The sequence below is a fragment of the Niallia sp. Man26 genome, assembly GCF_022049065.2.
In the GTDB taxonomy this organism is placed as follows: domain Bacteria; phylum Bacillota; class Bacilli; order Bacillales; family Cytobacillaceae; genus Niallia.
The window spans coordinates 3,647,044-3,762,386 of record NZ_CP095743.1; the positions used below are offsets into that span (position 1 = coordinate 3,647,044).

Here is a 115,343-nt window from a genome sequence, read left to right on the forward strand (position 1 = left end):
AGTATATTCTTGCTCCCCTTAACTCATCAGCACGAAGATAAATGGCTCCCTGCTCATTCGTTATTTGAGCTCCTAAAGCCTCAAAGCCCTTTATATGCTGATCAATTGGCCTTGGACCTAAGTGACAGCCTCCCGGCAGGCCAATAACAGCTTTTTTGAATCTGCCGAGCATCGCTCCCATCAAATAATAGGAGGCACGAAGCTTCTTGACCTTTCCATTTGGCATCGGCATAGATATCATTGATGTCGGATCAATCGTCATATCGGAATCAGAAAATGAAACGCTTCCTCCTAACTCCTCCATAATCCCTTTTAATATGTGAACATCAGAAATGTCAGGCAACCCTTCAATGGTTACTGGAGATTCTGCTAAAATAGTGGCTGGTATTAATGCAACTGCGCTATTTTTTGCTCCGCTAATGCGAACGGTCCCTTTTAATGGAGATCCACCTGCAATCATAAGTTTTTCCATTTCTAACTCCCTTCTAAGCCAAGCAAAGCATGTACTGCTTGTCTAGGACACGTACTAACTTCGCCATTAACTTCCCTGTTTACAGGAATATAAAAATTGAATCAACACTTGGATGTAATTAATTAAGAATTACTACTAATTCAATTATTATACCAAAGTTGAGGAAGATAGGAAAAGTGCAAGCACATGCACTAATAATAGGACAGGTGCATGACCTAAGTAGGTTAACATGGACAAATAGGCCTGTTCCTAATTTGGCTAATAAATCTCTAGTAGTAATGTGTCAAAATTAATATTGCCAGGTCTAATTTGCGAATGAAGAAATTTAATATAAGTCAAAATTTAAGTCTGGGTGTTTTTTCAATAGAAGCTTGATAACTAGAATACTGGATGTGTTGAACAAAAAGGTGCTTTAGTCTAGTCCAGATGGGGACTGCTTGATTTATTCCTTTAAGCAGCAGACAGCCAGTCTTCAAAATGGGGATATATCACTCTTTATACATCATAACCGACAATTTGTCTGTTTATTCGACTGACTTGCTAAAATACAATAAATGAACGGAAACCGCCCTGATAAGGACGGTTTCAATCGTTCCATTTATATTACGCTTTGTTAGAAGAACCGAATTCTTTGATTTTGCCGATAACAGTTGCTTTAATAGCGTCACGAGCTGGTCCTAAGTATTTACGTGGATCATACTCTTCAGGTTTAGCAGCTAGAGTTTCGCGAACTGCTTTAGCAGAAGCGATTTGGTTTTCTGTGTTAACGTTGATTTTAGCTGTTCCTAGTGACACGGATTTTTGGATATCTTTTGTTGGGATTCCAGTTCCTCCATGCAATACTAGTGGAAGACCAGTTAGGTTACCGATTTCTTCCATTTCTTTGAAACCAAGGTTTGGTTCACCTTTGTATGGTCCGTGTACAGAACCTAGTGCTGGAGCTAAAGTATCGATGCCAGTGCGTTTAACAAGTTCCACACACTCTTGTGCATCAGCGTAGATTACGCCTTCTGCTACAACATCGTCTTCTTGTCCGCCAACAGTTCCAAGCTCAGCTTCTACAGAAACACCTTTTGCATGAGCGTAGTCAACAACTTTTTTAGTTGTTTCAACGTTCTCTTCAAATGGGTGGTGAGAAGCATCGATCATAACGGAAGTGAATCCAGCGTCGATAGCTTCTTTACATTTTTCAAAGCTAGAACCATGATCCAAGTGGATAGCAACTGGAACAGTGATTTTATAGTCTACAAGTAAACCTTCTACCATTTTTACTACAGTTGTGAAACCACCCATGTAACGAGCAGCACCTTCAGATACCCCAAGGATAACTGGAGATTTTTCTTCTTCTGCAGCTTGAAGAATAGCTTGAGTGAACTCAAGGTTATTTAAGTTAAATTGACCAACAGCATAGCCTTCTGCTTTTGCTTTGTTTAACATGTCTTTCATTGAAACTAAAGGCATATATTCTTCCTCCTTCTTATGATCGTTCAATTACTAGGTAACCTTTATTAAATTTCCCAAAGAGAATTTGAATATGTATATATTACCCAAAGTAATCTAAACGAATCACTTTGCTTTTAAATTCCATAGGTAATCATACCAAAATAAGCAGAGAATTGCTATCAATCCAACCACTTTTTATTAAATGTCATAAAAAAAATTGCTTTTATTCACAATATTAATAGAGCTGGCAACAGCTCTATTAATATTTTTTATTATGTATTTATAGTAATTTTTAAACTTATAATGCCAGGATACAGCAGTTTTAGCCAAGATTAGACATATGTTTATCAGCTGACAATATACTCTTTAACAGCCGCACGCAAATCGTCAATGTCAAATGGTTTTGCAAAATGTGTCAAAGCGCCAAGATCCTTTGCTTCCTGAATCATATCAAGCTCTCCGTAAGCAGTCATAATAATAACACGGATATCCTTGTACAATTTTTTCATTCGCTTTAAGATCTCGATGCCGTCCATTCCAGGAATCTTCATGTCGAGGAGCACTAAATCAGGCACCTCCTGTGTCACTATCTCAAGCGCTTGTACACCATTTGCTGCCTGAAAAGTTTTATAGCCCTCTTTTTGGAATACTTCATTCAATAAAATTCTGATGCCGAACTGGTCATCCACGATTAATATTTTCCCTTTCATTGTAGACCTTCCCTTCTATGTGTTCTCTATTTTTTGAAAAGATATTCCCCGTTATTTCCCACTCACACATACTGCTGATAAATCGACACAGCAAAAAGACTATTTTAGACAATAGACCCAATTACATCCATTATATAACAAAGTTTTTTTCTTTAAATAACTTTCTACTTTTTATTGACAAATTCCTGCTGACAAGCATAAATTTTGCCTTTTCTTGTACATTACTTATAATACTATTGAATCTAATTCCATTGCATAACCTTGAAATATAAACACAGGAGGTTTCTTACATTGTTAAAAATGTTCTCCACACAGTTAAGTGGGTTATTTAAAAGACTGCATGAAAAAGAAGAAGAAGCAATTGAGGATAGTGCAAGAATACTTGCCCAAGCATTAAGCGGGGAAGGAAAAATCTTCATTTGTGCAACAAACGAAATGAAAGCAGTAGTTGCAGAAGCATTATACAGCGCCGAACCGCTGCAAGGAGCAGAAGAATGGACGAGCTCCCACTCGTTAGAAAATATCAGTCCTAATGACCGGTTTCTATTCTTCTCTAGAACTTCAGATGATGAGGAACTGCTGCCCTTTGCTGAAAAACTCACAAAGGAGTACATCCCATTTGTATCAGTGAGCACTATAATGTCATCAGACTCACACGGTATTCACACAAAAGCAGATGTACATATAGACCTTAAATTGACAAAAGGTCTGCTCCCTGATGATGAGGGAAACCGCTTTGGTTACCCTGCTTCTATCGCGGCTATTTTTGTTTATTACGGTATTAAATTTACGCTGGATGAGTTTATTAAAGAATATGAACTCTAAGCAAAAAAAAAGCTAACCTATAAAGGTTAGCTTTTTTTTGCTTATTTTTCAGAGAAACGCAGGGATGAACCTACAAACTCACGGAATAAAGGCTGTGGTCTAGTTGGTCTTGAGATAAACTCCGGATGGAATTGTGATGCTACAAACCAAGGGTGATCCTTCAGCTCGATAATTTCTACCAAACGGCCATCTGGACTTGTTCCAGAGAAGACGAAACCTGCTTCTTCCATCTCTTGGCGGTATTGGTTATTGAACTCATAACGATGACGGTGTCTTTCATAAATAACCTCATCCTGATATGCTTCGTATGCTTTTGTATTTTCTTTCAACTTACATGGATACAAGCCTAAGCGCAGCGTTCCGCCAAGGTCCTCGATATCCTTTTGCTCTGGCAACAAGTCGATAACAGGATATGCCGTATTTTCATCCAACTCAGATGAGTTTGCTCCATTCCAGCCTAATACATTACGCGCAAACTCGATAGATGCTACTTGCATACCAAGGCAGATTCCAAAGAAAGGTACTTTATTTTCACGAGCATATTGTGTTGTGATAATTTTCCCTTCTACTCCACGATCACCAAATCCTCCTGGAACAAGGATTCCGTCTGCATGCTGCAACAGCTCTTTTACATTTTCAGAAGTTACGTGCTCTGCATTAATCCAATCAATTTCGATGTCTGCATCAAAGGCATAACCTGCATGTTTTAATGCTTCAACTACAGAAATATAGGCATCCTGAAGTTCAACATACTTACCAACAAGAGCGATTTTAACTGTTTTAGACAGATTGCGGACTACATCAACAAGCTCAATCCATTCTGTCATATCTGCTTCTTCACACTTAAGGTGAAGATGGTCGCAAACGATTTGATCCAAGTGTTGTTCTTGAAGAGCTAATGGAATTGTATATAATGTATCTGCATCACGGCACTCAATTACTGAATTCGTGTCAATATCACAGAAAAGAGCAATCTTATCTTTCATATCTTGAGAAATTGGCTTTTCCGTTCTTACAACAATCACATTTGGCTGAATACCTAAGCTGCGAAGCTCTTTAACACTGTGCTGTGTTGGCTTTGTTTTCATTTCGCCGGCAGCCTTGATGTACGGCACCAATGTACAATGAATATACATCACGTTTTCTCTGCCAATATCATTTTTGATTTGACGAATTGCCTCCAGGAATGGAAGTGATTCGATATCACCAACAGTTCCCCCGATTTCCGTAATAACAACATCTGCATTCGTTTCACGGCCTGCTCGGTAAACTCTTTCTTTAATTTCATTTGTAATATGCGGGATAACTTGAACAGTTCCTCCCAAGTAGTCGCCTCTGCGTTCTTTTCTTAGGACAGTTGAATAGATTTTTCCCGTTGTAACATTGTTGAATTTCGTCAAATTAATGTCAATAAAACGCTCATAGTGTCCTAAGTCAAGATCCGTTTCCGCGCCGTCATCTGTTACAAAAACCTCTCCATGTTGGTAAGGACTCATTGTTCCTGGGTCCACGTTAATATATGGATCAAATTTTTGAATCGTCACGCTCACTCCGCGATTTTTAAGCAGCCTTCCCAATGATGCTGCAGTAATTCCTTTTCCAAGTGATGAAACTACCCCACCTGTAACAAAAATATATTTTGTCATTTTAAAATCCCCCTTAGTTAAAGTTTGTGCATATTTGTCTTTATTTAAAGAAAAATAATCGAATATTTTTTTCGAGGGGAGTGAAACAAATTGCCGTAAAGCTACTTTTATAAAAAAGCCTTTCAGCACCCTATGCTTAGCATTTTAAGCAGGTTCTGGGCCTAGAAAATCATTTTATAAAAACAAAAAAGCTCCACTTACTTCTTCAAGTAAGGGAGCGCTATTTAAGCAAATATCAGTTCGTTCCTTTTTTAAGGAGCCCAAAAATGATTTTACAAGCAAGGCATATAAAAGTCAAGGGTCTTATTTATCTTCTTCCTCGTCCTCAAACTCATCTTCATCCTCGTCTTCTTCCTCATCTTCCAGATCCTCGTCCAGCTCATCTTCGTCGATTTCATATGTATCTTCGTCTTCAAAGCTTTCGTCATCATCTTCCTCTGCAAGATCGTCATCCAGCAAATCGTCCTCTTCTTCGATAACATCTTCGTCTTCATCATCATCAAGAAGATCATCATCATCGAATTCATCATAATCTTCTTCAACGCTGTCATCATAGTCATCGAAATCGTCTTCGGCGGCTTTTTTCGCTTTCTTCTTCTTCGGCTTCGTCACAGTAACGACATCTTCCTCTGACTTATCAACTGGATACCATGTGCGCAGTCCCCAACGATTGTCGCCTAATGATAAAAAGCGTCCATCAATATTTATATCTGTATAGAATTGGGCAATTCTATCATTGACTTGATCTTCAGACAAGTTCAACAGTCTGCTTACTTCCTTCACAATTTCATGGAAAGAATACGGCGTTTTTGCGCCATTTAATAGTTCGTATGCGATTTCAATTAAAGACATTTCATTTAGTTGTTCTTTTGTATAGTTATCAACACTCATTTTGGCACTTCCTTTCGCTATCTGCTCTTTATCCGAATTGGATTGTATGGTGTTATACCATTTCTTTATTGAAAGCTGTAAACCAGCTTAATTACCTCATGGAGTTTCATTGTATACAGTTTCCATTTCATAGTAAAGAGAAAAATACATATTCTCCATTATAAACAATTTTCTAGTGAATATGCTAGTTCTAGCTAAGGTTTATTTAGCTTTTACTTTTCTTTTTCATTCACTAAAAATTTAAGAGAAGTTTATCACGTCTTTCTTCCCTCTTATAGAATATAGCAAATTGGGGCACAATACATAGCCAAGGGGGAACTTCCATGCAAATTTTTTGGACTATCATCTGCATTTTGCTGCTGCTAATCATCTTGCTTTATATAGATTTAATCGTAGGCAAGGCACTGACTAAACGGAAGGTAACGAGAAGAAATTATCCGTTCAGGCACAGTGATTTTCATATTTTCAATGATGGGAAGGATCTTTTCCCAGACCTTTTTCACGAGCTTGAAGAGGCAGAAAATCATATACATATACTATTTTACACTGTTAAGGCTGACACAATCAGCAACCAGTTCTTATCCATTCTCGAGCGAAAAGCGCAAGAGGGCGTTGAAGTAAGACTGCTGCTCGATTGGCTCGGCAGCTTTCAAGTACGCAAAAAAATCCGGAATAAATTAAAAGAAGCTGGTGTGCAGTTCTCCTACTGCAATACACTAAAAATGCCGTTATTCTATACCCTGCAAGTCAGAAATCACCGAAAAATCACCATTATCGATGGTAAAATCGGCTATGTAGGCGGCTTCAATGTCGGAAAAGATTATATTCACGGCAACTTAAAATTGAGTCCATGGAGAGACTATCACTTTAAAATGACAGGAGAAGGTGTCGATGACCTGCAGCGGGAATTTTTGCTCGATTGGTCTGCTGCGACAAAAACAAATCTCCTACAAAACCCTGTATATTTTCCTGAACAGCCGAAGGGACACTCCCGCCATCAGTTCATTCCGACACAAGGTGTGTATTTAGAGGACGTCTTATGCGGTCTTATTCGAAATGCTAGAAAAACACTGTTTATCGGAACACCTTACTTTATTCCAAGCAAAAGGATTATGGAAGAGCTTAGCCTGGCACAAGACCGTAATGTGGCGATAACGTTACTTTTACCGACAAAACCAGATCATCCTTTAGTAAAAGAGGCATCTTTCCGTTATTTACGCACCTTATTGAAACGTGGAGCAAAGGCTTATCATTATAAACATGGTTTTTTTCATGGTAAAATTATTACAGCAGATGACGAAATTTGCTTTATTGGTACTGCCAACTTTGATAAGAGAAGTATCTTTTTAAACCATGAAATAATTTGCTGTGTTTTTGATTCCAGCTTCATAGCAAGGATGAACAACATTGTAAGGCAGGACCTTTCTTTTTCGGAAGAGTACACACTTAAATTCTTGCTGAAACCTAAATTTAAAACTGTGTTATTGGAGTATCTTGCCCGATTATTTGCACCCTTGCTGTGATTCACTGGTAAATAAGGGAAAGGAGAAAAAGATGAAATTCAGATTCGGCTATGTATCTACTGCGACTAATCTTTGGGACGCCTCTCCCTCCAAAACAATGACTTATGCACGCTACAGTGAACTACCTGACGAAGAACGGCAAAGGAAGCTGCTTGAAATTACGAGGACAAACCTTACGAATACAATGAGAGCACTTCACTATAATATCGGACATGAAATCATGTTATACCGTATGTCGAGCTCTATCGTTCCGTTAGCAACCCATCCTGAGGTGATGTGGGATTTTGTAACTCCCTTTGAAAAGGAGTTTGCCCAAGTGGGGCAGCTTGTGAAAGATCATGGACTCAGGGTCAGCTTCCATCCGAACCAGTACACCCTGTTTACTTCCCCAAGACCGGAAGTGACTAAAAACGCTGTAATTGATATGGAATATCATTATAAAATGCTTGAAGCAATGGGAGTAGAGGACAGAAGTGTTATTAACATTCATATTGGCGGATCATATGGTGATAAAGAAAAAACACTGGCCCGCTTTTATGAAAATATACAGTCATTGCCGTTACACATAAAAAAAATAATGACATTAGAAAATGATGACAAGACATATAACACAGAGGAAACTTTGACAGTATGTCAAAACGAAACAATCCCACTCGTTTTTGACTATCATCACCATATGGCGAACTTATGTGAAAAACCGCTGGAAGAATTGCTGTTACCAGTTTTTGAAACATGGAAGCATCGAGGGATTACACCGAAAATCCATCTGTCTTCTCCAAAAACAGAGAAGGCTTTCCGTTCTCATGCAGATTTTGTAGATGCAGAGTTTGTTAAACCGCTCTTACAGCTTTTGCGCCCGCTCCAGATGGATGTTGATTTTATGATTGAAGCAAAGCTTAAAGATCAGGCCTGTCTGCAGCTCGTAGAGGATCTCAGTAAGATAAGAGGAGTTAAAAGAATTGGCGGAGCAACACTAGAATGGAATTAAAAATTAAAGGCGGCAGTCGTTTTCTGCCGCCTCTTCTGCTTAGTTTTTTGAAAAAAGGTTAGAAATCCACGGTTCCAAACTTACATACACTTTAAATCCTGCATAAATGCCAACAATCCCAATAATCCCTGGCAATGCGCCTGGTGCTGGTATCGGCAGCTTGAGCAAGGCAAAGATAAATCCTGTCAAAAATCCAGTTATTAATGCTAATAGAAGTAATTTCATAGACACCTTCCTTTTCCTTATTGCTCTTATTATTTGAAAAGAAGGCGCATTTAAACCTCATAACATAATTAAATCAGCGAATGGACGGCAGCTTGATTTTTACTGTAAATTCTTCTTCCTTATAAACAAAATCCAAAACACCTTGATGTTTTTTGACAATATCAGCAATTATTTTTGTCCCATAGCCTCTTTCATTCCCTGCTTTTGTCGACAGACCATACTGATGATAAAGCCTGTCTAAAATTTTTGCAGGGATTGGCAATGACTTATTTTTGACTGTTAATATATATAATCCGCTTCTTTTTACTAATTGAAGTGTAATAAAGGCATGCTGCTGATTAACCTTCTGCCAATTCAAACATGCTTCAACGCAGTTTTCAAGCAAATTGCCGACAAGTCCTACAAGCTCTTTATCCGGAACCGGCATAGAGGAGATAGGAACTTCTATATCATAAATGATTTCCATTCCTTCCTTTTGAGCCTTTAGGTAATACTGGTGCAAAGTTGCCGCAACTGCTCCGCTTTCCCCCTTAATGGAGAGATTTGTTTCGTTGTACCCGTCAACAAGCACATCTAAGTAAGCCCCTGCTTCTTTAAATTCTTCTTTTTCAAGCATAAAATGAATGGCTGCTATATGTTTTAGAAAATCATGGCGCTCGCTTCTGACAGTCCTGAATGTCTCATTCATGCGAAATATTTCTTCATCTAGCCTGTTAATTTCTTTGCTGAATTTAGACAGTTTTCTAACTTGAATAGCCCTGATAACTTCAACAAGCAAGAACAGCAGGAAAAACAGAAGCCGAATATATTCTGATTCCTGCATAACTGCAGCAGCTGCAATCATAGCCTGAACGAGCCAAAATAAGACCTCAAGTCTCCAGTCGAATGATGCGCCTTGCCTATTTCCTAGCCTCACTAGAAGGAAGCCTCCTGCTAAAAGCATGAGCACCAATATATAAATGGCACTATGCCATCCAAAAGCGTAAAGGAATGCTCCAAGATGAATGGCGGAAAATAAGCTGATTAAACTCCAAGATAAGTGGTCTGCCTTCACTATTTTTACTCCTTAAAAATAATTGTTTTGAATGAATTCTACCTTTTCCTTTGTAATCATGGCTTTTGCCTCCGTTCCTTCAAATGTAACAGTATAGGAGTTCTTGGCATACAAAGAGAAGCTTTTTATGCAGTGAATGTTAATAATAAAGGAACGATGTGATCTGACAAAGTCCCTCTCTCTCAATTCACCCTCTAATTCATTAAGTGTCTGGTATGTTTTGATTGCTTCTGACTTCGTATGAATGGTCGTCGACCTGCCGGATCTTTCAATGAAAATAATTTCTTTCTTCAGGATAATATGTATGTCATTCTTTTGTTTAATATATAATCTCCCAGCTATTTCAGCTGAACTGGTTTTCTCCATCAGCCTTTTAACAGATTGGACAAGTCTATCTTTTGAATAGGGCTTCATAATATAATCATGGACATTCAACTCAAAAGCGTGAACAGCATAACCGCTGCTTGCTGTTACAAAAATAACAGCGATATTAAGAGCATGAGAGTGGATAATATCTGCAAGCTCATACCCTGACAGATTAGGCATCTCTATATCTGCAATCAGAAGTGTAATGGATTCTTTTTTGATTTGTTCATATGCTTCCTCTGCAGAAGTAGTGGCAAACACGATCTCTGCTTCTGGAATAGAAGAGACAATGCCCGCTAACTTATCCAAATCAATTGCTCTATCGTCTACCAATCCAATTTTCATCCTCATTGTATCCCCTTGTTGAGTATTTTCCACATTGTTTTATTTTACCATGTTTTTAACTCACCATGTTTGCCACCTTGGAAATATTAGGAGGTAAGAGTAAATATCCTTCCCTTACTTCTTCTGGCATTTTCACGACAGGAAACGGACTTTTCACGACATCTATACAGACGCTCATTTCCTTTATCTGTATGATAAAGACATAGAAAACGAGAAGGAAGTGACTAGATGATAACAGTAAATAAAGTAACGAAAACATTTAAGGATAAAAAGATATATGTAACAGCTTTAAAGCATGTTTCCTTTCAAATAAAAAAAGGAGAAACTGTCGGCTTGCTGGGGGAAAACGGCGCAGGAAAAACAACCTTACTTAGGTCGATCGCCACATTGCTTCAGCCAACAGAAGGCTCTATCACTGTCTCTGGATTTGATACGAAGGCAAACCCAAATGAAATAAAGCAAAAGATTGGTGTTTTATTTGGTGGTGAAACGGGTTTGTACGATCGCTTAACCGCAAGGGAAAACTTAGAATACTTTGCCAGGCTTTATGGTCTCAGCAAACATGAAACAAAGGTAAGAATTGATGAATTGGCAAGGATGTTCGGAATGAGAGATTATCTGGACCGAAAAGTCGGCAACTTCTCTAAAGGGATGCGTCAAAAGGTGGCCATTGCGAGGACACTTATTCATAATCCGGAGATTATTCTCTTTGATGAACCGACGACAGGCCTTGATATTACTTCATCCAATGTATTTCGCCAGCTTGTCCATCAGCTGAAGCAGGATGGAAAAACAATTATCTTCTCAAGCCATATTATGGAGGAGGTCTCTCTGCTGTGCGATAGTGTTGCAATGATGCACAAAGGAGAGCTTGTTCATCATGGAAGTCTAGAAGACTTATATACTGCCGAAGGAAGCAGTGATTTGAACTATATCTTTATGAGCAGACTTGTCAGAGGAGGAAATACCCATGTTTCTTAATATATATTTAAAAGAATTAAAAGACTCTTTCAGGGATAAACGAACCTTATTATTGACCGTATTATTACCAATTATCATTATGACTATGCTTACCCTTTTTTATGAAAAGTTGGTATCTGAAGACGAAGGAGAATCCTATATACTAGCGGTTGCCTCTTCTCTGTCAGATGAAGTAAAAACGAGCTTGCTTGCTAACAGCAGCATTGAACTAGTAGAATCACAAGACCCTAAAGAAACATTGCAAAACGGAGATGCACAAGCGGCCTTAGTAGCAGATGATAATCTCGCTAACCTTGTATCAGAAGGACAAAACGCAGAAATAACAATAATCGGAGATTCTTTCAGTCAAAGCTCTTCTACACTCATGTCCCTTACACAAGCTGCGTTATCCCAATATGAGAGCATGATAGTCTCCCAAAGATTGGGTGATCTTGGCATAGAAACTGATACCATAAAGCCATTTTCTATTAATCAGGAGGAATTAAACAGCGAGGATCCGACTATTAATCTTGTTGCCATGCTCATTCCGCTTATTCTAGCTGTTGCAATCGGTGTTGGTGCCGGACCGGCTGCTGCCGACCTCTTCTCAGGAGAAAAGGAGAAGAAAACAATGGAGGCATTGCTGATGACCCCTGTTAGTCGTTCGACACTTGTATTTGCTAAATGGCTGACAATCTCTACAATCGGTACAATCACGGGAATCGTTACATTGCTTGTGGTTGTTTTGGAAATAGCCTTCCTGACAGAAAACTTAAAAAATGCAATTGAATTCAAAGACAACTTTCTATTAGTTGTTACTTTGTCACTCGTGCTCACCATTGTTTATTCGATGTTTGTCGCTTCCCTGCTTATGCTGACTAGCATCGTCGGCAAATCTATTAAGGAATCACAAAGCTATAGTGCGCCAATTATGATGGTTACCATTTTGCCATTAATGTTAATGTCAAATATCGGCATCAATGAATTAGAGTTCAAGCATTTCGCCATACCGGTTATGAATATTTATGCCCTGTTAAAAGAGCTGATTTTCGGCATTACTAACTATGAGCATTTCTTTATCACAATTGCCAGCAATCTTATTGTATTAGTAGTTGTTTTCTTTATCGGAAGAATAATGTTTTTGAAGGATAAATGGGTGATGAATTAAAGAAAAAAGGATGGAAGCAATTCCATCCTTTTTTTATTACATTTTCTCTGGCGCAGAGACACCGATAAGGCGCAGTGCGTTTTTAAGTGTGATTTTTGTAGATTGAATTAATGCCAATCTCGCTTTTGTTCTTTCCATATTATCTGCATCTAATACTTTTTCAGCATTATAGAAGCTATGGAATGTTGATGCTAAATCAAAGATATAATTTGTGATGCGGTGCGGCATTCTTTTTGCAGCAGCTTCTGTCACCGCTTGCGGGAATTCTCCTAGTTTCTTTAATAGGTCAAATTCTTTTTCTGCCGAAATGTAGGAAACATCAAGATTATTGTCCAGCTCAATGCCCTGTTCTTTCCCTTGTCTTAAGATGCTGGCAATACGTGCGTGCGCATATTGAGCATAGTAAACAGGGTTGTCGTTAGATTGAGAAACAGCCAAATCAAGGTCAAAGTCAAGATGTGTATCAGCACTTCTCATCGCAAAGAAGTAACGTGTTGCGTCCAAACCTACCTCTTCCACTAAGTCTCTCATTGTAACAGCTTTTCCTGTACGCTTGCTCATTTTCATCTTTTCGCCGTTTTTGTAAAGATGAACCAGCTGGATGATTTCCACTTCCAAAGCATCCTTATCATAGCCTAATGCTTGGATAGCTGCTTTCATACGTGGAATATAGCCGTGGTGATCAGCACCCCAAACATTGATAAGCTTAGTAAAGCCTCTTTCTAGCTTATCTTTATGGTAAGCAATATCTGGAGTCAAGTATGTGTAGGAACCGTCGTTTTTAATAAGCACGCGGTTTTTATCATCACCGAAATCCATAGAACGAAGCCAAGTTGCTCCATCCTCTTCAAAGATATAGCCATTTTCTCTTAGAGAGTTTAATGCTACATCGATTTTTCCGTTCTCATATAGGGAAGTTTCCGAATACCAAACATCAAACGGAACACGGAAATCTTCCAAATCCTGTTTCAGTTTGCCCATTTCGTACTTAAGTCCGTATGAACGGAAGAATTCAAAACGTTCCTTTTCATCAGCATTTACATATTTATCGCCAAACTCAGCGGCAAGCTTCTTTCCAATTTCAACGATATCTTCACCATGATAACCGTCTGCAGGCATTTCCTTTTCTAAGCCTAAAGCTTGGAAATAACGTGCTTCAACAGAAAGCGCTAAGTTATTGATTTGGTTACCAGCGTCATTGATGTAATATTCTCTAGAAACATCATAGCCTGCTTTATCAAGGATATTGCACAAAGAGTCACCAACAGCTGCACCTCTGGCATGTCCTAAATGAAGATCTCCAGTAGGGTTTGCTGATACGAACTCAACTTGTACCTTTTCTTTATTTCCAAAGCTAGTTTCTCCGTAAGCATCGCCTGCTTCAAGGATTGTCGGAATTAAATCAGCCAAATAGCTGTTATTCATATAGAAATTAATAAATCCAGGACCAGCAATCTCAACCTTCTCAATGGAAGCTTTCGATTGATCAAAGTTTTCGATAATTGCTTCTGCAATTGCTCTAGGAGCTTTTTTTGCCACTCTCGCCAGCTGCATCGCCATATTCGTAGAGTAATCTCCGTGCGCTTTGTCTTTTGGCAATTCAAGGATTACTTCTGGAATCTGTGCCTCTTCAGCAAGACCTGCCTTCATAACACTTGCTTTAATTTCATCCTTCAGTTTATCTTTTATTTGGTCTACTATATTCATGCTTGTTCTTTTTCCTCCTTCAGTTGGATGGTCATATGATAGGTTCCATTGTTATTGCCATTCACATTTAAATCATACAATATATCAATAAGCCCAGATAAACTTTCTGCTTCCTTTTCAAAGCTCAACCGCTTCGTATCTGTTACCATCAGAAAGGTTCCATAGGGGGTTTCATAGCTTCCGTTTCGCTTTTTATTCAACAGAAAGGAAAGGCGCATTTTAACGGCTCCGCTGCGAAGTATTAAACCTTCGTGTTCTGCAATCTTGACGATTGTCTTGATGGTCCCTTCTTCGATCACTTCTTCATACTTCACATAACTGCTTCCATCTTTTTCTAAGTATTGTCCAAATCCAACCCACTCAATACTTTCCTTGTTGCTTCCATTGTAGATATTGGTGGTCACATGTATTTTAACAGGTGTTTGTTGCCCTAACGTATTAGACAACGGCAACACTTCCTTTTCCTCTAAACTATAACTTAATAAGTATAAATTTTTTAAAAGGGAAGTGCAAGATGATGTATGGATATAGATGAAAGTATCTTGGTTTGTTTAAAAAGCGGGGGGGGCAATCCATCCTATCTGATCCATAAAGACGAATAATAAATACTTTGAAACATACGGTCCTTGAGTTGACATGAAAATGGGTTCGTTCCATTGCGCTCCGGCCACTCGCTTCACTAGAGGTGACCTCTGCACCTTTTCCCTAACATTTTAAATCAATAATAAAAGAACCGAACTATTTAACCAATAAAAGGTTAAAAGAGTTCGGTTCCAACTTAGGATTAAATACTTATGTCACAGCCTCTTGCAAATGGAAGACTTATTATCCTCTAGAAAAGATTTCCACGGGTTGAGTGCCGAACCTCGCTAATAAAAGCAAGAAGTCTCACCTATCCGCTCCAATCAATCTCCTTTTATGAAGCAGGATAGCTACTTCATACTCTTACTTATTTCACCCAACCAAGGATCATTTCTCTGATAAGCTTACTTGCAGTGTTTGCTGTTTGTTCTGATGGATCGTAGATTGGAGCTACTTCTACTAGGTCTGCTCCTACGACATTTACTTCAGAACGAGCGATTTCGTGGATGGATGCAAGCAATTCTTTCGAAGTAATTCCGCCCGCATCAACTGTTCCTGTACCTGGTGCATGGGCAGGATCTAGTACATCAATATCAATCGTTACATATACTGGTCTGCCAGCCAATGTTGGCAGAATTTCTTTAAGTGGCTCTAGCACTTCAAATTTAGAAATATGCATGCCCACTTCTTTTGCCCATTCAAATTCTTCCTTCATTCCAGAACGGATTCCAAAGGAATAAACGTTTTTTGGACCAATCAGGTTTGCAACCTTTTTAATCGGTGTTGAGTGAGAAAGAGGCTCTCCCTCGTATTCATCGCGAAGATCTGTATGTGCATCCATATGGATAATTGCCAAATCCGGATATTTTCTGTACATCGCTTGGAAAACACCCCATGATACTAGATGCTCTCCACCCATTCCTAATGGAAACTTGTCTTCTGCCAGTACTTTTCCCACAAATTCTTCAATCATATCTAAGCTTTTTTGTGGATTACCGAATGGCAGCGGAATATCTCCAGCATCAAAATAATTAACATCCGCCAAGTCACGATCTAAATATGGGCTGTATTCCTCTAGCCCAACTGACACCTCGCGAATTCTTGATGGACCGAAGCGAGATCCGGGACGGAAAGAAACTGTCCAATCCATAGGCATTCCATAAAGAACTGCCTTGCTTTCCTCAAAACTTGGGTGACTTTTTATAAAAACATTACCTGCATATGCTTCATCAAAACGCAAAACCTGTCCACTCCTTTTTAGGGTTATTCCCTAAGCTTCTTTTTATATCAGGCTCTGCAAAGATTCTTATCCTTAAAAGAGCCGTCTATTCTGTTAAGTCTTTTACGAACTTCGGGAGCACAAAAGCAGCTTTGTGCAGCTCCTTCGTATAGTATTTTGTTTCCAATTCATGAAAACGGTCTTCCTTCACTTCAAGCGGGTCATACTTTTTTGAACCAATAGTGAATGCCCACATACCACTTGGATATGTTGGAATATTAGCAACATACAGTCTCGTAATCGGGAATATCTCTTTAACATCCTTTTGCACCGTTCGAATGAGGTCAGCCTTGAACCATGGGTTGTCTGATTGCGCTACAAACAAGCCATCTGCCTTTAATGCCTTTGAAATTCCTGCATAGAAGCCTTTAGTGAACAAGTTAACAGCAGGGCCAACTGGCTCTGTTGAATCGACCATAATTACATCATAGTCATTTTCACTTTCAGCAATATGCATAAATCCGTCTCCAACCTTAACATCAACTCGTGGATCCTCCAGCTTACCTGCAATTTCCGGCAAAAACTTTTTACTATATTCAATTACCTTCCCGTCAATATCTACTAAGGTTGCTTTTTTAACAGTAGGATGCTTTAGAACTTCTCTAATAACACCGCCGTCGCCACCGCCGACTACTAGCACATTCTCTGGATTCGGGTGTGTGAATAACGGTATATGTGCCACCATTTCATGATATACGAACTCATCCTTGACGGTGGTCATGACCATATCGTCCAATAAGAGCATATTGCCCCATTCTTCTGTTTCAACCATATCAAGCTTTTGAAATTCTGTTTGCTCTGTATGTAATGTTTGCTTTATCTTCATCGTAATTCCGAAATTATCTGTTTGTTTTTCTGTAAACCATAATCCCATCTTTTGCTTCCTCCATTCTTTATTACCTCAAAATAAGGGTTTGAAAAAGGTGCTCTCGCCATTGATTTCCTCTTGCCTCTCCCTATGAAAGGCTCAAATCAACAGAGACAGGCTGTTACATTTAAAAAGCATGAAAAGGGGCCAAGTTGACTATTCCTTCCTATATACTTCCCAAACAAATAAATAACAAACACGAAAAAAAGTATAGAGTAAATTCGCTAAAATGCAAGAAAAATTTACTAGCACAGTTATAAAAGGTTTAAAATGCCATTCTTATCCACATACTAGTGCTATCTAAAAAACTTAAGCATTCCTCGCTATAGGAGTTCACAATATGACAAGATTTATAAAAATCACAAATCCACTCGGAGGTGCGGCGTAAATGGAACTCATCGCAAAGGATCGCCTTAAAAATTCAGCCAAATATATCCGGCTGCTCATTATTCTGGCCATCCTCGCCGGGTTTATTTTCAGCGTTATTTTTGCAGGTGTCCTCATATATGCGAAAGCATTAGGAGCACCGCCACTAACTGTGTCCCAATCGACCATTTACTATTCTGATGATGGTACAATCATTGGCGAAAGCAACAGCGGACAAAAAAGGTATTGGGTGCCGATTGAGGAAATAAGTCCAGATTTAGTCAATGCGACCGTATCGATAGAAGATAAGGGCTTCTATGATCACCATGGCTTTGATTATAAGCGAATTGGTGCCGCTGTACTTGCAGATATAAAGGCAATGGCGAAGGTGCAAGGTGCAAGCACGATAACACAGCAGTATGCCAGAAATCTGTTTCTTGAGCATGAAAAAACATGGAAAAGAAAGCTCTCAGAGGCATTTTATACAATCAGACTTGAAATGTTTTATACAAAACAAGAAATTCTGGAAGGTTATATTAACACCATCTATTATGGTCACGGCGCGTACGGTGCTGAAGCGGCAAGTCAATATTATTTCGGCAAGCCTGCTTCTGACTTAACTTTAGGTGAGGCCGCAATGCTTGCGGGTATACCGAAAGGACCGAGTATTTACTCTCCCCTTGTTTCACCTGATAATGCAAAAAAAAGACAGGAAATCATCTTAAATTCCTTGCTGGAGAATGGCTATATTAACGAGCAGCAAAAGAAGACAGCGTTTGAAGAAAAGCTCAAATTCACAGGAGAGTTTCCGATTTCCAGCACAGAAACTGCGCCTTACTTCCAGGATGCTGTTAAAAGCATCTTGAAGTCAGAACTGAAGATGGATGATCGCACCATCCAGTTAGGCGGCTTACGGGTATATACAACATTAGATACAAAGCAGCAAAAAATCGCTGAAGATACGATAAAAAAACAGATAAGTGATACAAGCAAGATTCAAGTTGGGTTTGTAGCAATGGATCCTAGCAGCGGCTATGTTAAAGCAATGGTCGGGGGGCGAGATTACAGCGAAAGCCCATTTAACAGGGTTACCCAAGCAACACGTCAGCCTGGCTCTACAATGAAGCCGCTCCTTTATTATGCTGCATTGGAGCATGGCTTTACACCTGTGACGATGATGAGCGGTGAGAAAACGACCTTCCGATTTGATGACGGGCGCGATTCCTATACTCCTCATAACTTTAACAATCAATATGCTGAAGGAAACATCTCAATGGCACAGGCACTTGCCTTATCCGATAATGTTTATGCTGTTAAAACCCATTTATTTCTAGGCATGGATGTCTTGGCGGACACTGCTGAAAGATTTGGACTGACCACTCCAATGCAAAAGGTTCCTTCACTTGCGCTCGGAACCTCGAATGTAAAGGTGCTGGACATGGCTAATGCATACAGTATGCTAGCAAATGGCGGGAATAAGGTAGCTCCCGTATTTATCACAAAAATTGAAACTGCCGACGGCCAAGTGCTTTATAAGCAAAAACAAGAAAATGAACAAGTGTTAGACACTGATTTAGCGTTTATCATGAATTCCATGATGACAGGCATGTTTGATAAAAATCTAAATGGCTATGCAAGCGTGACAGGGAGCACAATCGTAAATGACATAACAAGGATTTATGCAGGCAAGTCAGGATCGACCGAATCAGACAGCTGGATGATCGGATACACCCCACAGCTTGTATCTGCAGTCTGGACAGGTTATGACCAAGGAGAGTCTATTACTCTGTCTGCAGATAAAACATATGCTAAAAAGGTTTGGGTGAACTTTATGGAAAATGCCTTGAAAGATGAACCTATTCTTGGCTTTAAACCGACAAAAGGCACTGCAGCTGCTTATATAGACCCAAAAAGCGGAAAGCTGGCAACAGAGGCTTGTTCAACAAAGAGGCTTATGTACTTTACAAAAGAGAAAGTACCAACCCAATATTGCGATGATCTTCCTAAATATGATTCAACAGAACAAAGCGGGAAGAAAAATGACGGGAAAGAACAAGTGGAAAAACAGCCTTGGTATAAGCGGATTTTTCATTGGTAATAGAAAACAGCCTTCCATAGAGAAGGCTGTTTTTTATTTATCCAAGCAAATCCTTTTTCAGCTGATCTGTTGAATTATTCCAAAGTGACTCGTCATGATTAATAAGAAAATCAGCAAGCACTTTTTTTGATTTATCATCCATATGATCTACCATAATATGGCGTTTCATTGATTTATCCATTTTATTGACATGTTCTGGAAGGGATTTATATCCTCTGCGAATAGAGCGGTCAACTGTCATATCACAAGCTGTCACACCAGCATAGTATGGACCTTCAAGCTTACGGTCGATTGTTACCCACACAAGCCAGTATGGCTTACCGTTCGGGACTTCTTCTTTTTCTTTCAAAAACTTTATTCCTTTTTCAACAGCACTTCTAGCATGCATGGCGCCGACATCGACAACTGCCTCACCAGCTTCTACATCTATAATTACTGGAGAGACATTCTCCAAGCTCAAAGAGCCGATGCCGAAGCCTTTATGACCGTCTGTCGGATCGTTTTTAATAATATTGAAGCCGACTGGCTTTTTCTTTTTCTCTTCCAATGTGTACACTCCTTTAATAGTATTTTGTTAAAACAAGATGGAAGTAAATAGACTGGCAAAAAATCCAGAGATACTATTTATCCATGGTGAAATTGTTTGATCAGACAATCCAGTTACAAGCAGCACAATAAAAAGAATCGAGCCATACACTTCATACTTGGACAAGATAGATCTAACTCTTGAATTAACTAAGTCTTCAATAATACGATAGCCGTCCAATGGAGGCAGCGGCAGCAGGTTAAATGCAAAAAGCATTAAGTTTATAGACACAAAAATGGACAGGAACGGATAGAGATCAAAGGCAGTCCCAGCAGGAACCCCTAATCGGTACAAAATAGACACACCTGCATAGCCAATAAACGCTAAGATCAGATTACTAAAAGGTCCTGCAAATGAAACTAAAACACCAGCAAGTTTTGGCCGCTTAAAATAATGACGGTTGACCGGAACTGGCCGCGCCCAGCCAAAGCCGGCAATCAAAATGAAGATGGCCCCGATTGGATCAATATGGGCAATCGGATTAAATGTGAGCCTCCCCTGTTTTTGTGCGGTCGGATCCCCAAACTTATATGCCACATATGCATGGGCAAATTCATGGACCGTAAAAGCAATAATGATGGAGATGATAATGTATGGCAAACTCGCCAAAGATTGTGAAAATAACAAAATGCTTTTTCTCCCCTCAAATTACGTATTGTTTTCTATATCTTCTTTCTATTTTCTCTATTTAGATAGACGTACTTGATAAAATTATACATGATATAAATTAGAAAAGAAATCTTTCAAACAGCAACTGGCTTTGTTTAGCTTACTTGCTATTTTTTTGAAAATATGAAAAACTAAAAAAAATGCATTTGGAGGGATATATATGCCGTATATTACAGTTAAAATGCTGGAAGGCCGAACAGAGGAGCAAAAGAAGAATCTTGTTGCGAAGGTGACAGAGGCCGTTGTTGAAACGACTGGCGTACCAAAGGAGAAAGTTGTTATTTTCATTGATGAAATGTCCCCAAACCATTACGGAATTGCAGGTGTGCGCAAAAGCGACGAATAGAAAAAAAGGATAGTGTTCCTTTGGCTTTGCCTTAAAAGAACACTATCCTTTTTTCTTATTGTTTTGCCAGCCCTTTTAAAGAATCAATATATTGGTAAGCAGCTTCGACTTCTTCCACTGTATACTTCTGCTTGCTTTTTAACGTAAATACCTTTTCTTGCACTTCTTCCTTTTCCAAATTGTCAAAAAAGAGGACAGTGGATACAAGTTCAAGGAAACGGGAGTTTTGTCTGTTCATATCATTCAGACAGCCAGGCAATGCCGGCATTTCCACATCATTCTGTTCTAAAAATTCTTGGCCGTTGTCTGTCAGCGTATACCGATACTGATAATAGCCGCCCTTTTTTTCTTTTATTTCATTGAGAAACCCCATATTGCAAAGTTCTTCTATCCTCAATGTCAGCTCTTCTGAATACGGTCCAAAAAAATGAAATTGATATTTTTCATGGAAAGGGAAATCCAGCTTCTTTGCGATGTAAATCATCTTTTGCAATTTTTTTCTTCCGATAATCTCACCTGAAGCAGCAATCGCGTTCATAATTTTCGCATGATCTTTTAACAAAATTGGTCATCTCCTACTCCGAATAATCCTGTAAATACACCTTATTAAATATCTAATAACTGCCTTATCTGCATCTTTGTTTCTTCGTGTTCACGATCGTCTTTCAAGATGTCTTTAGGGAAATAAAGTTTATGATCTGTCCTTCTTTTGCCCGAAATACTGTCCACAATCTCGGATTCTCTTGATAGCTCTCTAATTTCATTGTTCTTCATCAAAAGATGAATCGGAAGCCGCTCCTCCTCTTCACCTGGACGGTAAAAGTCATACGGAAGATCGGAGGATGAATCTACTACCAGGTAATACTCTGGATCTAGACCAATCTCTGTAAAGAGCTTAGATAATTCAGCGAGCTTCTTGTATTCTTTTGCCGGATCAAACTCAACATATTTGAACAGGTTCCGGTTCATGAAGCGTCGGCATAAATCCCTTAAAATCTCATCCTCTTCTTCTTGCCACATTTGGAAATAATAAAGAATGATAGACTCATCCAGCTTCAAGTAGTCTTCTAACGATGTTTCTTCTTCAAAGATAGAGTAGAAATGGGTTGGATGATGAATAAAGGAGTAAAATTGCTCATGCAAGTGTTTCGCTCTATGTAGAATTTTCGTCAAGATGACTTCCGCACTTCTAGACACAGGGTGAAAATAAACTTGCCAATACATCTGATAGCGGCTCATTATATAGTCTTCTACTGCATGCATTCCGCTCTGCTTAATAACGGCCTGATCCTCACGAGGGCGCATAACACGCAATATTCTTTCCATATCAAAGTTCCCGTAGCTTACACCGGTAAAGTACGCATCTCGCAACAGATAATCCATGCGATCAGCATCAATTTGACTAGAAATAAGACTTACAACTAGCTTTTCTTTTGATGTCTTGCCAATGACTTCTGCTACTCTTTTCGGGAAGTCGGCTGCTACTCTTGACAGCACTTGATTGACCTCTGTATCACCAAGAATGATGTCCTGTGTGAATTGCTCATGATCAAGATCAAACACCTTTTCAAAAGAGTGAGAAAAAGGACCGTGCCCTAAATCATGGAGCAGCGCGGCACATAATGACAAAAGCCTTTGGCTGTTATTCCATTCCTTCCTGTCCTTAAACACGTCATCGATAATTCTTCTGACAATCTCGTACACGCCAAGAGAATGGTTAAACCTGCTGTGCTCTGCACCATGGAAGGTTAAATAAGTGGTTCCAAGCTGTTTAATTCTCCGCAGGCGCTGGAATTCTTTCGTTCCGATCAGATCCCAAATAGCCCGGTCTCTGACATGGATATATCGATGCACAGGATCCTTAAACACCTTTTCTTCATTTAACTTCTCTGTAGAATATGCCATGCTTTCGTCTTCCCTCTTTTCTTTTATTGTCGGTTTCTCTGCAAGAAGAATATAAAAAGAGGGATTTCTGTTTAAAAAGGTTATCTGCATGCAGGCTTTGCCTCTCAAGCTGATGTTACACTTTTTAGAAACTCCTCTTTTCAGTTAAGCTGTTATAAGATTATTTCTTTAGCTTATTATTTACTTTATCCATTAATTCCTCTTCTGTTAATGCTGCAAGCGGACGATTATTAACAAATGCAAATGTTTTCTTGCGACCTGGTCCGCAATAGGATTGACAGCCAATCTCTATCTTTGCCTCAGGATCTATTTGCTTCAGACGCGGTATCAGTGTTTTTAAGTTAACTGCCTGACAATCGTCGCAAACTCTAAATTCGTTTGCCATCATGACAACCCTTTCTATCTCAAACATTCTTTAATCTAGTAAAGATATTCATAAGTTCGTTATATTGCTATATGGTATTTTACCCCTTCTTCCAAATCAATGCAAGATGCAAACTATTGTCAAAACAGCTCGAAAAAAGGCTCCTTTTAGGCAACAAAAATACAGAATAGGCTTGTCTCGAAACCGCTCTATTCCTAGTTTAAAGCTTCTGAGCATACATCTATGTTTCCCAGGGAAATTATTGTATAATTCATCTGAATTTAAGGAGGAGTAAATATGACAAAAAGCAGAACATTAGTCATGGTAAGTATCGTCCTAGCCATGCTCGTTGCTTCTATTGATACAACGATTATGAATACGACAATGCCTATCATTGCAAAAGAACTAGGGCGATTTGATTTATATGCATGGTCCTTTGCATCCTATATGATCACAAGCACTATCCTTTCTCCTATTGCAGGGAGACTTTCAGATATATTTGGAAGAAAAAAGGTCTTTGGTTTCGGGATACTGTTATTTTTGGCTGGCTCTTTATTGTGCGGCATTGCAGGCGATATGGTCCAGCTTATCCTTTTCAGAGCTCTTCAAGGGATGGGTGCTGGCTTTATGATGCCATTTCCCGCTATTATTGCTGGTGACTTGTTTCCCATTGAAAAGAGAGGAAAAATCCAAGCGTTGTTCACAGCAATGTGGGGCTTATCTGCCATCCTTGCTCCCCTACTCGGCTCATTATTTGTAGAGTTTTTAACATGGAGATGGATATTCTTTATCAACTTGCCTGTTTGTATCGTTGCATTTTTAACCTTATTGCCATATAAGGAAGACTATCAGCCGAAAAAGGCAAGTGTCGATTATATTGGTGCCATTTTGTTTGGTGCAGCAATCACTTTCCTGCTGTTAATCACATTGGTGGAAAAAGGCCAAGTTTTGTATGGATTAGCCGGCATCATTCTGTTGATTTGTTTTTATCTATATGAAAAAAGACAAACATCTCCGATTGTTCCGCTGTCCATCTTTAAGAAAAAGACAATTTTCTGGATTTATATTAATGGATTTATTGGGACATTGGCATTGTTCGGCACGTCAAGCTATATTCCCCTCTTTCTTCAGGATGTCGCCGGACTTTCTCCTTTTCTGAGCGGAATTGCGTTATTAGGTGTAGCAGTTGGCTGGATGCTTGTATCAGTGCCTGCCGGTAAATGGATACTAAAATACGGCTATCGCATTCTACTAATCATCGGCAACGGACTTCTCGTTTTATCAGGTATAATGCTTGTGCTCCTCAATGAGACCCATGGATTTGTGTATACATTCATCATCATGCTCATACAAGGTTTAGCATTTGGTTTGCTTTCAACCGTCGGGGTAATCGGCTCTCAAGCATTAGTAGGCCCGCATGAAAAAGGGATTTCCACCTCTTTCTTTATGTTCTGCCGAAATATGGGTACATCCATTGGTGTTACTATCATGGGCGCACTTCTTACAAGTCAGGCTGTGTTTATGACCGGAATTCATCATCTTTTCCTTTATGGGTTCATTACAAGCATCGCAGCACTGGTAACAGCATTTTTTATCCAGAATGAAAGTTCAGTAGAAAAAGCTGGTTCCACAAGATAACGGTATTCTTTCGCTCTATAAAAAAATCTACTATCCTTGTATTTCGTTTGTATAAATAAGTGCCATGGTGGCAATGATGTAACTAGAAATACTTATTTATCGAAACAAATCGGGAGTTGAGTGATATGAAGATACGCCAAGATGCTTGGTCAGAAGAAAATGATTTATTGCTGGCAGAAACAGTTTTGCGCCATGTCAGAGAAGGAAGCACACAATTAAATGCTTTTGAAGAAGTTGGGGATAAGCTCAATCGCACATCAGCAGCATGCGGCTTCCGCTGGAACGCAGTTGTTCGCCACCAATACGAGAAGGCACTGCAATTAGCAAAAAAGCAGCGTAAACAGCGGCAAAGAATCCTCGGCAAAGACCAAGGTGGAAAAAAGAAGCTTTTGTATTCTCCACCAGTGCCTTCTGCAGACGATTTGGAAGCTTTAACAGTCTCCACAAGCATGGAATTTTCCTCATTTGAGATTCAAAATATAGAAGAGGAAGAAGAGGCTGCTCCAGTTTATCAGGAAAGTGTTCCAGAACAAATGCTGCTTGCTGCTCCACAGGAAACAACAAGCATCTATAAGAGCCCTAGTGCCAACACTAATTCTTTGGATTTTGACACAGTCATTGCCTATTTACAAAATTTCCGTAATTCTCAGCTTCAAGTAGAAGTGCTAAAAAGTGAGAATGAAAGATTAAAAAGGGAAATGGCCATGCTGAAGAGCCGCAATCAAGAATTAGAAGGAAAATTGGACAAGCTGGAAAGCAACTCAGAAACTATTCAGGAAGATTATGAAACATTGCTTAAAATAATGAACAGAGCTAGGAAGCTAGTCGTTTTAGAAGAAGATGAGCGTCCGGCAACAAAGTTTAAGATGGATCGAAACGGAAATTTAGAAAAGCTTGCTGAATAGCTATTCGTGCACACCCTTCTAGTCACAGGACTTAAGTGCTGGTTTGGCAACCATTCTCATTAACCATAAAAGAGGATTATAGATCGATAAAAGCGTTAAATAGCGCCTACTATCCATCTATAATCCTCTTTTCTTATCTGAACGGACTCAGGAACTTTTCGTTGCGCTCGATTACACGCTCATAGTAAGAATCAAATAAAGGTATCTCTTCTCCTTGCAGCTGGTCAGCAAACAAAAACTCTGCATGATCCTTTAAGGAATAAAGCAGCTTTGTCAGCACTTGATCAACTGTGAGCTCGACTCCGAGCAATTCGGATAATGAGGCCATCACTTCAGGCACTATGTCTGGATAAGCAAACTTTGTTTCTTCGCCGTTTTTTCCAATAGCATAAAACTCTTCTATAGCTTCTGCTCGTTTTTGACCGCTTCCAGAAACACAAAGATAGATTTGAACAGCAACTCCGCTTCTCATTCTTCTTTGGGAAATTCCTGCGAATTTTTTACCGTCTATGCTTAAATCATAGCTGCCAGGGCAATAGGATCCTACGATTTCCTTTGCTTCAATGTTTTTATGAAAATCAGAGAACATATATTTAATAAGCTCCCACATCGTATCATAGCCGCTGTTAATATCTATCCCCTTTTCCTGCTCAGGCAAGATAAGGGAAATGTTTAATACCCCTTCATCCAGAACAACTGCCAATCCGCCTGAATTTCTGACGATATATTGGAATCCCTCTTTTTCTAAATAGGCAAGCGCATCCTTTAAATAAGGCAGCTTCGTATCTTGAATTCCTAATATGACTGACTTGCCATGCACCCAAGTGCGCGCTGTTGCTGGCGCCAAACCTCCGCCGACAGAAGCGCATAGCGTATCATCCATTCCAAAGGAATGCAATGGGGAAACATGTAAACCGGTGCTCGACTGGTCAATGATTCTCCATTTCTTTTGCTTTAACAAACTGTTGTTTTCCATTATTGCCAAGCTCCTTCATAAGGAAAAGTCATGCTAGTGTTACAGGTTTTCCTGAATCAATAGCGCCATATTATTATATAGCAAATAAATAAAAGAAAAAACTATTCATCTTCAGCAGAACTTAACTAAAAGATGAATAGTTTTTAGGAGGATTAATGGCTGATGCTTTGAGCTGCAGTAATTAATGCAAGCTTGTACACATCTTCTTCATTACATCCGCGAGAAAGGTCATTAACAGGACGGTTTAATCCTTGAAGGATTGGACCTACTGCCTCAAAATTACCAAGTCTTTGCGCAATTTTATAACCGATATTTCCTGCTTCTAAGCTTGGGAATACAAATACATTTGCATCACCTTGAATTGGTGAATCAGGAGCTTTTTGCTTCGCAACAGATGGAACGAAGGCAGCATCAAATTGGAACTCCCCATCGATTACTAATAGAGGATCCTTAAGTTTCGCTTCAGCAAGTGCACCTTCCACTTTTTCTGTTTCTGGCGATTTTGCAGAACCTTTAGTAGAGAAGCTCAACATAGCAACACGTGGGTCAACATCGAACATTCTTGCTGTTTTTGCACTTTCTACTGCAATTTCAGCAAGGTCGGAACTATCTGGATTGATATTGATTGCACAGTCTGCAAATACATATTTCTCATCTTCACGAACCATGATGAAAACGCCAGAAGTTTTCTTTACGCCTTCTTTTGTTTTAATGATTTGCAATGCAGGGCGTACAGTATCAGCAGTTGAGTGAATCGCACCGCTTACTAAGCCATCTGCTTGGTTAGCATAAACAAGCATTGTGCCGAAGTAGTTTTCATCAAGAAGCGCTTTGCGAGCATCCTCTTCTGTTGCTTTCCCTTTTCTTCTTTCCACAAAAGAAGCTACTAATGCATCGAATTGTGCATAGCTTTTCGGATCATAGATTTCAGCATTTTGTAAAGAAACACCTAAGTTCTCTGCTTTCGTTTGAACTTCTTCCAAATCTCCGATTAAGATTGGTGTTAATATATTCTCTTCTGCCAGACGGCCAGCAGCTTTTAATATTCTTTCATCCAGTCCTTCTGGAAAAACAATTTTAAGGTTTTGGCCTTTTACTTTTTCTTTCAAGCCTGTAAATAGGTCACTCATTAACGAATTCCTCCTTTATGTATACTTATTATAGGATACTCTTCCTTGCTAAAAATTCAAGGAATTATACCGATATTTTAAAATTAAGCGCCAATTCCTGTTGTAACACCTAAAATCTGTTCTAAACGGCGCCAGATAAGCTATATCCTGTTATAGCATAACTACCCGTTATATTTTTCCCTAATCATGTTCTAACATGCACATGATTTTTACTAGGTTCGTTTTATGCTTTATTTTGTTCAAGTTTTATTCACAACTTTTATGGAGAAACTATGTTATAGTAAACCTATATGAGAATTATTATCAAGGAGTGGTAGCAATGAGCGAAGCAGCAAAAACACTTGATGGCTGGTATTGCCTTCATGATTTCCGGACAATGGATTGGACTACTTGGAAGATGGTTCCAAGTGAAGAGAGACAAGCAGCCATTAATGAATTCCTAGGATTGCTAGAAAAATGGAATGCTGTTCAAACAAATAAACAAGGTAGCCATGCTGTTTATAATATTGTAGGCCAAAAAGCAGATTTCATGATGATGATTTTGCGCCCAACAATGGAAGAATTACAGCAAATCGAAACAGAATTCAACAAAACGAAGCTAGCAGAATTTACTGTACCTGCTCATTCCTATGTTTCTGTAGTAGAATTGAGCAACTATCTTCCATCTAATTCTGATGAAGATCCTTATGAAAACCCGCATGTAAAAGCTAGACTATATCCGATTCTACCTGAATCAAAATATGTCTGCTTCTATCCAATGGACAAGCGCCGCCAAGGCAATGATAACTGGTACATGCTGCCGATGGATGACCGCAAAAGCTTAATGAGAAGCCACGGAATGATCGGGCGTCAATATGCCGGCAAAGTGAAACAAATCATCACAGGATCTGTCGGCTTTGATGACTATGAATGGGGCGTTACATTATTCTCAGATGACGTTCTCCAATTCAAAAAATTAGTATATGAAATGCGCTTTGATGAAGTAAGTGCCCGCTACGGCGAATTCGGTTCTTTCTTTGTCGGCAATATCTTGTCAGATATACCTGCATTCCTGGAAGTTTAATAATACGTTTTTAGAACCCCACTATTTTAATGGTGGGGTTTTTTCACTTATTAATTTTTCAGTCCCCTAGGAATAACTTCTTTCTTCCCCTCATAGGATGGAATAGTGAGCAAGCAGCCCAGCTTTTTAAAAATGCAATGAATGAATGTTTGCAATAAAAATGTTTTGTTTAAAAGATGGAGGGATGAAAATGAGTCAGTCTAATTATTACCCTTATCAAGACGGGCGAAACCAAGGTTATGGTTTCCCACAAGGCTATGGAACAGGGCAGCAAGGTCAAGCATTGCCTGGCAGTCAAGGAGCAGCACCCGGACAGCTTTTTGGTACAGCACCACAACCTGGATATGGCACACAGGCGCCGTACATACAGCCGCAAAGCAATGCTCAGCAGACAGCACCTTCCCTGCCAGGCCAGCTTCCTTTAGAAGCTTCTTATATAGAGAATATTTTACGGTTAAACAAAGGTAAGCTTGCCACTGTTTACACTACATTTGAAAATAACCGTGAATGGAATGCAAAGATTTTTAAAGGTCTTATTGAAGCAGCTGGACGTGATCACCTTATTTTGAGTGATCCACAAACAGGACAGCGCTATCTGATTCCAATGATTTACCTTGATTATGTAACATTTGACGAAGAAATTGAGTATGAATATCCGTATGTCACAGGTGCTCCAAACTTAACTTCGTACCCGCCAAGATAAATAATCAAAACGAAAAGCCGCCCAGTGGGCGGCTTTTAGAGCTTTACAGATGTTTAACTGCTGCGATTACAATGAGTAGCCAAGCAGCAATAAACGCCACTCCACCAATTGGAGTAATAGCTCCCAATATTCCTACTTGAGTAAGTGCTAATACGTAAAGGCTGCCTGCAAAGAAAATAATTCCTGCAACCATCAGCCATCCAGCCCAAGTCAAAAGAGTGTTTTCTGGAAATTTACTCATAAGAATACCAATAATAAGAAGGCCTGTACTATGGAACATTTGATATTGCACACCTGTTTTCCAAATTTCCAAGTATTTTTCAGGGATCCTCCCTTCAAGACCATGTGATCCGAAAGCACCAATAGCCACAGATAGCATGGCGCTGATTGCTCCAATGATAATAAACATTTTCATATTATTCTCCTCGTTTCCTTAGAAATCAAATAAAGAGTCGCCATTTCCTTCATCAGTATCCAATTTAGGTGTTTGCACTGGCTGCACTGGCTGCAGCTGCTGAACCGGAACAGGGGCAGGCTGAGCAATGCTTGGCTGGTATACAGGCTGGCTGTATGTTTCACTTGAACGATACGTGCTTTCTTGTTCCAAACACAGCTCACATAATGATTTTATCGCATAAACCCTTTCGCGAATAGTCGCCTCGCTGCCGCTTGCTTTTGCTTCCTTCAGCTGATCTTCTATCTTTGCCAATAATTTTTGGACAGAAATGTTCATAGTTTTAATCCTTCCTTCTTTTGCTGCCGCGTTTATTTGTGAGTGAAGCGGAGACAATCTTGTCCGGATGCCCTCTTCACTTCAATAGACGGAAGTGCTCTGCCTTTAAATTCAAAGGCTTTACACCCCTTTGGGAATCTAGAGTCCCAAGTAATATAAAAATGCTTGCACTTAAAACAATCTATCCTTTTTTGCTCTGTCATCTTTTTCTCCTCGTCAAAAAAGCGGACTAGCAATAGTCCACTTCTTATTTTATTATATTACTCCTTGCCAAAACAATCATCTGCACACCAATTTATTGGATTTGTGCCTAACTCTTCTAAAATGGCATTTATTTTGGAAAAAGGTTTGCTTCCGAAAAAACCTCTATATGCTGATAAAGGGCTAGGATGACTTGATGTAATAATTCGGTGCTTGTCTGTATCAATGAGCTTCATCTTTTCCTGTGCAGGCTTACCCCACAACACAAAAATAACTGGCTCCTGCCTTCTGTTCAGCTCTAAAATTACTTCATTCGTAAACAATTCCCATCCTTTTCCTTTATGGGAATTAGCCTGACCTTGTCTGACTGTCAAAACTGTATTCAACATAAGCACACCTTGTGTTGCCCAGCCTTTTAAATAACCATTATCAGGAATTTCACAGCCGACATCCTCTTTCAGCTCTTTAAAAATATTCTTTAAGGAAGGCGGAAGCTTTACACCAGGCTTAACAGAAAAGCTTAACCCATGCGCCTGCCCCGGTCCGTGATAAGGGTCCTGCCCTAAGAAGACTACCTTCACTTCCTTTAGTGGTGTGTATTTTAAACTATTGAATATATCTTCCTTTGCAGGATAAACCGTATACTGACTGTATTCCTCTTTCAGGAATTCTTCCAAGCTAGTAAAATACTCTTTCTGCCGTTCACGCTCTAAGAGCTGCTGCCAGTCATTATTAATTATATCCAACATAATAATCATCCTTTAACCTTCTGTATATTCTATCTTTACACTGTATCCAAGCTGTGAATAAAACTCTTTTATAGTCTTTTCGGCATTTGCTTCTGCCTTTTCCAATAAACCTTGTGACCCTGCTTCCTTCTTGATTTCCTCTTTAGCCTCATTGGCAAGCTGATAACCTTCTTCCCAATCTACATCTCCTCTAAATAAACCAGAAATAGAATATGTCTCTACTTGATCAAAGTCTATCGACGGCTCTTGCAAAATTTCTGCATGAGGAAGCTTGAGGCTAATCTCTTTTTTCTCTTCGTCAACTGCTATCCGGTCCGATTCTATTTCCTCCAGATTTACACCAGCAGTAACAGACCCAGGGACAACAAGAAGAATTTTTCGTTTTGTTCCAGGAATATCTGTACTGATTTCTTTTCCAAAGATTTCATTATCCTCTTTTTCCAGAATAACCTTCACAAATGCTTGCGAGGTAGCTAATGAGGATAAATCCTTCATCTGCTCAACAAAACTGCCTTCCTTTATGGCAGGTTCATCTGCCATTGCCATTTTCCAACATGCTATAATAATTGCTACCAAAACAAGTAAGAGGACAACCATAAAAAAAGCTCTTTTTATCCCCCGTTTTGTTCGATTGAAAATCCCTAGTTTTGGCAGGTAAGAACGCTGCTCTGCTTCCATTACTGCTGCCGCTTGCTCTCTTCGGCTCTGCTTCCAGTCTTTTCTCTTCATTCCTTCTCCCCTTTATTAATAGCTTATGTACTTTTTATTATATAGGGAAATTTGTCGAAAGTGGTGCATTTCACGTTTGTATCATTTTTCCAGTTTAGTAGAAACAAAATTTTATGTTTCACTATTAGTAAAATCGGATAAATAGTAGATAGAGAGAGCGACAGAAGCTCTATACAAATTCTAAGGAGGAATTAGATATGTATAAAGTAGAAGTAGTGGAAAATGGTGTACAAGCAACTAATGTGATTACACAATTAGAAAATCAAGGGTATACAAAGGAAAATATCTATATTTTCGCCCACGACAAAGATCGCTCAGAAGATTTGACTGCGGCCACTGAAACTGGTGATGTCAGCATGAAGGAACAAGGCTTAATGGACACAATTGGAAATGTCTTCAGAAAAAGAGGAGACGAGCTTCGTTCTAAAATGCAATCCGTAGGATTAACAGAAATGGAAGCGGAGAAATACGAAGAAGTGCTGGACACAGGAAAATTAGTAATCGTCGGACACCAGCAATAATTAATAAAGTCAGCCCCATGTTTAACGGGCTGACTTTTTTTATCCAAGCAGCTTGTCATATAGAGATTTAGCATACGTAACATCCTTTGTGTCATGCACAAGGGCTCTCCCATCTTCAAAGAGGACCAGCCTGTTTTGTTCCAGTTCAACAGAAAGCAAAAATGGATGGACCATTACTTTATAGCCGTTCTTCTTTAAACTGTCAGCCAGCTTTATTAATGAGAGCTTCTTTGCATGGGAGGGCCTTATTTGAACCGTTTCTCTTCCGCACAGCACAGCTGTTTTTGTCTTGTTTTCCCCTTTTAAATATGGATAAGACCGCTCCGTTCCGCATGTTTGGCAGGCTGGGTTTTTGGCACGGCTTACCTTCATGCTGGAGTATGCATTCGACCATAAATCAAAGTGTAAAAAGCTTCCTCTTAAAGCCTGTCTGTCTTCAATAAGGATTTTCAGCGCCTCCGTAACTTGGTGCGTCACGACCATCTGGACAGCAGGTGCAATGATTCCGACTGTATCACAAGTCATGCCTTGTACAGGCAGCTTCTGAAGCAAGCAATTAAGACATGGAGTTTCCTCAGGAATTATAGTAAAACTCATTCCTGAACTCCCTACACATGCACCGTATATCCATGGAATATGATGATAAACGGCTAAATCATTTAAAAGCATTCTTGTTTCAAAATTATCTGTGGCATCGATTAGGACATCAGCATCTATCAAATATTGTTCTAGTAATTCTTTCGTTGCCTCTGCAACAACACCAGTGACAGCAGCAGAGGAATTGATCTCTTTCAGTCTTTTTTCAGCTGCAATTGCTTTCGGCACACGGCTAGTAGCATCCTCTTCTGTATACAGCTGCTGACGCTGGAGGTTTGAGAATTCCACATAATCCCGGTCGATGATTGTCACCTTGCCGACACCAGCTCTCACAAGCATTTCCGCAGAACTGGAACCAAGTGCGCCAGCTCCGACAATAAGCACCTGCTTTTTTTGAAGCTTCTCCTGACCGGCAGCTCCTATCTGGGGAAACAGCACCTGCCTCGAATAACGATTGTCCTTCATTTGCTTCATCCCCCGCTCACAGGTGGAATAAAGGCAATCACATCATTCTCTTCGATGATGTCATCATCGAAGGCAAACTCTTCATTAATCGCCGTCATCACTGATTCCAACGGAAGATCACTATACTGCTGCGCTAGCTCTGCCTTTACTTCCTTCACCGTTTTACCTACCATATCGAGCTCTAGTTGGTCAGCTTTTACAATATCCTTTAATCCTGCAAAAAACAGCAGCTTATTCATATGTATCCACTCCTTCCGGCTTGCCGCTTGGATAGGCATTTGTCTGCTTCTGGTTGCCTATCCATTCTTCCCCGTCTTCCCAATACTCCTTTTTCCAGATAGGCACTATTTCTTTAATTCTCTCAATTGCATAGCGGTTTGCTTCATAAGCATCATTTCTGTGAGGCGTCGATACTGCTATTACTACTGCAATATCTGTTATGTCAAGCTCACCGATTCGGTGAAAAATCGCAACCTCTGCATTCTGCCATTTTGCTTTTATCTCAAGTCCTATCTGTTCCAGCTTTTTTCTGGCCATTGGTTCATATGCTTCATAGCAAAGCCTCATCGTCTTTTTGTTTCCTGTCATTTCTCTGACCGTTCCAATAAAGGTTGTAACAGCTCCTGCATTTCTGCTTATTACAAGATCAATTGCTTCCTGAACAACAATAGGTTCATGTACAATACGATAGTTCATAGCCTTCTCCCTTATACTGATTCTTTTAGTTTTAATTAAACCGAACTTTCCTGATTATTTCAATTATTAAACGAATCGAAAAAGCCTTTTTTAGGAATTCGCATACACTTATAATTTCAGTGGCATCTTAAAAGATAGACTTATTAATGCTAACTTAATGAAAAAAAAAACAATTAGTAGTATCATTAGCTTAAAATGAACTACAATAATTCCATCTATCTATTTGGATTAGAAACATCTTCGATGATTACATAGGGGGGCTTATACAATGAAAAAAGTATTAACTTTGGCTGGATCTGACTCAAGTGGAGGCGCAGGCATTCAAGCCGATTTAAAAACATTCCAGGAACTTGGTGTCTACGGAATGACTGCACTGACAACAATTGTTACAATGGATCCAAAAAACCACTGGCATCATAATGTTTTTCCGCAAGATATTGACACCGTTAAATCTCAATTAGAAACAATTATCTCTGTCGGAATTGACGCTATGAAAACAGGAATGCTTGGTTCTGTTGAAATTATTGAAGAAGCTGCAAGGGTAATTGATGAAAATAAAATCAAGCATGTTGTTATCGATCCTGTTATGGTCTGCAAAGGGGAAGATGAAGTGCTTCATCCAGAAACAGCGGAGGCTCTTAGAGAATTGCTTGTTCCAAGAGCTACTGTTGTAACACCTAATCTGTTCGAAGCTTGGCAGCTGGCTAAAACCGATAAACCGATTAAAACAGTTGATGACATGAAGGAAGCTGCTGTAAAAATCCACGCATTAGGACCAAAATATGTGCTGATTAAAGGCGGCAGCAAATTGAATCATGACAAAGCAATAGATGTTCTTTATGACGGAAAAGACTTCACTGTACTAGAAAGTGATCTTGTGGACACAACTTATACTCATGGAGCAGGATGCACAAACTCTGCTGCTATCACAGCAGAACTTGCAAAGGGCAAATCAGTTGAAGAAGCTGTACAGGTAGCTAAGGATTTCATCACTGCTGCAATCAGCAATGGCTTCAAGCTGAATGAATATGTCGGCCCAACAATGCATGGTGCATACCGCAACCAAAGAAACGGCGCAGCTGTAAAGTAAAGCCGAAGGAGGGATAGCATGGATTTCATTCAAGCTGACAAGGTACAAGAGCAAATTAATGAGAAGGCTAAAAAGGAAGTTTATATTCATTTAGAAACAACCAACGGCGCCTACGCAAACCATAATGACGAATCCTTCTTTAATTCCGGCGCCTATATTCGCAACGCAAAGCTTGCTTATGAATATGGTAAAATCACAGGCAATGGACCATACCGAATTGGTCTTAAGACAGAAATTGGCTGGGTTTATGCAGAGGGAATCACTCATTATGAAGTAGATGATAAAGGACGTCTCCTTTTGGCAGGACTCGATTTTACAGGCAAGCTTGCTGTAGCATTGGAAATTAGTGAAACACCATTTGATTAATTTAGTTGAATTAGGCAGGAGGAAATAACATTGGAAAAAGAAAGACATGTTTTAGTCATCTTTCCCCATCCAGATGATGAAGCTTTTAGTGTTTCTGGAACAATAGCAAAGTATATTCATGACGGCACGCCTGTCACTTATGCATGCTTAACTCTGGGACAAATGGGCAGGAATCTTGGAAGTCCTCCATTTGCAACAAGAGAAACACTTCCGGATGTCAGGAGAGAAGAACTTCAAGAAGCAGCAAGAGTACTTGGCCTTGAAGATTTAAGAATGTTAGGCTACAGAGACAAAACGATAGAATTTTTGGATGACTCTGTTCTTGTCAATGAATTCACAGCATTGATTGAAGAGCTTAATCCATCGTTAATCATCTCGTTCTACCCTGGATATTCGGTTCATCCGGACCATGATGCCACTGCAGAAGGAGTTGTAAGAACATTAGAGAAAATAGAGCCATCAAAAAGGCCTAAGCTCCAATGTCTTGCTTTTTCCCGCAACTGCATAGAAGACTTAGGTGAACCAGATGTTCACGTTGACGTTCAAAATTTTGCAGAGAAGAAAATAGCAACGATCGCAGCACATCGTTCCCAAACACAGATGTATGCCCTGTCCTTGCAAGAGGGATTGAATAACCAAGATCCTGCTGTGCTGGAAAGACTGTACACAGAAAAATTATGGACATATAAATTCAAATAAAAAAAGGATGCGACCGCATCCTTTTTTTAATATTCTCTATTAAGCTCCAAGCTTGTTTCTTCTCGTTCAAGTAATTCCTTTGCCCGTTGGACATGATCGCCGTCTTCTGTCTTGATAATATTAACCAGCACTCTTTTCGTCAGCCTCATCATCAAGCCCTTCACATGGACCTTTCCTTCAAATTCTACTTGTGTGCCTTCTTGGATTTCTGCGAATCTGTAATCATAATCTACCAGCAATCCATTTGAATTGCTTCTCCGTTTAAATCCAACATTTTTTTCATAAGAAAGATACTCTATTTCAGCTGTTGCGTTTTTTCCACGCACTTTTCTTAGTTCTTTAAATTTAGTTCCAACCCCGATAGGGCCATCTGTCAGCTTCTCCGTTTCCTCAACATTACTCATGTACTCCGGTGCGTAGCTCATATTGGCAAAGTAGGCAAAAACAACATCTACTGGTTCTGTTATGATGACACTTGCACGAAAGTCTGCCATATTTCCACCTCATATTATATTCTATCTATTAATCTAGCTATTATTTGAAATACTTTTTATAAGTATAACCGATTTTCATAAAAGACTCTATTTTATTGCCAAGCTTATTTAAAAAAGCAGCAATAGTCACAAATTATAAAAATGAGTGATTACTCACTTTACATTATCTTTTATAGATTTTATTATTAAAGTGAGTAATCACTCATTAAATGACAGGAGGAGTCATTATGGCAGAAAAACCAGTTGTAGCTATTCATAAACTCTCCAAAGCTTTTGGCAAGCGTCCTGTATTAGAAAATATTAATCTAGAGGTGCAGCAAGGAGAAATATTAGGTCTGCTTGGACCTTCAGGTGCTGGGAAAACAACACTTGTAAAAGCAATGATTGGCCTTGAAACACCAAGCAGTGGAAGTGTAACAGCACTTGAGACAGCCATGCCTAACCTCAAAATCATGGAGAAAATTGGCTATATGACGCAAGCTGATGCCCTATATCATGATTTAACAGCACTTGAGAATCTCCAGTTTTTTGCGAGGCTTTATGGGTTGAAAAAGGCTCAAAGAAAGGAGCGGATTGAAGAGGCTGCTCATCTTGTTAACTTAACAGAACATCTCCATAAAACAGTTTCTCAGTATTCAGGCGGTATGAAACGGAGATTGTCTATTTGCATCGCTCTGTTAAATAAACCACAACTTCTTATTTTAGACGAACCAACCGTTGGCATAGATCCTGTTCTCCGTAAAAGCATTTGGGAAACATTCCGCAGTCTTAAAGACTCAGGCACTTCTATCATTGTGACAACACATGTGATGGATGAAGCCGAAAAATGTGACAGACTGGGTATGATTCGCAACGGCAGAATCATCGCATTAGGATCTCCAGATGAACTGATGGCCCGCTGTAATGCCCGAACAATGGAGGAAGCTTTCTTATATTTTGGAGGGGTTAACGATGAGAATTAGAGCATTAGTCATCCGTATCTTACAGCAATTTTATCGGGATAAAAGAACAGTCGCTATGATGATAGTTGCACCAATTTTTATTTTAACAATGGTTCATCTTGTTTTTAACGGTAATGGCTATGAACCTACAATTGGGCTCATTAATCCTCCGAGCAACATAGAAAATGCCTTTACCAATGATTCCACAACCCTTTATAATACAGAAAAATCTGCGCTCACTGATCTGGCTGCAGGCAAGATAGACGGTTATCTTCTTATTGGCAAGGACCTTAGCATTATGGTGGAAGGCAGTGATCCAAGTATAAGTAAATCTGTACTTGAAGCGGTTCAGTCAGCCCTTCCTGCTGGGACAGATGTTCCTAATATGAGGATAGATACTTTGTATGGTGAAGAAGAAATGAGCCAATTTGACTCCTTTGGTCCCATTCTACTTGGTTTTTTTGCCTTCTTTTTTGTCTTTCTTGTCGCAGGCGTTTCCTTTTTGAGAGAAAGGACATCCGGTACATTAGAAAGACTTTTCTCTAGCCCAATTAGAAGATGGGAACTAGTTCTCTCTTACGTAATTGGCTTTGGATTATTCACCATGCTTCAATCTGCGATTATTGTTTTATTTGCAGTATATATTCTAGGGATGATAAATGAAGGCTCTGTAATTCTTGTTTTGCTGATTACATTTATCCTGTCCTTAACAGCACTGACACTTGGCATTTTATTGTCTACCTTTGCTAAAAATGAGCTGCAAATGATTCAGTTTATTCCAATTATTGTGGTACCACAAGTGTTTTTTTCAGGATTGTTTCCTTTAGAGACTATCTCTCGATCCATCAGCTGGATTTCTGTTGTTACGCCATTGTACTATGCTGGCAATGCCATGAAGGATGTTATGATTAGAGGAAAGGATTTAACAGAAATCGGTGGCCCGATTCTCGTTTTGCTCGCCTTTTCCACCCTTTTTGTACTAATCAATATAGCAGCATTAAAGCGGCATCGAAGTATATAACATACTAGGCAAAGTTATTTCTAAATAGGTTTTCTGCATTTTTCATTGTACAATAGGAGAAAGATCCTGCAATTAAAGGAGCGTCTCATGAGTAATCAAGAATCCATATTAGACTTCATTCTTAAAGATGAAGATAATGTGACAGAAAAGCAAAAACAAATAATCGCAGCAGCAATTGAAGCCTTTTCCGAAAAAGGGTTTGCAGCAACTTCCACGAGCGAAATTGCCAAAAAAGCTGGCGTCGCCGAAGGAACAATCTTCCGTCATTACAAAACAAAAAAAGACTTACTGCTAAAGCTTCTTTCTCCTATGCTTTCAAAGCTGATTGCACCAGTTGTGCTAAAGGATTTTAATAAAGTATTGGATGCAGAACATCACAGCTTTGAGGATTTTCTTCGAGCGGTCGTCAAAAACCGGATGGAATTTCTGCAAAAGAATGAAGCACTTTTTAAAATTCTCATACAAGAAATTCCCTTCCATCAAGATTTAAGAGAAATTTTCATTGAACAAATTGCCTCAAAGGTGTTCAAGCGGTTGCAGGAAATCATGGATTTCTATCAGCAGAAGGGCGAAGTAAAAGAAATGCCCAGCCTTTCTGCCGTACGTCTAACAGTCACTTCTATCATTGGATATTTCATTGCCCGGCACCTCATCATCCCTGATTTTAATTGGGATGATGCAGCTGAAATCGAAAGAACGCTTGAATTCATATTAGCCGGCCTTGCCCCTTAAAAGGTACATTCACAAAAAAATCCCCTGTAGCCACTTGGCCAACAGGGGATTTTCATATATGTAAGTTTTCATCATGCCTCTAGAGCAAGCTTAATCGCTTTGCCAACACCGCTTTCTTCGTTTGTTGCTGTCACAAAGTGGCACTGTCTTTTAATTTCATCATCAGCATTTCCCATTGCCACTGCTCGTCCAACCTTCAGCATCATGGACAAATCATTATAGTTGTCGCCGATTGCCATTGTGTCCTGTAGCGAAATTCCTCTTGACTGTACAAACTCCTCTAAAGCAATGCCCTTTTGAGCTTCCACTGCTGTTATTTCCATATTTTCCTTGCCTGATGCACTGACTGCAAGCTTTGAAATTTGCTTTAATTCTTCTCTTACCTTATTTAATGTGACTGGTTCAAAGTGGAATGCCAGCAGCTTGTAAATAATCTGGTCTTCATCCTCAAACAGTACAGCATAACTGTCCAGCTGATTAACCTCCTGCAAACGCTCCTCTGCAGCCTGCTTAATTTCTTCCATGTCTTTTATATGCCCATTTACAGTAAAAATGTCCATAATCAACGATCTGGCCATTGTCTTATCCAAAGTGTATGTTCCTCTATTTGTGTAAACTTCATAATAAACTTGATTGCTATGCAGAATTTCCGCAACTTCCTTTGCAAGTTCCTTGCTTAGTGGATTTGTATGGATAATTTCATGTGCGCTTGTGCGGATTTCCGCTCCATTTGCACAAATCATCGGTGTGATAATACCTGCATCCTTCAGCAAATCGCCTGCTTCTTCATAAGCACGACCTGTTGCAATCACGACCTCCACTCCGCTCTCCTGTGCGAGTTTAATCGCCTCACGGTTTTCCGTTGTTATTTGCTGAGTTGATGTCAGCAGCGTGCCATCCATGTCTATCGCAATACATTTTACCATTCTTTGAACACCCTTTTTATTTATTTGCGGAAGGAGTAACACTAGTAAAGTTTAGCGCTTCCAACCTTCCTAAAAAAAATTTAATCTTGTAGCCAATATCTTTATGATACCATGTATCCACCAATTTTAATAACACCCCGCTTTGCAGTGCTTCCACTCTTCTTCAACAGGGTATTTTTGTCATATTTGTGAACTAATATTGTGAACATTTTTCAAACACTTTGTGATTTATAACGCAGAATTATCCTTTTTCATTATGATATAGCTATCATTTGGAAAAGGAGACGATAGAGGCACAAACAACTGTACAGCAGCTTTTTTAAAGAGTAAAGAGACTAAAAAACACATTCAGGTTGCTGCTCTAACATGCTACTGATTCCAAATGTTTTTTTCTTTTTCACTGGTTAGTCAACGATATTTATCGCAATTTTAATTATCATGTTCACAAATTCACATTTTTAAGAACAAGGAGGAAAAACACATGGATATGGTGTTTTTATCACGTTTGCAATTTGCTTCCACCACCATCTTTCATTTCTTCTTCGTGCCAATTTCCATCGGCTTAGTATTCATGATTGCTATTATGGAAACGATGTACGTTAAAAGCGGAAATGAAGAGTATAAAAGAATGGCAAAATTTTGGGGAAAGTTATTTCTTATTAATTTTGTCATCGGAATCGTTACAGGGATACTTCAAGAATTCCAGTTTGGTATGAACTGGTCGAACTACTCCCGCTTTGTAGGAGATGTTTTCGGTGCTCCCCTTGCGATTGAGGCATTGCTTGCCTTCTTTTTAGAATCCACCTTCATCGGGCTCTGGATTTTCGGCTGGGATCGGTTATCCAAGAAGGTTCACCTTGCCTGCATTTGGCTGACATCTTTCGGTACGATTATGTCTGCCTTCTTTATTCTTGTGGCAAACAGCTTTATGCAGCATCCTGTCGGTTATGAAATCAACAATGGCAGAGCAGAAATGAATGACTTTTTGGCACTTCTTACAAACGGGCAGGCACTTGTTGAAATTCCCCATACTGTTCTCGGGGCTTTGGCAACAGGAGCTTTCCTTGTTACAGGGATAAGCGCAATTAAACTATTAAAAAAACAAGATGTTTCTTTCTTCAAAAAATCGTTCCAAATTGGGATTGCAGTTGCGTTAATTTCGACATTTTTGACAATGGTCGCAGGTCACGCACAAGCTCAATATTTGGTAAAAACACAGCCAATGAAAATGGCAGCGAGTGAAGGTCTTTGGGAACATAGCGATGATCCGGCATCATGGACTGTTTCTGCTTTTATTAATGTCGACAAAAAGGAAAACACAGGTGAAATTAAAATACCTTATCTGCTCAGCATTCTTTCCTACAATACTTTGGACGGCAGCGTAAAAGGGATGAATGAGCTTCAAGAAGAGTATACGCAAAAATACGGGGAAGGAGATTATATTCCTCCTGTTAAAACAACGTTTTGGAGCTTCCGCATCATGGTTGCTGCTGGAGTTGCCATGTTTGTGTTAGGCATTTACGGTGTTTACTTGGCCTGGAAAAAGAAACTTGTTTCTAAACCAAATAAGTGGTTCTACCGTTTTATGGTGGCAGGTATATCCTTGCCATTTATAGCCAATACTTCAGGATGGATTATGACAGAAATAGGAAGGCAGCCATGGACAGTTTTCGGTCTTATGCAAACAGCAGACAGTATAAGTCCAAGTGTCAGTGCAGGCCAAGTCTTATTTTCCATCATCACGTTCTGCACCGTCTATGCAATACTGGCTGTAATCATGATTTTCCTTTATGTGAAGGTAATCAAAAAAGGCCCGTACAAAATGGACGCAAAAGAGCAAAAAATCAACAATGACCCATTTGCAAAGGAGGGTTTCCATGTTTGATCTAGGTGTACTTTGGTTTATCTTAGTTGCTGTCTTATTCATCGGGTTCTTCTTTCTAGAAGGATTTGATTTCGGTGTCGGCATGTCCACACAGTTAATTGCCAGAAATGATATGGAAAGACGAATTCTCATTAACACAATCGGCCCATTCTGGGACGCAAATGAGGTTTGGCTGATAACAGCAGGAGGAGCGCTATTCGCTGCCTTCCCTCATTGGTATGCAACATTGTTCAGCGGATTTTATACACCGCTTGTCGTCGTGCTGCTTGCTTTAATTATTCGTGCAACAGGTTTTGAGTTCCGAGCAAAAGGAAATCACCCATTGTGGAAAAAGACATGGGACATCTGCATATTTTTAGGCAGTCTCCTTCCCCCACTCTTGTTTGGGGTTGTGTTTGCCTGCTTTATACAAGGACTTCCGATTGACAAAAACATGGAGCTTAATGCCGGCTTTTTCGATATTGTTAATGTTTACACACTAACAGGCGGCATTACTGTCCTTATGCTTTGTCTAGTTCACGGGCTTATGTTTACAACAATCCGGACTGTCGGCGATTTGCAGGACCGCGCCCGCAGCCTTGGCCAAAAACTACTGCCGCCATTAGGTATTTTATTAACAGCATTTACTGTAATGACATATATCAAAACGGATATCTTCGAAAGACAAGGCACCATCCTTTCCTTCCTGTTCGGAATCGGTGTTATTGCATTTGTTCTTAGCGGATATTTCATTTCTAGGAAAAAGGACGGCTGGGCATTTGGAATGACAGGTGCTGTCATTGCCCTCTCCTTTATATCCATTTTTATCGGCTTATTCCCAAGACTGATGATCAGCTCGATCAACAGCACATTTAGCTTAACGGTTTCCAATGCAGCCTCCGGCCATTATTCCTTAAAGGTAATGACCATTGTCGCACTTACCTTGCTGCCTTTTGTATTAGGGTATCAAATTTGGAGCTATATTGTATTCCGTAAACGCGTTACAGAAAAGTCCCATCTGGAGTACTGATGGATAAAAACTTAATGAAGTCAAAAGGAATCAAGCCGATTCTTGCATTGCTAGCTGTTTCAACAATCTTTCAAGGTGCCGCCATTATTCTGCAAGCCAAGTGGCTTGCAGAGGCGATCACCTCTTTATTTAATGGGGAAAAAATTCAAGAACAATATGAGACGATCATATTGTTCTTGTTGGCATTTCTGGTTCGCCATCTTCTCCAGCTCTTCCAGCAGAGCATCTCCTCTCGCTTTACTGAAAAAACGAGCAGGGAACTGCGCGCCCGTCTTATCAATAAATTGTTTCAGCTTGGACCGAAATATACGAAAAAACAAGGGAGCGGAAATATATCAACACTTGTACTTGAGGGAATATCCCAATACAAAGGTTATGTAGAGCTGATTTTGCCAAGGATGATCAGCACTGCCGTGATTCCGCCAATGATATTACTGTTTGTTTATTGGAAGGATTGGATTGCAGGCATCATTCTGACCATTACCATGCCAATTTTAATAGGTTTTCTTATCCTTGTTGGGCTAGCAGCAAAGGGGCAAATGAACAGACAGCTCGCAACATATCGAATTCTTTCCAATCATTTTCTCGATTCTTTGAGAGGATTGGAAACACTTAAGTTTCTTGGAAAAAGTAAAAAACACAGTGACAATATTGTTAAAGTCAGCGAACAATATCGGACTGCCACGATGAAAACACTGCGTGTCGCTTTCCTATCTTCTTTTGCACTAGACTTTTTCACTTCATTATCTGTTGCTTCTGTTGCCGTTAATTTAGGTGTCCGCCTTATCAATGAGAACTTGATGCTGCTGCCGGCACTGATGATTTTAATTTTAGCACCTGAATACTTTCTGCCAGTCAGAATGGTTGGAGCTGACTATCATGCTACATTAAATGGCAAAGAAGCAGGTGCATCCATCTTGGGAATTCTCGATGAGAAAAGTGATGATATTTCGAGTAGGCAAGATGCAGATATACAGGACATTTCTTCCATTTCATTTGAGCATGTTGGCTACCAGCATGCTCAAAGTGAACAGTTTACACTTAAAGATATTTCCTTCCATATTAATGGCAGTAGAAAGGTTGGAATTGTCGGTGAAAGTGGCGCAGGGAAATCAACACTTATCGACTTGCTCAGCGGTTTCTCTGCAAATACAGAGGGAACCATTTTGCTAAACAAGAAAGCTATCCCTAGCCTCATGCAAGAAAAATGGCGACAACAAACGGTTTATATCCCACAGTCGCCGTATATTTTCAGCATGACATTGCGAGATAATATTAAGTTTTACTGTCCAGAAGCGAAAGATGAGGACGTGGAAAATGCCTTACAAGCAACTGGATTGGAAGCATTGTACCGCTCCCTTCCAAATGGACTCGATGAAATGCTTGGTGATGGCGGCAGGACACTCAGCGGCGGACAAGAACAGCGGATTGCATTAGCGAGAGCCTTCCTTACCGATCGGAAAGTCATGCTGCTAGACGAACCTACGTCCCACTTAGATATTGAAACAGAGTACGAATTAAAGGAGACAATGCTTCCATTATTTGAAGATAAGCTTGTCTTTTTAGCAACACACCGCCTTCATTGGATGAAGGACATGGATCAGATTTTCGTAATGGAAGACGGTAAAATAGTTGAAAACGGCACACATGAAGAGCTTGTAACAGCAAAAGGAAGCTATTACAAGCTGCTGACACAGTAAGGAGCTGCTAATCATGAAAGAAGACAAATGGATATTTCCGTTTATGAGAGAAAACGCTGGACGAATCCTAATCATTCTCTTATTGGCCATCATGGCACTCGGTACAGGAGCAATGCTCACCTTTACGTCCGGCTTCTTGATCAGCAGATCTGCTATGCCGATTGAAAACATCCTGATGGTTTATATTCCCATCGTCGGTGTGAGGGCATTCGGAATCAGCCGAGCTGTGTTCAGCTACCTGGAAAGACTGGCAGGTCATGATGCGGTGCTGCGTATATTATCGAAAATGCGCATTAAGCTTTACCGTATTTTAGAGCCACAGGCACTTTTCATTAAAAGCCGCTTCAAGATGGGCGATATGCTCGGTGTGCTGGCTGAAGATATTGAACAGCTGCAATATATTTACTTGAGGACGATTTTCCCTACAATTGCCGCCTTTGTACTTTATATCATCGTCATCTGCTCTATCGGAATTCTTGATATTCCGTTTGCAATCTTAATGGCCATATATTTAGCATTGCTGCTTATTGTGTTTCCGATTTGCTCTCTCTTTTTAATGAGAAAAAAACAAACAGACTATAAACAGCGAAGGAACGGGCTATATCAAAGATTGACTGACAGTGTTTTAGGCATCACAGATTGGGTTATCAGCGGGCGCTCTGGCAGCTTTATTTCCTCTTATGAAGAAGATGAAGTCTCTGCTGCTCAGGTAAACAGCAGGCTAACAAGCTTTTCAAGATGGCGTAATTTTGCACAGCAGGCAGTTTCTGCATTAGTTATCACTTCTTTGCTTGTTTGGGCTGCTGAACAGTATGCACAAGGGCATATACCAGCTACATTGATTGCCGCAATAGTTTTAGTAGCATTACCTATACTGGACGCACTTCTCGTCGTTTCCGAGGCATTCGAAAGAATTCCAGGCTATCAGGATTCCTTGAACAGACTAAAAAAAATAGAAAACGGTGCTGAACAAAAAATTAGCGCACAGGAAACTGCTGCAAAAGAAGATTCTGTTCACATTAAGCTCGAGCAAGTTTCCTATTCCTACACAAAAGCTGATATTCCTTCCGTTCAAAATGTTTCTGTGGATATCCCACAAGGAAAAAGAATTGCAGTTATCGGCAGAAGCGGTGCTGGAAAATCAACATTATTAAAGCTAATCCAAGGAGCGATTCCTGCTCAAGTTGGAAGAGTATCCTATAATGGAAAGACTGCTTGCGTTCAGATGGACTCTTCAGCAATCATTTCTGTACTAAATCAAAATCCTCATCTTTTTGATACAACGCTAAGAAACAATGTGCTGTTAGGATCAGAAAATGCTGGTGACAAGGAATTAAATGAGGCAATTAACCTTGCCCAGCTCAGTGATTTAGTCCAAAAACTGCCAGAAGGACTGGACACATTTATGCAGGAAACAGGGCAGCGCTTTTCTGGAGGCGAAAGACAGCGTGTCGCACTTGCGAGAATTCTCTTAAAAGACACACCAGTAGTCATTTTAGATGAGCCAAATGCAAGCCTAGATCCTCGTACAGAAAAGGAGCTTCTGCAGACCATCTTTACCGCTCTAGAGGGAAAATCAGTCATCTGGATTACTCATCATTTAGTCGGCGTAGAGCATATGGATGAGATTCTCTTTATGGAAGCAGGCCAGATAGTAATGAGGGGCACCCATACGGAACTTCTGAAAGAGAAACGCTACAGACAGCTATATGAACTGGATCATCCAGATTTTCTCTTAAAAAAAGATGAGGCATGATTAACTGCCTCATCTTTTTGTTTATTATTTATGTCGTTACGACTTGCCCGCCGTTTATATGAATAACTTCCCCTGTCGTGTAGCTTGAATCATCAGACGCCAGGTATACATAAGCAGGCGCAAGCTCAAACGGCTGGCCGGCCCGTTTCATTGGTGTATCGGTCCCGAAAGTCATAACATTCTTTTCAGAAAAGCTTGCCGGAATCAATGGTGTCCAAATTGGACCAGGCGCAACAGCATTCACCCTGATTTTCTTTTTAGCCAACGACTTAGATAACGACCTTGTCAATGTAAGAATTGCACCCTTTGTAGCTGAGTAATCAATTAAATCCTTATTTCCCTCATATGCAGTGACAGAAGTTGTATTAATGATGGAACTTCCCGCCTTTAAATGAGGAAGCACAACCTTTATTAAGTAAAAGAATGAAAATATATTCGTCTCAAAGGTATTCAGCAATTGTTCCTTTGTAATGTTAAGAATGCTCTTTTGTACAAATTGTACGGCATGGTTATTGACTAATATATCAATTTTTCCAAAACGCTGGATTGCCCTTTGTGCAACAACCGCTGCGTTTTCTTCGACTCTGAGGTCTGCTGCAATAAATAAACTTTCTCCGCCCAGCTGTTTAATTCGCTGCTCTGTCTCTTGGGCATCTCTGTGTTCATTTAAGTAAACGATAACGACCTTTGCCCCTTCCTTTACAAAGGCATATGCTGCTGCCCTGCCAATACCGCTGTCGCCGCCTGTAATAATTGCCACTTTCCCCTTGAGCTTGCCGCTGCCTTGATAGTTGGGATTTTCTGAAATAGGCAGTGGGTTCATCTCATATTCAAAGCCTGGCATTCTGTTCTGATGCTGCGGGGGAAAGGCTATGGGGATCGTTTTCACTTCTTGCTTTTGATCATAATATGGATATTCGGGATACATTATATTCGCACTCCTTTGGGCCTTTGTCTTTACATATGGTATGCCCAGTAAGAAGAAGTGGTGCATTATGACAGAATATCAGCGAGCACTGCGTCTGTCGCAGACATTAAATCCTTAACTTCCAGTTCAATCTGCAGACCTATTTTTCCTCCGCTGACAACAATGGACGGCAGCCCATCTGCACCTTTATCAAGCACTGTTGTATATTTTTTCTTCATGCCCACAGGTGAGCAACCGCCTCTAATATAACCTGTAAGCTTTTGAATATCTTTTACTGCTGCCATTTCAACCTTTTTAGCATGAACTGCTTTTGCTGCTTTTTTTAAATCTAGCTCCTCGGCAACTGGAATAACAAAAACATAAACCTCCTTCCCCCCATCTTGGACAACAAGTGTTTTATACACAATCTTATTATCAACACCAATCTTGTCCGCTACAGAAACACCGTCAATTTTTCCATCTTTATTTTCATACGAGTGAATTTTATAACTGACGTTTAATCCATCCAGAATTCGCATTGCATTTGTTTTTCCTTTGGCCATCTAATCACTTCCCACTCTCTACTCTCTTTTTTTCATTATAGCTCATCCCTTTCTCTAAATCCCGCCCATTACCAGAACCTATTTTTAAGATGTGCCATATAGTATTGGAAAGCTTCCTTATTTCAGCAGGAAGCAAAATGCTTTCGGACTATTGGAGGAATAATGATGAAACCATCCTATCAAGATGCACTAGCTTACTACGGGGTAAACGGTGCCCATCCTGGCGGACTTTCCTTGACCAAATACTTGCTGCAGCAAGAAAGAATAACATCAACAACACAACTTTTAGACGCAGGCTGCGGCACAGGACAAACCTCCGCCTTTATAAAAAAACATTATCCATGCTCTGTCACAAGCATCGATCTTCATCCAACAATGATAAAAAGAGCAGCAATCCGTTTCCAAAGGGAGAACTTACCTATCAGACTGCTTGAAGGCAGCGTTGAAAAGCTTCCTTTTCCTGATGGAAGCTTCGATATTATTCTTGTAGAATCTGTCCTTATCTTTACAGATATCCGCAGCTCTTTGAGTGAGCTAAAGCGAGTGCTGAAGCCAAATGGTGTCGTCCTTGCATTGGAAATGACATCTGAAAGGGATTTGACACCAGCAGAACAAGGCAATATGCGGGCTGTGTATGGTATTGACAGGGTATATACAGAAGGAGAATGGGTGCGCAGCTTAGTGAACGCAGGATTTACAAATGTAGACATAAAGCTGTCTCATACTGTTTTCTCCCATATGTATGCCAATATGGAAGCCGAAGAAGAGGAAATGGATTTTACTGTTTCAAGAAATATGGAAATGGAAAATAAGCTATCAGAGCATGCGCAAATCTTATACACATATGGAAATTTCATTGGTTATCGTGTTTACAGGGCCTCTTTGTAAACGAAGGAAACCTCCTGAAAAATCAGGAGGTTATTTTTCATTTAATAAAGATTTGTGTATCCAAATAGCAGCCTGAGAGCCATCCCCCATCGCAATCGTCACTTGTTCGGAATGAGCAACAACATCTCCAGCAGCCCAAACATTCTCGACATTTGTCATCTTTGTTCTGCCATCAACCGTTATATGGTTGTTATCCATGACTTGAACGCCAAGCTGTCTGGCCAGTTCTGACTTAACAATATTGCCGCCAAATGCAATAAAGCTGTGTTCTCCTTCAAGAAATTCTCCATCTTCTAATGTATAACCTTTCAAGTTGGATCCTTCTGCTTCTACCTTTTTAATCTGCTTATTTATGACAGGAATATGATGCTCGTCCAGCTTCTTCTGCACTTCCTCATCAATTGCTTCACCGCCGTGATTAATGTAAACTAGCTCCTGCGTCCAATAAGTCAATGTTAATGCCATATTAGCACCGACTTTGCCATTGCCGATAACAATCGTCTTCTTGTTCTTAACCTCATATCCGTCACAATCTGGACAAAGATAAACACTGATACCTAAACAAGGATATAGCTCAGGAAATGGCGGAATATTATCAATGATACCAGTTGCGAGCAATAGTCTTTTCGCCTCAAACTCCCCTGCTTCTGTATAAATATGAAAAGAGTCACTCTGCTTCTCTACTTTAGTAGCGGCAGCAGCAAGAAACTCGACACCAAGGCTTTCTGCATGCTGCTTTCCCTTCTGACGCAGCTCGATACCGCTGATACCGTCCGGATAGCCAAGGATATTATGATAACTCCTGCAAAGAGTAGACCTGCCCTTTTCTGAATCAATCACCAATACATTATGTTTATACCTGCCAAGCTGAATAGCCGCCTGCAAGCCAGCGATACCTCCGCCAATAATTGCACAATCCAATGTTTTCTTCATTATGAACTCCTCTTATTAAAGTTTATCGGTTTTATTAGATTTCCTGAATCGAATGATGTTTATACAAGGCGAAATGGTGAACATCTTTTTTACTGTTTTTCCCAAAATAGACATGAATACTTTTCAAGTTGGCTATAATAAGTCATAATAGATTCAGCAACCCCAAATTAAGGAAGTGGTTTTGTTTGCAGCTGGTAAAAAGGGAGCTTGCGCGCTTATTAGACGATCACAGCAGATGCCCTGATTTTCTTATAAAAAGGGAAATCGAAATAGACATACAATTATTAAAGGAAGCCATTTCCATCTTCGAAGAACAGCAGAACAGCTTCCACCAGAAAGAAACCTGAATATATGAATATCTTGCAAAGGCAAATTTTACGAAAGTAAAAGACGCAAAGCCACGGACCTAAGATAGACAACCTATTATGGCCGCCGGGCTGCCAGGATCCTTTATAGTTCCATTAATACCCCAATAGAAAAAAGCATAACTTCTAATGAAATTATGCTTAAAAGTATCTCTTATAAACTTTAGTCCTTCATTACTCATATCCATTTACTCTAATATTATATCTTTGCGATTCTCTGTTAAGATAACCTCTTCTAGAGGAAACCATTTCTCATAATAATATTTGTCTGTCCTATCAAACTGATATTTCATAGCTAATTTAGCATCACCTGTGCCGAGAAATACCTTTCCGTCTACTATGCGTGGACTGACATTAAATGTTTTTCCCTTATATTCTGCTAGATCATTTTGGTTTATTCTTTTCTTATAAATCCCTCTACCATATGTATCAACAAAATCACTGTCTATCTTAGAAATATCCTCAATGCATATTATTATCCATATCTTTTGTAACTTTATATTCTTCACCTTTATAGATTCCATAATAACCTTTTTTTATCACAACTGTATTCCTCCATTAATATATTATCGGAATTAAACATTTATGGTATTAGAGCTCGGTTATCTCTCTTATTAAATATATCTCATCCAGGGTCACTCTCTTTTGATAGTAGAATGTATCCATTCTTTCAAGAGCGTTTGCAAATACAAACTTTGCATCTCCTGTACCAAAGCAGACTTCATTTAAAATTAAGCCAGAAAAATATTGAGATCTTCTTCAGAGTTTCCAGCACTTACTCCTTCTAACTGCAGTATTCTGCTTATATTTTGTTCAAATAGATATAGCAAAAAAACTTTTTAAAGGTAATAAATAGTGCTCTTTAATAATCAATTGGTATACTGGAACTCACTGTATTTCCTTTACTGCCAACATATGTTACAGACGATTGCGCTTCGTCTAGCTGTTTTAGCTTAACAGCATTATTTTCACGTATAAGCATATCGCTAGGTATTCCAGCCAAAGACATCGCAATCCATAATTTATTTTCATTAACAGTTGGCCTGCCGATATTAAATTGTGGATGCTCTTTCATAAACGGACTGATATACCTCGCAAAATAGTAGTCCAACAATCTATTAAGTAAGAAGTATTTTTGCCGCATCTGTTTCTGATTTGAATTGTTTTTTCTGTTTTAGATAAGGCTCATTCTGCCTCTCTACAATAACTAAATCAAACTCCCATATTTCCCTTTTCTTTTCTAACACATAGTAATTCTTATATGGAGGAACAATTTCCTTTATATAGTTTCCCTTAACCTCTGTTATTTTCCTATACCTGACTAATATCATTAATATCGCTCACCTCGTTTGTTATTCCTCAAGTTCTAAAAGGCAACATATAAATAAAAAGCATTATTTTAAAGGAAACACCTTTTAAAATAATGCTTTAGCATTGTTACTTTTTAAAGTAAATTCTCTTAAGATTTTCTATATCTTTAGCAGCAGTAGTACCTTCCTTTCGAGCTAAAGGAAGGCTATTTTTATTAACTTGCTTTAAATAGAAACTATAATTGTACATGACAACAAAAGCTGGCGATTTTTAACTATCGATATCTTTTTACCATTTGTAATATGATAGTAAATCTCATAATTCTCCTAATTCCTTAAAATAGTTCGTTATCTATAAACTCCTTTATTTGAGTACTAGGAATTATCTTTCTTTCTACAGGTAAATTGTTGAATTCCATAATTGGCTCTAAAATTTCTACTAATGCATCAATGTCTTCTATTCTAACGTTTTTCGTAAACACAAATTGCTCCTGTTTCTCGAACCCTTTATTATGATAATCCTCGGAATCACTGCTCACTAATTTAATTTTTCCATCATTTATCACTAATTCCCCTATTGCAAAAGTATCATATTCTTTTCCTTTATATATCACCTTATATTTTCGTTCAAATATTAACTCAATCTCATCAATGTCTACTTCTTTAATAAATATATTATCATGAACATTGCCACCTAAATCCACTAATACCTTAAATCCACTTTCCTTTTTATTACTCTTTAATCTATACGTATTATTACGTATATTTAGAGGATAATTTGCACTTTTATATCTAGCGTATCTCGCCATATATGTAACACCACCCTAATTATCTTTAACCCATCCAACTTCTTCATCAAAAATAAATTTGAAAACAGGTTCCCCTGTTTTGCTATCTCTAATAATCAACAAATCTCCATCAACAAACTTTCTTGCTTGTTGGTAGTATTCTGGAAGAACAACTTCTCTGCTTCCTGTAAAACCTCTACCTGTGTACGGATAGGAATCAGGTTTAGGCTCCCATCTTGGGATAGATAACTGTTCAGGCTCTAGTATCTTATATTCTATTGTTCCAAAAAAATTATCTGGACTTCCAACAGACTCTGATATACCGTCAATACCGTTTGTTATTTTAAATGCTGTATTATTATAATCTAGACGAGCCCCCTCAAATTTCTCTTCTAAAGTTATCAACTTTTCTGTATGCTCCTTCACAGCAGTAAACCCTCTTACTCCACTATATTCTTCATTATAAAGATAATTGTATAGATCACTTTGTGGAATTACTTTTGCCATTGGAGTATTTTTTGGCGGTAAGCCTATTTCATCTCTAATTAAATTAACTTTCTGAAAATCTTCTTCACTTAATAATTTATCTGGATGTAATAAAACCAAAAATTCATCAACTGAATAACCATACTTCTCTAAAATAATTTGTATAGATTCACTAGTTTTAGTTTTTATTGGCCCATTTTTAAGTTGTGGTCTTTGTTGCCCAGACAACAAACTCAAAGCCTTATCCTTTTCCCCGCTAACAGACTCCACTGCCTTACTTTCTGCTTTTACAGTATCATCGATGTGGACAATTCCGGTTTCTGTCACAAGTTTAGGTGAGCTGCTGATACGCTGTGTGACGTCATCAATCCAGCCTTTCCCCATACTTGTCGCTTCCCGCGCCATAGTTGGCACAAAGGGCAGCCCTGCAAAAATGCCTTGGGCAAGGCTTGCTTGCCTTTGCTCGTCTGTTAGTTCGTTGCCGAACATGTCATTGCCTGTCATGTATTCGGACAGGCCGTTTGCTGCGATTAGACCGTAAAGGCCCATTTCTGTTTTCTCTAAGGCGGAGAAGGTGCTGGCACTTCTGTATGCATCGAGAGCGTGATCGGCTGCTGTGATGGCTTTCGTTGCGGAGTAAATGCCTTTGCCGCCTTTGATGGCCCGTCCTGCCCAGCCGACTATTGGTATAAATCCTGCTGCGGCCATGGCTCCTGCTGTGACGCGCTGACCGGCTGAAAGCTTTTCTCCTGTTACGGGGTCGACGCCGTCTTTTGCCCTAAGATAATCATAATAGCCGGAGAATTCTCCTGCAAATGTTTTGGTCCCTTCCCATAGATCTTCGTACCATGGCCGGTTTGCTATTTCTCTCGCTTCTTTTTCCTCTTTTTTGAAGCTGAGATATGCATCTGTTTGTGCTTCTGCTTCAGATTTGAGCTGATACACTTCGCTTGTTAGGTAAGCGTCTGCGTTAAAATGAATTGGTGATATATCGCTGCCCTGTTTTGTAGCTTCAAGGAGGGCGCGGAAAAGGGCTGCCACGTAGAATTCTTCTCCTTCTGAGGAGAGGTATTCTTCTAATAACTCCTGGTCGGTTTGCCCGACGGCATCTAGTGTATCGGTCCTTTTCTTTCTAGCTTCTACCATTTCGTTGTCGAACCGCTCTCTAGAAAAAGGATCGAGGGATATCAGATCCTCGATCTCTGCGAAAATATTTTGGAGAGCTTTGCGCTGCTCACTGACCATTTCATCTGCCTGTCGTTCTTTATAAAGCAGCGCTTCTTCAAGAAAGCCAGTTTCCACTCTAGTATTGCTGCCTAAGTTCTTATCCTCCAGCTTGCCTTGCACACCTTCAAAAAAGGCAATTTGCCTGTCTATCAGGCGCTGCCATGCTTCTGTTACTTCTATTTGACCTCTGTAAAATCCTTTAATTGCCTCTGCGCCTCGCCCCTCAAATTCATTTAGTTCAACTATGTCTTGAAAGGCTTTGCGCAGCTGTGCAAACTGTTCCCGTATGGATGAATAGTGTTTAGCTCTTGCTTCCATTGTTTCACGTAAGCTATTTCCATCTAATACCTTCACTGACATCACCCTTTACCTGGTTATCGCTTCATCTTGTTCCTTCAATGCATCAATATTATCCTTCGTATCGGCCACATTCTTTAGAACAATCTTTTTGTATTCCTCTATCAAGTTCTCGATTCGTTCTTCTCTTTCTTTCCATTCTGAAGTGAAATCAAGCTTGTTATCCTTCAGCTTGCTTGTCGGTGCACTGCTCATATCAAGATTGTGCACCGCCTGTTCTGCATTGCTTAGTTTGCTGATTGCATTTGCATGGTTTAGTTTAATCGTAGCCATATCACAACATCCTTCTAATTTCAGATATTTTGCCTTTGACATCCTCAACCATTTCTTCTCCGCGGTCCAATAGTTTGTTTGCTTCAGAAACAAGGACCCCGATACCATGGAGACTGGCTTTTTCTATTTCCAGGAAGTTGATTTTATTTTCGATTGAGCTTTGGTAATATTCATATTCCCTGTTCCCAATATCACTCATCGTCTGATACACATCTTCCCGCTTTCCGTCAAACTCATCTGCTCTTTTGCCAACCCAGTTTTTGTCTAAATCAGGCTTTTTCAGCTGTCTGATTTCTTCGAGCATTGCATCCTGCTCATTCGCCACTTTATTTTTAGCTGATCTTAACCTTTTAATTTTTCGTTCAATATTATCTATTTTGCCGCTTACATCGCCGCCTAGGTTTGCGAGTATACTAGAAAGACTCATAATTATTGCCCCTTTCTTTCCCATTGTTTTGCTGTCCGATAGAAAACAGTTAAAACGATGCCAAGCAAAGTGATGCAGACAGCAATCAAAATGCCTAAAAATAAGGATAAAGAGGAGGTGGTATCAGGCAATGTTTCTTCTGATACTCCCGCTTGCCTTATTTCATCATCACCTGCAAACAATCCAAGCTGTTCTGCATTCTGTTCAATCTTATTTGTGGCTGCTTTTTGGAATAGCTTCTCTTTGACATCATCAGCAGAAAAGGTCTTTTTGCCGTCAAATATGAGCTGCTTTTGTTCTTCTGGAATTTCAGACTTACTTGATGAGGAAGCATCCTCATCAAGCAAGTCTGTATTTTTGTCAGTTGATTTACCTTCATAATCATTTGGTGCCAATTCATCAATATTTGTATTTGTCTCTGCATATGCTTTTTTCACAGCTTCATTGTAAAAATAAACATTTATTCCCATAAAACAAATAACCAGATATATAATCCATTTACATCGTTTCATTAGCTCCCACCTCATGCTCTAAGCTGCTGGAGGAACCTTTAAATCGTTCAATCAGCACCTGCAGAACGATAAGAAGAAGCAGTGCAAACACCAGGATGATAGCAGCCGGAGCAAATAATGATTCAGTGCTGTACTGAATGGAAATATATACATTGCTCATCGGATCAGTAAATTTAAAGTTAGGTGTGCTCAATGCCAGCAATGGTGTGACATACAAAGCAACCATACCTGCTGTTACAAACAGACCGGCAAGGCGGTGCAGTGAAAATGCTACAGTAATTATGCCTGAGCTTACCATTAGCAATAAGATAGTGAACACCGTCCATTCCATTGTGGCCTGCTCTGCCAGCTGATATATTTTCAGACCGTAAAGGCTGATGATAAAGCCGACAAGGGTGTTGACGAGCAGGAATAGTGCTGCTCTTACCCAATATGGCAGGCTGTTGAAATAGTAGGTTGTATAACCGATTAACAGACTGCTTAATAAAACGATAAACAGCACAACTACCGGCGGCACTGTGTTTGTTTCAACCTTTTCAGAAGTTCCTGCAGTCAGCTGCAGCGGACTTGAAAGGAAGTCATAAACAACACCATTCGATTGATCGTCAACAAAAGCATTGCCAAGCACGGAGAAGACGTCATCTCTTATTAGCTGTGTTGACTTAACATTTGTTGACCATTTATTGTTCAGCACATCTGCATCTGTCTGAACAGCAGAAACCTCTTGATGTAAATCATTGGTGTAATCAATAATGGTATCCTGACTTTCGCTTGCTTCCTTGAGCCCATTGTGGAAGGAGCTCATTTGCTCTTGAATAAGCTTGTAGCTCGTTGCAACTCCAGTTCCCTTTGCTTCGGCACTTAAATTGCCAGCCTCGTTTTGAACCGGCTGCTGAATTTGCTCCATTAGTTTGCTCGCATCCTCTTGCATGGAAGTAAAGCTGTCTAAAAGAATGCTTTGATTTTCATCCATTGTTTTCTTGTAATCTGCCATAAACAAAGTAAATCTATCGTTTAATGCAGTTAAACCGTCACGCATTGTTGGTGTTTCCTGCTCCAGCTGATTCCAATAGCTGGCTTCTTCATCTGTTACTTGGAAGATAGCTTGAATTTGTTTAAGGAAATCTTCATTTGCCATAACTTCTTCTTTTGCTGGATTCTGACCGAGCATGCTTGACAATGTGCCTTCATACTCGTTTAAGAACGCATAGTAATAAAGGAGATCTACCACTTTGCCTGTCTCCATATCTTTATCAAACCAGCTCTCAAGCTCCTGTTTACGCTCTCCGGAAAGAGCTTCAGATGATAATATAGACTGTTCCTTTTCTTCAATCACATCCAATATTGCGGTCATATTATCAGCGTATTGGGAAAGCTGGTCTCTCAGCTCGTCATTTACCTCTGTTAAATCCTCTGCGTACTCTATTAATCTTTCTTTTTGCTTCGTCAGCTCTTCGAGTTGTTTATTTAAGTCTTCATTCTTCGTTTCCAGCTCTGTTAAGCTTGTTGCGTTATTGGTGAGCTGATTTGTTAGTTCGGCAATTTGTGAAAGCAGTCCTTTAACATAACCTTGCTGGTTATCACCGCTTGTCTTTAGACTTTCGCTCACTTTCAGCACACGCTCATTAATAGCCTTCAGCTGTTCAACAGCCTTTGCCACTTCTTCGCTAGAGGTGCTGCCTGCCATGCTTGCCAATTGTTCCTCAAGGCTTTGCAAAGCAGCATGGATATCTCCTAATTCCTTTTGTTCACTACCTGCTTCATTCGAACCTCCAGGCTGTTGTTCCTGTTCTTCACCTGTTTGCTCGTTTCCGTTCGTTCCGTCTTGCTCAATTGTGGCAGATGAGTTTTCACCGCTGTCATCAGCTGGCTTATCACTAGCTGCTCCCTCTTCTTCTGTGCCTTCATCAGGCTCTGTTCCTGGATCTTCTGTAACATCATCGTCCGTCATTTCCTCTGGCACTTCCGGGTTTTCCGGCGGAGCCTCTGGCAGCAGCACTTCTTCTCCATCTGATAAACCTTGTTTTGCAGCTACTATTTTAGTCTGCAAGGAGTTAAGTGTTTTCGTATCAACTAACTGCTGATAATAGTCTAAAAGATTGCTTTGATATTGATTATAGGAAAGCAGCTGGCTTCCGACTGTATCAACTCGCTCTTGCTTTGTTTCTAGAAGCAGGCTTTCATTTGTCTGCAGAGAAGTGTTCAAGTCGGCCATTTGCTGCAAAACTGTTTGTTCATTCTCATTTAACAAGTTTTGTGTCTGCAAATACGGCGACTTTTGGTTTTCTGTCGCTGTGCTAATATTGGCAACCGCATCCTCTTGAATGCTTGCAAGAAGCTTTTGTTGCTCCTGTTGATATTGTTCATATGCTTTCACATTATCAACAAAACCTGTTAAGTCCTCTGAAAAGGAATCAGCTGAAGCTGCCTGATCTGTCCCTTGATCAGCAACTTGCCCGAAGGAGTTCTTAATATTGTTTAGCATAGTTTGCTGTTCTTTTATCTGATCTGTTAAATCCTTTGAGCTCGGCTTATAAAAGGCAAGCATCGTAGTTTGGAAATCAAGCTCCTTTTGCAGGATTTGGTCGAATTCCTTCTTAACAGAATTCATGTCTGTCGCGACATAGCTCCAATATAAAGAAGATACGCGCTGATTTGTCCGCTTTGTTGCTTTTTCAATTTCCAGCTTTACCTTCTCTGTATTGACAGCATTTAATTGTGCTTGCAACTTATAATCAAATGTCACCTTGGCTGGGTTCTCACTCTCATAATCCATTACTTTCTTCGAAAAGTCTGATGGAATATAAATGACAGCATCATATTTATTGTTGCGCAGCCCGCTTTCGCCGGCGCTTCTGCCAACAACACTCCAGTTATATGCAGAGTCTTTTGCCAAAATACTTGCAGCACTTTCGCCTAAACGAATTTCTTGCTCCCCTTGTACACCAACATCTTCGTTTACAATAGCAATTGATTTTGTTGCGTTCTCCTTCTCTTTAAGGGGATTTTCCCCAATTGCCTTAAAAAACAGCAATGGGGAACCAATAATGACAACTAATGCGATAATTATCTTCCATATAGGAAAGCCCTTCACTATAGGCTCACCTTCCTTTCCACTAACATCAACGGAATCTGGATTCTCTTTTCTTTACCATTTTCCACATAATAGCCGAACCCTGGCTGCACTTCCTGCTCTTGTCTGTCATAAGCGAGGGTAAATAAGGTCTGCTCTGACTTCTTCATTAAGACAAGTGCCTGGCGGACTTGCTTCAACTCTAATGTCAGCGGGTCATAGCCTTTGGTCAGCTCATTGTTTGTTCCAGATACAACGATATGGAAACCAAGATGGCTGTAATTCTTCATAAGTCGAACAATATTTTCTTGAATGCGGTTATCGACTTGCTGTAAAAACCTTCCGTATCCATCAATAAACATATAGATATGCGGGTGCTTCTCTGGCATCCTGCCGCTTTGCACAGCCTCTGCATAATCTGATTCCCTCTGTTTTAAAATGTTCTCAACATTGTCTATCCAAGCAGCAATCATTTCCTTGTTATCGATAAAGCTGACCTCATCCTTATCTCCAACTTGTGACAGGCTTCTGTCAATAGAATCAAAGATGGCAGGCTTTTCGGTCGTCTGATTAAGCGCCTCATTTAAAATAAGCTGCATGGCATTTGTTTTGCCTTTTTGCGCTTGACCTAAAATTAAGCAATGATTGGTCTTGGCAAAGTTTATGCTGACAGGCTCGACAAGCTCCTCTTCCAATCCAATTGGAATTAAGCCTTGCTGCTGCTCCTTTACATACAAGTAGAACTGTTTATTATTCAGTTCAGAAGGCAGCATTGGCACTGCTTTCGGCTTATCACATTCCATATACTTCTGTTTTAAAGCATCAATGTCTTCTTTCAGCAATCGCAGCTGCTCATATTCATCCATTCCGATGTTTGGCAGAACAACTTGAGAGAAAAAGGCAGAATCCTTTTTAATAATTGCTCGGCCTGGAATCGGTTCAGGCTCAAACGGCACCCTGCCTAATATGGAATAAGCTTCCGTGTTGTCCATCAAATAATGGACAATTTTCGTTCTAAGATTGTTCATTAATGTCTGACGAATAGAATTAACTCTCGTTGCACTGAAAATCATATAGATGCCCAGCGATTGTCCATCCCTTGCAAATTGATTCATCTGGGTCTCAAAGTCATGCATTTCATCTTTCACAACATCATAGTTATCAATGACAATAAACCATAATGGCAGCGGATCTGCCGAAAGAGTGTTGTACATCTTAATGGAGCTTACCTCCATTTGTTGGAACAGTCTCTTTCGCTTCGCCATCTCACTTTTAATAATGGCAACGAATTTATTCGTTTTGCGCTGCTCATCCATCAAGAAATAATCTGCCGAATGCGGGAGCTGCCTTAATGGCAGCAAACCGCCGTTACCGAAATCAAGCAAATAGAAATGGGCTTCTTCCGGGCTTGCATCGGCAGCAATTCCCATCAGCAAGGTAATCATTGTCTGTGTTTTTCCATAGCCTGAAGATCCGAAGACTCCGACATTGCCATCCTCCATCCATTCATATGTATATGAAGACTGACTTTGTTTCTCAGGCTCATCAACCATTGCCAACAAGACCTTCTTCGCTTCTTTCTCTTGGGCGATATCTGGTCTGTAGATGCGCGGTGATAAAGGCGGCAGCCATGGACTAGCGATTTTGATAAGACCTAATTTTTGATGAACTGCTTCAATCTCTTCAACAATTGCTTCCATCTCTGTTACCGAATCTTTTCCTGTTGTATCCTGTGAGGAAAGCTCCGATAAAGGCACTAGTCCTAAATCTGTAACAAGAGCAACCTCATCCTCATTAAGTGAGGCTTCATCGTTATAGGCTGCTCCGCTCCATGCAGATTGGAACAGCTCGTATACCTCGTTATTGCCAACCTGCAAATAGCCTCTTCCTGTCACTGTAATACCGGCAGCATCTCCGTTTTTCAAGATTTCTCTGCTGTCCTCAGCATTTTGCACTTTTAAGGCAATGCGGAAGCGGGCATTACTCCAGATTTGCGCGTCAATAATGCCGCCTGGCTTTTGTGTTGCGAGAATAAGATGGACACCAAGGCTTCGTCCAATTCTGGCAGCACTGACCAGTTCTTGAATGAATTCAGGCTGTTCGCTCTTTAATTCTGCAAACTCGTCAGAAATAAGGAAGAGATGCGGCAGCGGTTCAGCAATCTTATTTTGTTTATGCAGACGAGTATAATCATTAATATGATTCACCTCATATTGGTCAAACAGACGCTGGCGCCGCTTGAGCTCACTCTTGATAGAAGCAAGTGCGCGCTGGCTGAAGTTTTTGCTTCCTTCAATATTGGTGATAGTGCCAAGCAGATGGGGCATATTCTTAAATGGCTGAGCCATTCCCCCACCTTTATAGTCAATCAGCAGGAAGGCAACCTCATGGGGATGGAAGTGCACAGCTAATGACAAGATGTATGTCTGCAAGAATTCACTTTTACCAGACCCAGTAGTTCCTGCTAATAATCCATGCGGACCGTGTGCTTTTTCATGAAGGTTCAATCTGACAAGATCTGTTTTCCCTTTAAGACCGATTGGTACTGCTAGCGATTTTGCTGATTGGTTATTATGCCAGTACTCCTCGATTGGTATATCTTTAACATCTTTAAATTGAAGCATTTCTAAGAAGGATACACTCTCTGGAATAGAGTTTGTCACACCGACCTGATGGTTCAGCGTCCTTAGCATCCTCGCAAAATACTCATTATTTTCATACTGATGGGTATCAAGGCTGAACGGAATTTCGACTGCCTTTTTATCCTGCATCAGGATATCTCCTTGAGAGGTGTTAATATAGCGGACAAGCGTATGGATATTATCAGAAAAGCTTTCCTTTGCTTCTGAAGCAAAGATGACAGAGATGCCAAGCTGCTTGTGCTCACCCTCTAAATATTCTAGGATGACATGCTCTGATATAAGCTGCTGGTTAGCAATGATAAAAATATAGTGCGGGGAGAATAACAGCTTTTCTTTATCCTCCTCTAAGTCTCTTTCCCGAATCATTTCATATATCGAGCTCAGAAGCTGGTCTCTCGTGCTTTCGTTATAAATCATGCCCTTTGCATGGGAATTAGGCAGCTGAAAATGAGGCAGCCATTTCATCCACTCCCATGTGCTGTATTCCTTTTCATCAAAAATAAAGATGAAGCGGACATCATGATAGCTGTGGAAGAATGCCAGTTGACCAATCAGTTGGTGAAGCTCCCTTTTAAGTACTGCTTCCTTTCCGATTAATCCAATTGCACCCTTTGACAGATCGACAGTGATTGGTAGCGGCTCAAGCTCCTGATAGGTTTTCTCAAGACGCTTTGACGCTTCCATGAGCTCATCCATTTCCCTGTTGGACATATCCTGTGAGCTTACATCGATTTTGTAGCTGGCCGGCACTTTACCTGTTCCAATGCGGAACTGCAGGAAATCCTGACTTGTTAATGTTCGCTCCCATATTCTGTCTGATACTTCTGAGACCATATATTTCATTCGTTCAAAGGATGGAAAATGATAGTGAAGCACTTCACGCTGCTTTTCAGACAGCAGATGAAGCTCTTCCCGTTTCTCTTCCAAATAATTAGAATAAATACGCCGTCTTCTTAGCTCCCATTCCTTGCGGTTTGCTTTATCTTTAAAATACTGGAAGGTAGATGTAAATAAAGTAGTTGCAAACATCACAAGAGAAACGACGATAAATATTCCTCTAGGAATGAACAGCGCTACAATTCCCATTACGATAAGCATCATTAATGGCGGCAGGATAATCAGCCATAGTGGGCGCTTCGTATGCTGTGCCTCTTGTCCTGGAAATGTGAGTTGAACTTTCTCCTTTGGAAGCTCATATACCATCCTCGGTGTTCGTCTGTATAAAGGATAACGTTTTTTCATTTCAGACTGATGAGGTTTAATTGCCTCCAACTCTGTGCCAAATTCCTTTGCACTCGTAACAGCAAGTAGGTCTTCCTCCAAATATGTAATTTCCATACCATTCCAGAAGAGGATATCGCCTAATTCCAATTCACTGTCTGCAGCCAGCAAATGGCCATTAAGATATAAGTTGGCTTCCCCTTTCTTTACAGACGGTTTGTCATATAAATCGAGCATAAAGCCTGCTGACAACTCGTCCTGTTTCTCTAGCAGCCAGTATTCCGACGCGCTCTTTCCTTCATCTCCATTCGCTGCAAAACGGATTTCCTTACGATTACCAATATAATAGGTGGTTTCAGGTAGATTCCTTGTTAGAAACAACTTAATAAATAAAGTCCCTGTATTTACAGAATGCTGCATTTGTTCCTCTAACTGGACTGTTTCCTTGCCAACCTGACAGAAGGCATTCCCATTTTTGTCGACTGTTACTGTTAACTGGCTTATTATGTTTGCTGCGGTTAAAGTAATATCATCATCAACTGCTGTTCCGATGGTTAGCTCGTCATCCTTTTTCAGATGAGCCTTTTCGTATGTATCATCATGAAATACAAATAATGTGTACATCTTGTTATCTCCTCTTTAATCGCTGACGTAATGACGATAAACGATTAAGTTTCACTGTCTTCTTTTTGCTGGTATTCCTTAATCTCCCGATCAATTTCATCGATTTTTTGCTGACGTTCCTCGCTGTCCATCGATTCATCTGCAGAAATATTTTCCCGGTAATTAATAAGGGCAAAGACAATAAGATCTGTCTCCTCTAGAAATCTTGCCGTTTTCAGTGCTTCTTCCCCTTCTCCTCTGCCAATCTGGATCCAATAATCTAAATACTTAGTATCAGATTGCAGGGTGACGGTATTGCGGACAAATTGTTTTTGCTCATCTGTCAGGTTTTCATTTGAAATATAAGCTGTTGCCAGTTCATATTTAGCAACCTTAGGCAAGTCATCGATTTTATAAGGCTGAAGTGTATTAATTACGTCACTGTAGGAACTGGTTAGAAATTGTTCTTGTGCAAGTATAATCTTGGACTGCTTCGGCTGCAGAAAAAAGATAGAATAAAAGGAATATATAATGGCTGGTACAAGCAGAACACTCACAGCAATCAAACTATTACGGAACCATTTCCATTTCTTTTTTGTCACTTCTATATACAGAGATGCAGACTCCCTATCCTTCCTTATAAACTCGTCGATTACTGTTAACAGCTCTTCAACAGACTCGGCCTCAAGCACCCTTTTGCTGTCTTCACTCAGCTCCAAAGTCTTCTCATATTGCAGGTATTGCTCAAATGAACGGGAGACATCGACCCAAGAAGCAGCCAGCGCCTTCAGCTCTTGCCACAGCTCAACCTCATCTCTTTCGTAAGGAGGCAGACTTTCTTTCACTCCATAATGCAGGAAATAAGGGGTCAAGCCTTGATCCACCACAATGTTCTCGGGACTGATGAAAAGATGCAGCCTTGAGATGCGATGATCTTTTACTTTATGAATCAATTGATAGATTATTTTTAATCTGTCCTTGTGCGAAAGCCCTTGAATAGAGGTACCATATTGATAGGAGCTGGGAATATCAATATGTATTTGAAGAGCATCCTCCTCTACATTAATTTCTTTAGGAAGCTGACTTTCTATATCCTTAAGAATTAACACTTCACTCTTATCATCCATCTTTATCTTTTCAATTTGAAAGATAAACGTAATACGATTTTTGTCTTTTTTGATTATCGCATCCAACTTTTTTTCTAAGTATGTACGTTCAGCTTGAGGCATCTTCTATACCACCCTCATAAAATTTCAATAATATCTCCCGTAGTAATTCCTGCATCTGTTAGCCGTTGATTTCCCGGGAATACCTTTTGTTTATTTTTCACACGCACCCAATAACCTGATCGTGGAAGAGTTTCTATATCAGAAACCTGCCATGATAAATCAATTAGCTTTTTTATTGTGTAATAGTCAGATAAGCGTAAGTCGATTTTGTTTCGATTGTATTTCTGCAAATCGACCGTTACTTCTATATACATTATTTTCCACCTCAAAACGTAAAGGAGCGCTCCATAAAAAAAGCGCTCCTCCTAGGGTTTAGTTCATTTATTAAAATACACACGGCTTTTAAAAAGCCACATCCGCTATTTCGTCACCCATCATGATGCAAATCATGAAGAAGCTCTAACGATATTAAGTTCAGACACTTAGCCGCGAATTTGGTTAGCGATTTGAGCATCAGCATCCTCAAGCGCTTTAGCTGTGCTGTTCAATTGTGAGGAGATATCCTCTAGCAACTGCTGCATTTTAAGGAATGAAGGGCGAAGTGATTGGTATTGCTCACTGAACGCTTGGCTTGATTGACCTTCCCAAATGCTTTCCAATTCTTGGATCATTTGATCCAAACGAGTGACTTGTTCACCAACTTGACTTCCCTCGTTTGCATAACGGTTTGACATGCTAATAAGCTCTTCAGGGGTTACTCGAATGATTCCTGCCATGTTTCCTCTCTCCTTTTTCAAAAAAATTTTAGCTATCATTCTTTATAACTATGTAGCTAATGGAAAACAAACATCTATATATTAATTACCACATTTTAATATCCAAATAAAGGATAAAACGAACTTTTGACCATAAATGCATTTATTTTCCTATGAATATTATAGTAAATAGGACATATTCTCCCTTTTTTCAACACTAAAATCTAGTAATATAGTTCTTTTTTGTTTTTCTACAAAAAGAGGAGTGTCAACAATGACACTCCTCTCACATTCGTTGTTCCTGATTATGATAAAACTTTATCTTCTTTAAAGAATTGCGGCAAATGCTCTTTATGTGCTTCAAGCATTTCATTCAGAATTTCTTTCGCCACTTTATCAGAAGGCAATAACGGGTTGATTGTCATCGCAAGCAATGCTGTATTGTAGTCGCCTGTTACCGCTGCTTCTGCTGCCACTCTTTCAAAGGACTTAATTTGCTGTACTAAGCCTCTGACAGGTACAGGAAGGTCACCAATAGAGATTGGTTTAGGGCCGTCTTTTGTGATAACACTGCTGATTTCTACAGCTGATTCATCAGGAATGCTGGCAATTGCACCGTTATTAATTGTATTAACAGGCTGGATATCGCGCTTATCGTTGTACATGGAGTCGATCAAGCTGCAGGCTGCATCGCTGTAGTATGCACCTCCGCGTTTTTCAAGCTGTGGCGGTTTAATAGAAAGATTTTCATCTTTGTATAATTCAAACAGCTCTTTTTCCAGCTTTTGTACAACTTCTGCTCTTGTTCCTTGCTCTGCTGCTTCCTCATGCTCATGCTCAAGCATTTGTGCTTGCTTGTAGTAGTAACGGTGGTAGCCGCATGGGATTGCTCCCAACGCTTTAATGAAGTCTGGATCCCAGTCAATTGCTGCAATATTACGCATTGTCGCACTTGCATGCTTGCCTGAAGTCATTTCTTCCAGCACTTCTTTTGTAACTTCTTTTCCGTCAAGATACACATGCAGGCCGTATACCATGTGGTTAAGTCCTGCAAAATCAACGCGAACTCGCTCAGGTTCTACTTCCAACAGCTTGGCTACACTCATTTGGATAGAAATCGGCACGTTACAAAGACCGACGATTTTTCTCCAATTGCTGTGACGAAGCACTGCTTCTGTTACCATTCCTGCAGGGTTCGTGAAGTTGATCAGCCAAGCATTTGGACAAAGCTCTTCCATATCTTTAACAATGTCAAGGATGACAGGGATTGTGCGTAAGCCTTTGAAAAGGCCGCCAGGACCGTTTGTCTCTTGTCCAATTACATTGTATTTCAAAGGAATTCTTTCGTCCTTCGCTCTTGCTGCAAGCAAGCCGACACGAAATTGAGTTGTAACGAAATCGGCATCTTTTAAGGCTTCTCTGCGGTCAAGAGTCAAATGAACCTCTATTGGTAAACCAGCCTTTTTCACCATACGCTTCGCTAAATTACCTACGATTTCTAATTTTTCTTGTCCTTCAGGAATATCAACAAGCCATAGCTCACGAACCGGCAGTGAATCATATCTTTTAATGAATCCTTCAACAAGCTCAGGTGTGTAGCTGGAACCTCCGCCAATCGTTACAATTTTAATTCCGTTGCTCATATAGAAACGCCCCTTTTCTTATTTTTAGGTGTGTAACCCTTTTCAATTTTAGTTGATGTTATAATAAGATTATCTAAGTTGGAGTAAATCTATTTAATGGATGTGTTTAACATGTTTACAAATGAGCAGATTCAATCTTTTTCCGATCTTGAATATGAGCTTTACAATTACATTATGAAGAATTCTCGGGAAGTAACCTATATGAGAATACGAGAACTCGCAAATGAAACGCATGTCTCCACAACCACCATACTTCGTTTTTGCAAAAAGCTTGGTTTTGACGGCTTTACTGAATTCAAGGTGCAGCTGAAAAATCATCTTGCAGAGGAAGAAACATATCGGCTTAACAATACATATACAACTGTTTCCGATTTCGTAGAAAGAACGCTTTCAGCAAACTATGAATCTAAAATTAAAGAAATAGCCGAAGTTATCGCTAAAGCAAAAATCGTTATTTTTATCGGTGCAGGAACCTCTGGCGTCATTGCAGAATATGGTGCAAGGTTCTTCTCCGGTCTCAAGAAATTTTCTCTTCATATTAAAGATCCGTATTTCCCAATTTACAGTCACTACATAACTGACAGTGTCACAATCGTGCTGTCTGTGTCAGGCGAATCTAAGTCAACAATGGAAAAGCTGGACCGCCTTAAGCAGGACGGCAGCATCATTGTAAGTTTGACAAATCATTCTGACAGCTCACTGGCCAAAATGTCTGATTACAACCTGGCGTATTATATAACGACAGAATATTTGGGAAATGTCAATTTAACGACTCAAATACCAGTCATGTTTTTAATTGAACGGTTAGGAAAAGAGACTTTCGACTATATGCAATCCTCCTTAATCAACAGGGATGAAGGGAAATAGCATTGCTCCCTTTTGCTTTACATCTATAAGTTACAATGCACGCTCATGATAGTAAATACATCTTCCAGATTTAGTACTTAGTCACACCGAATGGAACTTGTTACTTTATAGGAACAACCTGTTACATAAAAAAAGCAATGATAAGCACTCATTTATATGCTTCCATTGCTTTTTCTTGTTTTTCTTTTATATAACAACTGATTTATCACTTCTGAGAACATCAATCCGATTGCAATCGACCCTGATAAGAGAAACGCTTTGGCAGCAAGGCTGACTGCGTTATAATAGTCATTCTCCACAAAGTGTCGCATGGCATTATAAGCCATTCCACCAGGTACAAGGGGAATGATCCCAGCTACTGTAAAAATAATAACCGGTGTTTTATACCATCTTGCAAATACTTGACTCATCACTGCAACAAGAAATGCACCAATGATTGTCGCAGGAACTTCATCTATATTTACATAGACCGCGCCCCAATATGCGACCCAGCCACACATGCCGACAAACCCGCATCTCACAAGCAAATGTTGTGGTGTGTGAAAAATCATCGCAAAGGCAAATGATGCAATAAAGCTTGTAACTGCTTGTTCTAATAATTCCCACATAATATAAATTTCTCCTTAAAATACTACAAACACAACAGCAATTCCAGATCCAATCGCAAAAGCTGTCAAAAAGGCCTCAGCTCCTTTAGAGATGCCTGAAACTAAATGACCTGCCATTAAATCTCTGACTGCATTAGTTATCAGCAACCCTGGAACAAGGGGCATAACCGAACCGATAATGATTTTGTCTGTTTCTGCACCAAACCCTATATAAACAGCTCCAAAAGCAATCAATCCAACGAGCACCGATGCCAGGAATTCTGCAAAAAACTTAATTTGCACCACTCGATGGAAATAAACAGAACATAAAAACCCTGCTCCGCCTGCAATCACAGCCGCTAAGAAATCCTTCCAGATTCCTTGGAACATTATTAAGAAACAGCCGCTTGCTATTGCCGCAGCAACAAACTGCACCCAAACTGTATAGGTTGGACCTTCTTTATCAATCTCTTTCAATAGATGATATGCCTCTTGCAAAGAGATATAGCCGGAGCTGATTTTTCGCGATATATCATTTACCTTCAGAACCTTTTCCAGATTTGTTGTTCTGTCAATAATCCGAATCAGCTTTGTCTTTGTCGGCTCACGCCCTTCTAAAGAAAAGATAATACCAGTAGGTGTAACAAAGCTGTCTGAATCCTCCACTCCATACGCTTTGGCTATGCGGGTCATCGTGTCTTCCACCCGATATGTTTCTGCTCCATTTTTGAGCATAATTCTTCCAGCAAGCAAGCAAACCTCAATTATTTCATACGTTTTTTCTTTGGATATATAGTCCATGCCAACTCTCCAATATATAAACATTCTTAGCTGTTAAAAGAAATTACCATTATCAGTTTAAAGGACATGTTCACCTATAATCAATAGAAGAAGTACAACTCCTGTTTGCAAACATAACAAAAAGTCCTTTAAAAAAGGACTTTCACTTGGGAATGTAAATATTATGAAGGGGACAATTTTCGAAGTGGATGAATTTTCTCGTTTTGTTTTCAGTCTTTTTGAATGCCAAACCGCGCATTGATTTGGCCGCGTAACATTTGTTTTTTTATTTTGCGCTCTTCTTCTTCACGGGTTTTTTTAATTATTTCCTGACGTATTTCATGGGTTCTTACTCCTTCTTCCCGCTTGTTGGCAATTTCAATTAAGCGCTCTACATCTGAAAATGAATACTTCCGGTTCCCCCGTTCAGGTCTTTCCGGGAAAATAAGCTTTCGTTGTTCATAATAGCGAATTTGCCTTTCTGTTAACCCAGTCAGCTCACTAACAACACCAATCGTGATAACTTTCCTTTTTTTGTAGGATGGCTCATGATCCATATTATCATCTCACCTCATGAAGTAATAATTTCTCTCATTAACTGTAATTATAATACGAGTATTCAGATTTTTATCGTATCCTGTTATAAAATCTAACGCAAAATTCAAAAAATAGGTAAGAATACCTGACAATATAGCTGTTTTTTGCATAAAATTCTTTTAAAATATTTATGTATAGTTGGTCATCAGGAGAGAACGTAAAATTTTTTACTGAAAGGAGCTATTTGCAATGATCAGCAAAGAAGCAATCGAATTAGCAAAAAAAATTGTCGAGATTGACCTTCTTCGTGATGAGGTATGGGAAGACTTCGCAGCAGTTGCTGGCGATAACGCCCATGATATTCTTCGTATTATCCAAAATAGTTAAAATAGATACAATCCATCGCAAGCAGCTTCCTTATACTTTTAGCTTGTGGTGGATTTTTGCATTTTTGCCATTAACCTACCCTTTTAATGTTAGGAAATCTAACGTTATTTTAATGGATGGAAGCAACAACTGCAAGTAAATGTCAAAATTTTTTTAATTTTTTTTATTTTTGAGAGGAGGATTATAGATGAGCAACTTATTTTGGATTACAGAATACTTAGAGGAAACAAAGGCCAAGTGGAGCACAATAAGCGATTATATCTGGGATCATCCTGAAACAAGGTTTGAGGAGTTCGCCTCCGCTTCTTATTTGAAGACAGCTATTCAAGGGGAAGGATTTACAATTCACGAAAAGATCGGCGGCATGGAGACCGCCTTTATGGCCGAATTTGGTTCAGGCACGCCAGTTTTCGCTTTCCTTGGTGAATTTGATGCTTTATCAGGCTTAAGTCAGGCAGATGGAACCGCGAGGGAATGTCCTCTTATTCCAAACGGCAATGGCCACGGCTGCGGTCATAACCTTCTAGGCACAGGAGCCATGGCTGCTGCTGTTGGATTGAAAAATTATGTGGCCGAAAACAATATTCCTTGCACCATTCGTTATTATGGCTGCCCTGGAGAAGAAGGCGGTTCAGGCAAAACATTCATGGTCAGATCGGGAGCATTTGATGATGTTGATTGTGCATTAACATGGCATCCAAATGACATTACCTTTGTAATGAACACCAGCTCCTTAGCGAATATTCAAGTTTACTTCCGTTTCAAAGGCAAAAGCGCACATGCTGCTGGCTCTCCTCACTTAGGAAGAAGTGCGCTTGACGCAGTAGAGCTGATGAATATTGGATCTAATTATATGAGAGAACATATAATTGACCAGGCTCGTATTCATTATGCCATCACTAACTCAGGCGGTTTGTCCCCAAATGTTGTACAAGGCTTTGCAGAGGTCCTCTATTTAATCCGCGCTCCTAAAACAGATACGGTGATAGATTTATTTGAACGAGTGAAAGATGTCGCAAAGGGAGCTGCCTTAATGACTGGCACAGAAATGGAGGTTGTTATAGATAAGGCCTGCTCCAACTATATCCCGAACAACACGCTTAATTTAGTGATGCAAGAAGCAATGCTTGAAGTCGGGCCGACAAAATTCACTGCTGCCGAAAAGCAGTTTGCGACAGAGATTCAAGCCACCCTTACTGATGAGATGCTAACAGAAGCATATAAACCTTTAAGTATGAACAGAGAGGATAATCCCTTGTTCGAGGATGTCCTTGCTTACGAACAATCAATGTCACTCATGCCAGGCTCTACTGATGTTTCCGATGTCAGCTGGGTTACACCAACAGCTCAATGCAATGTTACAACTTGCGCAATCGGAACTCCCTTTCATACTTGGCAGTTAACAGCACAAGGAAAATCAAGCAGCGCTCATAAAGGAACCTTACAGGTTGCAAAAATCCTTTTCCTTACTGCAGCTAAACTGCTTAAAGATCCGGAACTACTTATAGAAGCGAAAAAGGAGCTGCAGCAAACAGTTGGAGAAAAAGGCTATGTCTGCCCTATCCCTGATGAGGTACAGCCAGCTGCTGCGAGATAGTTACAAATATTGCCTGAGCCTCTTTCGTAGGTTTTAGGCAATATCTTTTTAAAACTGTAGCTGCAACAGTACTTTTTCGCCGGCAGTCGACTTATAATAAAGAGGACTAGCTAGTACCTTTCTTAACAAAGTCTGGAGCTGAAAAAATTTGAATATCCTCTTAAAGCGCCTTGCCCAATCTAAAGGCGAACTCAGCGAATTAGAAAAACAAGTATTGGACTATATAATTGCAAACCCAGCGCTTGTAGCTGAATCGAGCTTGGACCATTTATCAAAAGCTTTATTCATATCAACTGCTACAATAAGCAGAACATGTAAACGCTTAGGATTCAGCGGATTTCAAGACTTAAAATACAGCTTAAACAAAGATAGCGAACAAGAATTATATAAAGAAGCTGTACATCCGCCGAGCTTTTTGACAGCACATATGGACAGAGTCAAACAGGAAATGGAATGGACTTTGGAACATATTAATGAGCTTGATATTCATAAGGCAGCAAGCTTCATTCATGAAAGTAATTTTATTGAGTTCTTTGGAGTCGGAGCATCCTTGCCAACTTGCATTGATGCGGCCAGAAAACTAACCTTTGCAGGGATAATCTGCAACGCAAGAGAAGACTGGGATGAGTTAAGATGTGTCGCTAACGGGTTGTCCAATAAGGATTTAGCTATATTGGTTTCATACAGCGGAGAAACCGCTCATATTCTTGATTATGCTGCAATTCTAAAGGAAAGAGCAGTAAAAACAATTGCTATTGTCGGAAGGAAAAGCAGCCGGCTGAAGGATTTAGCAGATATTACTTTTCAAGCCCGAATTCAAAACTGTTATCTCGGAGATCTTGATATGAGTTCAAGATTTCCATTAAGTATTTTATTAGATTTTATTATCCTGACTGCATTAGAATCAGGTAAAACAGGACAGAAGGCTTCTAGGGCGTGAACCTAGCGGCTTTTTTTATGGAAAACCCGCTGTACAAAAATTGTATACCCTTACATTTCTCCCAAAACCAATTGTTCTTCTTGTCATAGACAGTTACTCTAGACACAAACATCCATGTTTTAGAAAGGAGTAAGTGATTATGAATAATGCAAAATCACGCTTTTGGGAGTTTTTCCAAGGGCTCGGAAAGACATTCATGCTTCCAGTAGCTCTGCTTGCCTTTATGGGTCTTATGCTAGGAATCGGCAGCTCCTTCACAAGCCCGTCTACAATTGAAGCTCTGCCTTTTTTAGACAACCGCTTCCTGCAAACGATATTTAGGTTTATGTCTACCATCGGAGGCTTCGCTTTCACCTATCTGCCTGTACTCTTTGCAATTGCAATCCCACTCGGATTGGCACGTTATGAAAAAGGAGTTGCTGCTTTTTCAGGATTTGTAGGCTTTGTCATTATGCATTTATCTATCAATTTTTATTTAACAGAAACAAGCCAGCTTGCAGCAGCGGAAAAACTTCGCGAAGCAGGTCAAGGCATGGTAATGGGTATTCAAACAATTGAGATGGGCGTTCTCGGCGGAATTATTGTCGGTGTAATTGTCCATTTACTGCATAGCCGTTTCTATAATATTCAGCTTCCAGATGCTTTTGCCTTCTTCGGGGGAGCAAGATTTGTGCCCATCATCACCTCTCTTACGTTAGCTGTTGTCGGCATACTTATTCCAATCATTTGGCCAATACGCCATTGCTATCACTGGAATTGGCCAGCTAATTCAAAAATCTGGAGCATTTGGTCCGTTCATATTCGGAGCAGGAGAACGTTTATTGCTCCCATTCGGACTGCATCATATTCTTGTCGCCATGATTCGATTTACAGAAGCAGGGGGCATCCAAGTTGTTGATGGGCAAACAGTAGCTGGAGCATTAAACATATTCTATGCTCAGCTGCAAAGCGGCTCTCCAATCAGTCCTTCCGCTACTGCTTTTTTGTCTCAAGGAAAAATGCCAACCTTCATGTTTGGTTTACCGGCAGTCGCACTGGCAATTTATCATACAGCCCTTCCTGATAGACGAAGCAAGATTAAAGGTTTATTGATATCTGGTGTCATTGCTACATTTGTAACTGGTATAACAGAACCGATTGAGTTCCTGTTTCTATTTCTTGCACCTGCCCTTTACGGCATTCATGTTCTATTAACAGGGTTAGGGTTTATGACGATGCATTTGCTTGGTGTCGTAATCGGGAATACAGACGGCGGTATCCTTGACTTCATTATTTTTGGAGTTCTGCAAGGAACGTATACGAAATGGTATCTCGTTCTAATAGTTGGCGCTGTTTGGTTTGCTGTTTACTATTTCATCTTCCGATATGCCATTATTAAGTTCAATTTAAAAACACCTGGCCGTGAGGATGAAGCAGTGACGACTGGGAATGAGGAGTTAACTTATCAGAAAAAAGGCAAGTATGATGCGAAAAGAATACTGTCAGCATTAGGCGGAAAAGAAAATCTTCAGTCACTCGACAATTGTATTACTAGACTGCGCCTTGTAATCAATGATATGAGCAAAATTGATGAGAAGGAATTAAAGGACTGCGGAGCACTCGGCGTGGTAAAGCTCGATAATCATAATTTACAGGTTATTATCGGCACACAAGTAGCATCTTTAAAAAATGCATTAGAAATAGAAATGGAGTAGTACCGTTTATGACATATTCCTTTGATCGGATAACAAAAAGAACTGGTACGTACTGTACACAGTGGGATTATATTGAAGACAGATTCGGAGAAGCAGACCTGTTGCCCTTCTCCATCTCTGATACAGACTTCCAAACACCGCAGGAAGTAAGCAAAGCTTTAAGCAGACGGCTGGAGCACGGCATTTTCGGCTACACAAGATGGAATCACCAGGAATTTAAAGAAGCTGTTCAAAAATGGTATCGAGAACGCTTTTCTGCAGAGCCGCAACAAGATTGGATTGTTTACAGCCCAAGTGTTATTTATACAATCGCGAAACTAATTCATGTTTTAACAGATGATGAAGATCATGTTGTTATACAGACTCCAGCATATGATGCTTTTTTTAAGATGATTACAGATAATAACAGGCGGATTTCTGCAAATCCACTAGTTGTAAAAGACGGGAAATATCACATTGATTTTGCTGACTTAGAAAACAGGCTTGCCCACAATAAAGCGAAAGTGCTTTTGCTGTGCAGCCCACATAACCCGACAGGCAGAGTTTGGACAGAAAATGAGCTTGAACAAATCATTAATCTTTGCAGGAAATATCATGTTTTTATTATCAGCGATGAAATTCATATGGATATTGTGCTGCAGCCTAATAAGCATACTCCCATCATCAGCAAAGCAACAGCGCTTGAAAATGTATGCATATGTACCTCTGCCAGCAAAACATTCAATATTCCAGGACTTATTGGTTCGTATGCCATTATCCCAAGTGAGCATATAAGAGATGAATTTTTGCTAACATTAAAAAATCGTGATGGCCTTTCCTCCACAAGCATATTAGGATTGACTGCAACGATAGAGGCCTATCAGTCTTGCGGCAGTTGGGTGGATCAACTGAATGACTATATTAAAAATAACATGCTGTTTATACAGGCATATTTAGAAAAGCAGCAATTAGGAGCGACGCTGCAAATTCCAGAAGCAACTTACTTAGCATGGATTAATATCGAAAACATGCCATATACCCCAAAACAAGTTCAGCACGCCCTTATCCATGAAGGTAAAGTGGCTATCATGGCCGGAGATACCTACGGAGCTGAAGGAAGGAGCTTCTTGAGGCTGAATGCTGGCTGTCCGCAATCAAAGCTTGCAGATGGCTTAGCACGTTTCACACAAGCTATTAACTTTTTAAAGAAAAGCTAAAAAAACCGGAGAGCAGCCCTCTCCGGTTTTTTCATTAAATGCTGATATCTCTTTTTTGGAAAAAGAAAAATGTGATAAACATAAAGATAAGGTAGTAAATTCCAAGAATTCCTAATGACATCGGCATCGTGATATTTTCTAAGATTTTATCCTGCACTACGAATACAGTCTGATCTAAGTGCGGGAAAATTAACGCTTTTGTCCATGTGTACTTTTCTGAAAAACCAACAATTAATGCTCCTGCAGTCGAAGAAAAGAATAGTACAAATACACCAATTCCAACTGCAATTGCTTGGTTCTTAAACAATGTAGACAGCATAAATGCCAGCGTAAGGACCATGATAAGCCCTGGCAAATAGTATAGAAGGCTTTGGAAGAAATATGCTCCACCAGCTACAGCTTCCATTTCAAAAGTAGTAGGATTTTGCACCGACAATTTTCCACTAAAGTCATCAATACCAAAGAAGGCAATGCTCACTAAATAGCCTATTCCAATTAGTACCGCAATCAAAAACGCAGAATAAATAAGAAGCGCAATATATTTTGACAGCAGGATTGCCCATCTTCTATGAGGCCGAATCAGCAGCTGCTTAATTGTGCCATCGGAAAACTCAGACGATATATTCCCTGCACAAACAATTACTACAAAAAGAGTAATAAGAGACTTCAATGCAATTCCATAATAATCCAAATATGACCAGCTTGTCGTATAGGGATTCACATTGTCATTTAAATTGCCATTAAAACTGTCGATTTCGGCTTGGATATCCTCCTTTGCCTTTGTCGTATAATCATCTTCTGGAATATCCTCATAGCTTGGAGCTTTTTCCATTTCCTTCTCCAGCTGGTCTATTTCCGTTTGAACCTGCACCTTCCAATCATCTTCTGTTTGCTGTGTGCTAGTTTTCAACTCAAGTACAGCAGTTCCAACTAATGCAATAATAAGTATAATGGCAAAAATCCAGCTCATCTTCTTTTCAAATATCTTTATCAGTTCATTCTGGACTAACCCAATCATCGTACTGCTTCCTCTCCTTTTTTATTCGTGATTTCTAGGAATCTGTCTTCTAATGTCGCTTTCGCCGCATTTATTCCGTACACAGAAATTCCCTTTTCCACAAATAGTTTGTTCACAGCCGGAATGGAAGACCTCGACAGTTTTACTGTTAACAGTTCCTTTTTAAGCGAAACCTCCTCAAAAGCTACTGCGCTGCTTTTCAGCAGTTCTAGTGCATTATTAGCCTCATCTATTTCAAAGGTCACTTCTCTTAGCTCATCTACTCCCTCAGCGACTGTTTCATCCATAGAGGAGATGTGGATAAGCTTACCTTTTTCAATGATTGCAAAGCGATGACACATGAGCTGCATTTCCGAAAGCAAATGTGATGATACGAGCACAGATATCCCTGTTGCTGCCAGTTCATGAAGATAGTCACGGAACTCTCTTATTCCTTGTGGATCAAGACCGTTTGTTGGTTCATCCAGAATTAGGATCGCAGGATTATGCAGAAGGGCTTGTGCAACGCCAAGACGCTGTCTCATTCCTAAGGAATATGTTTTTACCTTTTGGTGGATAGCATTATCCAGTCCTACAAGCTTAACGACTTCTGTAATTCTGCTTTCCGAAATTTCTTCTTTTGCCATTCTGGCATAATGGCGCAAATTCTTATAGCCGCTCATATATTTATAGAATTCAGGGTTTTCAACAATGGCCCCTAAGCTGCTCATCGCCTCAGCGAAGGAAGCGTCTAGATTATGTCCGTTAATGACAACCTCGCCTTCTGTTCTGTTAATCAAGCTGACTATCATTCTAATAATAGTTGTTTTTCCCGCACCATTCGGGCCAAGCAGTCCGAAAATCTCTCCCTTTTCCACCGCAAAACTGACCTTATCTACAATCGTTTTGCTTCTGATTTTCTTTGTGAGATTTTTTACCTCTAATGCATATTGAGACATGTTAAACTCCTCTCTTTTTTTAAGATCCTATGTGTACCCCACCTTATCTGTCATATACTATTACGAGTTTGCCTTTTAATAAGTTTCATTTATTTGGAAAAAATTTATATACTTGTAAGCAAACTCCATAAAAAAACCAGGTTCCAGTAAAACGGAAACCTGGCTGTTAATCTATTGTTAAACTGCAGTAGTGGGAATGGAATTGATGACTTCTTGAACAGGCACATACTCCAGCCCAAGATCCTTCGCTACAGGAGCATATGTTATATGTCCATTAAAGGTATTAACACCTTGCTTGATTGCGTAGTTGTTCTGGATTGCATTGACAGCTCCTTGATTGGCAATTTGCAGCGCATATGGGACCGTGACGTTAGTTAGAGCAATTGTTGATGTTCTCGGCACCGCACCTGGCATATTAGCAACAGCATAGTGAACGACACCATGCTTTACATATGTCGGATTATCATGTGTGGTAATATGGTCTACTGTCTCAAAGATTCCGCCTTGATCGATTGCCACATCGACAATCACAGAGCCTGGAGCCATCTTCTTAACCATTTCTTCCGTCACAAGCTTCGGCGCTTTAGCACCAGGGATAAGAACAGCCCCGATTACTAAATCGGACTCTGCTACAGCTGCTTCAATATTTGCCGGGTTAGACATAACTGTGTTTAGGCTTGACCCAAATTGATTATCCAATTCTCTTAATCTTTCCGGATTCAAGTCCAACAACGTTACATTTGCCCCAAGACCAACTGCAACTTTCACAGCGTTCGCGCCGACAATACCACCTCCGATGATTGTCACATTACCGCGCTTCACACCAGGCACCCCTGCAAGCAGGATCCCTTTGCCGCCATGGGGCTGCTCAAGAAACTGGGCACCAATCTGAACAGCCATTCTGCCTGCAACCTCACTCATCGGTGTAAGCAGCGGCAGTTTGCCATTCACTTCAATTGTTTCATAAGCAATGCCTGTTACTCCCTTTTCTGTCAAGGCTGCAGCCAATTCCTTTTCTGCAGCTAAGTGCAGGTACGTAAACAAGATGAGCCCTTTGCGGAAGTAGCCATACTCTGATTGCAGCGGTTCCTTTACTTTCATGATCATCTCTGCAGAATTCCATACCTCTTTTGCATTTTCAGCAACCTTCGCCCCAGCCGCTGCATACTCAGCATCTGTAAAACCGCTGCCTGCACCAGCATTTGTCTCGACTAAGATTTCATGATTGCTATTTTTTAAGTAAGCAACTCCAGATGGAGTAATTGCAACCCTGTTTTCGTTGTTTTTTATCTCTTTCGGAATACCAATAATCAATCCAATCCACCCCTTGTCAGTTTTCCTTACTTTAATTGTTAGTTATCTTATAATTATAATAGGACGGATTGTGAAATTAATCATTGGTAAAAAGGATAAAAGTAAAGATGAGCCTTTGTGAAAATTCACAAAACTTAAAAACAAGGGTTTAATTCTGTCGCCAGCGCAGCAGCTTCAAATCGAGATACAGCATGAATTTTTGAGAAGGGACGGACAGGTCAACTTCCATTATTTCAGTAATCCGCTTTAATCGATAGGTTAATGTATTAGTATGTATATGAAGCCGTGCTGCTGTTTTTTGCATGCTTTCACTCTCATCCAAAAAGGCTTCCAAGGTAACTAAAAGCTCTGTATTATGACTCTTATCATATTCTCTTAATCTTTTAATCGCTATATTGTCGAACCCATCCTGAACTCGTTTTTCCAACAGGACGTCCATAAATTGATAAATTCCTAATTCCTGATAAGCAGAAAAAGACTCTGCCTCTTCTGGGAACTTCTCCTTAACCTCCACGACTTTTTTCGCTTCCTTAAAGCATTTCTTTACATGGTTCCATTCAGAATATATGCTGCCATATCCGCCGTACACGCCTTCTATATGAAATTTTTCCGCTAAGCTTTTGGGGAAATTTTCAATGAACTGCTTAAATACTGCAGCAGGGCTGATTTGTCTGTCTACTGTGCTTGCTAGCAAAATCAGCTCATGATCATCCATCGTATAGAGAATGATTTTTATATCATCCATTACTTTAAGCAAATATATGATTTGCTTTTCCATATCCTTGCTGATAATTTCTTTAAAGTTAAAAACCATAATCGTAAATTTATTGCTTGTGTAATTTAGCTCTAACAGCTTTTGATTAGCCTCATGGTCGCTCACATGACCAGTAAGAAGCTTCCAAAAGAATTCCTGATCATCATGGGTTGACGGTCTTTTGCTTTTCCCAAACCGCGATAACAGATGCTTCGCGACGGCAGCAGCGTTCTGTAATATTTCCATTTGACTGTCTGTAAGAGGCTGATCCCATTCAATAGCCCAAATATACCCAATGACTTCATCCCCTCGCCATATAGAAACAGCCACTCTGCTTCCAAGACCAATCTCTTTTTTTCCTTCGATTCTGATTGGCTTTTTGCTTTGGAGGAGACTTGGGATAACTCCGTCTTTCCATAAGCGGTTTATTACTTTCTCAGGAACCCGTCTGCTTATAATGGTAGAAATTCTGACAGTATCGGTTTCCTCCCCATGACTGCTGTATACAAGCACACGATGATGTGTATCTTCAAGCGTTATCGAGCATCCGAGCAATTCACTGACATGGTCTACAAAACTTTCAAGAGAATCGTACATCTCCCGCCGGAAAGGATTTATTGGCTGATTAGGCATTGATTTGCTCCCTTCTTCCTTTGGAATGGTTATTTAGCTTTTCTACTATTCTATATGGATTAGGTTATGTACAACAACACTATAATTATAGTTAGCTTCAAATCGAGCGTACCAACTGGAGCCTGCTGCATGAAAAAATGAGCCGAGATCCTGGCTCATTTTCTGTATACTATCTCAAAGCAACTCCATATTTTCTGGCAATTTTACTTCAGACAGAATTCTCGTCTCCTCCTGTCTTTCCTCATAATAGGAGCTGCCGTTTTTCAGTCTAGAGTCTAAATAGGCAGGATGTGTCATCACTTCCACTGTTTTGCCATCTTCCACTCTATCTTGGAGCTTTTCAAAATAATCCTCTGTAACTCCCTCACCGTAAAAATCAGCAATTAAAATATCTGTAACTGTTTTTATATCTGTAAAATGGGGACCAGCAATCCGGACTGGAACATCATACTTTTCTGACAGCCTTTTAATAACAGGATAAAACTCTTTGATACCATGGACATGATGATGGCTGTCAAAATGCGACGGTTTCAGGTCTGCAGCCAAAAACTTTTCTATTTGCGCCGTCCATTCCCGCTCCAAGTCCTCATGTGAAATTTCCTCTGGATGCTCATATACCTCCTTTTGCTTCTTAAAAAAACCATCATCACCAATAAGGCTTGAAGCACTAGTCAGCGGTTTTCCCAATGTGAGGACAAGATGGACTCCCACCTTTAAAGAAGGTGTAGCTTTAGCAATCTCAAGGGCATGCTCCGTTCCTGCTGCATTCATCATCATTGTTGCGGAATTGACAATCCCGTTTAAGTGAGTATCAAGAATCCCGTAGTTAACACCTCTGGAAAAACCGAAATCATCCGCATTTACAAGCAATTTAATCATGCTAGTTCCCCTTTGCTCTCATTTATTTTTTAATCATCTACTTTATATATTTTGGCATAAAACCCACTGGAATGAAAGCGCTTTTATTCGGTAACTTACTCACATAATAAGCCAGGCCCATTACAGACCTGGCTTTGCTTATTAATACTACTTTGACAACTTCTCCACAAATTGCATATCAATTAGCTCTTCGTATTTATAGCCTTCTTTATATACACCGGTTTTCTCCACAACATCCATCGGCTTTGCCAATGCTTCTTCAGAAATGAAGCCATCCTTGCTCCATAGCTGATCTGCATAGGCCCGGTCAAGAGAAGCCTTTAAGCTTTCGTCAGATGTAGTCGGAAATTCTTTTTTCAAAGCTTCCATAGCCAAATCATGGTCTTCATCAACCGTCTTCAGTCCTTTAAGCATTGCTTTGACAAAGCTTTCGACCACTTCCGGCTCATTCTCAATCGTTGATTTTTTGACACTGATTACAGAATAAGGATAGTCTCCTAAACTAGGAAAGCTATAGAACGGTTCATTCCAGACTCCTTTATTAATGCCTTCTGTTATTTGCGGTTCTCCGCCATTGGCAATATCGGCCTGCCCAGATTCAACAAGGGAGACAACTGCGCTTGCATCAGCAGGCTCCTCAAGCTTCACATCTTTATCCGGGTCTAAACCAAGCTCGAGCAGCAGCCATCTTGTCAAAAGATTTGGGCTGCCGCCATACCGGCCGGCGGCAATTGTTTTTCCTTCCAAATAACTTGCCAGTTCCGCTTCATTTGTACTGTCTATTGGTTCATCAGAGCTGCCCATTAAATACACATTAGCTCGATTGACGACATTCACGACTCCTTGAATCGGATCAGAGCTGCCTGGATTCGCCATTTGGTTTGAATCAGGTCCGGCAATATTGCCCCAAGCATCTCCACTCACAAGGGATGTGACGTGGGCTCCTCCTGTAGCAGTAATGACTTCCACTTCCAGTCCCTCTTCCTCAAAATACCCCTCCTGTATGGCTAAATAAAGAGGCAGATAACCAATTAAATGAACAGGTTCGGCTATGACAATCTTCTTCAAGCCTTCCTCTGTCCCGCCACCAGAATCTTTTGAAGCACAGCCTGCAAGCAGCATCATAAGGCCTAATAAAGCAATCAGCAGCAGTTTGCCTTTCCGCACCATAAATCCCCCTTTTTTCTAAGTTGCGATTAGCCATCTCCCGGGAAAACACATCTTATTAAAGTTGCTGATACTTGTTCTAATAAAGGATGGTCATCGGTAAAATATATGGGAGGCAGCATTGTCTATATTCATGAATCTTACCTCCTGGCTCCAATTATTACGGAGCATTCCTGCCCTTTAACAGTATTTTCTCCACCCAGACCGTCGCGAAATACATTAGAATCGACAGTAAGGACAAGACAACAACTCCTACCCAGACGAGATTGATATTCATAATTTGTCCTGCATAAAGAATCATTCTGCCAATTCCTTGTCTGGAGCTGATAAATTCTCCGACAATTGTTCCTGCCAAGGCAAGGGCAATATTTATTTTTAATGAGCTCACAATCCATGGCATGCTTGTTGGAATAACAACCTTTGTGAATACGTGCCAGCGCTTTGCGCCAAGCGAATACATGAGCTTCTCTAAATCCTTATCAACTGCTTTCACACCGCTGTATGCAGCTAGTGCTGTGACGATAACCGTCATCATGAAGGCAAGCACCACTTTAGAGCTGAAGCCAATCCCAAAGAGAATAACTAGCACTGGTGCAAGAGCAAGCTTTGGAACCGCGTTAAATGCAATTAAATATGGCTCTGAAATGCGCGAGTAATAGTAGGACCACCAAAAGGATAAACCAAGCAGTGCACCAATAAAGGTTCCAAGAATAAAGCCGAGTACAGTCGATCCGCTTGTATAAATTAAATCATCGAGCAATGTTCCTTCTGTAAATGCTGTATATGCCGTACTCCATATAGTTGACGGACTGCTCCAATAATAAGAGTCAATAATCTGCCATCTAGCAAACAGTTCCCAAAACACAATCAGTAAAACTCCTAAAGCCCATTGTCCGTATAAGGTAATGCGTGATCTTCTTTTTGCTGCTTTCTCTTCATCTTCTATATACGGAAGGGGATTTTGATTCTGCTGCGCCAACGAAGACTCCTCCTTTCCTTTATTTTTCTGTTTTCAGCGTTTGCAGTACATGCTCTTTTAAATCAATAAATTCAGTGCTTAATAAGGTTTGGGCACTTCTCGGTCTTGCTAGAGGGACAGTGACCTTCTCCTTAATTGTTCCTGGTCTAGAAGACATGATATAAATATCATCAGACAGGAAAATCGCTTCATCAATGTCATGTGTAATGAAAAGAATGGTCTTTTTAAAATCCGTCCATATTTGCAAAAGCCATTCCTGCATTAATAGTCTTGTTTGCGCATCAAGAGCACCAAACGGTTCATCTAATAAAATGATATCCTGGTCATACAGCAGTGTCCTGAGCAAAGCCGCTCTTTGTCTCATTCCCCCGGAGAGTTCATCGGGAAAGTGATTTTCGAAACCGCCTAATCCGTACTTTTCTAATAGGGGAGCCGCCTGGCTGATTGCTTCTTTTTTAGAAACACCTTTTATCTCCAATCCTAAAATGACATTATGCATGATCGACCTCCAAGGCAGCAGCAAATCCTTCTGCAGCATATAGCCTACATAGCCGTTCTTGCCGACAATATCTTTACCGTCAAGCAGCACCTCCCCTGTGGAAGGTTTGATTAACCCAGCAATGATATTAAATAGAGTTGATTTTCCACAGCCGCTTGGACCTATGATGCTGACAAATCTTCCTTCTGGAACTTGCAAGCTTGCATCTTTTAAAGCATAGAAGTCTTTACTGTCCTTCCTGAAAATCTTGCTGCTGTTTTTAACCTCTAACTTATACACTTTTAAACCTCCTGTCTTAAAACACTTTTCATCCAACTCCTGGCCTTAATGTATAATTATTCTAGGCGATATCATTATGTGCGCAAAAATCAATGGGCATTTTATTTATCACAAGACTGACAACAAGCTGACTGCATTTATTTGCTATACTATATGTAAATATTTATTAGAGAGGAACGTCGAAATGGAAAAAAATGCTTTAGTGATCGGCGCAACAGGGCTTGTCGGAAGGGAGCTTGTACAGCTGCTTGCAAGAGAGAACAAGTACAGCACAATAACCGTACTGACAAGAAGGAAAAGCTTTGATCATCCTTTAATAAAGGAAGTAGTCGCAGATTTCAGCAAGCTGTCCGCATACAAACAAGAGTTTGCAGTTGATGATGTTTTTTGCTGTATAGGAACAACAATAAAAAAGGCAGGTAGCCAGGCAGAAATGACAAAAATTGATTTGGAATATCCTGTGGAAATTGCTAAGCTCGCATTTGGGATGGGAGCAAAACAGCTGCTTGCAATCAGTGCAATTGGAGCTGATTCAAGCTCTAAAATATTCTATAGCAGACTCAAGGGAGAATTCGAAGAGCATCTTCAAGAAATCGGTTTTCCATCTCTGACAATTGTAAGACCTTCCCTTCTCCTTGGTGCAAGAGGTGAGTTTCGTCTTGGAGAAAAGCTGAGCTCTTACTTGCTGCCGCCTCTGCACTTTATGTTCGTTGGCCGTTTGAGGAAGTATCGGGGCATTAAAGCGCAAACTGTTGCAGCTGCAATGAGCAAGCTTGCTGCAGAAAACAAAAGCGGTGTGCATATACTTGAATCAGATGAAATTGAAAGACGCGCTTAATGCTACTTATATATTAACTTTGATTGGAGTCCTGTTATATGCTTCAAAGCATGAATGCTTTTCTTAGTAAATGGATGCCTTTGCTTACACCAGTTAGTGTGGTAATAGGGGTGCTTTTAGCCTCTTTTTTGCATCATTTATCCTTTCTCGTTCCATGGATTTTTGCTGCCATGACATTCACAGGGAGCCTTAACTCCAACTTTAAATCAATGAAGCATACTGTCACTCATCCATTATCCTTATTACTGACATTGGGCGCCCTGCATATTATCACCCCCATTTGGGCGTTTGCAATTGGTCACCTATTCTTTCATAATGACCCGTACACCATTACCGGCCTTATACTTGCCACAGTAATTCCAACAGGTATTACGAGCGTTATATGGGTTTCCATCTATAAAGGAAATGTCCCCCTCACGTTGGCAATTATTTTGGCAGACACCTTGCTGTCTCCATTCTTAGTGCCATTGAGCATGAGCATTTTTGTCGGAGAATCGGTTCAGTTAGATATTTGGGGCATGATGAGGGGACTTCTTGGAATGATTGTACTTCCATCCATCGCAGGGATGGCTGTTAACCAGTTTTATTCCAAGGAAAAAGCGTTAACTTGGAATAAGACACTTGCTCCTTTTTCAAAGCTTGGTTTGGCAGCTGTTGTAGCAATAAACAGCTCCGTTGTTGCTCCTTATCTCCGCAATATTGACATGAAATTCATCTACATTGCTCTAACGATGTTTTTTGTGGCGTTATCTGGATACTTTTTTTCATGGATGCTTGGTGTTCTCACAAAGCGTCATAAGGATGAGACGATTGCGATGATTTATACAGGAGGAATGAGGAACATCAGCGCTGGTGCTGTTATTGCGGTCAGCTTTTTCCCGCCCCAAACAGCTGTGCCTGTTGTCATCGGCATGCTTTTCCAGCAAATACTCGCTGCCACTTATGGCCAAGCGATTCGAACGGTTTATCAGAAGCCTTCATTGATAAAAGTTGCTGGCAAGAAAATCTCCTAACAAAAAAACACGAGCATATCTCGTGTTTTTTGTTAGGTCACGTATTTTGCCTGCTGTCTTTCAAAAAAACAGCACACATTTCCACCATTTCACAGGCCATAATCTTCAAGGTTTCTGTTGTCAGCATTTGATCCTCCGCATGCATCAAGATTAACGAAAAAGGCAGCTCCTCCCCACTTGCTTCTCTTTGAACAAAGGAGGCATGAACTTTATGTATCTTGTTGTAGGAGCGTTCCCCTGCCTTAATAATCTCTTTCGCTTCGTCTATTTTCCCCTCCCTCGCAGTGCGGATTGCCTCCACATAGCTGCTCCGTGCCTCACCTGAATACGTTATAATTTGAAAAGCCGCCGCCTGCATTTCCTCTAGTAACTTCATTTTTTCCCTCCGACAGCTTTATTTTTGGTTTAATTGCAATGCATGATCGAGAATCTTTTCCCCGTCTGCTGTTCCATACAGTCTGACATCAATAACATCAACTGGTATTCCATACGGCTTGGCAGTATTGACTGCCGCCTGTTTCATAAAGCGTACTTGTGGTCCAAGGAGAATAGCAATAATCCCCTCACTTGAAGTGGCTAATTCATCCTCAATAGCTCCCTCTGGTATGGCATAAACATCGATGTCCTCTCCTCTTGCTTGAATTGCTGCTTTCATTTTAGAGACAACAATGGAAGTGGACATGCCTGCTGCACATGCTAAGATAATTTTCTTCATATTCAATTCCTGCCCTTCTATTTTATTTCACCAAATCATCATCTGCGGCTTCTAAAGTCCGATTGGCTATAATGGATTGATACCATCTAGCAGACTTTTTCATCTGTCTGTTCCTGTTATCATCCAGATTAATTTCTACTAATCCATAGCGGTTTTTGAAGGCATTCATCGGTGAAACATTATCAGTAAACGCCCAAAGCATATACCCTTTGCAATTAGAGCCTTCGTCCACCGCCTTCAACAGCCATTTCATATGCTCGGCAATAAATTCAATTCTGTAGTCGTCTTGAATACTGCCTTCGTCATTCTTATAGCGCCACTCCTGCTCAACACCCATGCCATTTTCAGCGATAAACCATTCTATGTTGCCATACTCCTCTTTCATCCTCATAGCCATATCGTACATAATTTTCGGATAGATCTCCCAACCGCGGAAAGGATTCATCTTCTTGCCAGGCATATCAAACATCTCATAATAATAAGAAGGATGAAATGGCGTGCTTTCATTCCAAGCTGTCGTTCTTGCCTTAACACGATGAGGGTAATACAAATTAATGCCTACATAATCAACTGTGTTCTGCTTGATAGTTTCTAAGTCTGCCTGTGTATACTCAAAGGCGATGCTATGTCTGGCCATCAAGTCAAAAAGCTCTTGCGGATATTCGCCTTTAATGGAAGGATCCAAAAATATTCGGTTAAAGAACAAATCATAGATGTTAGCTGCTTCTTGGTCATGTGGAGCAGATGAGCGCGCATATGTCACTTCTGGGTTTAAAATAACCCCCATCTTCGCTCCTGTCTTTTCCTTGAGCCCTTTCTGTTTAAAAAGCTCCACTACTTTAGCTGTTGCCAAAGCCTTATGAAAGTTCCACTGCATCCATTTTTTTGTATTCTGCTCAAAAGGATAACGAATGGCATCTAAGTAAACCCTTGTCTGAACAACAATCGGCTCATTGAAGGTGAACCAGTGCTTCACCTTATGTCCATAACGGTCCAGCACTTTATCAGCATACTTTACAAAAAGCTCGACCACATGCTTGGAGTCCCAGCCTCCATATTTCTCAAACAAGTAGGCAGGCACTTCATAATGCTCCAAGCATATCATCGGCTCCACTTGTTTTTCTAAGAGCTCATCAATCACCTTATCGATATAGGCTGCATACTCTTCATCCACTATTGCTTCCTCATAATCTAGTAAGAAGCGGGACCAATTAATGGAGGTGCGATAATGGGTTAGCCCGATTTCTGCCATTATCCCGATGTCTTCCTTGTATCTGTTATAAAAATCAGTTGCTACTCCTGGTCCGTACCCGTTATGCCAGACGTTCTTGTTATTTTTGTACCAAAGATCTAAATACGAGTCTTGAGATTCCTTTTTTCCTGACCAGCCCTCTGTCTGCCAGGCAGATGCTGCAGCACCGATGATAAAATCATCAGGTATTTTCACCATTAATTTATCCGACATTATTTACCTCCCGATTTTTCAAGCGTTTCCCATATGCCTGAAAGATACATACTTCCTAAAGCCCTGTCATAAAGTCCGTAGCCAGGTTTTCCGGTTTCCCCCCAAATCATCCGGCCGTGATCAGGTCTTACATAACCTGTAAAGCCATTGTCATGGAGCGCCTTCATAATAGCAGCCATATCGAGACTTCCGCATGTTGAGAAATGTGCTGATTCCTCAAAATCACCGTTTGCAAGTATCTTAATATTGCGCAAATGAACAAAAGGAACTCGGTTAAGCTGCGTATATTTTGCTGCCAGCTTAACGATGTCATTATCTTTTGTACAACCTAACGAGCCTGAGCATAAAGTGATCCCATTTGCTTCACTTTCATATAAGTTTAAAAAGCGATCAAGATTATGTTCATTTGTAATAATGCGGGGCAGTCCAAATATACTCCACGGCGGATCATCTGGATGGATGGCCATCTTGATTCCATGCTTCTCTGCAGCCGGAATCACTCTAGCTAAAAAGTACTCCAGATTATTCCACAAGCCTTCTTCTCCCAACTCCTGATATTGCCTGATTAACTCTTGCAGTTCTTCTCTCGTATAAGAAGTATCCCAGCCTGGGAGGGACAGATCGTTGTGCACAGGATCCATCCTCTTTAGCTGTTCTTGATAATAAACTAATGCAGTAGACCCATCCTCCAGCTCCTTATCAAGCTGTGTTCTCGTCCAGTCGAAGACAGGCATAAAGTTATAACAGATCACTTCAATACCAATTTTCGCCAGCCTCTCCATTGTGAGGATATAATTATCAATATACGTATCTCTGTTTAGAAGACCTAATTTAATATCTTCATGAACAGGCACGCTTTCCACTACCTTGAACTCTAGTCCTGCTGCGCTTATCTCTCTATAGAGCTCCTGAATGCTTTCCTCCGGCCAAGCTTCACCTGGGGGAACATCATAAACAGCGCTGACTATCCCATTCATGTTAGGGATTTGCTTAATATATTCAAGGGGAATAGAGTCTTGTTTTCCATACCATCTGAAAGACATCTTCATCTTTAAATCACCTTCCTTGTATCATCACTTTCTTCTCCAGTTTGCTGGGACACTTTATTAGCCATTAAGACGAACGGCAGGTAGATGAATATAGAAGCAGCAATACATATCAGCTGTGTGATGACTGCTCCCATACTCCCGGCAGTAGACAGCCAAGCATTAATAATCGGCGGTGTCGTCCAAGGAACCATAACGACTGCTTTTCCTGCAAAGCCTGTTGCAGTTGCGATATACCCGATTGTTCCTGTTACTAATGGTGTGATAACGAATGGAATCGCCATAATTGGATTGAGCATGACCGGAAGTCCGAAGATAACAGGTTCGTTAATATTAAAAATCCCTGGACCGAAAGACAATTTAGCAATACTTCGCATTTCTTCTCTTTTTGAAACAATAAAGATTGCTATTAAGAGACCAATTGTTACTCCTGAACCACCAATGCTCATATATACATCCCAGAATGGCATTGTAATAATATTTGGAATTTCCTTTCCTTCTTGGAAGGCAGTCATATTGACTGTTATGGACGCAAGCAAGAGCGGCTCCCGAATCGGCTTAATCATTTGGTTACCATGAATTCCAATCACCCAGAAGAACTGCGCGACAAACATAAGAATCAAAATTCCCGGTAAGCCCTGCATAACACTTTCAAGCGGTCTCTGTACAACATTGTAGATGGCTTCATATAAATATATGCCAGTTACTTTATAGAAGATGAATCCGAATGTTGCGACAATTGTCACCGTCAAGATCGATGGAATCAATGCTGAAAAAGAGGTGGCTACATTGTAAGGTACACTGTCTGGCATCTTGATTTTCAATTTCTCTACATTCGCAAGCTTGCTGTAGATCTCAACAGAAACAATAGCAATAATCATTCCTAAGAATAAGCTTTTCGGATCGGAGAATTGCCTTGCCAATACATCTGTGACTAGCTGGTTTTGTTCATTTACAAGCAGTTCTATCGTTGTCGGCACAACTGAAATATAAGACATAAGAGCGAGAATCCCTGGAAACAGTGATTTATGACCATTTATCCGTCCCAGCTCAATCCCAATTAAAAAGACAGCTCCGATTGTCAGGAAGTTAAGCGTAGCATATTGAATGGCTGTCATAATCGGCTTATAGTCTGCGAGGAAGGCAAACATTTCAAAATGCGCCAAGCCGCTTTCTGTTCCGAGAATCATATTTGCTACAAGCACAGCAAAAGCTCCTGTGATAATGACTGGCATTAACGTAACAAATGCTTTTTTGATTGCCATAATATATTTCTGATTGGTGATTTTGTAGGCGACATTGCCTAATACATCTGCCGCCTTATCTTTAAAGCTCATCTTAAAACCTCCGTTTCTTTTATAAAAAAATGGAATTACATCAATAATTTTATAGAGTGAAATGCTTCTTGTGCTCTTGTTTATCAGTTTATATAAAAAGCGCTTTCATTTACATGCATTCTTTTTCCAACTTTACGAGGAAAAGAGTGCCTCAAGATTGTATAACAAAAAAGAACAGCATAACGCTGTCCTTTTTCATAACCGTTTATTCCTCCACCGAAAGCAGGATACTCACAAACTCTTCATAAGAACTAACCTTTACAAGCCTTTCTACGAGAGCTGCATTTCCTGATATTTTCACTAAAAGCTGGTACATCTTCTGTAAATCCTTTTTATACTCTTTTTGGACGCTCAGCAAGCAAATGAACTGAACACGGCTGTCGCCCCACTGCACTGGCCTTTTTAATGTACACACAGCCCAAATTGTCTTTTTAGTGACAGGTCTGATTGGATGGGGAATGGCAACCATTGTTCCAAATCCTGTTGGAGCTATTTGTTCCCGTTCCTCTACCAGTTCCTGAAAGTTATCAGGGATATCCTCCAGTCTTTCCATATTCGTACAAAGAAAGCGAAGCACTTCCTCCTTTGATTTTAAATCTTGCTGAAAAAAGGTAAGCTCTGGTCTTATATATTTCAAGACACTGCCGATATTCTCAATTACTAAGTTTTCCAATCTGGCAATATCTTCATCTCTTAAAATAGTATTTACATCAATAATAGGAACGGTTAATCTCTTCTGAATTGGGATGGTGCTGATAATAAAATCAAGGGACCCTAGATCATACTTATGCATGTCGAAAACATTAGCTGTTCCAACTATTTGCAGCTTGCTGCCAAAGGTAGCCTGCAGCTTATGGTATAAAAGCTGGGCGCTTGCAACCCCAGTAGCACAAACAATCAGGCAGCGCTTCGCCTTCCCCTTTGCTTTTTTCCGTTCCATCGCAGCTCCTATATGCAAGGCGATATAGCCAATCTCATCCTGATTTATCTCCATGCCAGTTTCCTGCTTAAGCTTCTCTGCCATGGAAATGGCTGCATCAAAGGCAACTGGATAGTTTTTGATGATTTCCTTCAACATCGGATTGCGGATGCTAAGGCCAAATTTATAGCGGTTAATAGCCGGCTTTAAATGAAGACACAGCCCGTATATCAATTCTTCATCGGTGGATATTCCTAGCTGCATAACCTGTTCTGCCTCGTTAAGCAGTTTTTTGGAAAGTTCTAGTATATCCTTTTCAATCATGTCCAATATATTAATCTCTGCTGCTGGCTGATAAGAAATAATCTTCGTTCCTAATAAATGAACAGCTATATAAGCAACTTCAGCCTCTGGAAATGCTGTACCTAATGATGTCTGCAGATCCTTCACAATCAACTTGGCAACACTATATTCCTTTTCCGCCATGATAGCTTCCAATTCCTTTTCGGGCATAGAAACATAATTATCATCGAGTATTCGTTTGCAGGCGATAGCAATATGTGTGATTAAATTAGATTTCCCGATATCGGAAAGTAAAATCGAAGCTTCTTTCGTATGCTTGAGCAGAATCTCCTCTATCTTTTCAAGTTCATGTGCTGGCAAAACTTGATATGGTTGATGATCTGAATGGAAAACAAACTCTGCCATGCATATGCGCATTTTCGCTTCGGATCCGACTATTTTCAGCCCGTAATTCGGACGTTTTTCCAAGTCCAAATTGAAACGGCGAAGAATTTTTTTTACTTCCTTCAGCCCGTTTTTAATAGACGTTTCACTTATATACAGCTCTTTTACAAAATGTTCAATCTTAATGTAATCCTCTGAAAGAAGCAGGCGTCTCAGCATATATTCCATTCTTTCTGACGGATCTGCCGGGATTGTATCATCCTCATTTCCTGCAACGGCACGCTGCAAAAAAGACCGGAAATATTTATAATCATCAATGATGAGCTCATAGCCTTTTCCTCTTTTTAAGGCAATATACGCACCATTTGCCTGCAGCTTATCTGTAAGTATCTTCACATCACTTCTTATCGTCCGTGATGTGACCTGCAATGCTGAAGCAAGCTCCGCACCCGTTAGTGCCTCTTCTGCCTGCATCAATAAATGCAACAGTTTCTGTTGACGTAATGAAAGCATTTAAATTACACCCCTTCATCAACTGCATTTCCAATTATTTATCAGCTATATGTTTCCTTAATAACATCATAGCCGAAGAAGGACTGTTGTGAAAGCGCTATCTGATTTCCTTTTGTATTTTATGTGCAAGCAGCCCTCCCATTTTAAAGCCAGCAATCAACTAATTCTTGATAATCCTTTTTTCTCATACCTGACACATAAGGATGCCCTTTTACATAAAACCGCAATGGTTTAGACGTCCATTCTCCTTTATTCGGGATGCCAACCCTTGCTGATACTGCAATGCTAGCCGGCGTCTTTCCGAGGCGAGCATCAATCGAAAGAGCAGATTCATTAAGCATCTTTCCATTTAGCTCCTTAGTAATTTCCATTGCCTTCGTCAGTTTTCCAGGTCCGTTGCTTATGGAAACTCCAGTAACCTTTCTGTTATTTTCCATTCTCTCCATTCCATCTGCAGGCTCCAACGCACGAATAAGGACTGCCTGCGGGTCTCCTTCTTCCTTTGTGACGATATTGAGCATGGCATGTGTATGCATCGTATAAATATAGATTGTCCCACCTGTTTGATACATCGATTCAACTTTTTGAGTCCGCTTGCCGTCATAAGTATGACATGCCATATCTTCAACTCCAATATAAGCTTCCGTTTCCACTATATAGCCTGAATAAATACCATCTGGTGTTTGGTGAACGAGCAGCTTACCTAACAGCTGTCTGGCAATTTCCTCTGTAGTTGTGTTTATATAATCAATCATTTAGGTCACCTGCGCTTTTTATTTTTATTTTCTCATAAAACACAAAAAAAGCTTAGGGGATACCTAAGCTTTCCTGCATTTATTTATACATGTGCCGGCACACTATTCTCAGCTTGTTTTGCAACTGCTGCCAAGCCTGCCTGGTTCAATGTATTCCAAGGCTTGTTGAAATGCGGCTGGAAGAAGAAGTCAACAAATGCTAATTCATCTATTGTCATTTTTGTTTGGATGCAGACAGATAAAGTATTCATCATTTGTGTCATATCTGCTTTAGAGATAATTTGTGCGCCGATAATTTCTCTAGTCTCTTGATGGTAAAGAACTTTCAAACGTACTTGTTCAAATGTCGGCATGAATTCTGGACGGTCATTTTCAATAACCGTTACTTCCTCATAAGGAATTTTATTTGCTGTTGCTGTCAGCTCTGTAAGACCTGTTGATGCCATGCTCAATCCGAACAGATGCAAGCCAGAAGTTCCTTGTGTTCCTAAATATTTCACTTTTTGCCCGGCGATATTATAACCTGCTAATGTTCCCATGCGCACAGCGTTTGTTGCTAGCGGGATATACACTTTATCACCTGTTGGGTTGTAATTTACCGCACAGCTGTCGCCTGCAGCATAGATGTCAGGATTGCTTGTTTGCATATACTCATTAATTTTAATTGCGCCATTTGGCAGAAGTTCAACCTTATCTTTCAGCAAGCCTGTATTCGGTCTGAAGCCTACGCACAGAATAACGAGATCTGTTTCATATTCTCCTTTTGTTGTGATGACCTTTGTTACATTTCCTGCTTCATTTCCTTCAAATTTAGTAACAGTTTGCTGCAATGCAAGCTCAATATCTTTTCCTTGAAGCTCGGCTTCGATAATATCTGTAAACTCTTTATCCAAATATTTATTCAGGATACGGTCTTCACTATCAATAAGCGTTACCTTTTTGCCGTTTTGTTCAAAAGCTTCTACAAGCTCTACTCCAATATAGCCGGCGCCGATTACAGTAACATGGTTAACATCTTTTGTTTTCGCAATAATTTCATTTGCTTGGTTGAAGTTTTTAGACAAAAGAATATTTCCAAGTTTAATACCTTCAATAGGTGGAATAATTGGCCAAGAACCTGTTGTCATTACTAATTTATCATAAGAATCTGTGCGAGTTTCGCCACTGTTCAAGTCCTTCACAAGTACTGTTTTATTATCTGTATTAATCTCCAGCACTTCATGCTCCATATGCATATTAGCACCTAATGCTTTAAGCTCCTCTGGAGAAGAATAGAATAATTGATTTGCGTCCTTCGCAACACCGCCGACATATAAGGCGATTCCACAAGATAAAAATGATACGTTATTATTTTTTTCATAAACAGTAATATCTATATTTTTATTTACATTAGCTAACGTTTTAACTGCCGCTGTACCAGCGTGTGTACATCCAATTACAATAACTTTCATAATTTTGAAGCTCCTTTGTAAGAGAATTTTTTGTAAAAGTTGTGAACTATTTCACATTATTAGTGAAAAAAATCACAAATTATGTGATGTCATTCACAATTTGTTCATACCTTTATTATACATACATTTTTTTCGCACGCAAGGGTTTTGTGATTAATTTCACAAATAATTATTTCACGTGTTATTTTTGCCAAAAAAGCTTGGGAACATGCAGTGCTTTTCCCAAGCTTTATGCCTATATCATTATTCAGCTAGCAATTCTCCATTTTCCATTAACAAAAGATCATCCAAAAATACCTGCGGCTGCATGACAACACAATCTATATGTACTCCTGCAAAGACAGTTCCTCCGAATGTCATATTGCTGCCAAAGGCTATATGTATAGTGCCATAAACTTTTTCATCTTCTAACACGACACCAGTAACTCTTGCTTTCTCGTTTGTGCCAATGCCAAATTCACCGAGCAATCTTCCCTCGCCGGTCCCCAGCATTTCCAGCAGCTCTTGTCCCTGATCTCCCTCTGCTTCCACGAGCCTTCCCTCGTGAATAGTGAGAATAAGTGGTGATGTCAGAAGACCAATACCTGCAATAGAGCCGTCTACTGTGATTTTACCATGTGCTGATCCTTCAACAGGTGCAATATAAGCTTCACCTGAAGGCAAATTGCCTGATTCTCCTTTATTCACATACATTCCTGTGCTCGGTATTCCACTTCTTCCTTTTATATCAAAAGTTAAGGAGCAGCCAGCCTTGACTATTGTCACAGTGCTTTTGTCTGTCAGTAATTTTGTTATTTTTTCTGTTATTGTCTTAATTTTGCTATAGTCTGCAGCAATGGCACCTTCCAAAAACATGTCCTCTGTTATGCCAGGCATTGTAGCAATTCTTGATCCCGCTGCTGCAGCAGCTTTTCTTGCTTGGGTATGTGTTAAGGAATGCTTTGTAGCACATATGACTGCATCTGCCTGTAGCATTGCTGCTGCTACAGCTAAAGGCGGCTCTTCACCAGAATGATTTCTTTCTCCCATTATCATCAGCATCGCTTCTGCGCTAAGCTCTTTACCTGCAAGATACAAGCATTCTCCTATCTCCTTCTTCTCATCATCAGCTATAACAAGAAATGAATCCTGCTCTTTCAAATCCAAACAATTAACGAGCAGTCCTTTACTAACTTCGATAATTTTCTCTTTCATTTTCCTCCCTCTTTCCTTATATCATTTCGGAAACAAGCTTGGCGACCAATGCATTAGACAGTATGACAGGCTTGCCGGTAATCTTTTCTGCTTCTCTTCTTAAATTTTCTGTGTAGCCCATGCAGTCAAGTAAAATAAGATCTGCTTCTTCCTTCAGCATTGCAGCTGCTTTGTGGAATTCAGTTAGGTCATTTTCATAAGGAGTTGCCACTTGAAACACTGGGTTCATTCCAAACGGTGAATACTTAGGAAAGGAAGTTTCCTTTTGCTGCTCAAGAGGAACAATCACACCAAGCTTGCGTTTCCCTGTCAGTCCATGTATTGTAGGCGGAATGATATGATCTGGTTCAATTAGATAGGCTTTTTTCGTCGTTAATCCAGGAAAGACACCTGTACATAAAAGCAAAATTTGCGTTATTCCTATTCTTTCTAAGTAATTAATTTTATCCTGTAAAATCGGCTTTATCTTCTCTCTTGACATGATGACAGATTCGCCGTTTGTAAGCCTTGATGTCAGCACATATTCCCCTTTTTCTGGATAAAAATCAGCTTCTATTTGCTCTTTAGTAAGACCATCCAATACTCCCACCTGGACTAATTCGGCTGTTTCCTTAATATGCTTTTGGATAATAGGAGCAACATCCATTCTTGGCGCCTGACCAATTGTGATCATACCTAGTTTTTTCATGATTAGTCTCCCCTCTAATAAAATGAGAGGAAGCAAACTTCCTCTTTAAGTTAGTATTTAAACAGCAGCTGTTTTGCCCATCGTCTGTAAAATCTGCATTGAACCATACAATTCTGTGATACGGCTGAATTCAGACGCGCTGTAGAATTCACAAGTTCCGTTCGTTGTCTCTATTGCCACTTCAATTGCAAAGCGGACAGCATCTGCTATATCTGTTTCATGGCTTGCGCCTGTACCGCACCCTGGGACAATGGATTGAGCGGTGATTGCCAAGCCTACAACAGGGGCACTTGTTGCAACAGCAGGCTGAAGAATCGAGTTTATATGATGCAGATCGTTCCCATAAGGAGTTATATCTTGCGAGGTTACTGGAAATGTAACAGGAAATTTTCCAGTGGTCATTTCTTTTATCCGCAGCAAGTCCTCACTAACCCGCAGTATGTAGCCCTCTTTAACTGTTGGTGAAATGGCGATGCCTTTATGATTAATCACGCGATTTCCTTTAGTTGTATCAATAGACAGAATACAATCCATTTCAGGAACAACTTCATGTTTGTTCATCGTCAAGATATCGACTGGTGAATCCATGAAGTCCACTGGCTCATGAGGTCTTGTCGGCGCATTTGGACAAATATGTGTTGTGATAATAACGTCTCCTACAAGGGTGTCGCCCTTTGCCTGCATCTCAGCTAATTTAAGTGCAGCAGCAATCGCAGCGACAGCACCATCAGCATCTGATACAAGGCCAATTCTGCTTGGCCGTGCTCCTATTCCCCCTAATCTTCCAATGATACCAACAGTCGGAGCACTTCCTCCCGCAAGTTTGCCGTCAGAACCTGGTATTGTCACCTTAATAAAATCCGTGCTGCCTTTTTCGCCTTTGACAGTTTCAACTTTTACCTCTATGTTAGGATACTCCTTAAATAGCTCAGCAGCTGTCTCTCCCGTTACATAAGCATTATCCAGTAAATCAATTGCCTTCAGTGTTTGTTTAAGCGCCATTGTAATCCCTCCAGTAATTTTTATAGATAATTAATAATTTGCTTGCCGATTATTTTTTCGATTGGACACATTAATGAATGATTTCTCATTGTGCTGCTTAAAATCAGTTTTTCCTTTGGAACAATAATCACAGCTAAGTTCTGCCCTTTTTCCACCTCTGCCGTAACAACCGGCCGGCCAGTTTTAGCATCAAGTGTCATAATTAAATCTGGAAATGTTCCGTAGCGGATTCCATCCTTTTCAATCGTCATATATTCATTCCAAAAGCTCATGCTCCAATCCTTATTTATCGTCACCGTGCCAACATCAAAGCCGCCTGTTGTTTCCAGCACAAAATCAGTAACTGTCCCTTCGGCGATGACCTTTCCGCCAAGCAAAGCGACTACGCTGTCAATAGCGGCTTCTCCTTTGTGGGAGCAAAGCGCTTCTCCCACTTGGATTGCCTGCTGAATTGCACCGCTTGCTCCATGTTTCTTTGCATAAGCAACTGGAACTGGATTGCGGGCTACAGCCACTAAACCGCCTGCTTCCACTGACAGTTGCCGCACAGTACTAGCTGCTATATCTAAAGAGCTTGAGATGGAGAGTTCCAGGAAGCGCTCGCCTCTTCCGCCGACAGCAGCCTGATGAGAAATAAATCCGGCTTGCTCAGATAAATTAAGAGATCCCATTATTCCTGTCGGGTGAGCTCTTCCGTTACAAGGAATGTCCACAACAGGCAAACCAGTTACAGCTGATTGAAACCAGCCATTAACAGTTGTGCTCGCGCCATTTTCATTTGTGATAATTCCGCGAATTGGCTCGTTCATTGCCTGTGAAAGTAAATCAATAGCCTTGATATAATGCATCGGTTTCACATATTGTTCCTTTGCTGCAGGTGCCCCGACAAGGGAAACAGTCACAAGCAGGTCCTCATCTTCCATTTCCTCTGCTGTCTTTAAAATCGGATGACCGATTTCAAGGGCAAGCCGGCCGATTTGAAGTCCGTCTGCAATTTTGCCCCCTCCGCCTCCGCCAAGGACTGCTCCTCCATAAACGGCATGCTCTACTGTATACTCATCTAATTTAATAGCCAATTTATATTCCTCACTTCCCTAATTTGAATACGGAATTAAAGAAGCTGTACAAGGCATCACCAGCTATAAATCCGGCTGCCAATATGCTCATTGGTGTTTCTGCTTCTTTTCCTTTTTTCTTGACCCACAGCAGTCGAATAATAATACCTGCAAGAACAGCGATACCGGCATAAGGTGTCAATATAAGCAATCCTGTTGCAAACATGATGCCGATTTGGCGGGTCGGTCCGCCAATTAATTGGAGCAATGCTCCTGGTATTGCCCATATTAAGAGCTGTTTTGCAACGTCTGTCGATGTGCCTGCTTGAATGGTAGAAACATAAACAGCATCGATTGGCGGTACAAGATTGTTAGCAAAGTAGCCTTTATATGTGAACAAAACAGTCAATAAAGCAATCCCAAAAGCCAGAAGCGACGTCATATATTGCTGCTTTCTTCCGTCCACCTCATACTCAGGATTCTCTCCTTTTCCACGCAGGATATAGCCTGTTTTGAAGTCATAGCCAAGGTCGGCGAATGCTGGACCTGTGGCTGCACTAAACCCGGCAAGAAGAGCTAAGGCAAGCGGTGGAAAACCGATCATCATCCCTAACAATAGGGTAATGAAGGCTACAGCAAATGCTGGGAACCAGCCAGAATGCATGGCGGCAATCCCGACAATAAGCTCATGTACGAATGCAGCAAAGGCAGCAAACAAGAGAAAAGCAAGGAGCATGCCTAATGACATCTGTGTCATGAGACCTCCAACAAGGGCCAGAATTAATGCAATGACGAGGTAGGCAAGAAAGCCAAAACCTAACGTTTTCTGAGCTGTTTTAATAGAAGTAGTAAAAGTCTCGGCCTCTGGCTTGTCTACTGCGGCAGCAATCTCTTTTCTTCCTTTTCTGCTTTCCTTGCCTTCTTTTCTGAAAATCAATATAGAAACTTGCACAAGCGCTACAATACCGGCGCCAATCATAATGCCATGGGGAATATATAATGCATTCACATCGACGCCAAACACTGGGATAGAATATTGGCGGAACAGCAAGCCAATCCCAAATACGGACAGCGCCCAAATATTTCCGATAAACGCTACACCAAAAGCGGACATTGGAATATGCAGTATGGAGCCGACTATGCCAATTACGGCGCCGACTCCAAGCAGACCAGCCCGTTTCCCCCCTTTATCACCTGCAACAATTGCTTGTGCTGTGGCAACACCCGGCGCCCAAGTTCCTGATGCTGGGAAAAGCTTTGAATCAAACAGTTTATACAGAATCGCAGCATCTACAAACATTGCCAGCGCTGCGCCTATTAACATCGGTATAATAAGATCAGGAGCACCTATTAAAAAAGGTATACCGATTGGAATCAACAAACTGTTGGCTGCCCCAAAGGTTGCGGAGGAGATAGATGTTTGAATAAGGTTTTGCCGATGCACTGACTTGTATCTCGACAGGATTGTTACTGGTATTCTAGCTATCAGCATAGCGACAAGAGCACCGATAATCGATGTATTAGGCGTTACTCCAAGTGAGACGATAATCTGCATCCCAATAATGGCTCCGAATACTGCTGTGATAGTTGTTAAAATTAACGAAAATGGCTCAAACAGCCGTGGATGCTTTTTTTCTTCTTTGAATTGTTTCATTTAATGGCCCTCCATTACAAAGTTGTAAGTTGATTTTTACTATATTATCTAGAGAAGGACGCCTAATCCACCTTGACCACTTCTATTAAAGGAGGAGTTCACTATATATGCGGAAATTAAGCCCTCCGCCTCTACTGCATCGATAATCGGAATATTCATATCCTTCCGCAACATATCTGCAAGACCAATGGTTGTGAAGCCAGTACAAGCAAAGACGATTGTTTCTGCTCCCTGCTCCAGCAGGGTTAGGACTGCTTGTCTCCCCTTCTCCTTCCCCTCTGGTTTCATTAGATCCGTTGTATTCGCAACACCCTCCGGCACCAAGTAGGCTACTAGCTTTTCACCGAGGATTTCTTCCATCACAATCGGAGGCTTCTCTGTTATACCGATGATTCCTACAGGCTTTCCTATTGCCAGTGCAGTCAAAGCAGCCGCACTGCCTGCACCGATGACAGGAATCGAAACAGCCTCACGCAGCTCCTTTATACCTGGATCTGCTGCACAGCTTATTACAATCAGCTCTGCGCCTTCTTCCTCCATTTCGATTCCTAATGCCACTATCTTCGGCACCGCTGCTAATTCTGTGGCAGCATCATGAATACCTTGTGGCTGATCTGGAATACATCTGTTTATGACAGGAATTCCATATAAAGAATTGATTTTATTTCCATGGCTGTTAACTACTTCAGGATCCTTTGCGGTGAAAACCCGGATAACTCCAATCATAATTTCCTCCTATTGATTTAATTTTCTGAAATTTGTTAATGTGTCTATCTTACCGATTATATAAATTGCAAACAATGTCCCGAAAATACAAAAAATAAAAAAGCCCATTGTGCTCTGAGCACAATGAGCAGGAATTTCACCTAGAAATTCGAAATAAATGGAAATATATACAAAGATAGCATGAAAACTTTTCATAGAAAGATTCTAGTTTTAATCCAGACATTTCCTTTACCTTATCTATTCGGTATTTGACAGAGTTTCGGTGGATAAATAATTGTTCACCTGTTTCTAACAAACTGCCATTTGTTGATAAGTAATAAAATAATGTCTTCACAAGCTCACTGCCCGTCTCTCTGTCATATGATAATAGTTTGCCAATCTTTCTTTCGATGACAGCATCAAAATTAATATATTCTGTGCTGTCTAACAGCAATTTAAATAGCTCCACATCATCAAAGTTATGAAGCTGCTGATCGTTATTTAAGCTTCTCCCTATCTTGACTGCGTTTCTTGCCTCTTGGTAGCTCAAATGAATATCCCATAGCAAGGAATAGCCACCTATTCCTACTTGAAGTCCTTTATATCTCTTTGTAAACGGCTCTAGCTGCTTAGACCAGTGCTCAGGCCTCCAAAGTGAATTTGAACTGCTCGACTGGATTATTACAAGCCTATTTCCTTGGAAGAGACTGTATATTTTAATACCTTGTAACCCTTCCAGCTCTTTTAAAGAAGTCTGCAGCTGAACTAGCATGCCTGCATCTTCCTCTAACAGCCCTTGCAGTTCAAAGACAACCACCTGCCACATAGCATCTGGATTTAGCCCAAACTGTCTGCTTTTTGTGACTACCTCATCCTGCGGTAAGTAAATTCCTGCTATAAGCTCCTCCATAAAGCTTCCTCTTAGTCTATTTTCAGTATCAACGGCTGTTTTTCTTCTCATCAGTTCTAATGAGAACACAAGTCTGGCCTGCTCTACACATACCATTTCCATTTCATCAAGGGATTCTTTTTGAAGTATAAATGTTCCCACATGCTCCTTATCTACTGTAATATCCCAGTAGCTCATATTTGCAGATGTTTCGCTTGTAATAGAGTTGGAAGAAACAATCATATTGCCATGCTTGTCGAGCAGAGAGATTGGCGCATTCAGCATTTGCGAGACATTATCGGCAACCACTTGGATTCCGCTGTTTTCTAAAACTAATGTTGTCAGCTTTTTATAAATTTCCTCCGATCTTCTGAGCAATGAAGCCTGCTTGTTCAGAATCTGTTCCATGACAGCATTAGTAATATCAATATAGGGAATTCCTGGCGGAAGCTGAATGATGGGCAGCTGATGCTGATTGCTTAAATCAATCATTTCCTGCGGCATTTCATGTAAATATCTTTCTGGCTTTATAGCAAGTGCAGCAGCATTTGCCTTTGCAAGCATTTCGACAACCTTTGGCAGCTTTGAGAGATCATCTCTTAAAGAATAAGCTGTGGTCAACAGCAGTTCTCCTTCCCTTAACCAACCGTCAATATCAGGCACTTCCATAATATCGATAAATTGAACAACACGGCAGAGCCCCTCCTTTCCACTTATTACACTTGCTTCCCTTAAAACTGGAAGCATTAACAACTCTTCTAATGTAATGCCAGATGGATTCATGCGTTGCTTCACCCCTATGAAAAAAAGGGCCTTCGTTTCATCCGAAAGCCCTTTTTTTAATTTATTATTGTACCTTCATTGCTAAGTCGCCTGTTTTTGCCCAGCCGACTCTTAAAACAACATAGTATAAAGGCAGTGTAATGGCTATTGGAAGAACAACTCCTAATGCCATATATGTTAAGAATCCGCTCGCACCTTGTGTTGCCAAAATGCTGATTGGAGCAATTAAAGAATTCAAGCCAAGTCCTGCTAATTCATAAGTTGCTGTAAAGCCAAAGCCTAATGTAGCGATTGGTGCACAAATAACGGCTGCTACAAATGGCGGAATGATCAGCAACGGATTTTTCACAATATTCGGGAACTGCACCTTTGGTGTGATGATCGACTGTGCCAAGAAGCCACCCATATCGTTTTGACGTAGAGACATTGCCGTAAATCCAACAAATTGAACGGTACAGCCAATAAGTGCAGCAGCACTTGAAACTGGATCCATCTGCAAGGCAATTGCCAGGGCTGCCGACGAAGCCGGTGTCATTAACAAAATACTCCAAACCAATGAAATAACCATTGATGCAACTAATGGTGAACCTTGCACAGAAGAAGTAATTTCAGCACTGATCCACTCTAATAGCGGTGTTGTAACATAAGCCAAGCCAACACCCGCAAATCCACCAACTAGAATAGCACCTGCTGGAATAGCAATCATATCCAAAATAGTTTTGCCGACAATTTTTTTACCAACAATTGTTGCCACTACTGCAGCAAGAACGGCACTGATTGGCTGCCCTGTAACAAGGACCATGCCTGACTCTGTGGCATGCAGTGCATTCCCTCCAATTGTACTGCAGACCATCGCGCTAAAAATCACTAATGTATTACCGCCAAGCTGATAGGCAATTCCCGCCCCGAAGGCAGGTGCCAATAGCACTTTAGCTACAGAGCCGATGTGGGTAAGAGTATCCCACCCTAGCGCTTTTCCGATTGATTCAAGCAGCAAGCCAAGTCCTAATGTAACCAACACGGCATTTGACATTCCTGCTGATGCTTTATATAAACCATCCATAAAAGTTTTTTTATTCATCTCTCTCTACTCCCTTGTTTTAATTTTCTCCAATAAAAAAGCCTGTCCGCAGATTCCGGATAGGCACCATTCGTACATCACGTTTAGCGCCCTTGTTTGATACAACAAAAACTGGACTAAACGATTCCCTATAATAGTAATGGGGGTTCATTTAATCCTACGTGCTGAGTATGAGAATAATAATGAGTGATGAAGTTAAGATTGCATTTGCTTTCATGATATTCTCCTCCTAAAACAAGTTATTGTGAAGCAATAATATCACCAATATTCTGAAAATGTAAATAATTATTTTATTTCTGAATATATTAAAGCGTTCTCATTTTTAAACAATATGGAAGATTTCCAGCTCATTTTTTTCTATATTGTTGTTTTTTAAGATATTTTTTTTGCTATACGCAGGAATAACGCTATATTTATTTCACAATTGCAGTTTTTTAAAAATAAAAAAAGAATAGGGAATTTACCCTATTCTTTCTAAGCAATGTCTGTATTCTTCGTTTCTCTTCCAAAAAAGAATACAGCTGCTGCTCCTACAAGGACTGCAATACAGAAAATCGTAAATATACCGGCGATTGAAATATTTTGTGCTACAAGATATGGAACTAGCAATGGGCCGAGTACTCCCCCAATTCGCCCAAAGGAAGCTGCCATTCCCGCTCCTGTTCCGCGGACATTTGTCTTATATTGCTCAGGTGTGTAGGCATATAATGCTCCCCATGCTCCAAGATTAAAGAAGGAAAGCAATATTCCAGAAGTCATCAGCAAGGCTGTGCTTTCTGCTGTTCCGAACATATAAGCACTGATTGCCGTACCGATTAGGAACACAACGAGTACAAACTTTCTGCCTACCTTTTCAATTAAGTATGCTGCAAGTGCATATCCTGGAAGCTGTGCTAATGTCATAATCAGAACATATTCGAAGCTTTTAATTAAGCTGAAGCCTTTAAGCACCATCACACTTGGCAGCCAAAGGAACATCCCATAATAGGAAAAGACAACACAAAACCACAGTACCCACAGCATTGCTGTGTTTTTAGCATTATCTTTTGACCAGACTGTTTTGATGCTTTCCCAAGCTGTCAGCCTTTTTGTTTGCTCTACCTTCAAGTATTTCGGTGAGTCAGGCAGCTTCAACCTTAAATATAAAGCATAAATTGCAGGCAGAACACTGATCAACAGTGCAATTCTCCAGCCATTATCAAAGTTCGGAATAATAAAATAGGAGATGACTGCTGCAATCAGCCAGCCAAATGCCCAAAAGCTTTCTAGCAGAACAACAACTCGCCCCCGTTTTTCATTAGGCACACTTTCTGAGACAAGTGTTGATGCCACAGGGAGCTCTCCTCCCAATCCCATACCAATTAAGAACCGCAGGATAAGGAACATCCAAAGCGAGGTTGTAAATGCAGATATTCCGCTGCCGATAGAGAACAGTAATAGCGTTATAATAAAGACATTTTTTCTGCCGACTCTATCTGCCATAATGCCGAACAAGAATGCACCTACTGCCATTCCGATGGAATTAATGCTTCCTATCCATCCCATCTCTTTAACGGACAAACCCCAGTCTACTTGCAGAGCAGCAATGATGAACGATAACATACCGACATCCATTGCGTCGAACAGCCAGCCGAGGCCTGCTATTCCCAGCAGCTTTTTATTTGATATTTCTTTTTTCATACAATCCTCCTACAACTTTTCTATAGTTTTTCCATCTATAAGCGATTTATGATAACCAAGTATTATATTAACACGTGTCTTGACAGTAATCATTACATTTTTATTGACTAACATAAAAATTAGTTTGTAAATATCAGAATTTTTAAGAAAAATAGCTAAAAAACATAATGAAAACGCATTATTTCTTGAATAAGAACAAACCTATTACTCTATGCAAAACAGTGTAAAATTTTCCAGAAAAAATTGATGTTTTCCTCTTTACTTTCTAATAAATAAGCATAAAATGGTTCTTATATTTGCCAATAATCTTTAAATGTAAAGGGGATATAAAGTTTGAACGTTACATCTAATAAAATGCAGGAACAGTCACTTTTTAACATTTCTTGGCCTCTGTTTATCGAACTTGCATTGCATATGGGGATGGGGGTTATCGCCACACTTATGCTCAGCCATTATTCAGACAATGCAGCTTCAGGGGTCGGAGTGGCTAACCAGTTACTCGGGATATTCATCCTTGTTTTCAACGTCACTTCCATCGCAGCCATGATTTTAATCGGGCAAAGACTAGGAGCTAATCAATTAAGTCAGGCAAGACAATTCGCCAGATCAGCAGTCGGCCTCAACGTCTGGTTCGGAGTGATTGTTGCTATCCTCGTTTTAGTCTTCGGTGAGCCTTTGTTACGATTATTTGATATACAAGGAGAAGTTTTAAATTACGGGCTTATTTTTATCCGCATCTGTGGTGCTTCCCTCTTCTTAGAATCTCTTTCACTTGCACTAAGCGCAGTATTGCGCAGCCACGGTTTTACGAAAGAATCAATGATTGTCAGTATTATGATGAATGTCATCAGTGTTATAGGATATGCAATGAGCATATTTGGATTATTCGGTTTGCCAATTACAGGAGTAGTTGGGGTGTCATGGACGATTGTAATTGCACGTGCATTTGCCGTTGTGGTTTTGCTCTATATCGTTTACCGCAGAATCGCTTTGACATTTAAAGTACAGGATATTATTAAGGTCAATAAACAGGATGTTAGGGAAATGCTCTATATCGGCATTCCTTCCGCAGGTGAAAACTTGTCTTATCAGTTTTCCCAGTTAGTAATTACAGCAATTGTTGCTTCTTTAGGTGATGCTTCCTTGGCAGCAAGAGTGTATATAACCAATATTTCCATGCTTTGTTACTTGTTCACTGTCGCTATTGCAGAAGGAACACAGCTTCTTGTAGCAAGATATATTGGCGGAAAGCAATATGACCGTGCATTGAAACGGGGCATAAAAACATTAAGAATTGCTATGGTAGCATCCCTTACAGCTGCTGTTGCTATGGCAATGATTGGTTCGCCAATATTAGAGCTGTTTACAGATGATTATCAGATCATAGCTATCGGTCTGCCAATCTTATGGGCTGTCGTATTTACCGAGCCGGGAAGAGCTATGAATATTGTACTTATGAGCTCCTTAAAGTCTGCCGGAGACGTTCGTTTCCCTGTCATCATCGGCATGGTCTCTATGTGGGGAATTGCCGTTACGCTAAGCTATACTCTTGGTATAACCTTCGGCTTAGGATTACTCGGCGTTTGGCTTGCCCAAGGTATGGATGAGTGGTTCAGAGGAATCTTCGCCTGCAAACGCTGGCTGTCAAGGCCATGGGAGCGAGTTCGAGTTAAAAACACTGCCAAAGGCCATATTTAACATAAAAAACACCGCTTCTTACACTAAGAAGCGGTGTTTTTCTTTGAGCTCTCTTCTAGGCAGCCTTTTCCCTGTTTAAGAATTTCAGCCTCCTCGTTAAAGCTGGCATATAAAGAATTAAAAGGATGGAGCGGAACAGACTGAAAACAATGAAGGAAAGCCATAATCCGTGATTACCCCAGAAGAGCGTTGACGGGAAGAGGATGAGTAAAAATACTGCAACAGAGCCAAGCATACTATTTCTAACCAGCCCAGCTTCTGAGGCACCTGCAAAAATTCCATAAAAGACTAAGCCTATGCTTGAGGCAAGGGGGAAAAGCACAAGCCATACATCATACTGCTTTGCAATGGCAACAACCTCTTCTACTACTGTAAATAACGGGATGACCGCATCCTTGCTCAGCAAAAATGTCAGACTGATTGCAGCCGAAAAGGCAAATGACCAGAAATACGATTTCTTGACGGTTGCCTTATACAGCTGGCTGTTCTTTTGCCCTACTGCTTTTCCTGTCAAAATGCTGGCAGCATTGGCAAGCCCATCATAAAAATAAGCCATTATGTAATGTATTTGAATGAGGATAGCATTAGCAGCTAAAATTTCTTCACCATACACAGCACCTTTGGCAGTAAATATATTAAAGACTGCCAGCAGACAAACCGTTCTGATAAACAAATCACGGTTAACTAGCATCATTTTTTGCAATGGCTCCCGGTCATAAAGATGACCAAGCAGTTCCTTCCTGTTCAGGCTGTTCTTCATTTTGCCGCTGCTAATTAAAAGTATGATACCTAATAGGAACGCAAATACTTCTGCACATAATGCGGCAATGGCAACACCTGCCACTCCAAAATTAAAAAACAGGACAAGTACAACTGCCAAAACGATATTAAGAATGTTCATCAGTAATTGAATGAGCACCGTTGCTTTAATTTGCTCCATTCCTAATAACCAGCCTAAAACAGCGTAGTTCATTAATGCAAAAGGCGCTGCCCAAATTCTAATATGGAAGTATAATGAGCTTACTTCCTTTACATTTCCTTGAATTCCTAAAAATGCAACAGACAGCTTAAAAATCGGCTCTTGAAGTAAGATAATTGCTATACCGACAATAAGAGCAATGCAGACAGGCCGAAAAAAGGCCATCGAGCTTTGCACATCATCCCCTGCACCTAACGCTTGGGAGGCAAATCCTGATGTGCTTACCCTAAGGAAACCAAACAGCCAATAAATGGTGTTAAAAATAACGGTGCCCACAGCGACTCCGCCAATATATGCTGGATCTGGCAGCTGTCCGACAACAGCCGTATCAACAGCACCAAGCAATGGAACAGTTATCGTCGCAAAGATTAACGGCAATGCCAGTGATAAAAAATATCGATGTGTCACAACACTGCTCCTTCCTAGCCTTTTTTTTCAATATTATATCACTCTAGTTTTTCCCTATTGAAATATTTTTTCAAGTTATGCCAGAATAATCAAAAAACTGATAAACTATTATTAGTCCAACTAATTAGGAGAGATGAACATGTTTAAAGTAGGAATTATCGGTTTAGGAGCAATTGGGCAGCGGCTTATCAAAAGCTTTACAGAGCATCCAGAGATGGAAATTACCGCTGTTTGTGATCCATTAGAGGAGTTGCTAAACAGCACTGTTGCTGCAATTGGAAAGGCAAAAGGCTTTACTGATTATAAAGAAATGCTTAAAAACGCAGATATAGACTTAGTTTATGTCGCAGTTCCGCCTAAATTCCACCATCAAATCGTTACAGATTGTGTGCTTGAGCAAAAGCATATACTTTGCGAAAAACCTTTAGCTAATTCTGTAGAGGAAGCGGAGAGCTTATATAAACAAGCGGCTGATGCGGGCATTATCCATGCAATGAACTTTCCCCTTAATTACAGCTCTGGCAATGCAACATTTGCTTCTTATATTAAAGAAGGCTATATCGGCAAATTGCGCCGCCTAGAGCTAAAAATGCATTTCCCCCAATGGCCGCGAGCATGGCAGCAAAATAATTGGGTTGGAAGCAGAGAACAAGGCGGATTTGTGCTGGAGGTTGGCGTCCATTGGATTCAGCAAATCCAAAAGATTTTCGGACCCGTTCAATTGGTCCATCGCAACGTTTCCTTTCCGGAAGACGAAAATCTTTCAGAAAACAGCATTCTCGCTGTCCTCGAGCTGGAAGACGGAACACCTGTCTTTATTAACGGAATGAGCCAAACAGCAGGAAAAGAAGTGGTGAAATTTACTGCATATGGCACAGAAGGAACACTCGCGCTGGAGGATTGGTCTGAGCTCTATGGAGCAAAGCAGGGATGCGACTTTGAAAAGCTTGATGAAAGCACACCAGTTTCCTCACTAATGAACGAATTGGTTAATGCTCTTCATCATAAGGAGGCAGATCTGCCAGACTTTTATGATGGGTATCAAGCTCAAGTTGTACTTGAAAGTTTGCGAAACTAAAACAGCAAAAAGCAGCTGAAGCTCAGCTGCTTTTTATTGTTTATGCTCTGAATTTTTTCAAAGATACTTTGCCCATATTTGCTTTTGCAAAGATGATAGTCAATACGAATGGAACGACGATTGCAACAACCATTGCGATTGCAAATGCTACCATATGCTGCGGCTGGATGGACAGAATGCCTGGAAGTCCGCCGACACCAATGGAATTCGCCATAACATGGGAACCAACTGAAATCACACCTGCAATCATAGAGCCAATCATAGCTGCTAAGAATGGGAAGCCGTATTTCAAGTTAATACCGAACATTGCCGGTTCTGTAACTCCTAAATAACAAGAGATAGTTGCTGGAATAGAGACTTGCTTTTCTCTTTCATCCTTGCGGTTAATATAGATCATTGCCAATACAGCAGAACCTTGAGCGATGTTTGATAAAGCAATCATTGGCCACAGGTTTGTGCCGTTAAATTCACTCATAAGCTGCAAGTCAATTGCATTGGTCATATGATGCAAGCCTGTAATAACAAGCGGCGCATATGCAAAGCCAAATACTGCAGCAAACAGCCAGCCTAATGAAGATGTTAAACCTGAGTAAACAACATCTGAAATAAATGAACCTATTTGCCAGCCGATAGGGCCCAACACAGTATGCGCAATAAGAACTGTCGGAACTAATGCTAAAAATGGCACAACAATCATGCTGATTGCATTAGGTATGACTTTGCGCAAACGCAGCTCCAAGAAGGAGAACAGCAGTCCTGCAAATATTGCCGGTAGCACTTGTGCTTGATAACCAATCTTGTCAACATGAGCAAAGCCAAAATCCCAGAATGGAATTTCTTGTGTGCTTGCCACAGCGTAAGCATTAAGCAGCTGTGGTGAAACAAGTGTAATACCTAGTACAATTCCCAATATTTGCGTCGCACCCATTTTCCGAGTAACTGCCCATGTTATACCAACTGGGAGGAAGTGAAATATCGCTTCGCCAATTAACCAAAGAAAATCGTTTGTTCCTGCCCAAAATTGGGATACTTCCACCAATGTTTTTGTACCACCATCAACCATTTTGATTTCACCGATGATGTTTCGGAATCCTAAAATTAACCCCCCAACAACGATTGCTGGAATTAACGGTGTAAAGATATCTGCCAAGTGTGCAATCATTCGTTGCAGGAAATTCATATTTTGCTTCGCTGCTTGCTTTGCATCATCCTTTGACGTATCACTTACACCTGCAATGCTAATAAAGTCATTATAAAAAGACGATACTTCATTTCCGATAATAACCTGGAATTGTCCTGCTTGAGTAAAAGTACCTTTAACTAAGCCGATTTCCTCTACCTTTTTAACATCTGCCTTTGATGGTTCTTTTAATACAAATCTCATTCTTGTCGCGCAATGAGTAACAACAGAAATGTTATCGCTTCCACCGACATGTTCAAGGAGCTGTTTCGCTGGTTCTGTATACTTGCTCATAGTTCTTCCTCCTTTTTTCCGTAAACAAAAGTTGTTTCTATCTATACTAATATGATTGCGATTACATAAACATGTATATACAAGTAAACTGTTTACGCTTTCAATTATATGTTGTATATACATGTTGTGTCAATTCTTTTTTCATTAGATTTTATTTCCATTTTTATAGTGATAAACGGCAGAATATTCCTTAATATACCCATGTATCGGAACACTAAAATTTGATCTGGATTTTCTTCAATAAATAAAAGGATAAGGAGCAAAAAGCCCTTACCCTTCTGTTTAAAAAATTAAAATGAAAACTGTACTGCCTACAAGCAAGCTGGCATAGTAATAATCTTTTTTTGTAACGATTGTCTTTTTGTAATAGCTTCTGTCTCTGTCACCTGTAAAACCTCTTACCTCCATTGCAAGGGCCATTCGTTCTGACTTTCGAACAGCATTTGTAAGGAGTGGAACTGCATATCTTTTAAATGTTTGCCAGCTGCCATTATGCCTGCAGCCTCTTATTCGGTGCGCTTCCTTTAAGTGGGCAAGCTCCTTTTGGAACAATGGTATGCAGCGAAACCCTGCCATAAATCCGTATGCCCATTTTGGCGGAACTTTAAGCTGATGTACAAGACTCATCATAAATGGATGGATACATGTGGTAGAGGTGAAAAGCAACCCTATAGTCACGAATGCTAGCATTCTCGTTGCAATGGTAAGGCCATTGCTTGCACTTTCCGCTGTTATTCTAAACCATGCCCATTGCCATATTTCAGTTTCTCCTTTTCCAAACGCTGCAAGCATCCAAAAGGTTAGTACAAAAAAAACAAAGTAAGGAGGCATCACTTTCAGTAAATACTTGATTGTCCAGCCCCCACCTATCATGCCTAGAAATAAAAATGCCGTCCATATTAATAATGTTTTACCTGGTTCGCTTATCATCATCAGCAAAAACATAACAGCAAGATGGGCTATCAGCTTTACACTTGGATTAATATGAGACAGATAAGACTGATTGCCCTCCATTAGGTAACTCCTCCTTTACTGCTTCTATGTAGGCATAGTGCAAAGGCGGGATGATTGCCGTTTCGTTTAGCTGCTGAGGATTGGAAAATAACAGGAAAGGATGGCCGTCAAATGCAAGAGCACCCTCCTTAAAAAACAGGACTCTGTCAGAATATTGGTCAACAAGATTCATATCATGGGTTGCCATTACAATCGTTGTTCCTTGCTCCTGCCGGTTCTTCAGCATTTTTAACAGCTTCTCTGTTGTTCTTTTATCTTGTCCAAAGGTAGGTTCGTCAAGGAAAAGAATATCCTGATTTAGCAACAGCATTGTTGCAACACTCAACCTTCTTTTTTGACCAAAGCTTATGTTGAATGGATTAACGTCCTTATGCTGTAAAAGACCAACCTCCTCCAGAAGCGCCAAAGTTTTTGTTTCAATCATCTCTTTATGCCACTTCTGCTGTTCTCCTGAAAAGGCAGTTTCCTCATAAACAGTTTGAGTGATGAACTGCCACTCTGGATTTTGGAAGACAAAGCCAATATGCTGATAAAGCTGACTCTCCTTCCAATTTTTTAACTCCAGTTCTTTAAAGAGGATATTGCCCTTGTTTCTTCTTTTCAATTTAGCCAGCACCTTCAACAGGCTGCTTTTTCCGCTTCCGTTCTTTCCAATAATCGAGATCCACTCGCCTTTTCCAAACCGGAAGTTTAGATTATGAAGAATTTCCTTGCTCTCATAGGAAACAGATAGATTTTGCACCTCCAAAAGGGTGCTCCGCTCTACTTGGACTTTGTTTGCTTTTCTTTGCCGATATCTTTCCTTTAATTGTTTGCTTAATGGATGGTAACTGTCATTAATGATCTCATCCCAATCATATGGATATAATTCTGGGCTCCAGATCCCAGCTTCCTCTATTACACTTTCAAATTCACATAAAGCGCTGTTAGGATCGGCATCACCCATTACCTTCCCCTCTTTATTTAACAAAATGATACGGTCTGCCCATTCGATACAGCCATCCAACACATGCTCTACCATAATCAACGTCTGTTTTTTTCGTTCTGAGATTTGCTTTAAGACGGCGAATATTTCTCTTCTGCTAACAGGGTCGAGCTGGGCGGTAGGCTCATCTAAAAATAACACTTCTGGTTCCATTGCTAGAACACAAGCTAAGGCAAGGCGCTGCTTCATCCCACCTGACAATGCATCAATCCTTGTATCAAGCTCAACCTCAAGTCCGACTATCTTCAGCAGCTCCTTGATCTTAGCTGTCATCTCTTCCTTGGGGACCCTTTTATTCTCGAGACTAAAGGCTATTTCATCATCCACATGCTGCATACAGAACTGCGTATCAGGATCTTGAAACAGAATCCCGACACGGTTCTTTCTAGTCACTTCCCCCTTCATTTTTGCTTCTTGGTGTTCTGGAATGATGCCTGCGAGGACAGCAAGCAATGTTGACTTCCCGCAACCACTTGGCCCAACAATTAAGACTGTTACACCAGGGTGGAACTGTAAGGTAATATTTTTAAGAACAGGCTGATTTTGACCATAAAACTGAACAGATAGATTTTTACATCCTAATAATGAACTCATCATTATCTTCCTTTGAAGCTTTTTGTTTATTTATTGAAAACTGGTCAAGCGCACCTGTTGCAAATAAGGAATCGACGATAACTTTAGCAAGCAGTCCACCAAGCAGCATGCCGCTAATAACTTGAATGATTAATGTAAGCAGCAATGTACCTGATGTATAATAGCCAAATCCATTGGCGAGTATGCTGTACAGCATACTCCCTACTGCTGCAAATGCACCGGAGAGCATCAATACGGAAACATGGTATTTTCGGTAGCGGAACAGTGCAAAAGCGGCCTCTGCACCAAGCCCTTGAAAGACACCAATCAGCAATGCTGATAATCCAAAGTGGCTGCCAGTAAGAAGCTCAACGGCGGCAGCTGCAACCTCTGAGATGAAAGCTGCTCCAGGTTTCTGAATGATATAGGCGACAATCGGGCTTGCTATCACCCATATTCCAAACATAAAGTTAGAACCAACTGGGCCAACTAGTGCAGAAATCGGCAAGTAAAGACTAGACCAGCCTAAATATAACACCCCGCACGCAACGGAAAGGACAACCATCAGCACTACCTCTTTAATCTTCCAGTTCACTATGCTTTTACCTCCATTTTCACAGGCCAGTCCTCAAGCGTATAAGCCATCTCCCAAAACTTATATTCCATATGGCAGCTTATTAAGAAGTACTCTAGCAACTTTTGCTTATAGTGTTCATTCAGGCTTTCTGCTAATTCATCAAGACGTTCGCAAAAGGTGCTTGTAATTCCCATTGAACCACCACCGTAGAAGACGATCCAATCATAGAAGGGATGGCTTCGGTCTGGCTTCACCTCTTCAAGCAGCCTCTTGCCTATCTCTGCATATGTCCACGGACATGGCAGCAGTACCGCGAGAATATCTGCAATTCCTCCTGTTTGGGCAACCGTGAGCATATGGCGAATATAATGGTGCGCACTTGGAGAAAGGGGGAAACCTTGCAACTGTTCATACGTAACTCCAGCCACTTCACAAAAATTATTATGAGGGTGGATTTCACTATGGAGCACAAAGGAAATCTGCTCATTGAACATTTGCATATCCTCCCTTTTTTCACATTTAGAAATAGCTGTTCCATAAATCTGCATGAAGGAATTCAAGTATTCAAAATCCTGCTTTACATAATGAATTAGCTGTTCCTTTTTCAAATCTCCATTGGCAATACCTCTGACAAAGGGATGTTCAAAAATAGCCTCGAAAATTGGATCTGCTTCTTGACGCAACTGCTTAGAAAAACTCATCACTATTCTCCTCCTTTTTGTTTAATAGGAAAATAAGAGTGAACTTGAATATAAAAAGGCCACTCCAAAAATGGAGCGGCCTATAAAA

The 115,343-nt window shown here is 40.2% G+C and carries 113 protein-coding genes, 1 pseudogene and 1 riboswitch (1 of these 115 running past the window's edge); of the genes and pseudogenes, 35 read left to right on the forward strand and 79 right to left on the reverse strand.

All coding sequences use genetic code 11. The annotated features are described in order from the left end of the window. The 3 genes from L8T27_RS18285 to L8T27_RS18295 all read right to left on the reverse strand — a co-directional run. Positions 1-472: the start of a UDP-N-acetylglucosamine 1-carboxyvinyltransferase gene (locus L8T27_RS18285; RefSeq protein WP_233315935.1), read on the reverse strand. Its footprint begins 815 nt before the window's first position; only the first 472 of its 1,287 coding nucleotides appear in the window; its start codon is at positions 470-472; its stop codon lies beyond the left edge, outside the window. Positions 473-1,075: 603 nt separating this feature from the next. Further along, on the reverse strand, positions 1,076-1,933 hold the full coding sequence (locus L8T27_RS18290) for a class II fructose-bisphosphate aldolase (RefSeq protein WP_233315936.1): 858 nt from the start codon (positions 1,931-1,933) through the stop codon (positions 1,076-1,078). 329 nt (positions 1,934-2,262) lie between these two features. Next, on the reverse strand, positions 2,263-2,625 hold the full coding sequence (locus tag L8T27_RS18295) for a response regulator (RefSeq protein WP_127738990.1): 363 nt from the start codon (positions 2,623-2,625) through the stop codon (positions 2,263-2,265). Positions 2,626-2,916: 291 nt separating this feature from the next. Between L8T27_RS18295 and L8T27_RS18300 the strand changes: the two genes are divergently transcribed. Next, positions 2,917-3,450, forward strand: a complete 534-nt coding sequence (locus L8T27_RS18300; RefSeq protein ID WP_233315937.1) for a DUF2529 domain-containing protein — start codon at positions 2,917-2,919, stop codon at positions 3,448-3,450. Between the two features lie 41 nt (positions 3,451-3,491). On the opposite strand, the gene L8T27_RS18305 is transcribed toward L8T27_RS18300, so the two are convergent. Continuing rightward, on the reverse strand, positions 3,492-5,096 hold the full coding sequence (locus L8T27_RS18305) for a CTP synthase (protein ID WP_233315938.1): 1,605 nt from the start codon (positions 5,094-5,096) through the stop codon (positions 3,492-3,494). Positions 5,097-5,399: 303 nt separating this feature from the next. Further along, entirely contained in the window at positions 5,400-5,987 is a 588-nt protein-coding gene (gene rpoE, locus L8T27_RS18310; RefSeq protein WP_237942065.1) for a DNA-directed RNA polymerase subunit delta, read from the reverse strand. Between the two features lie 323 nt (positions 5,988-6,310). On the opposite strand from rpoE, the gene cls reads away from it, so the two are divergent. Both cls and uvsE read left to right on the forward strand, forming a co-directional pair. Next, complete coding sequence (cls, locus tag L8T27_RS18315) at positions 6,311-7,510, forward strand: cardiolipin synthase (RefSeq protein ID WP_237942066.1); 1,200 nt, start codon at positions 6,311-6,313, stop codon at positions 7,508-7,510. A gap of 31 nt (positions 7,511-7,541) precedes the next feature. Next, a complete protein-coding gene (gene uvsE, locus L8T27_RS18320) occupies positions 7,542-8,498 on the forward strand; it encodes a UV DNA damage repair endonuclease UvsE (protein ID WP_233315941.1) in 957 nt (318 codons plus the stop codon). Positions 8,499-8,537: 39 nt separating this feature from the next. Here uvsE and L8T27_RS18325 read toward each other — a convergent pair whose 3' ends face one another. From L8T27_RS18325 to L8T27_RS18335, 3 genes are all read right to left on the reverse strand, one after another. After that, positions 8,538-8,723 carry a XapX domain-containing protein gene (locus L8T27_RS18325; protein WP_233315942.1) on the reverse strand — a complete coding sequence of 62 codons (186 nt, stop codon included), beginning with the start codon at positions 8,721-8,723 and terminating at the stop codon, positions 8,538-8,540. A 73-nt stretch (positions 8,724-8,796) separates the two neighbouring features. Next, positions 8,797-9,777, reverse strand: a complete 981-nt coding sequence (locus tag L8T27_RS18330; protein ID WP_237942067.1) for a sensor histidine kinase — start codon at positions 9,775-9,777, stop codon at positions 8,797-8,799. 12 nt (positions 9,778-9,789) lie between these two features. Beyond that, the gene (locus L8T27_RS18335) at positions 9,790-10,488 is read right to left on the reverse strand and encodes a LytR/AlgR family response regulator transcription factor (RefSeq protein ID WP_233315944.1); all 699 of its coding nucleotides are present in this window, start codon (positions 10,486-10,488) and stop codon (positions 9,790-9,792) included. A 228-nt stretch (positions 10,489-10,716) separates the two neighbouring features. Here L8T27_RS18335 and L8T27_RS18340 point away from each other — a divergent pair, with 228 nt between their 5' ends. Together L8T27_RS18340 and L8T27_RS18345 are read left to right on the forward strand one after the other, a co-directional pair. Further along, positions 10,717-11,469 carry an ABC transporter ATP-binding protein gene (locus tag L8T27_RS18340; RefSeq protein WP_233315945.1) on the forward strand — a complete coding sequence of 251 codons (753 nt, stop codon included), beginning with the start codon at positions 10,717-10,719 and terminating at the stop codon, positions 11,467-11,469. Beyond that, entirely contained in the window at positions 11,459-12,616 is a 1,158-nt protein-coding gene (locus L8T27_RS18345) for an ABC transporter permease (protein WP_233315946.1), read from the forward strand. Before L8T27_RS18340 ends, L8T27_RS18345 begins: the two co-directional genes overlap by 11 nt. Positions 12,617-12,652: 36 nt before the next feature. Here L8T27_RS18345 and argS read toward each other — a convergent pair whose 3' ends face one another. The 4 genes from argS to speE all read right to left on the reverse strand — a co-directional run bounded on the left by argS (position 12,653) and on the right by speE (position 17,058). After that, positions 12,653-14,323 carry an arginine--tRNA ligase gene (gene argS, locus L8T27_RS18350; RefSeq protein ID WP_233315947.1) on the reverse strand — a complete coding sequence of 557 codons (1,671 nt, stop codon included), beginning with the start codon at positions 14,321-14,323 and terminating at the stop codon, positions 12,653-12,655. Further along, positions 14,320-14,769: a YwiB family protein gene (locus L8T27_RS18355; protein ID WP_233315948.1), complete on the reverse strand. Its 450-nt coding sequence runs from the start codon at positions 14,767-14,769 to the stop codon at positions 14,320-14,322. The genes argS and L8T27_RS18355 overlap by 4 nt, the downstream gene beginning before the upstream one ends. A 503-nt stretch (positions 14,770-15,272) precedes the next feature. Continuing rightward, the gene (gene speB, locus L8T27_RS18360; protein WP_233315949.1) at positions 15,273-16,145 is read right to left on the reverse strand and encodes an agmatinase; all 873 of its coding nucleotides are present in this window, start codon (positions 16,143-16,145) and stop codon (positions 15,273-15,275) included. A gap of 85 nt (positions 16,146-16,230) precedes the next feature. Then, on the reverse strand, positions 16,231-17,058 hold the full coding sequence (gene speE / locus L8T27_RS18365) for a spermidine synthase (protein WP_237942068.1): 828 nt from the start codon (positions 17,056-17,058) through the stop codon (positions 16,231-16,233). A gap of 382 nt (positions 17,059-17,440) precedes the next feature. On the opposite strand from speE, the gene L8T27_RS18370 reads away from it, so the two are divergent. Next, positions 17,441-19,516, forward strand: a complete 2,076-nt coding sequence (locus L8T27_RS18370) for a transglycosylase domain-containing protein (protein WP_233315951.1) — start codon at positions 17,441-17,443, stop codon at positions 19,514-19,516. A gap of 37 nt (positions 19,517-19,553) precedes the next feature. Here the strand turns inward: L8T27_RS18370 and L8T27_RS18375 are convergent, their stop codons facing one another. Together L8T27_RS18375 and L8T27_RS18380 are read right to left on the reverse strand one after the other, a co-directional pair. Further along, positions 19,554-20,063 (reverse strand): YwhD family protein, encoded by a 510-nt coding sequence (locus L8T27_RS18375; RefSeq protein ID WP_237942069.1) that lies wholly within the window; start codon positions 20,061-20,063, stop codon positions 19,554-19,556. 27 nt (positions 20,064-20,090) lie between these two features. Then, positions 20,091-20,729 (reverse strand): site-2 protease family protein, encoded by a 639-nt coding sequence (locus tag L8T27_RS18380; RefSeq protein ID WP_233315953.1) that lies wholly within the window; start codon positions 20,727-20,729, stop codon positions 20,091-20,093. A gap of 202 nt (positions 20,730-20,931) precedes the next feature. On the opposite strand from L8T27_RS18380, the gene L8T27_RS18385 reads away from it, so the two are divergent. Beyond that, complete coding sequence (locus L8T27_RS18385; protein ID WP_233315954.1) at positions 20,932-21,117, forward strand: 2-hydroxymuconate tautomerase; 186 nt, start codon at positions 20,932-20,934, stop codon at positions 21,115-21,117. A gap of 55 nt (positions 21,118-21,172) precedes the next feature. Here the strand turns inward: L8T27_RS18385 and L8T27_RS18390 are convergent, their stop codons facing one another. From L8T27_RS18390 to L8T27_RS18400, 3 genes are all read right to left on the reverse strand, one after another. Then, complete coding sequence (locus L8T27_RS18390; protein ID WP_233315955.1) at positions 21,173-21,679, reverse strand: YwgA family protein; 507 nt, start codon at positions 21,677-21,679, stop codon at positions 21,173-21,175. 44 nt (positions 21,680-21,723) lie between these two features. Beyond that, complete coding sequence (locus L8T27_RS18395) at positions 21,724-23,022, reverse strand: HD domain-containing protein (RefSeq protein WP_237942355.1); 1,299 nt, start codon at positions 23,020-23,022, stop codon at positions 21,724-21,726. A 160-nt stretch (positions 23,023-23,182) separates the two neighbouring features. Then, entirely contained in the window at positions 23,183-23,407 is a 225-nt protein-coding gene (locus tag L8T27_RS18400; RefSeq protein ID WP_233316152.1) for a YuzB family protein, read from the reverse strand. A gap of 276 nt (positions 23,408-23,683) precedes the next feature. Between L8T27_RS18400 and L8T27_RS18405 the strand changes: the two genes are divergently transcribed. Together L8T27_RS18405 and L8T27_RS18410 are read left to right on the forward strand one after the other, a co-directional pair. After that, positions 23,684-25,024 (forward strand): MFS transporter, encoded by a 1,341-nt coding sequence (locus L8T27_RS18405; protein WP_237942070.1) that lies wholly within the window; start codon positions 23,684-23,686, stop codon positions 25,022-25,024. Positions 25,025-25,149: 125 nt separating this feature from the next. Next, on the forward strand, positions 25,150-25,929 hold the full coding sequence (locus L8T27_RS18410; RefSeq protein ID WP_233315958.1) for an RsfA family transcriptional regulator: 780 nt from the start codon (positions 25,150-25,152) through the stop codon (positions 25,927-25,929). Positions 25,930-26,062: 133 nt separating this feature from the next. Here L8T27_RS18410 and lipL read toward each other — a convergent pair whose 3' ends face one another. After that, the gene (lipL, locus tag L8T27_RS18415) at positions 26,063-26,908 is read right to left on the reverse strand and encodes an octanoyl-[GcvH]:protein N-octanoyltransferase (protein ID WP_233316153.1); all 846 of its coding nucleotides are present in this window, start codon (positions 26,906-26,908) and stop codon (positions 26,063-26,065) included. 149 nt (positions 26,909-27,057) lie between these two features. Next, the gene (gene pta / locus L8T27_RS18420; protein WP_233315959.1) at positions 27,058-28,035 is read right to left on the reverse strand and encodes a phosphate acetyltransferase; all 978 of its coding nucleotides are present in this window, start codon (positions 28,033-28,035) and stop codon (positions 27,058-27,060) included. Positions 28,036-28,354: 319 nt separating this feature from the next. Here pta and hemQ point away from each other — a divergent pair, with 319 nt between their 5' ends. Further along, complete coding sequence (hemQ, locus tag L8T27_RS18425) at positions 28,355-29,098, forward strand: hydrogen peroxide-dependent heme synthase (protein ID WP_233315960.1); 744 nt, start codon at positions 28,355-28,357, stop codon at positions 29,096-29,098. A gap of 190 nt (positions 29,099-29,288) precedes the next feature. Beyond that, complete coding sequence (gene gerQ, locus L8T27_RS18430) at positions 29,289-29,801, forward strand: spore coat protein GerQ (RefSeq protein WP_233315961.1); 513 nt, start codon at positions 29,289-29,291, stop codon at positions 29,799-29,801. Positions 29,802-29,844: 43 nt separating this feature from the next. Here gerQ and L8T27_RS18435 read toward each other — a convergent pair whose 3' ends face one another. The 4 genes from L8T27_RS18435 to L8T27_RS18450 all read right to left on the reverse strand — a co-directional run bounded on the left by L8T27_RS18435 (position 29,845) and on the right by L8T27_RS18450 (position 32,213). Continuing rightward, positions 29,845-30,216 (reverse strand): DUF423 domain-containing protein, encoded by a 372-nt coding sequence (locus L8T27_RS18435; RefSeq protein ID WP_233315962.1) that lies wholly within the window; start codon positions 30,214-30,216, stop codon positions 29,845-29,847. Positions 30,217-30,234: 18 nt separating this feature from the next. Further along, positions 30,235-30,534, reverse strand: coding sequence for a YwdI family protein (locus tag L8T27_RS18440; RefSeq protein ID WP_233315963.1), 300 nt, complete (start codon positions 30,532-30,534; stop codon positions 30,235-30,237). 260 nt (positions 30,535-30,794) lie between these two features. Further along, positions 30,795-31,484, reverse strand: coding sequence for a uracil-DNA glycosylase (locus L8T27_RS18445; protein ID WP_233316154.1), 690 nt, complete (start codon positions 31,482-31,484; stop codon positions 30,795-30,797). Between the two features lie 12 nt (positions 31,485-31,496). Next, positions 31,497-32,213 carry a DUF4230 domain-containing protein gene (locus L8T27_RS18450; protein ID WP_237942071.1) on the reverse strand — a complete coding sequence of 239 codons (717 nt, stop codon included), beginning with the start codon at positions 32,211-32,213 and terminating at the stop codon, positions 31,497-31,499. Positions 32,214-32,410: 197 nt separating this feature from the next. On the opposite strand from L8T27_RS18450, the gene L8T27_RS18455 reads away from it, so the two are divergent. After that, complete coding sequence (locus tag L8T27_RS18455; protein ID WP_233315965.1) at positions 32,411-32,734, forward strand: YflT domain-containing protein; 324 nt, start codon at positions 32,411-32,413, stop codon at positions 32,732-32,734. A 39-nt stretch (positions 32,735-32,773) separates the two neighbouring features. Here the strand turns inward: L8T27_RS18455 and L8T27_RS18460 are convergent, their stop codons facing one another. Genes L8T27_RS18460 through L8T27_RS18470 form a run of 3 tightly spaced genes read right to left on the reverse strand, consistent with a single transcriptional unit; the run spans position 32,774 to position 34,492 of the window. Continuing rightward, positions 32,774-33,796, reverse strand: coding sequence for a ThiF family adenylyltransferase (locus L8T27_RS18460; RefSeq protein WP_237942072.1), 1,023 nt, complete (start codon positions 33,794-33,796; stop codon positions 32,774-32,776). A gap of 5 nt (positions 33,797-33,801) precedes the next feature. Continuing rightward, on the reverse strand, positions 33,802-34,035 hold the full coding sequence (gene moaD / locus L8T27_RS18465) for a molybdopterin converting factor subunit 1 (protein WP_237942073.1): 234 nt from the start codon (positions 34,033-34,035) through the stop codon (positions 33,802-33,804). After that, a complete protein-coding gene (locus tag L8T27_RS18470; RefSeq protein WP_237942074.1) occupies positions 34,028-34,492 on the reverse strand; it encodes a molybdenum cofactor biosynthesis protein MoaE in 465 nt (154 codons plus the stop codon). The genes moaD and L8T27_RS18470 overlap by 8 nt, the downstream gene beginning before the upstream one ends. Positions 34,493-34,760: 268 nt before the next feature. On the opposite strand from L8T27_RS18470, the gene pdxK reads away from it, so the two are divergent. From pdxK to bshB2, 3 genes are read left to right on the forward strand one after another with little or no spacing between them, the layout of a single operon-like run. Further along, the gene (gene pdxK, locus L8T27_RS18475; RefSeq protein ID WP_237942075.1) at positions 34,761-35,582 is read left to right on the forward strand and encodes a pyridoxine/pyridoxal/pyridoxamine kinase; all 822 of its coding nucleotides are present in this window, start codon (positions 34,761-34,763) and stop codon (positions 35,580-35,582) included. 18 nt (positions 35,583-35,600) lie between these two features. After that, entirely contained in the window at positions 35,601-35,948 is a 348-nt protein-coding gene (locus tag L8T27_RS18480) for a YojF family protein (protein ID WP_233315970.1), read from the forward strand. Between the two features lie 30 nt (positions 35,949-35,978). After that, positions 35,979-36,647: a bacillithiol biosynthesis deacetylase BshB2 gene (gene bshB2 / locus L8T27_RS18485; protein ID WP_233315971.1), complete on the forward strand. Its 669-nt coding sequence runs from the start codon at positions 35,979-35,981 to the stop codon at positions 36,645-36,647. A 26-nt stretch (positions 36,648-36,673) separates the two neighbouring features. On the opposite strand, the gene L8T27_RS18490 is transcribed toward bshB2, so the two are convergent. Further along, entirely contained in the window at positions 36,674-37,141 is a 468-nt protein-coding gene (locus L8T27_RS18490; RefSeq protein ID WP_237942076.1) for an SRPBCC family protein, read from the reverse strand. Between the two features lie 227 nt (positions 37,142-37,368). Here L8T27_RS18490 and L8T27_RS18495 point away from each other — a divergent pair, with 227 nt between their 5' ends. The 3 genes from L8T27_RS18495 to L8T27_RS18505 all read left to right on the forward strand — a co-directional run bounded on the left by L8T27_RS18495 (position 37,369) and on the right by L8T27_RS18505 (position 39,835). Beyond that, positions 37,369-38,103, forward strand: coding sequence for an ABC transporter ATP-binding protein (locus L8T27_RS18495; protein ID WP_237942077.1), 735 nt, complete (start codon positions 37,369-37,371; stop codon positions 38,101-38,103). Continuing rightward, positions 38,093-39,103, forward strand: a complete 1,011-nt coding sequence (locus L8T27_RS18500) for an ABC transporter permease (protein ID WP_237942078.1) — start codon at positions 38,093-38,095, stop codon at positions 39,101-39,103. Before L8T27_RS18495 ends, L8T27_RS18500 begins: the two co-directional genes overlap by 11 nt. 87 nt (positions 39,104-39,190) lie before the next feature. Beyond that, positions 39,191-39,835, forward strand: a complete 645-nt coding sequence (locus L8T27_RS18505; RefSeq protein WP_237942079.1) for a TetR/AcrR family transcriptional regulator — start codon at positions 39,191-39,193, stop codon at positions 39,833-39,835. 71 nt (positions 39,836-39,906) lie between these two features. On the opposite strand, the gene L8T27_RS18510 is transcribed toward L8T27_RS18505, so the two are convergent. Continuing rightward, on the reverse strand, positions 39,907-40,761 hold the full coding sequence (locus L8T27_RS18510; protein WP_233315976.1) for a Cof-type HAD-IIB family hydrolase: 855 nt from the start codon (positions 40,759-40,761) through the stop codon (positions 39,907-39,909). Between the two features lie 481 nt (positions 40,762-41,242). Here L8T27_RS18510 and L8T27_RS18515 point away from each other — a divergent pair, with 481 nt between their 5' ends. The 4 genes from L8T27_RS18515 to cydC are packed head-to-tail and all read left to right on the forward strand — an operon-like array spanning position 41,243 to position 47,111. Continuing rightward, positions 41,243-42,646: a cytochrome ubiquinol oxidase subunit I gene (locus L8T27_RS18515; RefSeq protein WP_233315977.1), complete on the forward strand. Its 1,404-nt coding sequence runs from the start codon at positions 41,243-41,245 to the stop codon at positions 42,644-42,646. Further along, entirely contained in the window at positions 42,639-43,655 is a 1,017-nt protein-coding gene (gene cydB, locus L8T27_RS18520) for a cytochrome d ubiquinol oxidase subunit II (RefSeq protein ID WP_233315978.1), read from the forward strand. Before L8T27_RS18515 ends, cydB begins: the two co-directional genes overlap by 8 nt. Continuing rightward, complete coding sequence (gene cydD / locus L8T27_RS18525) at positions 43,655-45,355, forward strand: thiol reductant ABC exporter subunit CydD (protein WP_237942080.1); 1,701 nt, start codon at positions 43,655-43,657, stop codon at positions 45,353-45,355. The genes cydB and cydD overlap by 1 nt, the downstream gene beginning before the upstream one ends. Positions 45,356-45,368: 13 nt before the next feature. Next, positions 45,369-47,111, forward strand: coding sequence for a thiol reductant ABC exporter subunit CydC (gene cydC / locus L8T27_RS18530; protein WP_237942081.1), 1,743 nt, complete (start codon positions 45,369-45,371; stop codon positions 47,109-47,111). Positions 47,112-47,139: 28 nt separating this feature from the next. Here the strand turns inward: cydC and L8T27_RS18535 are convergent, their stop codons facing one another. Then, on the reverse strand, positions 47,140-48,039 hold the full coding sequence (locus L8T27_RS18535) for an SDR family oxidoreductase (protein WP_237942082.1): 900 nt from the start codon (positions 48,037-48,039) through the stop codon (positions 47,140-47,142). Positions 48,040-48,104: 65 nt separating this feature from the next. Further along, positions 48,105-48,581 carry a Cys-tRNA(Pro) deacylase gene (ybaK, locus tag L8T27_RS18540; RefSeq protein ID WP_233315982.1) on the reverse strand — a complete coding sequence of 159 codons (477 nt, stop codon included), beginning with the start codon at positions 48,579-48,581 and terminating at the stop codon, positions 48,105-48,107. A gap of 162 nt (positions 48,582-48,743) precedes the next feature. Between ybaK and L8T27_RS18545 the strand changes: the two genes are divergently transcribed. Beyond that, positions 48,744-49,469 (forward strand): class I SAM-dependent methyltransferase, encoded by a 726-nt coding sequence (locus tag L8T27_RS18545; protein ID WP_237942083.1) that lies wholly within the window; start codon positions 48,744-48,746, stop codon positions 49,467-49,469. A gap of 30 nt (positions 49,470-49,499) precedes the next feature. On the opposite strand, the gene L8T27_RS18550 is transcribed toward L8T27_RS18545, so the two are convergent. Beyond that, entirely contained in the window at positions 49,500-50,402 is a 903-nt protein-coding gene (locus L8T27_RS18550; RefSeq protein ID WP_237942084.1) for an NAD(P)/FAD-dependent oxidoreductase, read from the reverse strand. Positions 50,403-50,587: 185 nt separating this feature from the next. On the opposite strand from L8T27_RS18550, the gene L8T27_RS18555 reads away from it, so the two are divergent. Further along, positions 50,588-50,749, forward strand: coding sequence for a hypothetical protein (locus L8T27_RS18555; RefSeq protein WP_233315985.1), 162 nt, complete (start codon positions 50,588-50,590; stop codon positions 50,747-50,749). A 10-nt stretch (positions 50,750-50,759) separates the two neighbouring features. Continuing rightward, a riboswitch (cyclic di-GMP riboswitch) is annotated at positions 50,760-50,847 on the forward strand. Between the two features lie 108 nt (positions 50,848-50,955). On the opposite strand, the gene L8T27_RS18560 is transcribed toward L8T27_RS18555, so the two are convergent. The 14 genes from L8T27_RS18560 to L8T27_RS18625 all read right to left on the reverse strand — a co-directional run bounded on the left by L8T27_RS18560 (position 50,956) and on the right by L8T27_RS18625 (position 67,253). After that, a complete protein-coding gene (locus tag L8T27_RS18560; protein WP_248574460.1) occupies positions 50,956-51,276 on the reverse strand; it encodes a hypothetical protein in 321 nt (106 codons plus the stop codon). Positions 51,277-51,629: 353 nt separating this feature from the next. Further along, positions 51,630-51,842, reverse strand: coding sequence for a hypothetical protein (locus L8T27_RS18565; RefSeq protein ID WP_248574461.1), 213 nt, complete (start codon positions 51,840-51,842; stop codon positions 51,630-51,632). Positions 51,843-51,885: 43 nt separating this feature from the next. After that, positions 51,886-52,098 (reverse strand): hypothetical protein, encoded by a 213-nt coding sequence (locus tag L8T27_RS18570; RefSeq protein WP_237942087.1) that lies wholly within the window; start codon positions 52,096-52,098, stop codon positions 51,886-51,888. Between the two features lie 314 nt (positions 52,099-52,412). Next, positions 52,413-52,886: a hypothetical protein gene (locus L8T27_RS18575; RefSeq protein WP_237942088.1), complete on the reverse strand. Its 474-nt coding sequence runs from the start codon at positions 52,884-52,886 to the stop codon at positions 52,413-52,415. Between the two features lie 15 nt (positions 52,887-52,901). Beyond that, positions 52,902-54,932: a ribonuclease YeeF family protein gene (locus L8T27_RS18580; RefSeq protein ID WP_248574462.1), complete on the reverse strand. Its 2,031-nt coding sequence runs from the start codon at positions 54,930-54,932 to the stop codon at positions 52,902-52,904. Positions 54,933-54,944: 12 nt separating this feature from the next. Continuing rightward, on the reverse strand, positions 54,945-55,208 hold the full coding sequence (locus L8T27_RS18585; RefSeq protein ID WP_233315989.1) for a YwqI/YxiC family protein: 264 nt from the start codon (positions 55,206-55,208) through the stop codon (positions 54,945-54,947). A gap of 1 nt (position 55,209) precedes the next feature. Then, positions 55,210-55,635, reverse strand: a complete 426-nt coding sequence (locus tag L8T27_RS18590) for a YwqH-like family protein (RefSeq protein ID WP_233315990.1) — start codon at positions 55,633-55,635, stop codon at positions 55,210-55,212. 2 nt (positions 55,636-55,637) lie between these two features. Beyond that, entirely contained in the window at positions 55,638-56,147 is a 510-nt protein-coding gene (essA, locus tag L8T27_RS18595) for a type VII secretion protein EssA (protein ID WP_248574463.1), read from the reverse strand. Continuing rightward, positions 56,134-59,241, reverse strand: a complete 3,108-nt coding sequence (gene esaA, locus L8T27_RS18600) for a type VII secretion protein EsaA (protein ID WP_237942090.1) — start codon at positions 59,239-59,241, stop codon at positions 56,134-56,136. The genes essA and esaA overlap by 14 nt, the downstream gene beginning before the upstream one ends. Next, on the reverse strand, positions 59,241-63,707 hold the full coding sequence (gene essC, locus L8T27_RS18605; RefSeq protein WP_237942091.1) for a type VII secretion protein EssC: 4,467 nt from the start codon (positions 63,705-63,707) through the stop codon (positions 59,241-59,243). The genes esaA and essC overlap by 1 nt, the downstream gene beginning before the upstream one ends. Positions 63,708-63,751: 44 nt before the next feature. Further along, positions 63,752-64,915: a type VII secretion protein EssB gene (gene essB, locus L8T27_RS18610; protein WP_237942092.1), complete on the reverse strand. Its 1,164-nt coding sequence runs from the start codon at positions 64,913-64,915 to the stop codon at positions 63,752-63,754. Positions 64,916-64,929: 14 nt separating this feature from the next. Then, positions 64,930-65,169, reverse strand: a complete 240-nt coding sequence (gene yukD / locus L8T27_RS18615; protein ID WP_233315995.1) for an ESX secretion system protein YukD — start codon at positions 65,167-65,169, stop codon at positions 64,930-64,932. Between the two features lie 168 nt (positions 65,170-65,337). Next, positions 65,338-65,631, reverse strand: a complete 294-nt coding sequence (locus tag L8T27_RS18620) for a WXG100 family type VII secretion target (protein ID WP_233315996.1) — start codon at positions 65,629-65,631, stop codon at positions 65,338-65,340. A gap of 284 nt (positions 65,632-65,915) precedes the next feature. After that, a complete protein-coding gene (locus L8T27_RS18625; protein WP_233315997.1) occupies positions 65,916-67,253 on the reverse strand; it encodes a 6-phospho-beta-glucosidase in 1,338 nt (445 codons plus the stop codon). A gap of 111 nt (positions 67,254-67,364) precedes the next feature. On the opposite strand from L8T27_RS18625, the gene L8T27_RS18630 reads away from it, so the two are divergent. After that, the gene (locus L8T27_RS18630) at positions 67,365-68,120 is read left to right on the forward strand and encodes a MurR/RpiR family transcriptional regulator (RefSeq protein WP_233316156.1); all 756 of its coding nucleotides are present in this window, start codon (positions 67,365-67,367) and stop codon (positions 68,118-68,120) included. Positions 68,121-68,272: 152 nt separating this feature from the next. Here the strand turns inward: L8T27_RS18630 and L8T27_RS18635 are convergent, their stop codons facing one another. From L8T27_RS18635 to L8T27_RS18645, 3 genes are all read right to left on the reverse strand, one after another. Beyond that, positions 68,273-68,728 carry a threonine/serine exporter family protein gene (locus tag L8T27_RS18635; protein ID WP_233315998.1) on the reverse strand — a complete coding sequence of 152 codons (456 nt, stop codon included), beginning with the start codon at positions 68,726-68,728 and terminating at the stop codon, positions 68,273-68,275. Positions 68,729-68,743: 15 nt separating this feature from the next. Further along, entirely contained in the window at positions 68,744-69,508 is a 765-nt protein-coding gene (locus tag L8T27_RS18640; protein ID WP_233315999.1) for a threonine/serine exporter family protein, read from the reverse strand. A 209-nt stretch (positions 69,509-69,717) separates the two neighbouring features. After that, positions 69,718-70,044 (reverse strand): MerR family transcriptional regulator, encoded by a 327-nt coding sequence (locus tag L8T27_RS18645; RefSeq protein WP_144455070.1) that lies wholly within the window; start codon positions 70,042-70,044, stop codon positions 69,718-69,720. Between the two features lie 229 nt (positions 70,045-70,273). On the opposite strand from L8T27_RS18645, the gene L8T27_RS18650 reads away from it, so the two are divergent. The 6 genes and pseudogenes from L8T27_RS18650 (at position 70,274) to L8T27_RS18670 (ending at position 75,838) form a co-directional block, all read left to right on the forward strand. Next, complete coding sequence (locus L8T27_RS18650; protein ID WP_233316000.1) at positions 70,274-70,411, forward strand: hypothetical protein; 138 nt, start codon at positions 70,274-70,276, stop codon at positions 70,409-70,411. Between the two features lie 187 nt (positions 70,412-70,598). Continuing rightward, positions 70,599-72,008, forward strand: coding sequence for a M20 family metallopeptidase (locus L8T27_RS18655; protein ID WP_237942093.1), 1,410 nt, complete (start codon positions 70,599-70,601; stop codon positions 72,006-72,008). A gap of 148 nt (positions 72,009-72,156) precedes the next feature. Next, complete coding sequence (locus L8T27_RS18660) at positions 72,157-72,948, forward strand: MurR/RpiR family transcriptional regulator (protein ID WP_237942094.1); 792 nt, start codon at positions 72,157-72,159, stop codon at positions 72,946-72,948. Positions 72,949-73,180: 232 nt separating this feature from the next. Further along, positions 73,181-74,087 (forward strand): annotated as a pseudogene (locus L8T27_RS28750) (PTS transporter subunit EIIC); the annotation flags it as partial. A gap of 75 nt (positions 74,088-74,162) precedes the next feature. Then, on the forward strand, positions 74,163-74,642 hold the full coding sequence (locus L8T27_RS28755; RefSeq protein WP_282581440.1) for a glucose PTS transporter subunit EIIB: 480 nt from the start codon (positions 74,163-74,165) through the stop codon (positions 74,640-74,642). Between the two features lie 8 nt (positions 74,643-74,650). Next, a complete protein-coding gene (locus L8T27_RS18670; RefSeq protein WP_233316004.1) occupies positions 74,651-75,838 on the forward strand; it encodes a MalY/PatB family protein in 1,188 nt (395 codons plus the stop codon). A 34-nt stretch (positions 75,839-75,872) separates the two neighbouring features. Here L8T27_RS18670 and L8T27_RS18675 read toward each other — a convergent pair whose 3' ends face one another. From L8T27_RS18675 to L8T27_RS18710, 8 genes are all read right to left on the reverse strand, one after another. After that, positions 75,873-76,856 carry an ABC transporter permease gene (locus L8T27_RS18675; protein ID WP_233316005.1) on the reverse strand — a complete coding sequence of 328 codons (984 nt, stop codon included), beginning with the start codon at positions 76,854-76,856 and terminating at the stop codon, positions 75,873-75,875. Continuing rightward, positions 76,853-77,794, reverse strand: a complete 942-nt coding sequence (locus tag L8T27_RS18680) for an ABC transporter ATP-binding protein (protein ID WP_233316006.1) — start codon at positions 77,792-77,794, stop codon at positions 76,853-76,855. Before L8T27_RS18680 ends, L8T27_RS18675 begins: the two co-directional genes overlap by 4 nt. Positions 77,795-77,971: 177 nt before the next feature. Next, positions 77,972-79,108 (reverse strand): alanine dehydrogenase, encoded by a 1,137-nt coding sequence (gene ald, locus L8T27_RS18685; protein ID WP_237942095.1) that lies wholly within the window; start codon positions 79,106-79,108, stop codon positions 77,972-77,974. 148 nt (positions 79,109-79,256) lie between these two features. Beyond that, positions 79,257-80,495 carry a PucR family transcriptional regulator gene (locus L8T27_RS18690; RefSeq protein ID WP_237942096.1) on the reverse strand — a complete coding sequence of 413 codons (1,239 nt, stop codon included), beginning with the start codon at positions 80,493-80,495 and terminating at the stop codon, positions 79,257-79,259. A gap of 174 nt (positions 80,496-80,669) precedes the next feature. Further along, positions 80,670-81,374, reverse strand: a complete 705-nt coding sequence (chbG, locus tag L8T27_RS18695) for a chitin disaccharide deacetylase (protein WP_237942097.1) — start codon at positions 81,372-81,374, stop codon at positions 80,670-80,672. Between the two features lie 147 nt (positions 81,375-81,521). Next, a complete protein-coding gene (locus L8T27_RS18700; RefSeq protein WP_233316010.1) occupies positions 81,522-82,544 on the reverse strand; it encodes an ABC transporter substrate-binding protein in 1,023 nt (340 codons plus the stop codon). A 157-nt stretch (positions 82,545-82,701) separates the two neighbouring features. Then, positions 82,702-83,520, reverse strand: coding sequence for an ABC transporter permease (locus tag L8T27_RS18705; protein ID WP_233316011.1), 819 nt, complete (start codon positions 83,518-83,520; stop codon positions 82,702-82,704). A 19-nt stretch (positions 83,521-83,539) separates the two neighbouring features. Continuing rightward, positions 83,540-84,298 (reverse strand): ABC transporter ATP-binding protein, encoded by a 759-nt coding sequence (locus tag L8T27_RS18710; RefSeq protein WP_233316012.1) that lies wholly within the window; start codon positions 84,296-84,298, stop codon positions 83,540-83,542. Between the two features lie 184 nt (positions 84,299-84,482). Here L8T27_RS18710 and L8T27_RS18715 point away from each other — a divergent pair, with 184 nt between their 5' ends. After that, positions 84,483-85,136, forward strand: coding sequence for an oxidoreductase (locus tag L8T27_RS18715; RefSeq protein ID WP_237942098.1), 654 nt, complete (start codon positions 84,483-84,485; stop codon positions 85,134-85,136). Positions 85,137-85,174: 38 nt separating this feature from the next. Beyond that, complete coding sequence (locus tag L8T27_RS18720; protein ID WP_233316015.1) at positions 85,175-86,149, forward strand: bile acid:sodium symporter family protein; 975 nt, start codon at positions 85,175-85,177, stop codon at positions 86,147-86,149. 37 nt (positions 86,150-86,186) lie between these two features. Here the strand turns inward: L8T27_RS18720 and L8T27_RS18725 are convergent, their stop codons facing one another. From L8T27_RS18725 to L8T27_RS18805, 17 genes are all read right to left on the reverse strand, one after another. After that, positions 86,187-86,525, reverse strand: a complete 339-nt coding sequence (locus L8T27_RS18725; RefSeq protein ID WP_233316016.1) for a PTS sugar transporter subunit IIA — start codon at positions 86,523-86,525, stop codon at positions 86,187-86,189. An 18-nt stretch (positions 86,526-86,543) separates the two neighbouring features. Continuing rightward, positions 86,544-86,864 (reverse strand): PTS sugar transporter subunit IIB, encoded by a 321-nt coding sequence (locus tag L8T27_RS18730; RefSeq protein WP_237942099.1) that lies wholly within the window; start codon positions 86,862-86,864, stop codon positions 86,544-86,546. A 22-nt stretch (positions 86,865-86,886) separates the two neighbouring features. Then, the gene (locus tag L8T27_RS18735; RefSeq protein WP_233316018.1) at positions 86,887-88,329 is read right to left on the reverse strand and encodes a glycoside hydrolase family 1 protein; all 1,443 of its coding nucleotides are present in this window, start codon (positions 88,327-88,329) and stop codon (positions 86,887-86,889) included. Next, a complete protein-coding gene (gene uxuA, locus L8T27_RS18740) occupies positions 88,329-89,378 on the reverse strand; it encodes a mannonate dehydratase (protein WP_233316019.1) in 1,050 nt (349 codons plus the stop codon). The genes L8T27_RS18735 and uxuA overlap by 1 nt, the downstream gene beginning before the upstream one ends. A 2-nt stretch (positions 89,379-89,380) precedes the next feature. Further along, a complete protein-coding gene (locus tag L8T27_RS18745; protein WP_233316020.1) occupies positions 89,381-90,712 on the reverse strand; it encodes a PTS sugar transporter subunit IIC in 1,332 nt (443 codons plus the stop codon). A 205-nt stretch (positions 90,713-90,917) separates the two neighbouring features. Further along, the gene (locus L8T27_RS18750; protein ID WP_233316021.1) at positions 90,918-92,831 is read right to left on the reverse strand and encodes a BglG family transcription antiterminator; all 1,914 of its coding nucleotides are present in this window, start codon (positions 92,829-92,831) and stop codon (positions 90,918-90,920) included. A 143-nt stretch (positions 92,832-92,974) separates the two neighbouring features. Continuing rightward, positions 92,975-93,583 carry a DNA-3-methyladenine glycosylase gene (locus L8T27_RS18755; protein ID WP_233316157.1) on the reverse strand — a complete coding sequence of 203 codons (609 nt, stop codon included), beginning with the start codon at positions 93,581-93,583 and terminating at the stop codon, positions 92,975-92,977. A gap of 86 nt (positions 93,584-93,669) precedes the next feature. Further along, positions 93,670-95,037, reverse strand: a complete 1,368-nt coding sequence (locus L8T27_RS18760) for an FAD-dependent oxidoreductase (RefSeq protein ID WP_237942100.1) — start codon at positions 95,035-95,037, stop codon at positions 93,670-93,672. A 243-nt stretch (positions 95,038-95,280) separates the two neighbouring features. Then, positions 95,281-96,231, reverse strand: a complete 951-nt coding sequence (locus L8T27_RS18765; RefSeq protein WP_237942101.1) for an aminopeptidase — start codon at positions 96,229-96,231, stop codon at positions 95,281-95,283. Between the two features lie 16 nt (positions 96,232-96,247). Further along, positions 96,248-96,919, reverse strand: a complete 672-nt coding sequence (locus tag L8T27_RS18770; protein ID WP_237942102.1) for an AroM family protein — start codon at positions 96,917-96,919, stop codon at positions 96,248-96,250. Between the two features lie 57 nt (positions 96,920-96,976). Beyond that, positions 96,977-97,921 carry a DUF1177 domain-containing protein gene (locus L8T27_RS18775; protein ID WP_237942103.1) on the reverse strand — a complete coding sequence of 315 codons (945 nt, stop codon included), beginning with the start codon at positions 97,919-97,921 and terminating at the stop codon, positions 96,977-96,979. 20 nt (positions 97,922-97,941) lie between these two features. Further along, complete coding sequence (locus L8T27_RS18780; protein ID WP_233316026.1) at positions 97,942-98,997, reverse strand: S-methyl thiohydantoin desulfurase family protein; 1,056 nt, start codon at positions 98,995-98,997, stop codon at positions 97,942-97,944. Between the two features lie 10 nt (positions 98,998-99,007). Continuing rightward, positions 99,008-100,630 carry an OPT/YSL family transporter gene (locus L8T27_RS18785; RefSeq protein ID WP_237942104.1) on the reverse strand — a complete coding sequence of 541 codons (1,623 nt, stop codon included), beginning with the start codon at positions 100,628-100,630 and terminating at the stop codon, positions 99,008-99,010. Positions 100,631-100,678: 48 nt separating this feature from the next. Further along, the gene (locus L8T27_RS18790) at positions 100,679-101,356 is read right to left on the reverse strand and encodes an aspartate/glutamate racemase family protein (protein WP_237942105.1); all 678 of its coding nucleotides are present in this window, start codon (positions 101,354-101,356) and stop codon (positions 100,679-100,681) included. A 136-nt stretch (positions 101,357-101,492) separates the two neighbouring features. Continuing rightward, on the reverse strand, positions 101,493-103,007 hold the full coding sequence (locus L8T27_RS18795) for a PucR family transcriptional regulator (protein ID WP_233316029.1): 1,515 nt from the start codon (positions 103,005-103,007) through the stop codon (positions 101,493-101,495). A 64-nt stretch (positions 103,008-103,071) separates the two neighbouring features. Then, positions 103,072-104,088: a PTS sugar transporter subunit IIC gene (locus tag L8T27_RS18800; protein WP_233316030.1), complete on the reverse strand. Its 1,017-nt coding sequence runs from the start codon at positions 104,086-104,088 to the stop codon at positions 103,072-103,074. A 474-nt stretch (positions 104,089-104,562) separates the two neighbouring features. Next, positions 104,563-105,768 (reverse strand): MFS transporter, encoded by a 1,206-nt coding sequence (locus L8T27_RS18805; protein ID WP_233316031.1) that lies wholly within the window; start codon positions 105,766-105,768, stop codon positions 104,563-104,565. A gap of 333 nt (positions 105,769-106,101) precedes the next feature. Here L8T27_RS18805 and L8T27_RS18810 point away from each other — a divergent pair, with 333 nt between their 5' ends. Next, on the forward strand, positions 106,102-107,466 hold the full coding sequence (locus tag L8T27_RS18810) for an MATE family efflux transporter (RefSeq protein ID WP_233316032.1): 1,365 nt from the start codon (positions 106,102-106,104) through the stop codon (positions 107,464-107,466). 55 nt (positions 107,467-107,521) lie between these two features. Here the strand turns inward: L8T27_RS18810 and L8T27_RS18815 are convergent, their stop codons facing one another. Beyond that, positions 107,522-108,853: an MATE family efflux transporter gene (locus tag L8T27_RS18815; RefSeq protein WP_233316033.1), complete on the reverse strand. Its 1,332-nt coding sequence runs from the start codon at positions 108,851-108,853 to the stop codon at positions 107,522-107,524. Between the two features lie 139 nt (positions 108,854-108,992). Between L8T27_RS18815 and L8T27_RS18820 the strand changes: the two genes are divergently transcribed. Further along, entirely contained in the window at positions 108,993-109,931 is a 939-nt protein-coding gene (locus tag L8T27_RS18820; RefSeq protein ID WP_233316034.1) for a Gfo/Idh/MocA family protein, read from the forward strand. 40 nt (positions 109,932-109,971) lie between these two features. Here the strand turns inward: L8T27_RS18820 and treP are convergent, their stop codons facing one another. From treP to tenA, 5 genes are all read right to left on the reverse strand, one after another. Further along, complete coding sequence (treP, locus tag L8T27_RS18825) at positions 109,972-111,405, reverse strand: PTS system trehalose-specific EIIBC component (protein WP_233316035.1); 1,434 nt, start codon at positions 111,403-111,405, stop codon at positions 109,972-109,974. 282 nt (positions 111,406-111,687) lie between these two features. Beyond that, entirely contained in the window at positions 111,688-112,419 is a 732-nt protein-coding gene (locus L8T27_RS18830) for an energy-coupling factor transporter transmembrane component T family protein (RefSeq protein WP_237942107.1), read from the reverse strand. Beyond that, entirely contained in the window at positions 112,385-113,998 is a 1,614-nt protein-coding gene (locus L8T27_RS18835; protein WP_237942357.1) for an ABC transporter ATP-binding protein, read from the reverse strand. Before L8T27_RS18835 ends, L8T27_RS18830 begins: the two co-directional genes overlap by 35 nt. Then, positions 113,976-114,572: an ECF transporter S component gene (locus L8T27_RS18840; protein WP_237942108.1), complete on the reverse strand. Its 597-nt coding sequence runs from the start codon at positions 114,570-114,572 to the stop codon at positions 113,976-113,978. The genes L8T27_RS18835 and L8T27_RS18840 overlap by 23 nt, the downstream gene beginning before the upstream one ends. After that, positions 114,572-115,255, reverse strand: a complete 684-nt coding sequence (gene tenA / locus L8T27_RS18845) for a thiaminase II (RefSeq protein ID WP_237942358.1) — start codon at positions 115,253-115,255, stop codon at positions 114,572-114,574. Before tenA ends, L8T27_RS18840 begins: the two co-directional genes overlap by 1 nt. Between the last annotated feature and the right edge of the window lie 88 nt (positions 115,256-115,343).

Excerpts from the sequence above, each read along its gene's own strand:
- L8T27_RS18745 (WP_233316020.1), bottom strand. The coding sequence starts at position 90,712 with ATGAGCTTTAAAGATAAGGCGGCAGATGTATTAGGCAATGTCGCCTAC.
- L8T27_RS18625 (WP_233315997.1), bottom strand. The coding sequence starts at position 67,253 with ATGAGCAACGGAATTAAAATTGTAACGATTGGCGGAGGTTCCAGCTAC.
- gerQ (WP_233315961.1), top strand. The coding sequence starts at position 29,289 with ATGAGTCAGTCTAATTATTACCCTTATCAAGACGGGCGAAACCAAGGT.
- L8T27_RS18470 (WP_237942074.1), bottom strand. The coding sequence starts at position 34,492 with ATGAACTATCGTATTGTACATGAACCTATTGTTGTTCAGGAAGCAATT.
- L8T27_RS18370 (WP_233315951.1), top strand. The coding sequence starts at position 17,441 with ATGGAACTCATCGCAAAGGATCGCCTTAAAAATTCAGCCAAATATATC.
- L8T27_RS18325 (WP_233315942.1), bottom strand. The coding sequence starts at position 8,723 with ATGAAATTACTTCTATTAGCATTAATAACTGGATTTTTGACAGGATTT.
- L8T27_RS18455 (WP_233315965.1), top strand. The coding sequence starts at position 32,411 with ATGTATAAAGTAGAAGTAGTGGAAAATGGTGTACAAGCAACTAATGTG.
- essC (WP_237942091.1), bottom strand. The coding sequence starts at position 63,707 with ATGTACACATTATTTGTATTTCATGATGATACATACGAAAAGGCTCAT.
- L8T27_RS18410 (WP_233315958.1), top strand. The coding sequence starts at position 25,150 with ATGAAGATACGCCAAGATGCTTGGTCAGAAGAAAATGATTTATTGCTG.
- L8T27_RS18790 (WP_237942105.1), bottom strand. The coding sequence starts at position 101,356 with ATGATTGGAGTTATCCGGGTTTTCACCGCAAAGGATCCTGAAGTAGTT.
- hemQ (WP_233315960.1), top strand. The coding sequence starts at position 28,355 with ATGAGCGAAGCAGCAAAAACACTTGATGGCTGGTATTGCCTTCATGAT.
- L8T27_RS18565 (WP_248574461.1), bottom strand. The coding sequence starts at position 51,842 with ATGAAAGAGCATCCACAATTTAATATCGGCAGGCCAACTGTTAATGAA.
- moaD (WP_237942073.1), bottom strand. The coding sequence starts at position 34,035 with ATGAATAAGCTGCTGTTTTTTGCAGGATTAAAGGATATTGTAAAAGCT.
- speE (WP_237942068.1), bottom strand. The coding sequence starts at position 17,058 with ATGGGATTATGGTTTACAGAAAAACAAACAGATAATTTCGGAATTACG.
- L8T27_RS18835 (WP_237942357.1), bottom strand. The coding sequence starts at position 113,998 with ATGAGTTCATTATTAGGATGTAAAAATCTATCTGTTCAGTTTTATGGT.
- L8T27_RS18785 (WP_237942104.1), bottom strand. The coding sequence starts at position 100,630 with ATGAAACAATTCAAAGAAGAAAAAAAGCATCCACGGCTGTTTGAGCCA.
- yukD (WP_233315995.1), bottom strand. The coding sequence starts at position 65,169 with ATGTATATAGAAGTAACGGTCGATTTGCAGAAATACAATCGAAACAAA.
- L8T27_RS18820 (WP_233316034.1), top strand. The coding sequence starts at position 108,993 with ATGTTTAAAGTAGGAATTATCGGTTTAGGAGCAATTGGGCAGCGGCTT.
- L8T27_RS18735 (WP_233316018.1), bottom strand. The coding sequence starts at position 88,329 with ATGTCGGATAAATTAATGGTGAAAATACCTGATGATTTTATCATCGGT.
- L8T27_RS18670 (WP_233316004.1), top strand. The coding sequence starts at position 74,651 with ATGACATATTCCTTTGATCGGATAACAAAAAGAACTGGTACGTACTGT.
- L8T27_RS18435 (WP_233315962.1), bottom strand. The coding sequence starts at position 30,216 with ATGAAAATGTTTATTATCATTGGAGCAATCAGCGCCATGCTATCTGTG.
- essA (WP_248574463.1), bottom strand. The coding sequence starts at position 56,147 with ATGAAACGATGTAAATGGATTATATATCTGGTTATTTGTTTTATGGGA.
- L8T27_RS18635 (WP_233315998.1), bottom strand. The coding sequence starts at position 68,728 with ATGTGGGAATTATTAGAACAAGCAGTTACAAGCTTTATTGCATCATTT.
- essB (WP_237942092.1), bottom strand. The coding sequence starts at position 64,915 with ATGCCTCAAGCTGAACGTACATACTTAGAAAAAAAGTTGGATGCGATA.
- L8T27_RS18700 (WP_233316010.1), bottom strand. The coding sequence starts at position 82,544 with ATGGTGCGGAAAGGCAAACTGCTGCTGATTGCTTTATTAGGCCTTATG.
- L8T27_RS18645 (WP_144455070.1), bottom strand. The coding sequence starts at position 70,044 with ATGGATCATGAGCCATCCTACAAAAAAAGGAAAGTTATCACGATTGGT.
- L8T27_RS18775 (WP_237942103.1), bottom strand. The coding sequence starts at position 97,921 with ATGGCGCTTAAACAAACACTGAAGGCAATTGATTTACTGGATAATGCT.
- treP (WP_233316035.1), bottom strand. The coding sequence starts at position 111,405 with ATGAGCAAGTATACAGAACCAGCGAAACAGCTCCTTGAACATGTCGGT.
- L8T27_RS18535 (WP_237942082.1), bottom strand. The coding sequence starts at position 48,039 with ATGTATCCCGAATATCCATATTATGATCAAAAGCAAGAAGTGAAAACG.
- L8T27_RS18765 (WP_237942101.1), bottom strand. The coding sequence starts at position 96,231 with ATGAAAGAGAAAATTATCGAAGTTAGTAAAGGACTGCTCGTTAATTGT.
- L8T27_RS18800 (WP_233316030.1), bottom strand. The coding sequence starts at position 104,088 with ATGAATAAAAAAACTTTTATGGATGGTTTATATAAAGCATCAGCAGGA.
- uxuA (WP_233316019.1), bottom strand. The coding sequence starts at position 89,378 with ATGAAGATGTCTTTCAGATGGTATGGAAAACAAGACTCTATTCCCCTT.
- uvsE (WP_233315941.1), top strand. The coding sequence starts at position 7,542 with ATGAAATTCAGATTCGGCTATGTATCTACTGCGACTAATCTTTGGGAC.
- L8T27_RS18575 (WP_237942088.1), bottom strand. The coding sequence starts at position 52,886 with ATGGCGAGATACGCTAGATATAAAAGTGCAAATTATCCTCTAAATATA.
- L8T27_RS18385 (WP_233315954.1), top strand. The coding sequence starts at position 20,932 with ATGCCGTATATTACAGTTAAAATGCTGGAAGGCCGAACAGAGGAGCAA.
- chbG (WP_237942097.1), bottom strand. The coding sequence starts at position 81,374 with ATGATTAAATTGCTTGTAAATGCGGATGATTTCGGTTTTTCCAGAGGT.
- L8T27_RS18760 (WP_237942100.1), bottom strand. The coding sequence starts at position 95,037 with ATGAAAGTTATTGTAATTGGATGTACACACGCTGGTACAGCGGCAGTT.
- L8T27_RS18340 (WP_233315945.1), top strand. The coding sequence starts at position 10,717 with ATGATAACAGTAAATAAAGTAACGAAAACATTTAAGGATAAAAAGATA.
- L8T27_RS18550 (WP_237942084.1), bottom strand. The coding sequence starts at position 50,402 with ATGAAGAAAACATTGGATTGTGCAATTATTGGCGGAGGTATCGCTGGC.
- L8T27_RS18400 (WP_233316152.1), bottom strand. The coding sequence starts at position 23,407 with ATGGCAAACGAATTTAGAGTTTGCGACGATTGTCAGGCAGTTAACTTA.
- cydC (WP_237942081.1), top strand. The coding sequence starts at position 45,369 with ATGAAAGAAGACAAATGGATATTTCCGTTTATGAGAGAAAACGCTGGA.
- L8T27_RS18405 (WP_237942070.1), top strand. The coding sequence starts at position 23,684 with ATGACAAAAAGCAGAACATTAGTCATGGTAAGTATCGTCCTAGCCATG.
- pta (WP_233315959.1), bottom strand. The coding sequence starts at position 28,035 with ATGAGTGACCTATTTACAGGCTTGAAAGAAAAAGTAAAAGGCCAAAAC.
- L8T27_RS18545 (WP_237942083.1), top strand. The coding sequence starts at position 48,744 with ATGATGAAACCATCCTATCAAGATGCACTAGCTTACTACGGGGTAAAC.
- L8T27_RS18805 (WP_233316031.1), bottom strand. The coding sequence starts at position 105,768 with ATGAAAAAAGAAATATCAAATAAAAAGCTGCTGGGAATAGCAGGCCTC.
- L8T27_RS18495 (WP_237942077.1), top strand. The coding sequence starts at position 37,369 with ATGGCAGAAAAACCAGTTGTAGCTATTCATAAACTCTCCAAAGCTTTT.
- L8T27_RS18445 (WP_233316154.1), bottom strand. The coding sequence starts at position 31,484 with ATGTTGGATATAATTAATAATGACTGGCAGCAGCTCTTAGAGCGTGAA.
- L8T27_RS18290 (WP_233315936.1), bottom strand. The coding sequence starts at position 1,933 with ATGCCTTTAGTTTCAATGAAAGACATGTTAAACAAAGCAAAAGCAGAA.
- L8T27_RS18335 (WP_233315944.1), bottom strand. The coding sequence starts at position 10,488 with ATGAAAATTGGATTGGTAGACGATAGAGCAATTGATTTGGATAAGTTA.
- L8T27_RS18570 (WP_237942087.1), bottom strand. The coding sequence starts at position 52,098 with ATGATATTAGTCAGGTATAGGAAAATAACAGAGGTTAAGGGAAACTAT.
- L8T27_RS18510 (WP_233315976.1), bottom strand. The coding sequence starts at position 40,761 with ATGGTAAAATGTATTGCGATAGACATGGATGGCACGCTGCTGACATCA.
- cydD (WP_237942080.1), top strand. The coding sequence starts at position 43,655 with ATGGATAAAAACTTAATGAAGTCAAAAGGAATCAAGCCGATTCTTGCA.
- L8T27_RS18730 (WP_237942099.1), bottom strand. The coding sequence starts at position 86,864 with ATGAAGAAAATTATCTTAGCATGTGCAGCAGGCATGTCCACTTCCATT.
- L8T27_RS18690 (WP_237942096.1), bottom strand. The coding sequence starts at position 80,495 with ATGCCTAATCAGCCAATAAATCCTTTCCGGCGGGAGATGTACGATTCT.
- L8T27_RS18650 (WP_233316000.1), top strand. The coding sequence starts at position 70,274 with ATGATCAGCAAAGAAGCAATCGAATTAGCAAAAAAAATTGTCGAGATT.
- L8T27_RS18295 (WP_127738990.1), bottom strand. The coding sequence starts at position 2,625 with ATGAAAGGGAAAATATTAATCGTGGATGACCAGTTCGGCATCAGAATT.
- cls (WP_237942066.1), top strand. The coding sequence starts at position 6,311 with ATGCAAATTTTTTGGACTATCATCTGCATTTTGCTGCTGCTAATCATC.
- ybaK (WP_233315982.1), bottom strand. The coding sequence starts at position 48,581 with ATGGCCAAAGGAAAAACAAATGCAATGCGAATTCTGGATGGATTAAAC.
- L8T27_RS18500 (WP_237942078.1), top strand. The coding sequence starts at position 38,093 with ATGAGAATTAGAGCATTAGTCATCCGTATCTTACAGCAATTTTATCGG.
- L8T27_RS18395 (WP_237942355.1), bottom strand. The coding sequence starts at position 23,022 with ATGGCATATTCTACAGAGAAGTTAAATGAAGAAAAGGTGTTTAAGGAT.
- L8T27_RS18680 (WP_233316006.1), bottom strand. The coding sequence starts at position 77,794 with ATGTCTCAATATGCATTAGAGGTAAAAAATCTCACAAAGAAAATCAGA.
- L8T27_RS18795 (WP_233316029.1), bottom strand. The coding sequence starts at position 103,007 with ATGAATCCATCTGGCATTACATTAGAAGAGTTGTTAATGCTTCCAGTT.
- L8T27_RS28755 (WP_282581440.1), top strand. The coding sequence starts at position 74,163 with ATGCATTTGCTTGGTGTCGTAATCGGGAATACAGACGGCGGTATCCTT.
- L8T27_RS18655 (WP_237942093.1), top strand. The coding sequence starts at position 70,599 with ATGAGCAACTTATTTTGGATTACAGAATACTTAGAGGAAACAAAGGCC.
- L8T27_RS18620 (WP_233315996.1), bottom strand. The coding sequence starts at position 65,631 with ATGGCAGGAATCATTCGAGTAACCCCTGAAGAGCTTATTAGCATGTCA.
- L8T27_RS18305 (WP_233315938.1), bottom strand. The coding sequence starts at position 5,096 with ATGACAAAATATATTTTTGTTACAGGTGGGGTAGTTTCATCACTTGGA.
- L8T27_RS18505 (WP_237942079.1), top strand. The coding sequence starts at position 39,191 with ATGAGTAATCAAGAATCCATATTAGACTTCATTCTTAAAGATGAAGAT.
- pdxK (WP_237942075.1), top strand. The coding sequence starts at position 34,761 with ATGAAAAAAGTATTAACTTTGGCTGGATCTGACTCAAGTGGAGGCGCA.
- L8T27_RS18515 (WP_233315977.1), top strand. The coding sequence starts at position 41,243 with ATGGATATGGTGTTTTTATCACGTTTGCAATTTGCTTCCACCACCATC.
- L8T27_RS18480 (WP_233315970.1), top strand. The coding sequence starts at position 35,601 with ATGGATTTCATTCAAGCTGACAAGGTACAAGAGCAAATTAATGAGAAG.
- L8T27_RS18490 (WP_237942076.1), bottom strand. The coding sequence starts at position 37,141 with ATGGCAGACTTTCGTGCAAGTGTCATCATAACAGAACCAGTAGATGTT.
- L8T27_RS18770 (WP_237942102.1), bottom strand. The coding sequence starts at position 96,919 with ATGAAAAAACTAGGTATGATCACAATTGGTCAGGCGCCAAGAATGGAT.
- L8T27_RS18440 (WP_233315963.1), bottom strand. The coding sequence starts at position 30,534 with ATGAACATTTCTGTCCAAAAATTATTGGCAAAGATAGAAGATCAGCTG.
- L8T27_RS18345 (WP_233315946.1), top strand. The coding sequence starts at position 11,459 with ATGTTTCTTAATATATATTTAAAAGAATTAAAAGACTCTTTCAGGGAT.
- cydB (WP_233315978.1), top strand. The coding sequence starts at position 42,639 with ATGTTTGATCTAGGTGTACTTTGGTTTATCTTAGTTGCTGTCTTATTC.
- L8T27_RS18715 (WP_237942098.1), top strand. The coding sequence starts at position 84,483 with ATGGAAAAAAATGCTTTAGTGATCGGCGCAACAGGGCTTGTCGGAAGG.
- L8T27_RS18675 (WP_233316005.1), bottom strand. The coding sequence starts at position 76,856 with ATGATTGGGTTAGTCCAGAATGAACTGATAAAGATATTTGAAAAGAAG.
- L8T27_RS18750 (WP_233316021.1), bottom strand. The coding sequence starts at position 92,831 with ATGCTTTCATTACGTCAACAGAAACTGTTGCATTTATTGATGCAGGCA.
- L8T27_RS18640 (WP_233315999.1), bottom strand. The coding sequence starts at position 69,508 with ATGGACTATATATCCAAAGAAAAAACGTATGAAATAATTGAGGTTTGC.
- tenA (WP_237942358.1), bottom strand. The coding sequence starts at position 115,255 with ATGAGTTTTTCTAAGCAGTTGCGTCAAGAAGCAGATCCAATTTTCGAG.
- argS (WP_233315947.1), bottom strand. The coding sequence starts at position 14,323 with ATGAATATAGTAGACCAAATAAAAGATAAACTGAAGGATGAAATTAAA.
- L8T27_RS18630 (WP_233316156.1), top strand. The coding sequence starts at position 67,365 with ATGTTTACAAATGAGCAGATTCAATCTTTTTCCGATCTTGAATATGAG.
- rpoE (WP_237942065.1), bottom strand. The coding sequence starts at position 5,987 with ATGAGTGTTGATAACTATACAAAAGAACAACTAAATGAAATGTCTTTA.
- L8T27_RS18725 (WP_233316016.1), bottom strand. The coding sequence starts at position 86,525 with ATGAAGTTACTAGAGGAAATGCAGGCGGCGGCTTTTCAAATTATAACG.
- L8T27_RS18720 (WP_233316015.1), top strand. The coding sequence starts at position 85,175 with ATGCTTCAAAGCATGAATGCTTTTCTTAGTAAATGGATGCCTTTGCTT.
- L8T27_RS18590 (WP_233315990.1), bottom strand. The coding sequence starts at position 55,635 with ATGAGTCTTTCTAGTATACTCGCAAACCTAGGCGGCGATGTAAGCGGC.
- L8T27_RS18830 (WP_237942107.1), bottom strand. The coding sequence starts at position 112,419 with ATGGAGGGCAATCAGTCTTATCTGTCTCATATTAATCCAAGTGTAAAG.
- L8T27_RS18450 (WP_237942071.1), bottom strand. The coding sequence starts at position 32,213 with ATGAAGAGAAAAGACTGGAAGCAGAGCCGAAGAGAGCAAGCGGCAGCA.
- L8T27_RS18585 (WP_233315989.1), bottom strand. The coding sequence starts at position 55,208 with ATGGCTACGATTAAACTAAACCATGCAAATGCAATCAGCAAACTAAGC.
- L8T27_RS18460 (WP_237942072.1), bottom strand. The coding sequence starts at position 33,796 with ATGAAGGACAATCGTTATTCGAGGCAGGTGCTGTTTCCCCAGATAGGA.